The sequence below is a fragment of the Streptomyces abikoensis genome, assembly GCF_014648775.1.
GTDB classification, from domain to species: domain Bacteria; phylum Actinomycetota; class Actinomycetes; order Streptomycetales; family Streptomycetaceae; genus Streptomyces; species Streptomyces abikoensis.
On sequence record NZ_BMRT01000006.1, the window covers coordinates 1 to 113,770 of the forward strand.

At 72.2% G+C, this 113,770-nt stretch carries 101 protein-coding genes, 1 tRNA gene and 1 pseudogene (1 of these 103 cut by a window edge); 63 read left to right on the forward strand and 40 right to left on the reverse strand.

Annotation, left to right across the window (positions count from 1 at the left end; translation table 11 throughout):
• Positions 1–82: 82 nt before the first annotated feature.
• Entirely contained in the window at positions 83–256 is a 174-nt protein-coding gene (locus IE096_RS19835; protein WP_189453632.1) for a hypothetical protein, read from the reverse strand.
• A gap of 168 nt (positions 257–424) precedes the next feature.
• On the opposite strand from IE096_RS19835, the gene IE096_RS19840 reads away from it, so the two are divergent.
• The 6 genes from IE096_RS19840 to IE096_RS19865 all read left to right on the forward strand — a co-directional run bounded on the left by IE096_RS19840 (position 425) and on the right by IE096_RS19865 (position 6,561).
• Positions 425–1,366 carry a DUF4232 domain-containing protein gene (locus IE096_RS19840; RefSeq protein ID WP_189453633.1) on the forward strand — a complete coding sequence of 314 codons (942 nt, stop codon included), beginning with the start codon at positions 425–427 and terminating at the stop codon, positions 1,364–1,366.
• A gap of 170 nt (positions 1,367–1,536) precedes the next feature.
• Entirely contained in the window at positions 1,537–2,025 is a 489-nt protein-coding gene (locus IE096_RS19845) for a ribonuclease FAU-1 family protein (protein WP_189453635.1), read from the forward strand.
• 4 nt (positions 2,026–2,029) lie between these two features.
• Positions 2,030–3,559, forward strand: a complete 1,530-nt coding sequence (locus IE096_RS19850) for a carboxyl transferase domain-containing protein (protein ID WP_189453637.1) — start codon at positions 2,030–2,032, stop codon at positions 3,557–3,559.
• Positions 3,560–3,651: 92 nt separating this feature from the next.
• On the forward strand, positions 3,652–5,529 hold the full coding sequence (gene asnB, locus IE096_RS19855) for an asparagine synthase (glutamine-hydrolyzing) (RefSeq protein ID WP_189453639.1): 1,878 nt from the start codon (positions 3,652–3,654) through the stop codon (positions 5,527–5,529).
• A gap of 71 nt (positions 5,530–5,600) precedes the next feature.
• Complete coding sequence (locus IE096_RS19860; protein WP_189453641.1) at positions 5,601–5,975, forward strand: GntR family transcriptional regulator; 375 nt, start codon at positions 5,601–5,603, stop codon at positions 5,973–5,975.
• 169 nt (positions 5,976–6,144) lie between these two features.
• Positions 6,145–6,561, forward strand: a complete 417-nt coding sequence (locus IE096_RS19865; RefSeq protein WP_229820406.1) for a hypothetical protein — start codon at positions 6,145–6,147, stop codon at positions 6,559–6,561.
• Positions 6,562–6,571: 10 nt separating this feature from the next.
• On the opposite strand, the gene IE096_RS19870 is transcribed toward IE096_RS19865, so the two are convergent.
• From IE096_RS19870 to IE096_RS19885, 4 genes are all read right to left on the reverse strand, one after another.
• On the reverse strand, positions 6,572–6,916 hold the full coding sequence (locus IE096_RS19870) for a hypothetical protein (RefSeq protein ID WP_229820408.1): 345 nt from the start codon (positions 6,914–6,916) through the stop codon (positions 6,572–6,574).
• Between the two features lie 127 nt (positions 6,917–7,043).
• Positions 7,044–7,439, reverse strand: a complete 396-nt coding sequence (locus tag IE096_RS19875; protein WP_189453645.1) for a hypothetical protein — start codon at positions 7,437–7,439, stop codon at positions 7,044–7,046.
• A gap of 90 nt (positions 7,440–7,529) precedes the next feature.
• Positions 7,530–10,859, reverse strand: a complete 3,330-nt coding sequence (locus IE096_RS19880; RefSeq protein WP_189453647.1) for an ALF repeat-containing protein — start codon at positions 10,857–10,859, stop codon at positions 7,530–7,532.
• A gap of 302 nt (positions 10,860–11,161) precedes the next feature.
• Positions 11,162–12,283 (reverse strand): DUF5925 domain-containing protein, encoded by a 1,122-nt coding sequence (locus tag IE096_RS19885; RefSeq protein WP_189453649.1) that lies wholly within the window; start codon positions 12,281–12,283, stop codon positions 11,162–11,164.
• A gap of 113 nt (positions 12,284–12,396) precedes the next feature.
• On the opposite strand from IE096_RS19885, the gene IE096_RS19890 reads away from it, so the two are divergent.
• From IE096_RS19890 to IE096_RS19905, 4 genes are all read left to right on the forward strand, one after another.
• Positions 12,397–13,791, forward strand: a complete 1,395-nt coding sequence (locus tag IE096_RS19890) for a GH39 family glycosyl hydrolase (protein WP_189453651.1) — start codon at positions 12,397–12,399, stop codon at positions 13,789–13,791.
• Positions 13,792–13,858: 67 nt separating this feature from the next.
• The gene (locus IE096_RS19895; protein ID WP_189453652.1) at positions 13,859–14,116 is read left to right on the forward strand and encodes a hypothetical protein; all 258 of its coding nucleotides are present in this window, start codon (positions 13,859–13,861) and stop codon (positions 14,114–14,116) included.
• Positions 14,116–14,742: a hypothetical protein gene (locus IE096_RS19900; RefSeq protein ID WP_189453654.1), complete on the forward strand. Its 627-nt coding sequence runs from the start codon at positions 14,116–14,118 to the stop codon at positions 14,740–14,742. The genes IE096_RS19895 and IE096_RS19900 overlap by 1 nt, the downstream gene beginning before the upstream one ends.
• Before the next feature lie 40 nt (positions 14,743–14,782).
• A complete protein-coding gene (locus IE096_RS19905; RefSeq protein ID WP_189453656.1) occupies positions 14,783–15,421 on the forward strand; it encodes a hypothetical protein in 639 nt (212 codons plus the stop codon).
• Between the two features lie 28 nt (positions 15,422–15,449).
• Here the strand turns inward: IE096_RS19905 and IE096_RS19910 are convergent, their stop codons facing one another.
• The 6 genes from IE096_RS19910 to IE096_RS19935 all read right to left on the reverse strand — a co-directional run bounded on the left by IE096_RS19910 (position 15,450) and on the right by IE096_RS19935 (position 23,881).
• Positions 15,450–19,106, reverse strand: a complete 3,657-nt coding sequence (locus IE096_RS19910; protein WP_189453658.1) for a lipopolysaccharide biosynthesis protein — start codon at positions 19,104–19,106, stop codon at positions 15,450–15,452.
• Positions 19,099–19,956: a polysaccharide deacetylase family protein gene (locus tag IE096_RS19915; RefSeq protein ID WP_189453660.1), complete on the reverse strand. Its 858-nt coding sequence runs from the start codon at positions 19,954–19,956 to the stop codon at positions 19,099–19,101. Before IE096_RS19915 ends, IE096_RS19910 begins: the two co-directional genes overlap by 8 nt.
• On the reverse strand, positions 19,953–21,086 hold the full coding sequence (locus tag IE096_RS19920) for a glycosyltransferase family 2 protein (RefSeq protein ID WP_189453662.1): 1,134 nt from the start codon (positions 21,084–21,086) through the stop codon (positions 19,953–19,955). Before IE096_RS19920 ends, IE096_RS19915 begins: the two co-directional genes overlap by 4 nt.
• Positions 21,083–21,904 carry a glycosyltransferase family 2 protein gene (locus IE096_RS19925; protein WP_189453664.1) on the reverse strand — a complete coding sequence of 274 codons (822 nt, stop codon included), beginning with the start codon at positions 21,902–21,904 and terminating at the stop codon, positions 21,083–21,085. Before IE096_RS19925 ends, IE096_RS19920 begins: the two co-directional genes overlap by 4 nt.
• A gap of 371 nt (positions 21,905–22,275) precedes the next feature.
• A complete protein-coding gene (locus tag IE096_RS19930; RefSeq protein ID WP_189453666.1) occupies positions 22,276–23,406 on the reverse strand; it encodes a GNAT family N-acetyltransferase in 1,131 nt (376 codons plus the stop codon).
• A gap of 1 nt (position 23,407) precedes the next feature.
• Complete coding sequence (locus IE096_RS19935; protein WP_189453667.1) at positions 23,408–23,881, reverse strand: hypothetical protein; 474 nt, start codon at positions 23,879–23,881, stop codon at positions 23,408–23,410.
• Positions 23,882–24,182: 301 nt separating this feature from the next.
• On the opposite strand from IE096_RS19935, the gene IE096_RS19940 reads away from it, so the two are divergent.
• A complete protein-coding gene (locus IE096_RS19940) occupies positions 24,183–24,986 on the forward strand; it encodes an SGNH/GDSL hydrolase family protein (protein ID WP_189453669.1) in 804 nt (267 codons plus the stop codon).
• A 40-nt stretch (positions 24,987–25,026) separates the two neighbouring features.
• On the opposite strand, the gene IE096_RS19945 is transcribed toward IE096_RS19940, so the two are convergent.
• Positions 25,027–26,688, reverse strand: a complete 1,662-nt coding sequence (locus tag IE096_RS19945) for a serine/threonine-protein kinase (RefSeq protein ID WP_189453671.1) — start codon at positions 26,686–26,688, stop codon at positions 25,027–25,029.
• A 239-nt stretch (positions 26,689–26,927) separates the two neighbouring features.
• On the opposite strand from IE096_RS19945, the gene IE096_RS19950 reads away from it, so the two are divergent.
• Positions 26,928–27,218: a hypothetical protein gene (locus IE096_RS19950; protein WP_189453674.1), complete on the forward strand. Its 291-nt coding sequence runs from the start codon at positions 26,928–26,930 to the stop codon at positions 27,216–27,218.
• A gap of 143 nt (positions 27,219–27,361) precedes the next feature.
• Here IE096_RS19950 and IE096_RS19955 read toward each other — a convergent pair whose 3' ends face one another.
• The 3 genes from IE096_RS19955 to IE096_RS19965 form a co-directional block, all read right to left on the reverse strand.
• A complete protein-coding gene (locus IE096_RS19955; protein WP_189453676.1) occupies positions 27,362–28,108 on the reverse strand; it encodes a GntR family transcriptional regulator in 747 nt (248 codons plus the stop codon).
• Positions 28,109–28,136: 28 nt separating this feature from the next.
• Positions 28,137–29,471, reverse strand: coding sequence for a homogentisate 1,2-dioxygenase (gene hmgA / locus IE096_RS19960; protein WP_189453677.1), 1,335 nt, complete (start codon positions 29,469–29,471; stop codon positions 28,137–28,139).
• Positions 29,472–29,696: 225 nt separating this feature from the next.
• Positions 29,697–30,227, reverse strand: a complete 531-nt coding sequence (locus tag IE096_RS19965; RefSeq protein ID WP_229820411.1) for a DUF2165 domain-containing protein — start codon at positions 30,225–30,227, stop codon at positions 29,697–29,699.
• Between the two features lie 188 nt (positions 30,228–30,415).
• Between IE096_RS19965 and IE096_RS19970 the strand changes: the two genes are divergently transcribed.
• Positions 30,416–31,048 carry a TetR/AcrR family transcriptional regulator gene (locus IE096_RS19970; RefSeq protein ID WP_189453681.1) on the forward strand — a complete coding sequence of 211 codons (633 nt, stop codon included), beginning with the start codon at positions 30,416–30,418 and terminating at the stop codon, positions 31,046–31,048.
• Positions 31,049–31,074: 26 nt separating this feature from the next.
• Positions 31,075–31,539, forward strand: coding sequence for a redox-sensitive transcriptional activator SoxR (gene soxR, locus IE096_RS19975; RefSeq protein ID WP_126913473.1), 465 nt, complete (start codon positions 31,075–31,077; stop codon positions 31,537–31,539).
• A gap of 76 nt (positions 31,540–31,615) precedes the next feature.
• Here the strand turns inward: soxR and IE096_RS19980 are convergent, their stop codons facing one another.
• Positions 31,616–32,227, reverse strand: coding sequence for a hypothetical protein (locus tag IE096_RS19980; protein ID WP_189453683.1), 612 nt, complete (start codon positions 32,225–32,227; stop codon positions 31,616–31,618).
• Between the two features lie 179 nt (positions 32,228–32,406).
• Complete coding sequence (locus tag IE096_RS19985; protein ID WP_189454214.1) at positions 32,407–33,729, reverse strand: serine-threonine protein kinase; 1,323 nt, start codon at positions 33,727–33,729, stop codon at positions 32,407–32,409.
• Positions 33,730–34,001: 272 nt separating this feature from the next.
• On the opposite strand from IE096_RS19985, the gene IE096_RS19990 reads away from it, so the two are divergent.
• Entirely contained in the window at positions 34,002–34,613 is a 612-nt protein-coding gene (locus tag IE096_RS19990; RefSeq protein WP_189453685.1) for a TetR/AcrR family transcriptional regulator, read from the forward strand.
• 66 nt (positions 34,614–34,679) lie between these two features.
• On the opposite strand, the gene IE096_RS19995 is transcribed toward IE096_RS19990, so the two are convergent.
• The 4 genes from IE096_RS19995 to IE096_RS20010 all read right to left on the reverse strand — a co-directional run bounded on the left by IE096_RS19995 (position 34,680) and on the right by IE096_RS20010 (position 38,534).
• Positions 34,680–35,894, reverse strand: a complete 1,215-nt coding sequence (locus tag IE096_RS19995) for an acyl-CoA dehydrogenase family protein (RefSeq protein ID WP_189453687.1) — start codon at positions 35,892–35,894, stop codon at positions 34,680–34,682.
• A gap of 5 nt (positions 35,895–35,899) precedes the next feature.
• A complete protein-coding gene (locus IE096_RS20000) occupies positions 35,900–36,928 on the reverse strand; it encodes a phosphotransferase family protein (RefSeq protein ID WP_189453688.1) in 1,029 nt (342 codons plus the stop codon).
• A gap of 121 nt (positions 36,929–37,049) precedes the next feature.
• Positions 37,050–37,997, reverse strand: a complete 948-nt coding sequence (locus IE096_RS20005) for an MBL fold metallo-hydrolase (RefSeq protein ID WP_189453690.1) — start codon at positions 37,995–37,997, stop codon at positions 37,050–37,052.
• Between the two features lie 96 nt (positions 37,998–38,093).
• Positions 38,094–38,534: a MarR family winged helix-turn-helix transcriptional regulator gene (locus IE096_RS20010; protein WP_189453692.1), complete on the reverse strand. Its 441-nt coding sequence runs from the start codon at positions 38,532–38,534 to the stop codon at positions 38,094–38,096.
• Between the two features lie 150 nt (positions 38,535–38,684).
• On the opposite strand from IE096_RS20010, the gene IE096_RS20015 reads away from it, so the two are divergent.
• Together IE096_RS20015 and IE096_RS20020 are read left to right on the forward strand one after the other, a co-directional pair.
• Positions 38,685–40,184: an MFS transporter gene (locus IE096_RS20015; RefSeq protein ID WP_189453694.1), complete on the forward strand. Its 1,500-nt coding sequence runs from the start codon at positions 38,685–38,687 to the stop codon at positions 40,182–40,184.
• 32 nt (positions 40,185–40,216) lie between these two features.
• On the forward strand, positions 40,217–41,140 hold the full coding sequence (locus IE096_RS20020) for an NADP-dependent oxidoreductase (RefSeq protein WP_189453695.1): 924 nt from the start codon (positions 40,217–40,219) through the stop codon (positions 41,138–41,140).
• A 7-nt stretch (positions 41,141–41,147) separates the two neighbouring features.
• Here IE096_RS20020 and IE096_RS20025 read toward each other — a convergent pair whose 3' ends face one another.
• On the reverse strand, positions 41,148–41,723 hold the full coding sequence (locus tag IE096_RS20025; RefSeq protein WP_189453698.1) for an NUDIX hydrolase: 576 nt from the start codon (positions 41,721–41,723) through the stop codon (positions 41,148–41,150).
• A gap of 53 nt (positions 41,724–41,776) precedes the next feature.
• Complete coding sequence (locus IE096_RS20030; RefSeq protein ID WP_189454215.1) at positions 41,777–42,661, reverse strand: DMT family transporter; 885 nt, start codon at positions 42,659–42,661, stop codon at positions 41,777–41,779.
• Between the two features lie 324 nt (positions 42,662–42,985).
• Here IE096_RS20030 and IE096_RS20035 point away from each other — a divergent pair, with 324 nt between their 5' ends.
• Positions 42,986–43,975, forward strand: coding sequence for a hypothetical protein (locus IE096_RS20035; RefSeq protein ID WP_189453699.1), 990 nt, complete (start codon positions 42,986–42,988; stop codon positions 43,973–43,975).
• A gap of 92 nt (positions 43,976–44,067) precedes the next feature.
• On the forward strand, positions 44,068–45,597 hold the full coding sequence (locus IE096_RS20040; protein WP_189453701.1) for an APC family permease: 1,530 nt from the start codon (positions 44,068–44,070) through the stop codon (positions 45,595–45,597).
• A gap of 15 nt (positions 45,598–45,612) precedes the next feature.
• On the opposite strand, the gene IE096_RS20045 is transcribed toward IE096_RS20040, so the two are convergent.
• Positions 45,613–46,014, reverse strand: a complete 402-nt coding sequence (locus IE096_RS20045) for a (2Fe-2S) ferredoxin domain-containing protein (protein WP_189453703.1) — start codon at positions 46,012–46,014, stop codon at positions 45,613–45,615.
• A gap of 84 nt (positions 46,015–46,098) precedes the next feature.
• Positions 46,099–46,186: transfer RNA gene (locus tag IE096_RS20050), tRNA-Leu, on the reverse strand.
• A gap of 194 nt (positions 46,187–46,380) precedes the next feature.
• Here IE096_RS20050 and IE096_RS20055 point away from each other — a divergent pair.
• The 3 genes from IE096_RS20055 to IE096_RS32005 all read left to right on the forward strand — a co-directional run bounded on the left by IE096_RS20055 (position 46,381) and on the right by IE096_RS32005 (position 49,148).
• Positions 46,381–47,715 (forward strand): M20/M25/M40 family metallo-hydrolase, encoded by a 1,335-nt coding sequence (locus IE096_RS20055; protein WP_189453704.1) that lies wholly within the window; start codon positions 46,381–46,383, stop codon positions 47,713–47,715.
• A gap of 157 nt (positions 47,716–47,872) precedes the next feature.
• Complete coding sequence (chpH, locus tag IE096_RS20060; RefSeq protein ID WP_189453707.1) at positions 47,873–48,106, forward strand: chaplin ChpH; 234 nt, start codon at positions 47,873–47,875, stop codon at positions 48,104–48,106.
• A gap of 157 nt (positions 48,107–48,263) precedes the next feature.
• A complete protein-coding gene (locus tag IE096_RS32005) occupies positions 48,264–49,148 on the forward strand; it encodes a chaplin family protein (RefSeq protein ID WP_189453709.1) in 885 nt (294 codons plus the stop codon).
• Between the two features lie 79 nt (positions 49,149–49,227).
• On the opposite strand, the gene IE096_RS20070 is transcribed toward IE096_RS32005, so the two are convergent.
• The gene (locus IE096_RS20070) at positions 49,228–49,416 is read right to left on the reverse strand and encodes a DUF5703 family protein (protein WP_126913460.1); all 189 of its coding nucleotides are present in this window, start codon (positions 49,414–49,416) and stop codon (positions 49,228–49,230) included.
• A gap of 47 nt (positions 49,417–49,463) precedes the next feature.
• Here IE096_RS20070 and IE096_RS20075 point away from each other — a divergent pair, with 47 nt between their 5' ends.
• Positions 49,464–50,258 (forward strand): hypothetical protein, encoded by a 795-nt coding sequence (locus IE096_RS20075; RefSeq protein ID WP_189453711.1) that lies wholly within the window; start codon positions 49,464–49,466, stop codon positions 50,256–50,258.
• A gap of 89 nt (positions 50,259–50,347) precedes the next feature.
• On the opposite strand, the gene IE096_RS20080 is transcribed toward IE096_RS20075, so the two are convergent.
• Positions 50,348–52,651, reverse strand: a complete 2,304-nt coding sequence (locus IE096_RS20080) for a helix-hairpin-helix domain-containing protein (RefSeq protein WP_229820413.1) — start codon at positions 52,649–52,651, stop codon at positions 50,348–50,350.
• Entirely contained in the window at positions 52,648–53,631 is a 984-nt protein-coding gene (locus IE096_RS20085; protein ID WP_189453713.1) for an aldo/keto reductase, read from the reverse strand. The genes IE096_RS20080 and IE096_RS20085 overlap by 4 nt, the downstream gene beginning before the upstream one ends.
• Positions 53,632–53,779: 148 nt before the next feature.
• Between IE096_RS20085 and IE096_RS20090 the strand changes: the two genes are divergently transcribed.
• Positions 53,780–54,829 carry an LLM class F420-dependent oxidoreductase gene (locus IE096_RS20090; RefSeq protein ID WP_189454219.1) on the forward strand — a complete coding sequence of 350 codons (1,050 nt, stop codon included), beginning with the start codon at positions 53,780–53,782 and terminating at the stop codon, positions 54,827–54,829.
• 217 nt (positions 54,830–55,046) lie between these two features.
• Complete coding sequence (locus tag IE096_RS20095) at positions 55,047–55,835, forward strand: ferritin-like domain-containing protein (RefSeq protein WP_189453715.1); 789 nt, start codon at positions 55,047–55,049, stop codon at positions 55,833–55,835.
• Positions 55,836–55,931: 96 nt separating this feature from the next.
• Here the strand turns inward: IE096_RS20095 and corA are convergent, their stop codons facing one another.
• The gene (gene corA / locus IE096_RS20100; protein WP_189453717.1) at positions 55,932–56,924 is read right to left on the reverse strand and encodes a magnesium/cobalt transporter CorA; all 993 of its coding nucleotides are present in this window, start codon (positions 56,922–56,924) and stop codon (positions 55,932–55,934) included.
• Between the two features lie 64 nt (positions 56,925–56,988).
• Between corA and IE096_RS20105 the strand changes: the two genes are divergently transcribed.
• The 8 genes from IE096_RS20105 (at position 56,989) to IE096_RS20140 (ending at position 65,899) form a co-directional block, all read left to right on the forward strand.
• Positions 56,989–57,684, forward strand: a complete 696-nt coding sequence (locus IE096_RS20105; protein ID WP_189453719.1) for a histidine phosphatase family protein — start codon at positions 56,989–56,991, stop codon at positions 57,682–57,684.
• A gap of 108 nt (positions 57,685–57,792) precedes the next feature.
• The gene (locus IE096_RS20110; protein ID WP_189453721.1) at positions 57,793–58,383 is read left to right on the forward strand and encodes a DUF3090 domain-containing protein; all 591 of its coding nucleotides are present in this window, start codon (positions 57,793–57,795) and stop codon (positions 58,381–58,383) included.
• Positions 58,347–59,168, forward strand: coding sequence for an SCO1664 family protein (locus IE096_RS20115; protein ID WP_189453723.1), 822 nt, complete (start codon positions 58,347–58,349; stop codon positions 59,166–59,168). The genes IE096_RS20110 and IE096_RS20115 overlap by 37 nt, the downstream gene beginning before the upstream one ends.
• A gap of 130 nt (positions 59,169–59,298) precedes the next feature.
• Positions 59,299–60,528, forward strand: a complete 1,230-nt coding sequence (mshC, locus tag IE096_RS20120; protein WP_189453725.1) for a cysteine--1-D-myo-inosityl 2-amino-2-deoxy-alpha-D-glucopyranoside ligase — start codon at positions 59,299–59,301, stop codon at positions 60,526–60,528.
• A 139-nt stretch (positions 60,529–60,667) separates the two neighbouring features.
• A complete protein-coding gene (locus IE096_RS20125) occupies positions 60,668–62,950 on the forward strand; it encodes a glycoside hydrolase family 31 protein (RefSeq protein ID WP_189453727.1) in 2,283 nt (760 codons plus the stop codon).
• Between the two features lie 159 nt (positions 62,951–63,109).
• Complete coding sequence (locus IE096_RS20130; protein ID WP_189453729.1) at positions 63,110–63,766, forward strand: TetR/AcrR family transcriptional regulator; 657 nt, start codon at positions 63,110–63,112, stop codon at positions 63,764–63,766.
• 15 nt (positions 63,767–63,781) lie between these two features.
• Complete coding sequence (locus IE096_RS20135; protein ID WP_229820415.1) at positions 63,782–64,468, forward strand: VC0807 family protein; 687 nt, start codon at positions 63,782–63,784, stop codon at positions 64,466–64,468.
• A gap of 9 nt (positions 64,469–64,477) precedes the next feature.
• Positions 64,478–65,899: an FAD-dependent monooxygenase gene (locus IE096_RS20140; RefSeq protein WP_189453731.1), complete on the forward strand. Its 1,422-nt coding sequence runs from the start codon at positions 64,478–64,480 to the stop codon at positions 65,897–65,899.
• Between the two features lie 116 nt (positions 65,900–66,015).
• On the opposite strand, the pseudogene tnpA reads toward IE096_RS20140, so the two are convergent.
• Positions 66,016–66,439 (reverse strand): annotated as a pseudogene (gene tnpA / locus IE096_RS20145) (IS200/IS605 family transposase); the annotation flags it as partial.
• Between the two features lie 19 nt (positions 66,440–66,458).
• On the opposite strand from tnpA, the gene IE096_RS20150 reads away from it, so the two are divergent.
• Positions 66,459–67,619 carry an RNA-guided endonuclease InsQ/TnpB family protein gene (locus IE096_RS20150; RefSeq protein ID WP_189453733.1) on the forward strand — a complete coding sequence of 387 codons (1,161 nt, stop codon included), beginning with the start codon at positions 66,459–66,461 and terminating at the stop codon, positions 67,617–67,619.
• A 63-nt stretch (positions 67,620–67,682) separates the two neighbouring features.
• On the opposite strand, the gene IE096_RS20155 is transcribed toward IE096_RS20150, so the two are convergent.
• Positions 67,683–68,819, reverse strand: coding sequence for an alpha/beta hydrolase family protein (locus tag IE096_RS20155; RefSeq protein ID WP_189453735.1), 1,137 nt, complete (start codon positions 68,817–68,819; stop codon positions 67,683–67,685).
• A 79-nt stretch (positions 68,820–68,898) separates the two neighbouring features.
• Positions 68,899–72,405, reverse strand: coding sequence for a methionine synthase (gene metH, locus IE096_RS20160; RefSeq protein ID WP_189453737.1), 3,507 nt, complete (start codon positions 72,403–72,405; stop codon positions 68,899–68,901).
• Between the two features lie 302 nt (positions 72,406–72,707).
• On the opposite strand from metH, the gene IE096_RS20165 reads away from it, so the two are divergent.
• The 9 genes from IE096_RS20165 (at position 72,708) to IE096_RS20205 (ending at position 84,793) form a co-directional block, all read left to right on the forward strand.
• The gene (locus tag IE096_RS20165; RefSeq protein WP_189453739.1) at positions 72,708–73,472 is read left to right on the forward strand and encodes an IclR family transcriptional regulator; all 765 of its coding nucleotides are present in this window, start codon (positions 72,708–72,710) and stop codon (positions 73,470–73,472) included.
• A 359-nt stretch (positions 73,473–73,831) separates the two neighbouring features.
• The gene (locus tag IE096_RS20170; RefSeq protein WP_189453741.1) at positions 73,832–74,614 is read left to right on the forward strand and encodes an MIP/aquaporin family protein; all 783 of its coding nucleotides are present in this window, start codon (positions 73,832–73,834) and stop codon (positions 74,612–74,614) included.
• Between the two features lie 44 nt (positions 74,615–74,658).
• Positions 74,659–76,194, forward strand: coding sequence for a glycerol kinase GlpK (gene glpK, locus IE096_RS20175; RefSeq protein WP_189453743.1), 1,536 nt, complete (start codon positions 74,659–74,661; stop codon positions 76,192–76,194).
• Positions 76,195–76,196: 2 nt separating this feature from the next.
• Positions 76,197–77,804 carry a glycerol-3-phosphate dehydrogenase/oxidase gene (locus tag IE096_RS20180; protein ID WP_126913445.1) on the forward strand — a complete coding sequence of 536 codons (1,608 nt, stop codon included), beginning with the start codon at positions 76,197–76,199 and terminating at the stop codon, positions 77,802–77,804.
• A 133-nt stretch (positions 77,805–77,937) separates the two neighbouring features.
• The gene (locus IE096_RS20185) at positions 77,938–79,014 is read left to right on the forward strand and encodes a glycosyl hydrolase family 18 protein (protein WP_189453745.1); all 1,077 of its coding nucleotides are present in this window, start codon (positions 77,938–77,940) and stop codon (positions 79,012–79,014) included.
• Positions 79,015–79,158: 144 nt separating this feature from the next.
• Positions 79,159–80,190 carry a PAC2 family protein gene (locus tag IE096_RS20190; protein ID WP_126913443.1) on the forward strand — a complete coding sequence of 344 codons (1,032 nt, stop codon included), beginning with the start codon at positions 79,159–79,161 and terminating at the stop codon, positions 80,188–80,190.
• A 190-nt stretch (positions 80,191–80,380) separates the two neighbouring features.
• A complete protein-coding gene (locus IE096_RS20195; RefSeq protein WP_189453746.1) occupies positions 80,381–81,070 on the forward strand; it encodes an HAD family hydrolase in 690 nt (229 codons plus the stop codon).
• 388 nt (positions 81,071–81,458) lie between these two features.
• The gene (locus tag IE096_RS20200) at positions 81,459–83,054 is read left to right on the forward strand and encodes an ABC transporter substrate-binding protein (protein ID WP_189453748.1); all 1,596 of its coding nucleotides are present in this window, start codon (positions 81,459–81,461) and stop codon (positions 83,052–83,054) included.
• A gap of 269 nt (positions 83,055–83,323) precedes the next feature.
• Complete coding sequence (locus IE096_RS20205; RefSeq protein WP_229820416.1) at positions 83,324–84,793, forward strand: ABC transporter substrate-binding protein; 1,470 nt, start codon at positions 83,324–83,326, stop codon at positions 84,791–84,793.
• A gap of 88 nt (positions 84,794–84,881) precedes the next feature.
• Here the strand turns inward: IE096_RS20205 and IE096_RS20210 are convergent, their stop codons facing one another.
• Positions 84,882–85,553 carry a response regulator gene (locus IE096_RS20210; protein ID WP_126913439.1) on the reverse strand — a complete coding sequence of 224 codons (672 nt, stop codon included), beginning with the start codon at positions 85,551–85,553 and terminating at the stop codon, positions 84,882–84,884.
• A gap of 15 nt (positions 85,554–85,568) precedes the next feature.
• Positions 85,569–86,507 carry a RecB family exonuclease gene (locus IE096_RS20215; RefSeq protein ID WP_229820418.1) on the reverse strand — a complete coding sequence of 313 codons (939 nt, stop codon included), beginning with the start codon at positions 86,505–86,507 and terminating at the stop codon, positions 85,569–85,571.
• 125 nt (positions 86,508–86,632) lie between these two features.
• Between IE096_RS20215 and IE096_RS20220 the strand changes: the two genes are divergently transcribed.
• The 3 genes from IE096_RS20220 to IE096_RS20230 all read left to right on the forward strand — a co-directional run bounded on the left by IE096_RS20220 (position 86,633) and on the right by IE096_RS20230 (position 89,589).
• The gene (locus IE096_RS20220) at positions 86,633–87,862 is read left to right on the forward strand and encodes a site-2 protease family protein (RefSeq protein ID WP_189453753.1); all 1,230 of its coding nucleotides are present in this window, start codon (positions 86,633–86,635) and stop codon (positions 87,860–87,862) included.
• Positions 87,863–87,926: 64 nt separating this feature from the next.
• Positions 87,927–88,814: a tRNA (adenine-N1)-methyltransferase gene (locus IE096_RS20225; protein WP_189453755.1), complete on the forward strand. Its 888-nt coding sequence runs from the start codon at positions 87,927–87,929 to the stop codon at positions 88,812–88,814.
• 175 nt (positions 88,815–88,989) lie between these two features.
• Positions 88,990–89,589 (forward strand): hypothetical protein, encoded by a 600-nt coding sequence (locus IE096_RS20230; RefSeq protein ID WP_189453757.1) that lies wholly within the window; start codon positions 88,990–88,992, stop codon positions 89,587–89,589.
• 24 nt (positions 89,590–89,613) lie between these two features.
• On the opposite strand, the gene IE096_RS20235 is transcribed toward IE096_RS20230, so the two are convergent.
• Entirely contained in the window at positions 89,614–89,901 is a 288-nt protein-coding gene (locus IE096_RS20235; RefSeq protein ID WP_189453759.1) for a ferredoxin, read from the reverse strand.
• Between the two features lie 242 nt (positions 89,902–90,143).
• On the opposite strand from IE096_RS20235, the gene arc reads away from it, so the two are divergent.
• The 5 genes from arc (at position 90,144) to prcA (ending at position 95,884) form a co-directional block, all read left to right on the forward strand.
• Positions 90,144–91,910 carry a proteasome ATPase gene (gene arc / locus IE096_RS20240; protein ID WP_189453761.1) on the forward strand — a complete coding sequence of 589 codons (1,767 nt, stop codon included), beginning with the start codon at positions 90,144–90,146 and terminating at the stop codon, positions 91,908–91,910.
• Positions 91,911–92,235: 325 nt separating this feature from the next.
• Positions 92,236–93,747, forward strand: coding sequence for a depupylase/deamidase Dop (gene dop / locus IE096_RS20245; protein ID WP_373298169.1), 1,512 nt, complete (start codon positions 92,236–92,238; stop codon positions 93,745–93,747).
• A gap of 161 nt (positions 93,748–93,908) precedes the next feature.
• Positions 93,909–94,127 (forward strand): ubiquitin-like protein Pup, encoded by a 219-nt coding sequence (locus tag IE096_RS20250; protein ID WP_126913432.1) that lies wholly within the window; start codon positions 93,909–93,911, stop codon positions 94,125–94,127.
• A gap of 102 nt (positions 94,128–94,229) precedes the next feature.
• Positions 94,230–95,072: a proteasome subunit beta gene (gene prcB, locus IE096_RS20255; protein WP_189453763.1), complete on the forward strand. Its 843-nt coding sequence runs from the start codon at positions 94,230–94,232 to the stop codon at positions 95,070–95,072.
• Between the two features lie 62 nt (positions 95,073–95,134).
• On the forward strand, positions 95,135–95,884 hold the full coding sequence (gene prcA / locus IE096_RS20260; RefSeq protein WP_189453765.1) for a proteasome subunit alpha: 750 nt from the start codon (positions 95,135–95,137) through the stop codon (positions 95,882–95,884).
• A 101-nt stretch (positions 95,885–95,985) separates the two neighbouring features.
• Here the strand turns inward: prcA and IE096_RS20265 are convergent, their stop codons facing one another.
• On the reverse strand, positions 95,986–96,969 hold the full coding sequence (locus IE096_RS20265; protein WP_189454227.1) for a LacI family DNA-binding transcriptional regulator: 984 nt from the start codon (positions 96,967–96,969) through the stop codon (positions 95,986–95,988).
• 255 nt (positions 96,970–97,224) lie between these two features.
• On the opposite strand from IE096_RS20265, the gene IE096_RS20270 reads away from it, so the two are divergent.
• The 11 genes from IE096_RS20270 to IE096_RS20320 all read left to right on the forward strand — a co-directional run bounded on the left by IE096_RS20270 (position 97,225) and on the right by IE096_RS20320 (position 108,538).
• Positions 97,225–98,493 (forward strand): MFS transporter, encoded by a 1,269-nt coding sequence (locus tag IE096_RS20270; RefSeq protein WP_189453768.1) that lies wholly within the window; start codon positions 97,225–97,227, stop codon positions 98,491–98,493.
• A 9-nt stretch (positions 98,494–98,502) separates the two neighbouring features.
• Positions 98,503–99,864, forward strand: a complete 1,362-nt coding sequence (pafA, locus tag IE096_RS20275) for a Pup--protein ligase (RefSeq protein WP_126913428.1) — start codon at positions 98,503–98,505, stop codon at positions 99,862–99,864.
• Positions 99,865–100,011: 147 nt separating this feature from the next.
• Positions 100,012–100,992 carry an FKBP-type peptidyl-prolyl cis-trans isomerase gene (locus IE096_RS20280; RefSeq protein WP_189453770.1) on the forward strand — a complete coding sequence of 327 codons (981 nt, stop codon included), beginning with the start codon at positions 100,012–100,014 and terminating at the stop codon, positions 100,990–100,992.
• A gap of 63 nt (positions 100,993–101,055) precedes the next feature.
• Entirely contained in the window at positions 101,056–101,430 is a 375-nt protein-coding gene (locus tag IE096_RS20285) for an FKBP-type peptidyl-prolyl cis-trans isomerase (protein ID WP_126913426.1), read from the forward strand.
• A gap of 116 nt (positions 101,431–101,546) precedes the next feature.
• On the forward strand, positions 101,547–102,536 hold the full coding sequence (locus IE096_RS20290; RefSeq protein ID WP_189453772.1) for a helix-turn-helix transcriptional regulator: 990 nt from the start codon (positions 101,547–101,549) through the stop codon (positions 102,534–102,536).
• Positions 102,537–102,557: 21 nt separating this feature from the next.
• The gene (locus tag IE096_RS20295) at positions 102,558–103,520 is read left to right on the forward strand and encodes a helix-turn-helix transcriptional regulator (protein ID WP_189453774.1); all 963 of its coding nucleotides are present in this window, start codon (positions 102,558–102,560) and stop codon (positions 103,518–103,520) included.
• Positions 103,521–103,558: 38 nt separating this feature from the next.
• A complete protein-coding gene (locus IE096_RS20300; RefSeq protein ID WP_229820460.1) occupies positions 103,559–103,813 on the forward strand; it encodes a hypothetical protein in 255 nt (84 codons plus the stop codon).
• An 80-nt stretch (positions 103,814–103,893) separates the two neighbouring features.
• Positions 103,894–104,100, forward strand: coding sequence for a hypothetical protein (locus tag IE096_RS20305; protein WP_189453777.1), 207 nt, complete (start codon positions 103,894–103,896; stop codon positions 104,098–104,100).
• 215 nt (positions 104,101–104,315) lie between these two features.
• On the forward strand, positions 104,316–104,600 hold the full coding sequence (gene tatA, locus IE096_RS20310; protein ID WP_189453779.1) for a Sec-independent protein translocase subunit TatA: 285 nt from the start codon (positions 104,316–104,318) through the stop codon (positions 104,598–104,600).
• Between the two features lie 107 nt (positions 104,601–104,707).
• Positions 104,708–105,580 (forward strand): twin-arginine translocase subunit TatC, encoded by an 873-nt coding sequence (tatC, locus tag IE096_RS20315; protein ID WP_189454231.1) that lies wholly within the window; start codon positions 104,708–104,710, stop codon positions 105,578–105,580.
• A gap of 132 nt (positions 105,581–105,712) precedes the next feature.
• A complete protein-coding gene (locus IE096_RS20320) occupies positions 105,713–108,538 on the forward strand; it encodes a DEAD/DEAH box helicase (protein WP_189453781.1) in 2,826 nt (941 codons plus the stop codon).
• Between the two features lie 61 nt (positions 108,539–108,599).
• Here IE096_RS20320 and IE096_RS20325 read toward each other — a convergent pair whose 3' ends face one another.
• From IE096_RS20325 to IE096_RS20340, 4 genes are all read right to left on the reverse strand, one after another.
• On the reverse strand, positions 108,600–109,766 hold the full coding sequence (locus IE096_RS20325; RefSeq protein WP_308430364.1) for a serine hydrolase domain-containing protein: 1,167 nt from the start codon (positions 109,764–109,766) through the stop codon (positions 108,600–108,602).
• A 134-nt stretch (positions 109,767–109,900) separates the two neighbouring features.
• Complete coding sequence (locus tag IE096_RS20330; protein WP_189453783.1) at positions 109,901–110,590, reverse strand: hypothetical protein; 690 nt, start codon at positions 110,588–110,590, stop codon at positions 109,901–109,903.
• 38 nt (positions 110,591–110,628) lie between these two features.
• Positions 110,629–111,489 carry a siderophore-interacting protein gene (locus IE096_RS20335; RefSeq protein ID WP_189453785.1) on the reverse strand — a complete coding sequence of 287 codons (861 nt, stop codon included), beginning with the start codon at positions 111,487–111,489 and terminating at the stop codon, positions 110,629–110,631.
• A 93-nt stretch (positions 111,490–111,582) separates the two neighbouring features.
• On the reverse strand, positions 111,583–112,488 hold the full coding sequence (locus IE096_RS20340; RefSeq protein ID WP_189454235.1) for a 5'-3' exonuclease: 906 nt from the start codon (positions 112,486–112,488) through the stop codon (positions 111,583–111,585).
• Between the two features lie 184 nt (positions 112,489–112,672).
• On the opposite strand from IE096_RS20340, the gene IE096_RS20345 reads away from it, so the two are divergent.
• Positions 112,673–113,770, forward strand: the 5' portion of a protein-coding gene (locus IE096_RS20345; RefSeq protein ID WP_229820420.1) for a quaternary amine ABC transporter ATP-binding protein. The gene runs 18 nt beyond the window's last position; only the first 1,098 of its 1,116 coding nucleotides appear in the window; the start codon lies at positions 112,673–112,675; its stop codon lies beyond the right edge, outside the window.

Sequence of the window (113,770 nt, forward strand, 5' to 3'; positions counted from 1 at the left end):
AGTTCCAGTACACGGATCCGGACCGGATGCCCGAGCATCCGGAAGAACTCGGCCTTCGCCTGGTACAGCGGAACCGGCGCCCTCATGACCGCTCGTCCTCCGTGTCCACGCTGTGCGCCTCGGCGATACGCAGCGCGTCCTCCAGCTCCTCCTCCGCCACGGCCGCCGCGTACACGTCCCCGGCCTCCCTCGCGGCATCGAGAGCCGACCGCGCCTCGCGCACCCGAATCCGCGCCGCCTCGACGAACCCGCCCACTCAGACCTCCACGCCCGACACGTCTTGACCTTTACGGCAACTGGTGAATTGAAGAACTCTTCAAGTCTACCCCGCAGGGGCTCCGGGCCGTCCGTGCTCGGCGCAGGCCGTGGCTACACGTCCTCGGGCCGCTTGCCCACATGGTCCGGTGCTTGATGGGGTGGCCGGATGCGTATACGTATCACCACGCCTTGCGTCGTATCCGCCGTTTTCGCGAGCGCCGTGCTCATGACGGCGTGCGGATCGGAGAGCGCCCGTCCGGAAGGCGCCCGTCCGGACGGCGGCGGCGAGGGACGGACCGCCACGCCCAGCGGCACCGAGAAGGACGGCGTCAGGATCACCGGCAGCATCGGCAGTAGTGGACAGTCGGCCTCGGCCGACTTCGAGGTCACCAACCGCGACACCGAACCGTTCACGTACACCATCACCTTCGAGGTCCTCTCCGACTCCGGCGGGGTGATGGCGAACGAGCGACAGACGGTGTTCTCGGTCGGCCCCGGCCGGACCGTGAAGGACACCGTCCGCACGAACACCCCGGGGCGGGTACGGGTCGGCAAGGTCCGGCGCGTCCCCTCGGCCGAAGCGCCGGACGGGACCGGCGCGTGCCCTCCTGCCGGGGTCCGCGTCACGGCCGACGAGGGCGACGCCGCCATGGGCCTCCGCGTCGTGGGACTTCACCTGGAGAACTGCGGGACCCGCCCTTACACCGTCGAGGGTTACCCGCTCCTCGGGCTGCTGGACGAGGACAGGAAACCGGTCTCCGGCATCGGGATCCTGCACGGCAGCGGTGATATCGCCACCATGAAGGCTTTCGACGAGCCGCCTCGGCCGGTGGTCCTGAAGCCGGGCGAGACCGCGTCCGCCGGCCTGATGTGGCGCAACACCACCGGCGCCGGCGACGCTGTGAACGTCCCTTACGTGAGGGTCGAGGCCAAGCCCGGGGCTCAGCCGATGACGGTGGTGCCGGAACTCGACCTCGGCACCACGGGAAAGCTCGGCGTCGGCCCGTGGAAGAAGGACACACCCCAGCGGGAGGGCGCCAGGCCCCTCGCCCTGGTCGTGGACGCGGCCAACGGAGGCGGTGCCTCGTCCCAGAGCAGGGCCGCGTAGTCGCTGAAGCGGCGCACCCCGCAGTTGCCGCACGTCGTGACGCCGCGCGTCTCGCTCCGGCTCTCCGCCGGGTGGCGCGCAGAAGCGCAGGCTCACGCCTGGGCGGCGTTCACCAGGGCCCTCCGGTAATTCACTGGCGCCCAGCCGGCGGCCCGGGAGACGCTGCGATCATGAACACAACCGTTTCCCTCCTCAAGACAGGCCGCATCAAGGTGCGTTATCCGGCGGAGGTCGTGGCCGACGACGGCACGCACGTCGTCGTAAAGGCGGCCTGGGCCGGAACGTCCGCCCGGGACTTCGGGTTCGTCCGCTTCGAAGAGGGTGACGTCTTCACCGAGCACTACTGGCGCGACCGCTGGTACGCCGTCAAGGAGGTGCGGGACGGCGGCGGGACGCTCAAGGGGTGGTACTGCGACGTCACCCGCCCGGCCGTCGTCGGGCCGGACGGGATCGTCGTCGAGGACCTGGACCTCGACCTGTGGGTCTCGGCCGACGAGGCCACCGTCCTCCGCCTCGACGAGGACGAGTTCGCCGCCAGTGGGCTGGCGGAGCGGGATCCCGGTGCGGCCGAAGCCGCCCTCCGGGCGCTGGACGAGCTGGAGGGCCTGGCCAAGGCGGGTTTGCTCACAGACCTGCCCGGGGGCGCCGTGGCAGGGTGAGGCCATGACCGAGCACAGCAGACCCGCCCCCGTCCCCGCCCTCGACCTCATCCTGGCCGTCGTCGACCCCGGCAGCTGGCGCAGTTGGGACCGGCCCGTCCCGCTGGCCACGCGGGACGCCGACTACCGCGCCGATCTGCTCGCCGCGCGGGAGCGGACCGGGCTCGACGAGTCCGTCGTCACCGGCGAGGGGACGATAAAGGGTCGCCGGGTGGCGCTGGTGGCCTGTGAGTTCCGCTTCCTGGGCGGGTCGATCGGGGTGGACGCGGGGGAGCGGCTGGTCCGGGCCGTGGAGCGGGCGACGGAGGAGGGGCTGCCGCTGCTGGCGGCGCCGGCCTCGGGCGGCACCCGGATGCAGGAGGGCACGATCGCCTTCCTCCAGATGGTGAAGGTCGCCGCCGCGATCACCGACCACAAGGCCGCCGGGCTGCCCTACCTCGTCCATCTGCGGCACCCCACGACCGGCGGCGTGCTGGCCTCCTGGGGCTCGCTCGGCCATCTCACCGCCGCCGAACCGGGCGCCCTCATCGGCTTCCTGGGCCCGCGCGTCCACGAGGCGCTGTACGGCGAGGAGTTCCCGCCGGGCGTCCAGGTCGCCGAGAACCTGCTGGCGAACGGGCTGGTGGACGCGGTGCTCCCGGCCGGGAGCCTGGCGGAGGTCGCCGCGCGGGCGCTGTCCGTGCTGTGCGCGGACGGGACCGCGGACGCCACGACGGAAGCCGATGTCCCGGAGGCGCCCGCCCCGGCCGTCGCGCCCTCCGCCGAGGAGTCCATCCGCGCCTCACGCCGCCCCGGGCGGCCCGGCGTACGGGAGTTCCTGAAGGCGGCCGCCACCGACGTCACCCTGCTCAGCGGCACGGGCGCGGGGGAGCGCGACCCGGGGCTGCTGCTGGCGCTGGCCCGCGTCGGCGGCACCCCGTGCGTCGTGCTCGGGCACGACCGGGGCAGCCGCCCCGACCACCACGCCGGCCAGGCGCTCGGGCCCGCCGGGCTGCGGGCCGCCCGGCGCGGGATGCGGATCGCGGCGGAACTGGACCTTCCGTTGCTCACGGTGGTGGACACCGCCGGGGCCGCGCTCTCCCGCGAGGCGGAGGAGGGCGGGCTCGCCGGGGAGATCGCCCGCTGTCTCGCCGACCTGGTGAACCTGCCCGCGCCGACGCTGTGCCTGCTGCTGGGCCAGGGGGCCGGCGGCGCGGCCCTCGCCCTGCTGCCGGCGGACCGGGTGGTGGCGGCCCGGCACGCCTGGCTCTCCCCGCTGCCGCCCGAGGGCGCCTCGGCGATCCTCTACCGCACCACGGACCGGGCGTACGAGATCGCCGGACGGCAGGGCGTGCGCTCCGCCGACCTCCTCGCGAACGAAATCGTGGACCGTATCGTCGAAGAGGCCGCCGAGGACGGGGACTTCCTGGTGACTCTCGGCCGGGTGATCGGAGGGGAGCTGGCCGCTCTCGCGGCGCGTGGCCAGGAGGAGCGGCGCGCCGCGCGACGTGCGCGCTACCGGCGCCTCGGCGCGCCGGGCGGCGCCGCCTCGTAAGGGCGCCCTGCCGCGCCGCGCGTGTACGGGGTTTGACCGTCATAGTTGCCGGATACAACTACCCTCGCATCCAGCGAAAGGGGTACCCGTACATGTGCGGCATCACCGGATGGATCTCCTACGACCAGGACCTCACCACTCCCCGAGCCTCCGCCACCCTCGACGCCATGACCCGGACGATGGCCTGCCGAGGTCCGGACGCCGGCGGCGTCTGGCTGGACACCCACGCCGCCCTGGGCCACCGCCGCCTCGCGGTCATCGACATCGAGGGCGGCAAACAGCCCATGCTCGTCCGGGAAGGCGGCCGGGAGGGTGGTGGTCGCACCCTGCTCGCCCTCACCTACAGCGGCGAGGTCTACAACTACCGCGAATTACGCGCACAGTTGGAGAGCCACGGCCACACATTCCGCACCAGCAGCGACACCGAGGTCGTGCTCCACGCCTACCTCGAATGGGGCGAGGCCTTCACCGAACGCCTCAACGGCATGTACGCCTTCGCCCTGTGGGACCCGCGCGTCGAGGAACTCCTCCTGGTCCGCGACCGCATGGGCATCAAGCCGCTCTACTACCACCCCACCCCCGACGGGGTGCTCTTCGGCTCCGAGCCCAAGGCCATCCTCGCCCACCCCGCCGTCCGGCCCGTCGTCGACGCCGACGGCCTCGCCGAGATGCTGGCCTTCACCAAGACCCCCGGTCACGCCGGTTACCACGGCATGTACGAACTGCGCCCCGGCCACACCGCGCGCGTCCGCCGCCAGGGCCTGACCGTCCGTCCCTACTGGCAGCTGGAGGCCAGGGAGCACACCGACGACACGGACACCACCGTCCGCCACGTCCGCGAGCTGCTCGACGACATCGTCACCCGCCAGCTCATCGCCGACGTGCCGCTGTGCACCCTGCTCTCCGGCGGACTCGACTCCTCCGCCATCACCGCCCTCGCCGCCAAGGGCCTCGCGGAGGGCGGCCACGGACCGGTGCGCTCCTTCTCCGTGGACTTCACCGGCCACACCGAGAACTTCAAGGCCGACCTGCTGCGCCCCACCCCCGACGGCCCCTACGCCCACGCCCTCGCCGAGCACGTCCGCTCCCACCACAGCGACATCGTCCTCGACACGGCCGCCCTGATGGACCGCGCCAACCGCGACGCCATCGTGCGGGCCCGCGACCTGCCCACGGCCGGCTTCGGCGACGGGGACGTCTCGCTCTACCTCCTCTTCAAGGCCATCCGCGAACAGTCCACGGTCGCGCTGTCGGGCGAGTCGGCGGACGAGGTCTTCGGCGGCTACCGCTGGTTCCACGACCCCGAGTGCGTCCAGGCCGACACCTTCCCCTGGCTCACCGCGGGCGTCGCCGACACCTTCTCCGGACCGGCCAGCGGCGGCCGGACCGCGCTCCTCGACAAGAGCCTCCTCGCCAAGCTCGACCTGCCCGGCCACGAGCGGCAGCGCTACCAGGAGGCCCTCGCCGAGGTGCCCCGGCTGCCCGGCGAGAGCGGCCTCCAGCGCCGGATGCGCGAGATCAGCTACCTCCACCTCACGCGCTTCGTCCAGCTCCTGCTCGACCGCAAGGACCGCGCCAGCATGGCCGTCGGCCTCGAAGTACGCGTCCCCTTCTGCGACCACCGGCTCGTCGAGTACGTCTTCAACACCCCCTGGGCCATGAAGACCTTCGACGGCCGCGAGAAGTCCCTGCTGCGCGCCGCCACCCGCGACCTCCTCCCGGACGTCGTCGCCGACCGCGTCAAGAGCCCCTACCCCAGCACCCAGGACCCCCGCTACGCCGATGCCCTGCGCACCGCGCTCGGCGGCCTCCTGGCCGACGAGGACGCGCCCGTACGCCCGTTGCTCGACACCCCGGCCGTCGCCGAGGCGCTGGACGAGCGTGCGGGTGAATCGTTCCGGACGGCCACCGAAGTGGTCCTCAACCTCAACACGTGGCTGACCGAGTACGGCACGGAACTGCGCCTCTGACGGGCCTGCGGCCACGGCGGGCCCGCCTGGCGCACAATGGACCCACCGTAGTTCTCACCAGGAGACCCACCGTGGCCTTGCAGATGACCGTCGACCAGGACGCCGCCGAGCCCCCGTACGAGCAGATCCGGGCCGGCATCGCCGAGCGCGCCCGCGCGGGGGAGCTTCCGGTCGGCTACAAGCTGCCGACCGTCCGCGGCTTCGCCGAGGAGCTGGGCCTGGCGGCGAACACGGTCGCCAAGGCGTACCGGGCGCTGGAGGCGGACGGGGTCATCGAGACCCGGGGGCGGAACGGCACGTTCATCGCCGCCCCCGGTGACACGGCCGCCCGCGAGGCCGCCGCGGCGGCGGTCGCCTTCGCCCAGCGCGCCCACCGGCTGGGGCTGGACCACGACGCGGCACTGGCGGCGGCGGGCGACGCGCTCCGCGCGGTGTACGGGGACTGAGCGGGGGCGGCCGGGCCCGCCCCGGCGGGCCGTGGGCCGTGGGCGGCTGTGGGCCATCCGGCTGAATATGGCCCGTCAGCCCCCGGCATTCTGTGGTTCGCCGGGACGCCGGAGGCCAACCGCAGCACGATACGTCCGGGACCAACGGGCGGACCGGGCAAGGAGCGTCGTGAGAGGAATCGTGCGGGCGGCTACCGTCGCCGGAGCGTGCGGGCTGGTGCTGTCCGGCACCGGGGCCGGCAGTGCGGAGGCGCAGACACAGACCAATCCGGGCTCGCTGCTGTCCGCCGTGGCGGGCGCCGACCTCGGCACCGTCGCCGAGACGGTCTCCGGCGTGGTCTGCAACAACCGGCTGGCCGACTTCCACTACCAGTCGCCGGTGTCCCGGTCGCCGCACCCTTGCATCAACGGTCCCGTCCAGAGCGGGAACAGCGAGAACAGCAACAACTTCATCAATCACGGCAACCCCGTGGACAGCGGGAACATCGAGACCGCCGCCGGCTCCACCAACAGCCTCAACGAGGTCAAGGGTGCGCAGAGCAACAGCGGCAACGACATCTCGCGGGCCCAGCAGGTATTCCCCTAGGGACAGGCCCTCAGTGGGGGTGGCGGCGGCTGCCCCCGACGAGTTGCTGCTGGTGGTTGGAGCTGCCCGCCGCCGCGCCCGTGCCGGAGGAGCCGGAGGTCACGGAGCCGCTGTTGCTCGAGGGGCTGCCGCTGTCGCTGGGATTCCCGTTGATCCGGACGTTCTGCGAGTTGCTGCTGTTGCCGCTGTTGACGGGCCCATTGACACAGGCCCGGGCGCGGCCCTCGCAGGTGAATCCGGCGTGGAAGCGGACGATCGTGTCGCCGTCGGCGCTGAACGGCCCGTCGCCCCAGGCCATGGCGGGCGAGGCCGCGCCCCCGGCCAGGAACAGGCCGGTCAGACCGGCGGTCGCCATTCTCAGAGGACTGATGCTCTTCATTCCGCCTTGCTACCGGCGGCGCCGGTGCGGACCAAGCCCGCACAGCGGGCGGTCACCCTCTCCGACCACCGTATTCACCATGACTGCCTAGTCCGCCGTCGAACTAGTCCACCATCGAGAGCCAGGAGCCGATCAGGGCCACCACGATGATCACGGTGACCGCCTGGAGCTGGGCGCCCTTGGACAGGGCGTTGTCCGGGTCGCTGCCGTGCTCCGCCGCGTACCGGGCCTTCTCCCGGAGCTCCCCGCGGCGCCCGAGGAAACCGAGCGGGAAGCCGACGACGGCCGCCGTGTACAGCGGCAGGGAGACCTCCGCGCTGTGGTGCTTCACCAGCGCGCTCACCGCCACGAGCAGCACCGCGGCGAACGGGGCGACGGCGATCCGGATCCGGTAGCGCCGGTTCGGCATGAGCGGGACGAAGAAGGCCAGGAACGCGAACGTCGCCGCGACGGCGATGGCCCACCAGGCGGTCAGGGGTATGACGGGAGGCTGGGGCATGACTCTTCCTTGACTCTGTGGGGCCCGGCTCGCGCCGGGCCCCACAGTGGTTCTCTTCGGACGGATCGTTCCGCCGGGAGGCCGGTCAGGCTACCAAGTGAACCAGCCGACGACCGGGGAGATCGCCTGCTGTACGGCGTTCACCGCGCGCTCCACCTTGGTGAACTGGGTGATGCCCTTGATGACCGGGACGCCCAGCTTGAGACCGGCGCTGGCGAGGTTGCCCACCCCGCCCAGCGCCATACCGGTCACCGCGCTGATCATGTTCGAGTTGCCGAAGCCGTCCGCGTACCAGGACAGCCCGGCGCTGATGCCACCGGCGATCATCGACGCCGCCCCGAGCACGGGCGTGACGACGACGTCGGCACCCGGGATGAAGGCCGAGATCGCGGCCGCCGTCCCCAGGACCGTGCTCGCGCGGTTCAGCCACTTCGCCCCGCTGCGCGCCCAGCCCTTGCCGTCGTCGCCCTTGTCGCCGGCGTTCTTGCCGTCGCTGGTCGGCGCGGGGGAGGAGCCGTGCTGGTCGTACTTGGGGTCGTTGGAGGGGTCGGTGCCCTTCTTGGCGTTCTCCCGGGCCTGCTCCGCCGCACGGGCGGCCTCGGCGGCCTGCTCCTGACGGCGCTTCTCGATGGCGATGCTGTTCGCCTCGGTCGCGGCCTTGGAGGCGGCGGCGGCGTCCTGGCCGGCCTGGGTGGCCGACTGGCCGGCGCTCGCGGCCGAGGCCTTGGCGCTGGCCGCGGAGTCGACCGCGGCGGCGGCCGAGTTCTCCGCCTGGGTGGCCGAGTAGTTGGCCTGGCGGCTGGCCTGGCGGGCCGTCGCGGCGGCGTTCTTGGCCTTCTCGGCGGACGCGGCAGCGGCGGCTGCCGAGTTGTCGGCCTCCTTGGCCTTGTCACGCGCCTGCTGGGCGTAGTCGTTGGCCTCGGCGGCCGACTTCTTCGCCTTGTCGGCCCACTCGGCGGCCTCCGTGGCCTTGTTCCGGGCGTTGGCGGCCACCTTGGACGCCGTGTAGGCGTTGTCGTTGGCGTCCGCCGCCGCGCTCGCGGCCTTGGCTATCAGCGCCTGGACGGACGCGACGTGGGTGGCCGTGTCCTGGTCCTTCTGCGCGGCCCGGTACTGGACGCGGGCCACGAAGTCGTGCTGCATCCAGGCGGGACCGGCCATCGCGACCTGCGCGGCCGACTGCACGTTGGCGCCGCCGCCACCCATGACGCGGAGCGTCTCGACCCGGTCGTCCTCCATCTGCGCCTGGCGGTAGCCGGTGCTCAGGAAGGTGTACAGGGCCTTGACGCCGCCGTCGCTCAGCGCGGCGCTGCCGGCGTCCTTGACGGCCTTGCCGGCGCCGTTCATCAGCTTGAGGGTCTGGACCCGGTAGTCCTCGATCTGGACGTCGTACGCGCCCTTGGCGAGGAAGTTCTCCGCCGCGTCCGGGTCGGTGCTCTGCAGCGACTTGGCGGCCGCGTCGGCGAGGGCCGGGCCGCCGACCTCGGCGAGGGCGAGCACCTTCTCCCGGTCGTCCTGCCGCTGCGCCTGCTTGAAGTCCGTCCTCGCCCAGGCGACGACGGCCTCGTCGGGGCCGGACAGCGCCGTCTCGGCGGCCGCGCGGGTCCACGACCCGGTGTTGTCCAGCAGGTTGACGGCGGCCTTGCGGCCGAGCTCGGCGGCCGACTTGGTGTCGATGCCGGAGGCGGCGGCCTTCGTCACGAGCTGCTTGGTGTCGTCGTCCATCTGGGCCGACTGGGTCTGCAGCTTCGTGATGAAGTCACGGCCGTCCTGGTCGGCCTTCGCGGCCGCCTTGGCCTCTTCGATGCCGGTCTGGGTGGCCGAGTCGAGCTCCGCCTTCTCGCTCTCGCGGGCGAGCTTCTCGGTCTTCTGCGCCTGCGCGACCGCGTCGGACGCGTCCTTGGCGGCGTCGATGGCGTTGTTGGCGTGCTCGGTCGCCTTGTTGGCCCAGTCCTGGGCCTTGCCCGCCTCGTCCGCCGCCTTGTCGGCAGCGGCGGCGGCCTTCTCCGCGTGGTCGGCGGCACGGTTGGCCGCGTCGTGCGCGTCGTGGGCGGCGGAAGCGGCCTGGGAGGCGAGCGACTGGGCGCGGCCGGCGGCGGCGGTCGCGGTGTTGGCCGCGCTACGGGCCACGTTGGCGGCCTCACGGGCCCGGGCGGCCTGCGCCTGGGCCACACCGGCGGAGGCGCTGGCGTCGGCGGACGCGGCGGCCGCGTCGGCGGCGTTCTGCGCGGCACGGGCGGCGGCGGCGCCGGAGGCCCCGGCCTGGGCGCTGGCGTTGGCCGCGTACTCGGCGGCCGACGCGGCGGTACGGGCGCCCTTGGCCGCGTCGCGGGCGGCCTCGGCGGCCCGGCGCGCGTTACCGGCCTCGGCGGCGTTGCCGGCGGCAGCGGCGGCGGCGTTGTAGGCGCGCGAGGCGGCCTGGCCGGCGGCGGCCGCGGCGGAGGCGGCGGCCTGGGCGGCGCTGGCCGCCGTGCGGGCGGCGGAAACGGCGGTGTTGGACGCCTGGATGGCGGTCCGTGCCGCGGCGGCGGCGCCCTCGGCGGCCTGGGCGGCGCGGTTGGCGGCGTTCCCGGCGTCCTCGAGGCTGTCCTTGGCGGCGGCGGCCTCCTTGGCGGCCTTGAGTGCGGCCTCCTTGGCCTTCGCCGCGGCCTCCTCGGCGCGGGCACCGGCCTCCTTGGCCGCGTCCGTCTCGGCCTTGGCCCGCTTGCCGGCCTGCTCGGCGACCTGCGCCAGCGCGCCGACCGTCGCGCTCTCCTGGTCCCGGCTGCGGGCCAGGTACTGCCCGCGCTCCAGGAACTCCCGGCGGTCGTCGGCCGTGCCCTGCATGGCCCGGTCGCCGAGCTTCTTCACCTCGGGCCCGCCGGCCTGCATGATCTTCAGGACCTGGACCCGGTCGTCCTCCTCCTGGGCCGTGAAACGGCCCTTGGTGAGGAACGCGTCCAGCGCGTCGGAGGAACCGTTGTCGAGGGCCTTCTGGCCCGCGTCGCGGACGGCCTTCTCGCCGTTGTTCATCGCCGTCAGCACGGCGACGCGGCGGTCGTCGTCCAGCGGGTTCTTGTAACCGTTCTTGACGAACGCGTGGATGTCCGCGTCGCTTCCGCTCAGCGCCTTGGACGCGGCATCGCGCACGCCCTTGCCGGACGCGCTGAGCATCTTCAGGACGGCGAACCGCTCGTCCTCGGCCGTCGCCCGGTCCAGCCCCTTCTGGAGGAAGGAGCGAAGGTCCGTCTCCGTGCCGAGCAGCGCCTTGGCCGCCGCGTCCTTGGTGGCCAGTCCGCCCAGCCGATAGGCGTCGACCGCCTGCGCCCGCGCGTCGGCCGGCAGCGGGGGGCCGTCCGGCTCCGCCGGGACGGCCTGGGCCACGGTGGTGCCGAACACCGTCGCGGCCAGCGTCAGGGAGGTGAGGGCGAGAAGTCTCATCGGTCTCTTGCTGGTCATATCCCCTCAAATTCCGCCGGGTTTGGATGACAACCCGTCATGAAGCGACAGATGCCGCCACATCGGCGAGATCGTAGGGGCGGAATGCAGATTCCGGATCTTGTGGGGAAGGGGGTCTCCGGGGTGCCCCAGGGGGCGTCTGGCCAGTCGTGCGCAGGGCGCGCGGCCCTGTTTTTCCGGGCCGCGCGCCCTGCGCACGTGTGCGATCTTTTATGGTTTGTTTACGGGAGTTCGGGGATTTCGATAGACGGTTCCGGAAGAGGAATATCCGGTTCTTGTCCGCCCTACAGATACAGCCCCGCGTCCGCGTCCTGTTGTTGTCCCGGGACCGACGCCGGAACCGTCCCGCGCCGCAGGGCGAAGAGTTCCGCGAGCGTGGCGCCGTTCCGGCCCACGCCCTCCTCGCGGCCCAGCCAGCGGACGGACTCCGTCCGGGTCAGTGGGCCCACCTCGATCCGGGCCAGGCAGCGGCCCGGTCGTACCACCGCCGGGTGGAGCCGCTCCAGGTCCTCGTTGGTGGTGACGCCCACGAGGACGTTGCGGCCCTGGCCCAGCAGACCGTCCGTCAGGTTCAGCAGCCGTGACAGCGCCTGGCCCGCCGCGTGGCGGGCCTCGCCGCGGATCAGCTCGTCGCAGTCCTCCAGGAGCAGCAGCCGCCAGCGGCCGCCGCCCTCCGTGCCGTCGTCCTCGCCGATGGCGATGTCCATCAGGTAGCCCACGTCGTTGAGGAGGCGCTCGGGGTCCAGGACGCAGTCCACCTGGCACCAGTCCCGCCAGGAACGGGCCAGTGTGCGCAGCGCGGACGTCTTGCCCGTGCCGGGCGGGCCGTGGAGCAGGAGGAGGCGGCCCGCGATGTCGTCCGGGGTCACCTTCATGAGGCGGTCCATCGCATCGGCCACCGGGGCGGTGTAGTTGGCGCGGACCTCCTCCCACGTGCCGGCCGAGATGGCGCGGGTCGTGCGGTGCGGGCCACGGCGGGGGGAGAGGTACCAGAAGCCCATGGAGACGTGGTCGGGCGTGGGCTCGGGCTCGTCCTCGGCGTCCGCGACCGCCTGCTTCAGCACCTCCTGGGCCAGCTCGTCGCTGACGGCCGTGACCGTCACGTCGGCGCTGCGCTGCCAGCGCGAGGCCAGCAGCGACCAGCCGTCGCCCTCGGCGAGGACCGCGCCGCGGTCGGCGTCCCGCGCGGAGCGCACCACCCGGGCCCCGGGCGGCAGCAGCGTCGCCCCGGACCGGACCCGCTCCACCGAGTGGCCCCGCGCGTAAGGCTGTTCACCCCGGCCGAACGGGCCGAGGAAGAGGGCGTCCATGACGTCGGCCGGGGAGTCGCTGTCCACCTGGATACCGATGGGCGGTGAATCGGCGGCCGGGGAAAGGGGGCGCTCGGCACTGCGGTCGGCACACATGCGCCCCATGATCCGGCACGGATCACCCCGGCGCACCCGGGTTTTCGCCGGTTCCGCCCCCGCCTGCGCCGAACGCGCCGCAGACCGATTCCGCCCCCGTTACCCTTTCCGTGATGGGACGTCATGGTGGAGGTCGGGCGTTGCAGCGGGCGAGGGGGTGGCGGCCCGGCGGGCCGTCGCGGCGGCGGCGGATCGCCGCGCTGCTCGCGGGCGCGCTCCTCGCCCTGGCCGCCCTGGTCACCGCGAGCGTGGAGGCCTGGCGGTCCGGGGACGGGCCACCGGCCGCGCCCGCCGGCTCGGCGGCCTGGCTGGGCTGGGGCTTCACCCACACCCAGTACAGCGCCGACCTCGGGCAGGACGACGCGAAGGCGACGGCCGAGAAGACCATCGCCCGCGTCCCCCTGCCGCAGAACCAGCACATCATGGGCTGGGGCGTCGACAACCCCGAACCCAGACCCGGCACATACAACTTCGGCGACCTCGACCGGCGCGTGGCGCTGATGCGGAAGACGGGCACCGCGCCCGTGCTCACCCTGTGCTGCGCCCCCGACTGGATGAAGGGCGGCGGGAACCGCACCGACTGGTCGCAGAAGTCCCTGGAGAAGGCCCCCGACCGCGCCCACTACAAGGACTTCGCCGCGCTCGCCGGGAAGATCGCCAAACGGTACCCGGACGTACGGCACTTCATCGTCTGGAACGAGTTCAAGGGCTTCTACGACGATTCCAGGAACCGCTGGGACTACGAGGGGTACACCGAGCTCTACAACCTCGTCTACAAGGCGGTGAAGAAACAGAACAGCAAGGCCCTCGTGGGCGGTCCGTACGTGGTGATGGACAGTGAGGCCCCCGGCACCGGTTCCTACGACTCGAGAGTGAGCGGCGAGTGGGGGTCGGTGGACCAGCGGGCCGTCGACGCCCTGGAGTACTGGACCGAGCACAAGGAGGGGGCGGACTTCGTCGTCGTCGACGGCGCCAGCTACACCCGCACGGGCAGCAGGCCGGTACCCGACGAGTTCCGGGCCACGCGGAAGTTCACCGACGTCACGGAGTGGGTGCGGAAGATCACCGGGCTGCCGGTGTGGTGGGCCGAGTGGTACGTCGAACCCGCCGACGAGAGCGACGCCCGCAAGACCTGGACCGAGCCCCGCCGCGTCGCCGTCCAGGCCACCGCGATGATGCGGATCGCCGAGGCGAACGCCGCCGCGGCGTTCTACTGGAACCCCGAGGAGGAGGGCGCCGACTGCCCCGGCTGCCTCTGGCGCGGCACCCAACTCGCCGACGGCGGCGGGCCGATGCCCATGCTGGACCTGCTGACCCGCTTCGCCGAGGAGTTCCCGCCCGGCACGGGACTGCGCCGCATAGACGTCGGCGGGGCGGACGCGGCCGCGGTGCAGGTGATCGGCGCGGGCAGGACCGTACTCGCCGTCAATAGCCTCGACCGGAAGATCACGGCCCGGGTCGACGGCCAGAACGTCGACTTCGGCCCCTACGAAGTCCGCTGGCTCTGACCCGTTGCCCGGCACCACCCCCAACGGCAACACTGAAGCGGCGTCAACCGAACGAAAGGGAGACCTCATGCCTGAAAACCCGGCTCAGGCGCTGGTCATCGTCGACGCGGAGAACAACTACTACGTCCTGCCCCGGGAGGTCGTCGAGACCGCCAGGGCCGCCCCCGAGGCCACGGAGACCATCCGCGAGCACCTGCGCGACACCGCTCACGTCCCCCTCGCCGACGGGTACTCCTTCGCCGGGGTGCTTCGCCTGCCCCCCGAGCACGAGATGGCCCACTACACCCCCGAGGCCTCCTGGCCGGTGGCCACCACCACCTCGTGATGGCCACCGCCCCCCGGAGCGACGACATCTGTGTCGCCGCCCGATTACCGGGCCCCGCCGACCGGCGGGCCTTCACCACGCGCGGCTGCCTGGCCGTCGAAGGACTCTGGGACGACCGGTGCGCCGCCGCGCTGGCACACGAGGCAGGGCGGCTGCTGCCCCGCGGCCGCCGTGCGGGCCCCGACGGGCCGGAGCGGCCCAGCCGGCAGGCGGTCGCCGCCGACGCCCCCCTGCTGGCCCGGCTCCACCGCGCCCTCGCCCCCCTGGCGCGGGCCCTCGCCGGGCGCCTCCTCGTGCCCACGTGCGCCTGGTACAACTACTACGAACAGCACGACGGCATCTGGCTCCACATCGACATCGACGCCTCCGAACTCGCCCTGCTCACCACGGTGCTGGGCGAAGTCGGCCCGCTGCACCTCCACCCCGCGCTGCGCGGACGCACCCAGGACCAGCTCGACGCCCTCCAACGCGACCCGGACTGGGACCGCCACAGCGGTACCGCCGTCCGCTACCCCCGCCGAGGGGTACTGGCCCAGCTGGGCCGGGCCGTGCCGCACCACCGGCCCGGGCGGCCCCTGGCCCGGCCGGGAGCGGTCGCCGCCCTCCACTACCGCTCACCGTTCTAGCCCCGACCGGTTCTGGTTTTTCCGCACGGAAGAGGCACACGTGACGCACGCCCCGGCCCCCGTCCTCCCGCACCCCGCCCCCGTCACCCCCGCCGCGCGACGGTCCTACGCCGACCACGGCTTCGTCCGCCTCCCCGGACTGTGGGACCGCGCGCTGGCCGACGGGATCGCCCGGGAGGGCCGGGAGCGGTGGCCGCACGCCGAGATCCCCCGGCACGGCCCCCGCACCCCCGTCACCGCGCGCCGGATCACCCGCCGGGGCACCCCCGCCGCGAGCGGCCCGCTGCTGGCCCGGACGCACCTCGCGCTGACGGGCACGGCCCGGGCGCTCACCGGCCGGCTCCTCGTCCCGACCTTCGCCGCCTACGGCTACTACGAGGACGACGACGAGGTGTTCCTCCACATCGACACGGAACAGTGCGACCTGACCCTGCTGACCACGGCCTTCGGGGACGTCGGCCCCCTCCACGTCCACCCCGGCCTGATCGGCAGCACCATGGAGCGGCTCGGCGAGCTGGAGAGCGACCCCGCCTGGGACCGCGCCGGCGGCATCCGCGTCGGCTACCCCGACACGGGCGTGACCGCGCTGAACGGCCACGTCCTGCCCCACCACCGCCCGGGCCGCCCCCGCCCGGGCCTCCACGCGGTGGCAGCCCTGTGCTACCGGTCCCTGTTCTGATCCCGGTTCGATTCCGACGGGGAGGCCGTTACGACAACGTCGCCATCCGCCACACCAGAGACCCCAGTACCACCAGCAGCAGGGGCAGCGCGAACCAGAAGGAGCCCTGAAGCCACCGCAGCTGCCGCACCCCAGGCCCCGCCGCCACCCGCACCAGCTCGCGGACCGTCAGCAACACCAGCAGCCCCGCCGCCGCGAGCGCCCCGGCCACGGTGACGGGCGTCCACGTCACCCGGGGCCCCACCGGGCCGGGCGCCGGCTCGGGGACCTCGCCCGCCGGGCGGTCCTTGAGCTCGTAGAGCACCGCGTCGTCGTTGCCGAACACCCGGCGCAGCTCCGGCCGCCCGTCCAGGGCCCGGCGCAGCCGGGGGTCCCAGTCGGAGGCGTAGCCCGCGCTGAGCTCGAGGTAGTCGGACTGGCCCTTGTTCACCACGAGCAGGGAGCCCGGCCCGGCCTTGCGCAGCGCCTCCACCAGGCCGGAGACGCGGCCGGGGTCGCGCGGGGCGAGCGTGGGCTCGTACCGGACGCGCTCCATGTCGCGCGTCCCCCACGGCAGGGCGGGGGTGACGTTGTCGACCGGGTCGCTGCTGGTCCACAGCAGCCGTACGGTCGGCCGGTCGTGGGCGTGGACGTAGTCCATGGCGGCGACCTCGCCGGGCCGCACCCGCTCGAAGGACTCGTTGCCCCAGCGGGCCACCAGGAACCCCAGGACGAGCACCAGCCCCGCGAGCAGCGCGGCCAGCGCTCCCCGGTGCGCCCGGCGGGGTCCGGCGGCCGGGCGCGGGAAGAGCGCGAGCGCGGCCAGGGCGCAGGCGCCGGGCAGCGCGAACAGGAAGACGCGCAGGGCGACTTCGCCGCCATAGGACTGCATGCCGAAGGCGAGGAACGGCACGCAGGTCAGGAGGAGCAGCGACAGATCGCCGATGCCCGCCCGGCGCCGCCGCCACCAGCCGAGCGCGGCGAGCCCCAGCACCGCGGCCGCCAGCGCGACCCGTACGTAGAGCACCATCTTGTGGGTGGCGCTGCCGCCCTCGATCCGGCCGGAGACGGACGAGGAGAGGTTGCCGCCCAGGGAGCCGAGCCCGCCGAAGAGCTCGTCGAAGTGGCCGGACCAGTACGGCTCCGCCAGGAACCCCACCCACACCGCCAGCATCACCCCGCACAGCAGGGGCAGCCCGGTGGTGGTGAGCCGGCGGGCCAGTACGAGCGCGGTGAGGACGCCGAGCATCACGAACGGCGTGAGCTGGTGGCTGGCGACCGACGCGGCGAACAGGGCGACGACCAGGCCCAGCAGCACCGCGGCCGGGCCCCGGTCGAGGGGCAGGACCTCGCGCTCGCCGGGCAGCAGGCGGCCCCGTAGCTGGCCGGGCCAGCGGAACCACAGCAGCAGCACGGCCACGAACAGCAGATAGAAGAGGTAGTTGAGGGACTGGGGGGAGAAGTAGTCCTGCCCCACCCAGCCGCTCAGGGCGAACAGCCACAGCGCCGCCCACTTCGCCCGCCAGCCCGCCCGTACCACCCGCATCAGCAGCAGCATCGGCGCCAGGCTCACCAGTTGCACCGCCAGGGGCCACCAGCGCAGCACCTCGGTCAGATCGCCCACCCCGCACGCGCGGGCGGCGAACGCGGCCAGGGCGAAGAAGCCCGGCCAGCTCCAGCGGGCGTCCAGGTCGGGCGCGGCCGTGCCGGTGCGGTCGATGTAGTCGAGGAAGCCCAGGTGCTGCCAGGCCGTGGCGAAGCGCGGAGGGCCCTCCAGCAGGGCGGGCACCGCGTGGAGGGACACCACCGTCGCCAGCAGCACCGCCAGCAGCAGCCACCGGCGGCGCTCCGGCAGCCACAGCGCGGCCGCGAAGGCCACCACCAGCAGCCCGGCCCCCAGCAGCGTGGCCACCGGCAGCACGGACACCAGCCCGAAGCCGCCCATGTCGTCGAGGTCGACCCGGCCCACGGCCGTCAGCGGCACCCAGTACAGCGCCAGCGCACAGGCGAGCAGCAGCCCGATCCCGGCCTCCGGCGTACGCAGGCGGGCGCTCAGCCACTCGGCGCCGAAGCCCAGGGGCGGCAGCGGGGCGCTCCCGGGCCTCTCCATGACCGGGAGGCCCTCCGCCGGGCGGACGTCGGGCCGGCGCTCCAGATGGTCTATGTCGAGCCGGACGCCCAGCGGCAGCGTGTCGGGGTCGAGCGCGGACCGCAGCGCCCAGCCGGTGCCGAACCGCCCCTTGACCGGCGCGGCCTCCTCGCCGTGCCGGTCGCCGGGCCCGTCGCCCTGCCGGTCGTCGCGCCGCTCGCCGCGCGGTGCCAGGTCGGCCAGGTCCCCGTCGGGCGCCGGGGGCTCGGCCGCCGTCCGCTCCGCCGCCGGCGCGGCCTTGAGAACGGCGCGCAGCTTCACCGCCGCGATGGAGACGATCACCGTGAGGCTGCAGATCTCCGCCACACCCGCACCCGTCAGCCCCATCCGGGGAAGCAGCAGCAACGTCAGCCCCAGGACCAGCACGCACAACAGGCCCTGGAGATAGGCGAGCCCGGCCGTCCGGCTCTGGGCCCGCAGCACCGCGAAGTACACCTCCATCACCACGCGCAGCGCGGCCCCCACCGCGAACCAGCGCAACAGCGGAGTGGCCGCGTCCGCGTACCCCCGGCCGAAGACGTGGAGGATGTACGGCGCCAGGAGGAACAGCAGCACGCACACCGGCACCATGATCTTGGTCATCCGGCGCAGCGCCGCCCGGCAGTTCTCCGCCAGCCGGGCCGGGTCGTGCGAGCCCTCCACGGTCAGCGAGGCGCCCATGTTGATGGCCAGGAGATTGACCGTGCCGCCGATGGTGGAGGTGACGTAGAAGTACGCGTTGTCGGCGGAGTCGATCTGCGCGGCGACGATCACCGGCACCAGGTAGACCACGGCCAGCGAGAACAGCGAGCCCGTGTAGTCCCCGGCGAGGAAACGGCCGATCTCCCGGGCGGAGACCGGCCGGGCGCTCTCCGCGGTCGCCCTGATGTGGGCGGGCACCAGCCGCCGGAACACCAGCCAGCCCAGCGGCACCACCGACACCGCGATGGAGACCACCCAGGAGACGAACACCCCGGCGACCGGCAGCGCCACCGCCAGCGCCACCAGCAGCGCCAGCTTCACCGCCGAGAAGACCGTGTTGCCCACCGGCACCCAGAACGCGCTGCGCAGCCCGGTCAGCACCCCGTCCTGGAGGGTGAGGAGCGACCACGCCACCACCGCGGCGACGAACCCCAGGCCGGGCAGCCAGCCGTGGAGGAACCGGTAGGACGGCCCCCACAGACCGAGCGAGAGCAGGAAGACGCCCGCCGCCACCGCGACGAACACGGAACTGCCGGCGTAGGTGGCGAGGACGAGCCGTCCCGTGCGCCGCCCGGCGACGGGGATGAACCGGGCCAGGGCCCCGGTCAGGGTGACGGCCGTCAGACCGGCGATGAGCTTCATCGCGGCGATGGCCGCCGAGCCCTGGCCGACCGACTCCTCGGTGTAGTAGTGGGCGGCGACCAGCCAGAAGCCCACGCCGAGGACGGCGCTGATGCCCGTGTTGAGCATCAGCGCGAAGGCGTTGCGGAACAGCGGACTGCTGACGCCCCGCCCGGGCAGCCGCAGTCGCCGGGCTGTCGGCTCCACGGCTCTTTCCTCGGTTCGATCCTCGATCCGGGCGGACGTGTCAGACACGGGCTTCGGTCGCTTTCCTGTTCCTGACGGTGTTCCTGATGGCGCGTTCCGCGGTGAGGTGGTGGCGGCCGGCCCCGACGAGGCCGCGGCCCCTGCGGAGCACGGCGTAGCCCTTGGTCAGTGCCCGGTCCCGGGCGAACAGCCGGCCGATCCCCCGGCCCTCGACGAGCCGTTCGAACTCCTCGATGCCGGTGGAGCGGCGCACGGTCACCCGCTCCAGGGCGTACGGGCCCTGGGCGCGCCGGGCCAGGGCGTTCCCCACGGCGAGCGAGATCCCGAACCCGGCCGCGCGCACGGTATCGCGCACCCGTCGGCTGGAGTAGCCGTAGGGATAGGCGAACGACTCGGGTGGGTGACCCAGTTCGGCCGTGAGTACGTCCCGGCAGTGCCGGATCTCGTACCACAGGGGCTCGTCGCGCAGCTGGTCGAGCTGGGGGTGGGTGTGGCTGTGCCCGCCGATCTCCATGCCCGCCGCGGCCAGTTCGCGGACCTGGTCCCAGCTCAGCATCAGGTCCAGGGCGCCCCCGGTCTCGTGGGCGCCCCGCAGCCAGCCCGTCGAGGCGAACAGGGTGGCGGGGAAGCCGTGTTCGGACAGGACGGGGAGGGCGTAGCGGTGGACGCCCTCGTAGCCGTCGTCGAAGGTGATCAGCAGGGGTCTGGGGGGCAGCGGGCCGCCGCCGCGCCAGGCGGCGGCCAGCCGTGCGGTGGTCACGGGGGTGAAGCCGTGGTCGGCCAGCACCCGCATCTGCTCGGCGAACGCCTCGGGCGACACGGAGAGCCCGTACGCGGCCCGGGCCGGCGCGTGGGCCACCGCGTGATACATCAGAATCGGCACCGGCCCACCACTCATCCGCCGGCCCCCTCGCCCGCGGATCCGCCGTCCGGCGCGGATCCGCCCACCTTCGCCGCCCGGCCGTCCGGTGCTCTGCCGTCCGGCGCCCACCTTCCGCCCGGCGGTGCCTCCAGCTTCGCCACGGCGAAGCTCCCGCCGCCCCCGCGCGCCCTCAGCGTGCCCAGGGCGTAGCCGCCGGCCGCCGCGGCGACGCCGGCGACGATGGCGCCGGCCCGGCCGGCGCCGCCCGGGCGGCCCAGCAGCGCGTCGCGCAGCCCGCGCGCGACGCCGGCCGGCAGGACGCGCGTGGTGTAGCGGCGCTCGCTGGCGAGGCCCTCGCGGGTGCCCACGCTGCGGGCCACCAGGGCCTTGGAGAGGCCCTCGGCGTACGCCCGGGTGCGGAAGTAGCGGAAGCGCTCGCGGGCCGGCGGCACCCGGTGGTGGATCACCGAGCGGTCGTCGATGAGCAGCACCGCGTCCGGCAGCGCCCGGGTGAGCCGGATGCACAGCTCCGTCTCCTCCCCGCCCAGCGGCAGCCGCTGCCCGTCCCGCCCGATACCGCTGGCGAAGCCGCCGACGGCCTCCAGACCGGACCTCCGGAACGAGGCGTTCCCGCCGAGGACGTTGCGGACGGCCACCCGGCCCGGCGGCAGCCCCCGGTAGCTGCAGCCGACCACCCAGTCGAACTCCTCCGGAAACCAGGCGGGGCGGCGGCGGGAGGCCCAGACGGGCTGGGTCCGGCCGCCCACCGCCATCACCCGGGGATCGGCGTAGCCCTCGGCGAAGTGCAGCAGCCAGTCCCGCTCGGCCACCGCGTCGTCGTCGAGGAAGGCGATCACCTCGCCGGCGGCGGCCGCGACCCCGGTGTTGCGGCCCGCCGACAGCCCGCGCGGCCCGGCGTTGGCGAGCACGCGCACCCGCTGGGCGCCCTGCTCCGCCCCCGCGCCGTCGTCGCCGTAGGTCTTGGCCAGCCGGCGCAGCAGCGTGGGGTTGTGGTCGACCACGAGCAGGGTCTCCAGCGCGGGATAGGACTGGTCGCGCACCGAGGCCACCGCGGCGAGGATGTCGCCCCAGCGGTCCTCGGTGTAGACACAGATGACCACCGACACCTCGGGCGCGCCGGTCCGTCCGTCGGGACTTACGCTCAAGACACTTCCCCGCGGTTGGCCGCGGGCGCCAGCGCCAGCGGGCGGCGCCGCCGGGACCGCCGGCCGGTGCCGCGCTCATGGAGGATGACCTTCAGCACGCGGATGCCGTCGCGCACGGCGCGCAGATTGCTCGTGCCGTGTATACGGACGAACTCATGGCTGGGAATCTCCTGGACCCGCAGGCCGGCCTTGACCACTCTGATGTTCATCAGGGTCTCCACCTCGAACCCGGCGCAGTCCAGGGCGATCTCGTCCAGGCAGCGCTTCCAGAACGCGTTGTACCCGTAGCACAGGTCGGTGTACCGGGCACCGAACTTGTAGTTGACCATGGACGTCAGCACCCGGTTGCCCAGCTTGCGGATCAGCGTCATGTCGTCGGTGCCCCCGCCGTTGGCGAAACGGGAGCCCTTGGCGAAATCGGCCCCGCCCACCAGCGCGGAGACATAGCTGACGATCTCCCCGCCGTCGGCCGAGCCGTCGGCGTCGACCATGACGATGATCTCGCCCGTGCAGGCGGCGAAGCCGGTGATCAAGGCGTCGCCCTTGCCCTTGCCCAGCTGCTCGACGACCTTGACGCCCGGATGGAGATCGCGGGCGACGCGGACGGTGTCATCGGTGGAATTGCCGTCGACCAGGACCACTTCGTGAATCCAGTCGGGAAGCGTCTTGAAGACGTAAGGAAGGTTCTCCGCCTCGTTCATGGCGGGAATGACGACGCTCACCGGTGGCGCTATCGCGAAGTGCGAGGTCACCGGCCGGTAGCGGCCGGATGTCTCCGGATCCTCTTCACTGGCCGCCGGCCGAAGGAACGCACTCATGTGTCTTCTTTCCCTCTCGTCCGGTGGACCGCCTGCCCCAGCGGTCCGATCGTGTGTCCGGTTCGAAAAGGGGGTACTCGACCTGGCCCCGAACGGCAGGAAACACCGAACGGAGAGGGCGAGTTGGCAAATACGCCGTGCCGCGCGGCACGCGACTCGGCACAGCGGAACGGCCGAGCGCGGCACCCCCTGCCGCGCCCCGCGCCGGTCACCATCGCGACGCTGTGAAGCCCTCCCCGGAGCCGCTTAGAGAAGATGGGCCGATGCGGGTAGATGTACGACGGTATTGAAGCTTGAGTCCGTATGGCAAGAGGTGGGGCGGAGGCTCCTCCTTTGGTGTTATTTGCGCCTATGCAACCATTCGCAGGGACTTAACTATTGACGCCGTGTCCATGGCGGGCGGTTCCCTGTCCGCCCGCCCGGATCCGTCCCATGCGCCGCAGCAGCCGGTCGGCCTGCTCGAAGAGCTCCGGCCGCGCCAGCACCGAGTTGCGCAGCGCCCGCAGCGGCGCCCGCCGGGCCCGGTAACCCAGCGCCACCGGGTGCCGTCGGGTCACCCAGCCCTCGGAGACGCTGAGCTCGCGGGTCTTGAGCGAGTCCTTGTAGGCCTTGCCGCCCCGCCCCAGGTCCAGATAGGCCAGCCCCTGCGCCGCGGCCCCCTCGGCCATCCGCATGTGGAGTATCAGGCCGGGGGAGTAGCGGGAGAACTCCGGGTCGTAGGCCGGGAACCAGCACGCCAGCACCGTGGACGAGCGCAGCCCGAAGTGGGCCGCGACCGGCCGTCCGGCCGCGTAGAGCACCGACAGCAGCCCGGCGAAGGACTCCGTGCGAGTGTGGAACAGCTGCTCGACGAGATGGGCTATCCACGGGCGCGCGAACCGGTCCGCACGCCCTGTTCTTCGGTACTGCGCCGACTTCCAGCCGGTCAGCACGCGCAGCATCGCCGGGTCGCGCTCGTCGTGGACGTAGCGCACCTCGCCCATGTCCCGGCCGAGCCGGCGTTCCTTGGCGAGCGTGGTGCGCGTGAACTTGGGCGACTGCTTGCGCAGCGCCGCCAGATACCGCTCGTACCCCTGGTCGACGTCGATGACCGGTGAGGCGAAGGAGCCGGACGCCGCCACCTCGAAGGGCTTCTGGCCCTCGATCAGGTGGTCGAACTCCCACAGGGAGAGGCCGCAGGCGAGCAGCAGCTCCCGGGTGTCCCACTGGAAGCCGGGGCGGTGCACCAGCCCCTGGGCGTCCGAGACCCCCAGCCCGATGGCCCGTCCCACCCCCATCGAGGTGCGCTGGAAGGGGAAGAACGCCACCGGTTCGCCCTCCTCCCGTACCACCGCGATCCGGATGCCCCGCCGGCAGCGCCCCACCGCGAGGGCGAACTCCGGAGCGAGGAAAGGATTCGCGAGCTGGGGTGAGCCGTCCTCGACGGCCCGCGCCTGCATCGCCGACCACGCCGCCCGGTCGGCCGCCGTGAGCTCGCCGGGCCGGTACACGCTGATGTCCACGTCACGAAGCCCGACTTCTCGTGGCGCGGCCCCGATGGCGCCGCGCGTGTGCCAGCAGGAACGCGAGGAGCAGGAGGACCCCGCTGACGGCCGCCACCGCGACCACGCCGCCCCGGACCGTCCAGGCGTGCAGCGCGAGCATGGTCTGGGCCACCAGCAGATCGACCGCGACCGCCCCGCCGATGGCCACCACGGCCCGGCTGAGGGGGTCGAGCCCCCGCAGCGGGGCGGCCACGGCGCAGGCGGGCGCCACGATGAGGAAGAACAGGGCGAACGGGGCGCGCAGCGGGGAGGTGACGTCGGCGAGCGCCAGCGCGCCGCCCACCCCCGCGATGGCCGCCGCCACACCCGCCGTTACCGGCAGCCAGTCCCTGGCGGCCGGACCCCCGTCGCGGCCGCTTCCCCCGTCCGTGCCCCCCTTGCCGTCACGTTCCGCCGGGTCGTCCAGTCCGGTGAGATCAGTGAAGCTCTGCATTGGCGACTTTGCCCCCCGAAGCGCCGGATGCCGGGCTTCAATGTCGCGCAATCGGCAAAGGCCCGTCAAGATGTGAAGGCCATGCGAAACAGCCCCCGACGGTCCTGACCGCCACAACCGGAGGCTGTCCGTCAGATGAACAGTGGGCGACGTGGCCCGCCCGCTGGACCGGGCGTCAACTGACCGCCGTCAAGCATGGGTTGACAGTTTCACCGCGATTCCACTTTTGGCATGGACACTTCCAGCGACATGGGGTCGCTGCTACCACGGAGGTGGCAGAAACCCCTGCTAGGGAGGTTCCATGAAACTGTCCCGGTTCGCGGGTGTCCTATCCGCGCTGGCCCTCACCGCCGCCCTCGCCCTCAGCGGGGCCGGCGCCGCGCATTCTGCCGAACGCGCGTCAACCCCCGCCTACACAGCCCTCGGTGACTCGTACTCGTCCGGTCTCGGCGCCGGCGGCTACGACTCCGCCAGCGGTGACTGCAAGCGCAGCACCAGGTCCTACCCGGCCCTCTGGGCCGCCGCCCACAAGCCCTCCAGATTCGACTTCAAGGCCTGTTCCGGCGCCCGTACGGGTGATGTTCTCAGCGGTCAGCTCGGCTCGCTGAGCGGCTCCACCGGGCTCGTCAGCATCACCGTCGGCGGCAACGACGCGGGCTTCTCGGACACCATGAGCACCTGCGTCCTGGGCTCCGACTCCTCCTGTCTGAGCCGCATCGACCAGGCCCGCGCCTACATCCGCGACGAGCTGCCCGACAAGCTCGACGACGTCTACTCCGCCATCAGCGACCGCGCGCCCCACGCCCAGGTCGTCGTCCTCGGCTACCCGCGCTTCTACCACCTCGGCGGCACGTGCCTCGGCCTCAGCGACACCAAGCGCAAGGCCATCAACGGGGCGGCGGACCTCATCAACTCCGTCACCGCCAAACGCGCGGCCGACCACGGCTTCGCCTTCGGCGACGTCACGACCACGTTCACCGGGCACGAGCTGTGCTCGGGCAGCGCGTGGCTGAACAGCGTGACGTTCCCCGTGAACGAGTCGTACCACCCGACGGCGTCGGGCCAGTCACGCGGTTACCTGCCGGTGTTCACGGCGGGGGCGTAAGGGTTTGCCGGAGGGGCTGCCATGCAGCCCCTCCGGGGCCTCAACCGCTCGTACCGCCGTACCCACCGCCCGGATAGCCGGACGGGCTCGCTGACGCCGACCCCGACGGGGACGAGCTCCCTGACGACGACGCCTTCTGACACGTCACCGTGAACGGAACGTGCCGGGACACCCCCACCCCCTTCACCTCCAGCGCGATCCAGTCCTTCTCCGCATCCCCCGCCCGGTGCGCGGTGTCCGTGTGCGACAGGACCTTGCTCCGCTCCCCGGCGCCGATGCGCGCCGTCCGCCAGCCGCCGTCCGTGACGTTCCCGCTGCCCGTCACCCAGCGGTAGGTGACGTCGGTGGGGGAGCGGTCCACCGCGATGGCGGCCTGGAAAGCGGGGGCGGCGTCGCCCGGCGGCGGGCAGGGCCCGGAATAGCGGTCCCGCAGGGCGACGAGGGTGACGGTGATGGTCACGGCGGACGAGCCGCCGGACGAGCCCGAGGACCCGGACGCGGCAGGCGGCGACGCGGCGGCCGACGACGCCGTACGCCCGCTGTCCCGCGGCGAGGGCGCCGCCCCCGCGTTCTTGTCGCTCCCCGAGGACGTGCTCCCGCCCCCGCCGTCCGACCCGCCGCCGCTGCCGCTGTTCGAGGTGAGGGCCCACACCAGCCCGCCCACGGCGAGCAGCGCGACCAGCGCGCCCCCGGCGAGCGCCACCCGCTTCCCCGTCCGCCGCTCGGGCGCACCGGACGCACCGGACGGCGGCACCGGCACCGGCTGGGTCGGCGCCCCGGACGAACCGGCCGCCCCCGCCGCCACGGTAGGCGCGTACGCCGCACCCGCACCCATACCCGCGCCCGGCTCGACGCGCTGCTCCACACGCGGCACGTTCCCCGCCGCCACCGTCCGCAGCAGCCCCTCCGCCTCCGCCGCGCCGAGCCGCAGCGCCGGGTCCTTGCGCAGCAGCCCGTCCAGGACGGGCGCGAGCGGCCCGGCCCGGCGCGGCGGCGGGAGCTCGGCGTCGACGACGGCGCGCAGCGTGCTGAGCGGGGTGTCCTGGCGGAAGGGCGAGTAGCCCTCCACGGCCGCGTAGAGCATCACCCCGAGCGACCAGAGGTCGGACTCGGGCCCGGGCGGGTGCCCCAGGGCGCGTTCCGGGGCGAGGTACTCGGGGGAGCCGACCAGCTGGCCCGTCGCCGTCAGCGCCGAGCTCCCCTCGATCATCGCGATGCCGAAGTCGGAGAGGACGACACGCCCGTCGTTGGCGATGAGTACGTTTCCCGGTTTCACGTCGCGGTGGAGTACGCCCACGGCGTGCGCCCCCCGGAGCGCGGCGAGCACCTGCACTCCGATCTGCGCCGCCCGTACCGGGGCGATGGGCCCCTCGGCCACGAGGACCTCCGCGAAGGAGAGGCCGCGCACCAGCTCCATGACGATCCAGGGCCGGCCTTCCTCGGTGACCACGTCGTGGACGGTGACGACGTTGCGGTGGGAGATCCGGGCCGCCGCGCGGCCCTCGCGTTCCAGCCGGGCGTAGAGCTGCCGTACGTCGGGAGCGGGCAGTCCGGCGGGCGCCCGGACCTCCTTGACCGCCACTTCCCGGCCCAGTACCTCGTCCCGGGCGCGCCATACCACGCCCATGCCACCCTGCCCGAGCTCGTCCAGCAGCCGGTAACGGCCCGCCAGCACCCGTCCGGCGCCGGAACCCGTGTCCATGCGTCCGTCCCTCCCCCGAGAGCAATTCGGGGTGAATGTACCGCAACGGAGCGTGATTGCCCCCTGTTCGGTACCGTATTGTCCTGTTCAACTCGCTGTCGGTAACGGCAGGTTCACGTCAGGTCTGTCAACGCCCTTGACGGGGTGGTGAATCGGCCCCGCCGATGCGCGGGTGACGCGATGGGGCGATAGGGTTACCCTGCCTGGGCCGGGTGCCTCGTACGGGTGGGGAGTGTCGAATGGATCAGATAGCGATGCGGAGCAGGCCGCGTGTGCCTGCCATCAGCTACGGAAGCGGTGCGTCGAGCGCGCGCCTGGATCGTCACCTCGCGGTGCTCGGCGGGCCCGCCCTGCCGCAGCGCGAGGTCGAGGGCGCGACGGTGCTGATGCGCGAGATCACCTCGCGTGACCACGTCCGCGCCGGTCGCAGCAAGAGCCAGAGCCGTACCGCCCGGGTCTCCCTGTTCGCCCCGCTGCGGCGGCTGCGCCGTTCGCTCTTCGGCAGCCGTGGCACCACCTCTCACGCCTGACCCCCGGCCCCGGCCCGTCCCCGCAAGGCCCGCCCTGTAAGGCCTGCCCTTTCCCCGGGGCCGGCCGGTCGGAAAGCAGCACCCCTCGGCATCCCCCGACGCCTTTCGGCCCGCCGCCCTCCCCGGACGTTCGCACAATCTCCTCAGTGCGCGTCGAGGGTGACGGTGAAGGAGAAACGGTCCCCCCGGTAGTGGATGCGGGCGACGTCGACGGCCCGCCCGTCCTCGTCGTAGGTGATCCCCGTGTAGTGGAGGATCGGGCTGAGCAGCGGCACCTGGAGCAGCCGGGCCGTCTCCGGGTCGGCCAGCCGTGCCTCGACGGTGTCCGTGATCCGGCTGATGCGCACCCCCACCATGTCGCGCAGCACCTTGGTCATGGGCCAGCGGGCGAGGTCCGCGACGTCGATGCGCTCGGCCACCTCCGGGCGGACCAGGTTCTCCGCCCAGTTCGTCGGCTCGCCCGACGTCTCGTCATGGCGCAGCCGCCGGTAGACGACCGCCTCGTCCAGGCCGGGGAAGTGCTCGGCCAGCTCGGCCGGGACCGGCGCCGGGCCGTGGCCGAGAACGGCCGTGTGCTCTCCGGACTGCTGGGCGACGATCGTGTCCACCGAGCCCAGCAGCCGTACGGGCGAGGCGCGCCGGGCACTCGGCTCGATGAACGTGCCCCGCCGGCGGTGCCGGGTGATGAGACCCTCCGCCTCCAGCTCCTTGAGCGCCTGCCGCATGGTCAGCACGCTGACGCCGTAGTGGGCCGCGAGGGCGTCCTCGGTGGGCAGGCGCAGCGGGTCGTCCGGGCGCCGGCCCAGTATCGAGGCGCGCAACGACTGCGACACCTGGTACCAGAGCGGCAGCTTGCGGTTGAGCGCGAGGGAGTCGGGGGCGAAGGTCACGGGGGCTCCGGGTCTGACAACGGGGGTGTCACTGACGGAAGTGGCGTTCCAGACCCTGCCACACCCGGTCGTATCCCGTCTGCAGGTGGTCGGCCCCGGCGGCCTGCGCCGAGAGCGTGATCGGCCAGCGGGTCTCGAACATGAAGGCCAGACCGTCGTCGATCTTCTGGGGGGCCAGCTCGGCCGCGCTGGCCCGCTCGAAGGTCTCCCGGTCCGGTCCGTGCGCGGACATCATGTTGTGCAGCGAGCCGCCGCCGGGGACGAAACCCCCTTCACCGGCCGTCTTGGCGTCGTAGGCACCCTCGATGAGGCCCATGTACTCGCTCATCACGTTCCGGTGGAAGTAGGGCGGCCGGAAGGTGTCCTCGCCCACGAGCCAGCGCGGCGCGAAGACGACGAAGTCCACGCCGGCCAGCCCCGGGGTGTCGGAGGGCGAGGTGAGCACGGTGAAGATGGACGGGTCCGGGTGGTCGTAGCTTATGGAGCCCAGCACATTGAACCGGCGCAGGTCGTAGACGTACGGCACGTGGTTGCCGTGCCAGGCGACGACGTCCAGCGGGGAGTGGCCGTACGTCGCCGACCAGAGGTTGCCGCAGAACTTGTTGATCACCTCCACGGGGCCCTCGACGTCCTCGTAGGCGGCGACCGGGGCCAGGAAGTCACGGGCGTTCGCCAGCCCGTTGGCGCCGATCGGGCCGAGGTCGGGGAGGACGAAGGGCTGCCCGTAGTTCTCGCAGACGTAGCCGCGTGCGTCGGCGTCCAGGAGCTCCACCCGGAAGCGGACGCCGCGCGGGATCAGCGCCATGTGGCCGGGCTCGGCGCGCAGCAGCCCGAGCTCGGTGCGCAGCAGCAGGCCGCCCCGCTCGGGCACGATCAGCAGCTCCCCGTCGGAGTCGCTGAAGACGCGGTCCGTCATGGAGGCGTTCGCCGCGTACAGGTGGACGGCCATGCCGGCGCGCTGGGTGACGTCCCCGTTGCCGCCCAGCGTCCACAGGCCGGCGAGGAAGTCCGTGCCCTCCGGCGGCTCGGGCAGCGGGTTCCAGCGCAGCCGGTTGGGGTCGGGGACCGTCTCGGTGAAGGGGGCCGTGCGCAGGGCGCCGTTGTCGACGCGGGTGAAGCGCGGGTGCGCGGCGGAGGGCCGGATCCGGTACAGCCAGGACCGGCGGTTGTGGGCGCGGGGCTCGGTGAAGGCGCTGCCGCTGAGCTGCTCCGCGTAGAGGCCGAGGGGGGCCCGCTGCGGTGCGTTGCGGCCCAGGGGCAGGGCGCCGGGGAGGGCCTCGCTGCTGTGCTCGTTGCCGAAGCCGGGGGAGTAGACCAGCGCCTCCGCGGTCTTCCGCGCCCGCTCATTGCCCGTACCGCTCATCGCGTGCTCCCACTGCCGATGGATTCCTATGGGAGACCGTAGGATTCCCGGGCCGGGCGCGTCAATGGACCGGTCGCGGGCATGCGGAAGAACCGGCCGCCGGACGGGCCGAGACGGGCCCCAAAGGGACGGGCCGGTGCCCGGGCCCCGCCGGAGCCCGGGACGATCACGCGGCGCGGGAACGATCGGGCGGTGCTGGGAACGATCAAGCGGTGCGGGCCGTGATCAGCCGGCCCGCTCGGCCCGCCACTGCGGCGACGGCAGGTGGATCAGCAGCAGGACGATCCCGGCCAGCGAGAAGATCCGCGTCGCGGCCTGCAGCCCGTTCCACTTCGTGGACTGCCACATCGCGAACCACTCCCCGCCGATGGCGATGAAACCCAGCCCGAAGAGCAGCATGAGCATCAGGAGCCCCAGCGTGGTGGCCCGCCGGGCGGGCGCGAAGCCCTGGGCGGCCACCCCGCCGCGCCGCAGCCCCCGCACCCACAGGCCCGTGGCCCCGAGCAGCACGAGCGCCGCCAGCGTCTCCCAGACGATGATGGCCACATAGGCGATGTTCTGGAGCGTGGCGTCGGTGACGGCCCGCCACATCAGATCCCGGTCCTGGAACGTCGTGTCCATGGCCAGGACGTGGCGGACGAATTCCTGGTTGGTACCGAAGTCGGTGACATTGCCGAAGGCGACGAGCGTGATGTAGACCGCGATCGTGGCGGTCAGCGCCGTGGCCGCCACCGGCAGGGTGCGCTCGGCGGTCATGGGGTCATGCATGCCCGTCCGGCCGGGCCGCTACGCGCCGACGGCCCGGGCCGTCCGCCCTAAGCGCTCGCTCAGGCCCGGGGTATGGTGTTCGTCCTTCCGGCACGGTACGACACGGCATGGCAGGGCACGGCACAGCCAGTCGAGGCGAGGGGCCCCCGCGTGGGCCCGGAGAGCGGGGCAGCGAGATGGGCGCGCAGACGTCACGGACCGACGAGTGGGCCGACGTCACGCCCGACGCGGCGCGCCGGCTGCTGGCCGCAGGCGTGGCGGCCTTCGCCGAACGCGGCTACCACGCCACCACCACCCGCGACATCGCGGGCCGCGCGGGGATGAGCCCCGCCGCGCTCTACATCCACTACCGGACCAAGGAAGAGCTCCTCTACCGCATCAGCGGGGTCGGGCACCGGCTCGCCCTCGACATCCTGTGCCGGGCCCGCGACGGCGCCGGCACCCCGGCCGAGCGCCTCGCCGAGGCCGTCCGCCGCTTCGTCCGCTGGCACGCCGAGCACCACACCACCGCGCGCGTCGTCCAGTACGAGCTCGGCGCGCTCGGCGAGGAGCACCGCGCCGAGATCGTCGCGCTGCGCCGGGAGACCGACGCCGCCGTCCGCTCGATCATCGAGGACGGCGTCGCCTCGGGCGACTTCGACGTCCCCGACGTCCGCGGCACCGCCCTCGCCGTGCTCTCCCTGTGCGTCGACGTCGCCCGCTGGTTCAACGCGGCGGGCGAGCGCACGCCCGCCGAGGTCGGCGACCTCTACGCGGACCTGGTGCTGCGCATGGCCGGCCACCCCGGGCCTTCGCCACGACCGGCCTGACAGTGCCGTCACGTACAGTCTGAGCCGTGCCGCAGATTACGAAGAAGATTTGCGAGCTGACTGTCGGTCAGCTCTCGGCGCGCAGTGGCGCCGCCGTCTCCGCGCTCCACTTCTACGAGACCAAGGGCCTGATCAGCAGCAGGCGCACCTCGGGCAACCAGCGCCGCTACGACCGGGACGCGCTGCGCCGCGTCGCCTTCATCCGCGCGGCCCAGCGCGTCGGCATCCCGCTCGCCACGATCCGCGAGGCGCTGGCCGGGCTGCCCGACGGGCGCACGCCCAACCGGGCCGACTGGGCCCGGCTGTCCGAGGCGTGGCGGGTCGAACTGGACGCGCGGATAGCGCAGCTGGGCAAGTTGCGCGACAGCCTGGAGGACTGCATCGGCTGCGGCTGTCTCTCCCTCGACCGGTGCGCGCTGTCCAACCCCGACGACCGTTTCGGCAGCGTGGGCACCGGATCGATGCTCTACGGCCAGCGCGACGCGGGCTGACGGTGACGCGGGCTGACGGTGCCGAGCGCGCGCCCGAGGGCGGTCCACGCTCCCCGGAGCGGTCCGGGGAGCGCGCTCACACCCCCGCGTACCGCCCGGCGAAGGTCCTCCGGCGCGCGGCGGCCAGCGCCGCCGGCGTGAGCACCGAGACGGGCACCACGATGCCGCAGTCGGTGCAGACGGGGCCCTCCAGCGGGTAGCGCTCCAGGTCCGTCCGCCATTCGACGCGCTCCTGCGCGCACACCGGGCAGGCGTCGCCGGGCGCGGACTCCATCGCCGCGATCACGCGGCGCAGCACGTCCGCGAGCCGGGCGTCGGGGGTGAGGTCGGGGGACGCGCAGGGCACGATGTCACAGCCGCCCCAGGTGTTGCGGTACCAGTCGTCGATGGCGCTGGGCTGGCGGATGCCGTGGTGCTTCTCCCGGCGGCGCCGGCCCGCGAAGCGGGCCTCGTACGCCAGCCAGACCTCGCGGGCCTCCTCCAGTTCGACGAGCGCGGCGATCAGCAGTGCGGGGTCGGGTGCCCGGTCGTCGGGGGCGAGGCCGGCGCGGGCGCACAGATGGCGCCAGGTCGCCCGGTGCCCGTAGGGGGCGAAGCGTTCGAGGCATTTGCGCAGGGATGTCCTGCGCAGCGCGATGGTGTTCCGTGGATTGCGCACTTCTCGGGCTAGTGCTCTGAAACCTGCCACTGCATCCCACCTCCGGCGGCGCGGACTCGGATCGACATGGAAGGGACGTAACGCACGGCCGATCGGATCCATCGGATTTTCGGATCCCGGCCCGCGTCACGGCGCCGACTCCGCTCTGCTACCCCCATCGGGCGGACAGATGTGGGCCATCACGAAGGTGGCGGATCCCGGTGCCGTGCTCAGCGCACCAGGCGCCCGGCCAGCAGGACGAGCCGGGCCAGCTCCCGGTGGCAGATGTCGCTGTGGGCGCCGGACGGCGGGCCGCCGCGCCGCACGACCGCCGAGGCGTCGACGTTCACACAGCCGTCGGCCGGCAACGGGCCGGTCAGGGCCTGGTCGAGGACGAGGGCCGCGGTGCCGGGCACGGCCTGGACGCCGTCGTGGCCCATGGCGCCCCAGCGGGGGTCGTTGAGGCCCAGCGGGTCCAGGCCGAGGAGGGAGTCCATGTCCCCGGAGACCCGGGAGGCCAGCGGGTAGAGCAGGCCCAGCGCCTGGTCGTGGCGCGAATGGCAGCAGACCACCGGGCCGTCGACCCGGCGCTGGAGCTCCTTGAGCGCCCCGGCGTGAGCGGGCGCGAAGGGCAGCCCGGGCGCGAAGGCGTAGTGCGAGAAGGCGCCTTGGAGCAGGGTGACGGAGCACACGCACCGCGCGCGCTCCGGCAGGCCGCGCAGCGCGAACGCGACGAGCCGTCCCCCGAAGCTGTGCCCCACCAGATGTATGCGCAGGCCGGCGCAGGTGCCGGCGACCTCCCCGAGGAGCCGTCCGAGCCCCGCCTCTCCCACCGTTCCCGCGCGTCGTTTTATCTCCCAGTAGGCCGCCTGGCGCAGCAGCTCCAGCGCGCCGCCCCACAGCCGCTCCAGCGCGCCCGACAGTTCGGAGCGCGCGAGCCCGGCGAGGGCCAGGACGTCGGCGAAGCGCGCGCACACCCGCTCGGGGCTGCCGGTGAACATCGCGGGCTCGTCCGGCTCGCCCGCGCCCGGGTCCAGGTCGTGGACGTACGGATCGGCGGCGGGGCCCGTCCCCCGGTCGCCCCGGCCCCGGGCGACCAGGCCGCGCGTGAGCGTCGCGAACTCCGCGAGCCGCGCCGGGTCCGCCGGCCGTCGCTCCAGCAGTTCGGCCAGCCGGTCCAGCACGGCCTCGCTGCCGGGGAAGACGACGGCCAGCCCGGCCAGCGTGCCGGGGTCCAGCAGGGGGCCGGCCGCCGCTGCCGGGGGCCGGTCGGAGGGGAAGTCGGGTATGGGCTCGTCCGTGAAGCGCATGGAAGGCCAGATCACGCCCCCGTAGCCGAGGCGCACGGGGCCACCGGTGGCGGAGGGGGCGGGGGAGTCGGCGAGCACGGCGGGGAACGGGGCGAAGAAGCGCTCGTAGAGGGCGGTGGCCGTGGAGCGGGTGTTGTTCCAGCCGTGGGCGAAGACCACCAGATCCGTGATCCCCTGCTCCGCCACCCCCCTCACCAGGGCCTCCCGTTCGCCGGGGGCCATGTCCCCCTCGGCGTCGAACATCAACTCCCAGTACGGCTGCACACTTATGACGGCCACGGCGTGTCCCCCTGCCAGGTCAGTTCGCGCGCATCGTCCTGCCGTCAAGGGGGTGTGTCCAGCCTTCCTTTGGCCTCTTCACCCGTTCGTGAGCAGCGCTTCGAGCCCTTGTCCCGCGTGCAGGTGAACGAACCCGGGCAACTCCCCCCGCACCCCCGCTCCCGGGTGGCAAGATCCTCGACAGGGGGCCGCGCACGCGGCGCGGCACCGCACGCGGCGGAAGGCGGTGGTGGCCGATGCACAGCAGGACGGCGACGGCGGGAGCGACGGAGAGCGGCATCAGACCCGTGCCGCAGCGCCTGCTGGCCGCCGCCACCCGGCTCTTCGCCGAGCGGGGCTACGACCGCACGTCCGTCCAGGAGATCGTCGTGGCCGCGGGTGTCACCAAGGGCGCCCTGTACCACTACTTCGGCTCGAAGGACGACCTGCTGCACGAGGTGTACGGACGGGTCCTGCGGCTCCAGCAGGAGCGGCTGGACGCCCTCGCCGACGCCGACGCGCCCGTCGAGCGCCGGCTGCGGAACGCGGCGGCCGACGTGGTGGTGACGACCCTGGAGAACCTCGACGACACCACGATCTTCTTCCGCTCGATGCACCACCTCTCGCCCGACAAGCTCAAGCAGGTGCGCGCCGAACGGCGCCGCTACCACGAGCGGTTCCGGGCCCTGGTGGAGGAGGGACAGCGCACGGGCGTCTTCAGCCGGGCCACACCCGCCGACCTCGTGGTGGACTACCACTTCGGCTCCGTCCACCACCTGGGCAGCTGGTACCGGCCGGACGGCGCGCTCAGCGCGCGGGCGGTCGCCGACCACCTCGCCGACCTGCTGCTGAGGGCCCTGCGCCCGTAGCCGCCCGGCGTCGCGCACCGGCTCGTTCCGCTCGCAGGGCATCCGGGCGGAACGAGCCGGCGAGGCTTACGCGTAGCGCTTGAGCTCGCGCCGGGCCAGCGACCGCCGGTGCACCTCGTCCGGCCCGTCGGCCAGCCGCAGCGTCCGCGCCGCGGCCCACAGCTCCGCCAGCGGGAAGTCCTGGCTCACCCCGCCCGCGCCGTGGAGCTGGACCGCCTTGTCGATGATCTCCGTCACCGTCCGCGGCGTCGCGATCTTGATGGCCTGGATCTCGGTGTGGGCACCCCGGTTGCCCACCGTGTCCATCAGCCAGGCCGTCTTGAGCACCAGCAGCCGCAACTGCTCCACCGCCACCCGCGAGTCCGCGATCCACTCCTGGACCACGCCCTGCGCCGCGAGCGGCTTGCCGAAGGCCGTACGGGACACCGCCCGCCGGCACATCAGCTCGATCGCCCGCTCCGCCATGCCGATCAGCCGCATGCAGTGGTGGATGCGCCCCGGGCCCAGCCGGGCCTGGGCGATGGCGAAACCGCCGCCCTCCTCGCCGACCAGATGGTCCGCCGGGACCCGCACCCCGTCGAGGACGACCTCCGCGTGGCCGCCGTGGTAGTGGTCCTCGTAGCCGTAGACCCGCATGGCACGCCGGACCTCGACGCCCGGGGTGTCACGGGGGACCAGGACCATCGACTGCTGCCGGCGGATGTCGGCGCCCTCGGGGTCGGTCTTGCCCATGACGATGAACACCCGGCAATCGGGGTGCAGCGCCCCGGAGATGTACCACTTGCGGCCGGTGATGACGTACGCGTCGCCGTCCCGCTCGATGCGCGTCTCGATGTTGGTGGCGTCGGACGAGGCCACGTCCGGCTCGGTCATCGCGAACGCCGAGCGGATCTCCCCGGCGAGCAGTGGCTCCAGCCAGCGCTTCTTCTGCTCCTCGGTGCCGAACTGCGCCAGCACCTCCATGTTCCCGGTGTCGGGGGCCGCGCAGTTCAGGGCGGTGGGGGCCAACTGCGGGCTGCGGCCGGTGATCTCGGCGAGCGGCGCGTACTGGAGATTCGTCAGCCCGGCGCCGTACCGCTCATCCGGCAAGAACAGGTTCCACAGCCCCCGCCGCTTGGCCTCCGCCTTCAGCTCCTCGACGACCGGCGGCACCTCCCACGGCGAGGCGAGCCCGGCCCGCTGCTCCTCCGCGACGGCCTCGGCCGGGTACACGTGCTCGTCCATGAAGGCGAGCAGCCGGGCCCGCAGTTCCTCGGTGCGGGCGTCGAATGCGAAGTCCATGCCGCTCAGCCCTTCCGGAGGGTGGTGAGGCCGTTGTCGATGAACAGCGGGACGAGCTCGCCGATGCGGTCGAAGCCCGTGCCGACCGTCCGCCCGAGGGTGTGACGGTAGTGGATGCCCTCCAGGATCACGGCGAGCTTGAAGTACGCGAAGGCCGTGTACCAGGGCAGGGCGGAGACGTCGCGGCCGGAGCGGGCGGCGTAGCGCTCCACGAGCTCGGCCGGGTCCGGGTGCCCGGGGGCGCTGCCCGTGGCGGCGACGGGCGAACCGGGCACGGGCCGCTGCTCGCCGTACATCACCAGCAGCCCGAGGTCGGTGAGGGGATCGCCGAGCGTGGACATCTCCCAGTCCAGGACGGCCCGTACGGTGTCGTCGGCGCCGACCAGGACGTTGTCGAGCCGGTAGTCCCCGTGCGTCACGGTGGGCGCGGGGGAGTCCGGCAGGGCCTTCGTCAGCGTGGCGCGCAGCTCGTCGATGCCCGGCAGCTCTCGGCTGCGGGACGCCTCCAGCTGGGTGCCCCACCGGCGCAACTGCCGCTCCAGGAAGCCCTCCGGGCGCCCGAAGTCCCCCAGCCCCACCGCCGCCGGGTCCACGGCGTGGAGTTCCACGAGCGTGTCGACGAGCGCCAGCGCCACCTGCCGCGTCCGGGCCGGGCCGATCGCGGCGAGCTGCTCCACGGTGCGGTAGGGCGTGCCGGGGACGAGCTCCATCACGTAGAACGGCGCCCCGAGCACCTCCTCGTCCTCGCACAGCAGCAGCGCCTCCGGCACCGGCACGGGCGTGTCGCGCAGCGCGCTGATCACCCGGTGCTCGCGGGCCATGTCGTGGGCGGTGGCGAGGACATGGCCGAGCGGCGGCCTGCGCACCACCCAGGCGCCGCCGGAGCCGTCCCGCACCGCGTACGTGAGGTTGGACCGCCCCCCTTCGATCAGCTCGGCCTCCAGCGGCCCGGCCGTCAGCCCCGGCCGTTCCCGCTCCAGATACCCGCGCAACCGCTGTGGATCGAGCCCCGGCGGGGGACTGGCCTTGCTCATCGCGTGCTCCTTCGGGGAGTTCCCTGCTGACGCCGATCATGATGCCGACCGGTCGGTATGCCGTCCAGGGTGCGCCCAGCCACGACGCACCCGCAGACGACTCGGAATCCCAGCGAAGCGCCTACGCGTGGCAAGCGATGGGCCGCCCGCCGTTCATCGTCGCCATGTCGCCCAGCACCGTCAGAAGGTCCAGCGGCGTCCCCAGCGGCAGCCCCTCCAGCTCGGCGTAGGCGCGATGGAGGTTGGCGACGAGGCGCTCGCTCTCGCGCAGGGTCGCGAACTCGCCGAGGTCGGCCTCGCGGGCGGCCTCCAGAGGGGTGCGGCCGGCGGCGTGGGAGGTGCGGGCGAGGTCCTCGACGTAGCGGAGGTAGCGCTCGACGGTGTCGTAGACGCCGACGTCGGTGACCCGGCCGTGGCCCGGCACGACGACGCTCGCGTCCAGCCCGCGCAGGATCTCCAGTGCGCGCAGGGAGCCGCTGAGCGAGCCCATCATGATGAAGGGCGTCCCGCCGTTGAAGACCAGGTCGCCGGTGAACACGATCCCCTGGCCGGGGAGGTGGACGATGGTGTCGCCGACGGTGTGGGCCGGGCCCGGGTGGAGGAGGCGCACCTCGGTGTCGCCGACGTGGACGGTCAGCTCGTCGGTGTAGGTGAGCGTGGGCGGGGTGACCTCGACGTGCCCGTAGTCGACCTCGGGCCAGGCGAGGTGGAGCTGGAGGCCCGCCGCGAGGGTCTCGCGGCGGCATTCGGCGTGGCCGACGACCGTCGCCTGCGGGGTGAAGACGCAGTTGCCGTAGGTGTGGTCGCCGTGGTGGTGGGTGTTCACGACGGTGGCCGGCAGCGGCGCGCCGCTCGCGACGACGGCCTCGCGCAGCAGCTTCGCCCGCCGCTCGGTGGCGGCCGTGTCGATGAGCAGGGTCCGCTCGCCGTCGGTCACGAACCCGGCGTTGTTCAGGCACCAGCCGCCGTCGGGCTGGACGTAGGCGGTCACGCCCGGGGCGAGCGGGACGGTGTACGGCTCGGTGCCTTCCGCCTCGGTGGTGGTCGGTGTCGTGTTCACGCTGGTCATGCGCTGGCCTCCCTCGCCGTCCGCCGCGGGGGTGGGCGGATCGGACCGCCCGTCAGAATACGGGCGGGCGGAGGCCGGCGGTCCGGTGAACGCCGGTCAGACGCGGTGCTCGAGCCCGGGCCGCAGCCGGTCCAGGAGCCCGTAGAGCGTGGTGCGCTCCGCCTCGTCCAGCGCGTCGAGCGCGCTGTGGGTGGCCTGCATCTCGGCCCGTACCCGGCGGATGGTCTCGTGGCCCTCGTCGGTGGCCACCACGTTCTTCACCCGGCGGTCGGACGGGTCGGGCTCGCGGCGGACGAGGCCGCGTGCCTCCAGCCGGTCGACGATGCCGGTGACGTTGGAGGCGTCGCAGACCAGCAGGGTGGCCAGCCCGCGCATCGGGACCGGGCCCTTGAGCTGGGCGAGCAGCTTGGCCTGGACGGAGGTGAGGCCGTGGCGGGCGGCGGCCGCCGCGAAGTCCTGCCACTGCGCGGTGCCGAGCGCCGCCACCAGCTCCAGGAGCTGGGCCTTGGACGGGGGCTGGGGGGTCGTGCCGGTCATGGCTCAAGTGTACTCAAAGAGCTTGAAGGCTTAAATCATTAACTTGACTACCTGAAGTATCGGGTCTAGCGTGCTCTGGTTGCTTGACGATCTCAAGCATCAACATCGTGAAGTAACAGGCAGCACGTCCGTAAGGAACCCCTCCCGCCCATGACCTCCCCAGCGTCCACCGCCCCCGCCCCGCAGCGGAACGAGACGGTGATCGTCTTCGCCCTGAGCCTGGCCGCCATGGTCGTCTCGATGATGCAGACCCTGGTGGTGCCGATCCTCGGCCTCATCCAGAAGGACCTCCACACCTCGTCCGCGAACGTCAGCTGGGTCACCACCGCGACCCTGCTCTCCGCCGCCGTCTTCACCCCGCTGCTCGGCCGCTTCGGCGACCAGCACGGCAAGAAGAAGACCCTGGTGGCCGTCCTGGTCGTCATGGTCGCGGGCTCCGTCCTCGCGGCCGTCACCCACTCCCTGCTCTGGCTCATCGTCGGCCGCGTCCTCCAGGGCGCCGCCACCGCGATCTTCCCGCTGGCGCTCTCCGTGCTCCGCGAGGAGGTCCGCCCGGCCCGGCTGCCCGGCGCGATGGCCATGGTCAGCGGCACCCTCGCCTTCGGCAGCGGCCTGGCGCTCGTCGCCACCGGCCTGCTGACCTCCGGCGACGACCCCGACTACCGCAGCGCCTTCTGGCTGGCCACCGGCCTCGCCGCGCTCGCGCTCATCGCCGTCGCCACCCTCGTCCCCGCCACCCGGCAGACCACCGGCGGCCGCACCGACGTCCTCGGCGCGCTGACCCTGGCCGCCACCCTCGTCCTGCTCCTGCTGCCCATCACCCAGGGCCACGAGTGGGGCTGGGCCTCCGCCCGGACGATCGGCTGCTTCGTCGGCGCCGCGGCGATGGCCGCGATATGGACGCTCGTCGAGCGCAAGGTGCGCGAGCCGCTCGTCGACATGCGGATGTTCGCCCACCCGCCGGTGCTCTTCGCCAACATCGCCGGCCTGCTCGTCGGCTTCGGCTCCTTCGCCCTCTTCATCGGCGTCTCCTACCTGGTGCAGATGCCCTCGAAGATCGCCGGATACGGCTTCGACGCGACCGTCCTGCGCGCCTCCGTCGAGTTCCTGCTGCCCAGCACCGTTGTCTCGCTGCTCGCCGCGCCCGTCGGCGGCCAGCTCGTCCGCCACAAGGGCCCCCGTCTGGTCCTGCTGCTGGCCTCGGTCATCGGCACCGCCGGATTCGTATGGATCGCGCTCGACCACGAGCACGCCTACGCCGTGATCGCCGCCGGCATGTGCGTCGGCGCGGCCATCAGCTTCGGCTATGCGGCCATGCCCGCCGTGATCGTCGCCAGCGTCCCCCACCACCAGACCGGCATCGCCAACGGCATCAACTCCATCTCCCGCTCCACCGGCAGCGCCATCGGCAGCGCGATGATCACCACGGTCCTCGCCTCCAAGAGCGTCGAGCACCTGCCGCCGGGCGCCCCCAAGCTGCCCGCCGAGAGCCAGTTCACCCTCACCTTCGTGATCGCGGGCACCGCGTTCCTCCTGGTCGCGGCCGTGGCCGCGCTGGGCCTGCGGAGGATCCGCGCCCTGGGCGAGGCCGCGGTGGCGGACCCCGCCCCGGCGGCCGAGGCTGGGACCACCGCACCCGTCACCCGCTGACCCCTACGACACCCCGAGAAGGAGCGAGCGCCATGAAGGCTGTCAGCTACCGGGCCTACGGCGGACCCGAGGTCCTCGAGTACGGCGACGACCTGCCCCGCCCGAAGGTCGGCCCGGACTCCGTCCTGGTCCAGGTCAAGGCGGCGGCCGTCAACCCCGTCGACTGGAAGGCCCGCGAGGGCTACCTCGACGGCATGATCCAGCCCGTCTTCCCGGTCGTGCCCGGCTGGGACGTCTCGGGCGTCGTCGTCGGCCTCGGCGCCGACACCCCGGAGTTCCAGGAGGGCGACGAGGTCATCGGCTACGTCCGCGAGGACTTCCTCTCCCGGGGTACCTTCGCCGAGTACGTCGCCGCCCCCGTGCGCACCCTGGCCCCCAAGCCCGCCGGCCTCACCTTCGAGGAGGCCGCCGCCCTGCCCCTGGCGGGGCTGACCGCCCTCCAGTCGCTGCGCGCCGTCCGGGCCGGCGAGGGCGACACCGTACTGATCCACGGCGCCTCCGGGGGCGTGGGCTCCATGGCCGTCCAGCTCGCCCGCCGGCTCGGCGCGCGCGTCATCGGCACGGCGAGCGAGCGCAACCACGACTACCTGCGCGGCCTGGGCGCCGAGCCCGTCACCTACGGCGACGGCCTCGCCGAGCGCGTCCGGGCCCTGGCGCCCGGGGGCGTGGACGCCGTGCTCGACCTCGTCGGCGGCGGTGCCGTCGCGACCTCGCCCGCCGTCACCGCCCCCGGCGCCCGCCTGGTCTCCATCGCGGACCCGGCCGTCACCGAGTTCGGCGGCCGGGTGCTGTGGGTCCGCCCCGACCCGGCCGACCTGACGGAACTGAGCCGGCTGGCGGAGGAGGGCGCCCTCAAGGTCGAGGTGGCCGAGGTCTTCCCGTTGGAGCGGACGGCGGACGCGCACCGGCGCAGCGCCGAGGGACACACGAGGGGAAAGATCGTGGTGACGGTCTAGCGGCGGGTCAATCCAGCCCGTCCGGCGTTCGAGGACCGGGGTCCGGGGCGGAGCCCCGGTCCGCACGCCGCTCCCGCAGGCGCACATACGCCTCCAGCCCGTCCGGCACCCACTCCCACTCGTCCAGCCGAGCCGCCACCTCCTCCTCGGAGAGGAAGTCCCACCAGGCGACCTCCTCCTCCTGCGGCGAGACCGGAAGGTCGCAGCGGACCTCGTACACCGCCGACCACCACCCGCCCCCCGGCCCCCGGTAGAGGAAGCGGAACAGCGGGGTGGGCGCCGGGAGGCCGCTGACGCCCAGCTCCTCCTCCGCCTCCCGCAGCGCGGCCTCGTCGTACGACTCGCCCGCCCCGACCACCCCGCCGACGAACATGTCGTACCGCGAGGGGAAGACCAGCTTCCGGTCGGTCCGGCGGTGGACGAACAGCCGCCCCCGCGCGTCGCGCGCCTGGACGAACACGCACCGGTGGAGCAGCCCCTCGGCGTACACCGCGCCGCGCGGCGCCTGCCCCACGACCCGGTCGTGTTCGTCGACGATGTCCAGCACCTCATCCGCCCCGAGCGGCGGTCGCTGATCGGTCATGGCCCCATCCAACCAGCAGCGGCCGCCGCCCCCGGGCGGGGCGTCGGGGGCCGTCAGTGCGGCTGCAGGTCCCGTACCCGGCCCGCCTCCGCCATACCGGACGGCATCGCCGGATGCCGGCCGATCAGCACGATGCCGCACACGATCGCCACCAGCCCCGCCGCCTGCACGGCCAGCGCCGCCGGCGTCGTCCGCAACTGGTCGCCCATGAAGCCCACCCCGCACGCGATCCCCGCCAGCGGCTGCGCCGCCGTCAGCGCGGGCAGCGACATCCGCAGCGGGGCCGTCTCGAAGGCGCTCTGCACCAGCACCAGCGCCGTCACCCCGAGCGCCAGCACCGCGTAGGGCTGCCAGCCGGTGACGAGCTCCCGCCAGCCCCCGTGGGTGAACCGGGTGCCGCTCACCCGCGTCAGCGCGTCCTGCACGCCGTACAGCAGCCCGGCCGCGACCGCCAGCAGGGCCGCCTCCGTGCTCATCCGCACCCGTTTGGAGACCGCCGCCAGCAGCAGCGCGGTGCCCACCATGATCCCGACGATCAGCCAGTGCCGCAGGGGGTCGGTGACCGTCCGCCCGCCGTGCGGGCGTCCGGCGATCACGAAGGCCGCCACGCCGCCCGCCAGCAGCCACAGCCCGCCCCAGCCGCTGCGGCCGAGCGGCTGCTTGGTCTGCCAGCGGGAGAGGGCCATGGCGAACAGCAGGTTCGTCGCCATCAGCGGGTCGACCAGCGACACCTCGCCCCGGCTCAGCGCGATGGCGCCCAGGGCCATCCCGCACACCATCAGCGCGATGCCCGCCAGCCAGCGCGGCATCCGGGCGAGGTCCAGCAGCAGCCGGAGGGAGAGGAAGTCGCTCATGGGCGCCCGCTGCGCGGCGTTCTGCTGGAGGACGAACCCCACGCCCAGACAGCACGCCGCACTCAGGGCGACTGCGAAGACCATCACGTCGCGCACCTCAAGACCTCGCGGTCGTAGGAGACTTGACAGCAGAACGATAGCCGCCCTACGGGCGGTCCGACGGTCGAGTACCCCCCTTTCGGCCGTTCATCCGGGCCGGTGACCGAGGGCATTGAACTACCGTTCCTCGCACTGGTGTGCGACAAGAGGGCGGCGGGAGAGGGCTGCGGGCAACTGGAGGCGGCAGCACATTATTTGACGTGATGTCAGCATCGGTGACCGCCCTTGACGCGGAGCAGTGACTACCGGTTTGCTGTGCGTGATCGGAACGAAGGAAGAGGGGACGTACGCCGTGGAGGAAGCCCGCTGATGACGCCCCCACCCCCCTTGGGCCGCCACCGGAACAAGGACGGGCTGACCTTCGACCCCGCCCTCGACGACACCGAGCTCGCCACCGTCCGCGACGCCCTGGCCCGCGGCCGCTGGGCCGACGCCCGGCAGCTCCTCGCCCGCACCGGCGACGACTGGGACCGCCGGGGCCACCGCCTCGTCGTCCTCGCCGAGGCCCCCACCAGCGCCACCTGGGCCCGCGACTGGCTGCTCGCCGAGCCCGACAGCCCCGACGCCACCACCCTCCTCGCCTGCGCCGGCGTCCTGCGCTGCCTCGCCGGCAAGGAGAACCCGGAGACCGCCCACGCGCTGTGCCTGGCCGCCGCCCGGCTGGCCCCCCGCGACCCCACCCCCTGGCTGGCCGTCCTCATCCTCGCCCGCCGCACCGGCACCGCCGACGAACGCGTCCGCGCCTTCGACCAGGTCCGCGCCCGCCACCGCGACCACCACCACGCCCACCACCTCATGGCCGCCTGCCTGGCCGAGCACCAGGAGGGCGACCGCGACGACCCCCTCCACGAGGTCTACGACTTCGCCGCCTGGGCCGCCGAACAAGCACCCGCCGACTCGCCCCTGGCGGTCCTGCCCGTCGTCGCCCACGCCGAGCGCTACCGTGCCCTCGCCCGCGCCGGGCTGGAGCCCGGCGACCCCGCCCGGTCCGCGCACTGGACCACGCGCCGGGCCCGCCAGGTGATGAAGGCCGCCTTCGACTGGTGGCTGGAATGGGACATCGACGAGGACAGCGCGGACGGCACGGCCACCACGACCGCCGCCACCGCCCACCCCCGGCGCAAGGTCGACCTGAACTACCTCGCCCACGCCAAGCTCCACGAGGGCCGCCTCGCCGAGGCCGCCGCCCTCCTCACCCGCATCGGCCCGCACGCCACCCGGGTCCCCTGGACCTACCCGGACCGGGACCCCGGCGCGGCCTTCCGGGCCGCCCGCCGCACCGCGCTCGGCGCGACATGAGCCCCGGTGCCGCACCCCCGGCACCCCCGCATCCCCCGTACTCCTCGCCCCCGCCCCCCCCCCCGCGCCCCCCACCGGAAGGACCCTCCCGCATGTCGACCGGCACCACGCGCGAGATCAGCACCTTCAAGGGCCCGGAGAGACGCCTGCGCGCCGGCCGCATCGGAGTCGCGGGCCTGCTGCTGTCGGTCGTCGCCGCCAGCGCCCCCCTGGTGGTCACCGCGGGCGTCATGCCCACCACCTACGGCACGATGGGCATCGTCGGACAACCCCTGCTCTTCGTCCTCGTCGGCGTCGTCCTGGCCCTCTTCAGCGTCGGCTACGCCGAGCTGAGCCGCCACGTCCACAACGCCGGCGCCTTCTACGCCTACATCGCCCGGGGCCTCGGCGGCACGGTCGGCGCCGCCGCCTCCGTCGTCGCCCTCGTCGCCTACAGCGCCATGCAGTTCGCCATCTACGGCATCTTCGGCCACGAGTTCTCCGGCCTCCTCCGCCGGCACCTCGGCCTCGACCTCGACTGGTGGGTCCCCGCCCTCGCCGCCGTGGCCGTCGTCGGCGTCCTCGGCTGGCTCAAGCTGGACCTCAACGTCAAGGTCCTCGGCACCCTGCTGCTCGTCGAGTGCGCCATGGTCGTCGTCTTCGACGTCACCTGCCTCGGCCGCCCGGGCCCCGAAGGCGTCTCCTTCCGCGCCTTCGACCCCGCCACCCTCGACGGCGCCGGGCTCGGCACCGCGCTCTGCTTCACCATCGCCGCCTTCGTCGGCTTCGAACAGGCCGCCGTCTACGCCGAGGAGGCCAACCGCCCCCAGATCGTCGTCGCCCGCGTGACCTTCCTCGCCGCCGCCTTCGTCGCCCTCTTCTACGCCCTCGGCTCCTGGGCCCTGACCGTCGCCACCGGCCCCTCGCACATCGTCGCCGCCTCCCGCGAGAAGGGGACCGGCCTCCTCTTCGCCCTCACCGAGGACCGCCTCGGCACCGCCTTCACCGACCTGACGCACCTCTTCTACGTCACCGGCATGTTCGCCGCGATGCTGAGCTTCCACAACGTCGTCGCCCGCTACGCCTTCGCCATGGGCCGCGACGGGCTCCTCCCCGCCGCCCTCGGCCGCACCTCGGGCGGCAGCGGCGCGCCCGCCTACGGATCGCTGCTCCAGAGCGTCGTCTCGCTGCTGGCCGTGGCCGTCTTCGCCGTCACCGACGACCGCCCGCAGGGCGACCCCACCGCGCCCGTCATCCGGCTCTTCACCTGGATGGGCAACGTCGGGGCGCTCGGCGTCATGCTCCTCATGGCCACCGCCAGCGCCGCCGTCATCGTCTTCTTCGTCCGGCGCGGCGCCGGCCGGGCCCAGGCCCCCCGGCTGGCCGCCTCCGCCGCCGCCTGCGCGGCCCTGCTCGGCATCGTCGGCTACGCGGTCAAGGACTTCCACGTCCTCGTCGGCGCCGGCGCGGGCTCGGCCCTCGGCTGGATCCTGCCGGGCATCATCGGCGCGGCCGTCGTCCTCGGCGTGATCCACGGACTGGTGCTCCGGGCGGTACGGCCCGACGTCCACGCCCGGATAGGGCTCGGCAACGAGGCGTTCCAGCTGGAGAAGGCGGCAGCGTCGGCCAGGAGTTCCTCATGACCGGGAGCCCGCCCGTCAGCCCTCGAGTGCCTTGCCCACCCGCCGGGAGACCGTGAACTCGTACAGGTCGAGCACCCCCGGCGGCTCCGCCAGCCCCGGCCCGCCGGCGCGCACCCATGCGGCGATGTCCGCCAGCGCCTCGTCGTCGTTGACCAGCCCCAGCCACACGGGCCGTCCCCCGGCCGCCCGGCCCGCCGCCGACGGCTGCACCACGACCACGTTCGCCTGATCGCACACGTCCAGACATTCCGACGCCCGCACCTGCGCCGCCCCGTCCAGGGCGTCCCGCAGCCGGCGTATCTGCCCGGCGTGATCGACTCCCGGGACCTTCGCCGGATCGCCGCAGCAGCAGCCACGACAGACCGTGATCCGGCAGGGGGCGGCGGAGGCGGGCCGAGCGGCCTTCTTGTTGATCATCGGGCGATGATACGCACGCGCTTACCCACATGCCCGGACAGCGAAAAACCCCGGCCATCCGGCCGGGGTCTCCCGTGTTCCTGCTGGTGTCCGAGGGGGGACTTGAACCCCCACGCCCGATAAAGGGCACTAGCACCTCAAGCTAGCGCGTCTGCCATTCCGCCACCCGGACCGGGTGTTTGTCCCTGCGGGGTGTTCCCCGCGGCGACATGGAAAACAATACCAAACATTCGAGGTGCTCGATCACCGCCTCCTGTGCCCCTCGCGCGGTGATCGTTGCGGCCGTATGTCGGCGGTATTGCGGCCTTGGGCTGGGGGAACGGGAGGAGGAGGATGGCCGTCGACCCAGAACCACGAGGAGGCAGCGTGAGCGAGTCGAAGCCGGCCGGGGCCGGCAACGCCAGGAGCGGCGAGGAGGAGGTCGTCGACCTCTGCCGCGATCTGATCCGGATCGACACCAGCAACTACGGCGACCACTCCGGGCCCGGTGAGCGGCTCGCCGCCGAGTACGTGGCCGAGAAGCTGGCCGAGGTGGGGCTGGAGCCGCGGATCATCGAGTCGCACAAGGGCCGGGCCTCGACGGTGGCGCGGATCGAGGGCGAGGACCCGTCCCGGCCGGCGCTCCTCATCCACGGTCACACCGACGTCGTGCCCGCCAACGCGGCGGACTGGACCTACGACCCCTTCGCGGGCGAGATCGCGGACGGCTGCCTGTGGGGGCGCGGCGCGGTCGACATGAAGGACATGGACGCGATGACGCTGGCGGTCGTCCGCGACCGGCTGCGGTCGGGCCGCAAGCCGCCCCGCGACGTCGTGCTGGCCTTCCTCTCCGACGAGGAGGCGGGCGGCACCTACGGCGCCCGGTACCTCGTCGACAAGCACCCCGAGCTCTTCGAGGGCGTGACCGAGGCGATCGGCGAGGTCGGCGGCTTCTCCTTCACGGTCAACGAGAACCTGCGGCTCTATCTGGTCGAGACCGCCCAGAAGGGCATGCACTGGATGCGGCTCACCGTGGACGGCACGGCGGGCCACGGCTCCATGACCAACAAGGACAACGCGATCACCGAGCTCTGCGAGGCGGTCGCCCGGCTGGGGCGGCACGAGTTCCCGGTGCGGGTCACCAAGACCGTCCGGTCCTTCCTCGACGAGCTGTCGGACGCCCTGGGCACCCCGCTGGACCCGGAGGACATGGAGGCGACGCTCACCAAGCTCGGCGGCATCGCCAAGATGATCGGCACCACCCTGCGCAACACCGCCGCCCCGACGATGCTCGGCGCCGGCTACAAGGTCAACGTCATCCCCGGTCAGGCCGTCGCGCACGTGGACGGAAGGTTCCTGCCGGGCCACGAGCAGGAGTTCCTCGCGGACCTCGACCGGATCCTCGGGCCGCGGGTGAAGCGGGAGGACGTCCACGCGGACAAGGCGCTGGAGACCAGCTTCGACGGCCGGCTCGTCGACGCGATGCAGTCGGCGCTGAAGGCCGAGGACCCCATCGCGCGCGCCGTGCCCTACATGCTCTCCGGCGGCACCGACGCCAAGTCCTTCGACGACCTCGGCATCCGCTGCTTCGGCTTCGCGCCGCTCAAGCTGCCGCCGGAGCTGGACTTCGCCGGGATGTTCCACGGCGTGGACGAGCGGGTGCCCGTCGACGGCCTGAAATTCGGGGTGCGCGTGCTCGACCGCTTCCTGGACCAGTGCTGAGCCGGTCGGTTGCCGAATCCACGTCAAACCGCGCGTATTCGGCGCACCCGTCGCCGAAAAGAGTGAACGCAGGGACGGTTACGTAGCCCCATTCCCTCCTCGTCGTTACAGGTGTGCGGTCCGCGGCTGGGACCGCATTGCCAACTAGGAGGAATCAATGCTCAAGAAGGTCGTCGCCGCCGCGGCTGCCACTGGTGGTCTCGTCCTCGCGGGTGCCGGTATGGCCGCCGCCAGCGGCGGAGCTCAGGGTGCGGCTGTGAACAGCCCCGGCGTCGTCTCGGGCAACGTCGTCCAGGTGCCCGTCGAGGTGCCGGTCAACGTGTGCGGTAACACGATCAACGTCGTCGGGCTGCTCAACTCTGCCACGGGCAACGTCTGCGTCAACAAGTGACGTTCTGTCCGGTCCCGTAAGGGATTGAACCAGGGTGGCTCCGGGGTACGTGGCACGTACTCCGGAGCCGTTGGGCTTTCGACTGGGTCATTCCGGGCGCGGGAAGACGAACGTTCCGCGCATTCGGCATGGCAAAAGCAGAGGGGCAAGACGAAAAATGCGACAGGTCACCAAGAAGGGCCTGCTCTCCGTAGCGGCGGCGAGCGGAGTGCTCGCCGTGACCGGCGGCTACGCGATGGCGGACTCGGGTGCCAACGGCGCTTCGGCGCACTCCCCGGGCGTCGCGTCCGGGAACACCGTCCAGGTTCCGGTCCATGTGCCGGTGAACGCCTGCGGTAACACCGTGAACGTGATCGGGCTGCTCAACCCGGCCACGGGCAACCGGTGTTTCAACGGCGGCGGCGGGCACGCCCACAAGGGCAACGGGCACGGCGGCAGCGGTCACGGCAGTGGTCACGGCGGCAGCGGTCACGGCGGCGCGCTCGCGCAGGGCGTGAGCGAGGACTCGCCCGGCGTGGCGTCCGGCAACACCGTGCAGGCACCGGTCAGCATCCCGGTCAACGCCTGCGGCAACAGCGTCGACGTCGTGGGCATCGGCAACCCGGCCACGGGCAACACCTGCGTCAACGACGGCCACGGCGCCTCCGGCCACGACTGGACGCCGCCGCGCGGCGACCACCCGGGCCACCCCGGGCACCCCGGCAAGCCGGGCCACCCCGGTGAGCACAACCCCGGTGGGCACCACAACCCGCCCACCGAGCACAAGCCGGGCCACCAGCCGCCGGCCGGTGAGCACCACAACGGCCCGGGCACCCACGCCCAGCCCCCGGCCGGGCACCACACCCAGCCGGCCATGGAGGTGAAGGACGCGCACCGCGCTCCCGCCGTCCTCGCCGAGCACCGTCCGGCCACGGTCGCCCAGAAGGCCGCCGAGCTCGCGCACACCGGCGCGGGCCAGCTCGGCGCGGCCGGCGCGGCCAGCGCCGGCCTGCTGGTCGGCGGCGCGATGCTCTACCGCCGCTCGCGCGGCGCCCAGGGCTGACCCCGTCCCACCGACGGAAACGCAAGGGAGCGGGTCCCGCGATCGCGGGACCCGCTCCCTTCGCCTTCCCTCCCCGCCGTCACCACGTGGCGCGGAGCTGACGGATGATCCTGCGCCGCAACCGCACCTTGCGGCTGCCGTCCGGATAGAGACGTAGTCGGTCCAACTCCCAGTGTCCGTACTCGGCATGGTCGGTCAGCAAGCGTGTGGCCGCCTTCCGGGAGACCCCCCGGGGCACATACACATCGCAGAATTCGTATTCCGGCATCGCATCTATTGTGCGGGAACGGGCCCGGTGCGGATAGCGTCTGCACTATGTCTGATGCTGCGCAGCCAACCGCTGCCGAGGTACGGGCCGCCGCCGAGGCGGTCAAAGCCGCTCTGGACCGCCACCTCGAGGCCGTCGAACGCCGATCGGGGGAGGACGACCCGGCCGTCTACGCCGCGTTCAACGAGCTGGCCGCGACAGCCGAGGCCTATGACGAGCTCCTCTACGACGCCTACGACGAGGTCACTCCCTTCGAGATCCCCGGCGACGACGCGCTGCCCGCCTACGCCGGGCCGGAGGAGCCCAGCGCGCTGAGCGTGCTGATCCGCAGGGACTACGCGGTGGTCGAGCCCCAGCGGCTGCTCGCCCAGGCACAGCGCGTCGCCGACCTCGACCCGGACGTGGACGCGGACCTGCGCGCGGGAACGTCCGGCGGAGGCAAGGGATCCGCCGGAAGCAGCGTGCACACGGCGCTCGGGGTGATCTTCGAGGAGTACGAGGCCGATGAGATCGCCTCCCGGCACAAGGAGTTCGGTCTGGTCGAGGGCGACTCCACGCTGTGGGTGGCCGCGGCGGAGGAGCTCCCCGACCCGGGGGAGTGGCTGTCGGCCCCCTTCGACCAGCCGGACCCGCAGACGGTCGTCTGCCGCTTCGACGTGAGTGCCGTCTTCGACGAGGACGGCGACGACGACGGTGACGGCGATGACGACGGCGATGACGGTGACGAGGACGGGGGCCTCGACGAGGACGACATCGACGACGACCTGGAGGTGGAGGGCGCGGACGCCGGGACGCCGGAGGAGGGCGAGGGCGCGGGCGCCGGGCGGGCGCCGGGACGCTGACGCGCCGCGGGCCCCGGGAGAACCGGGGCCCGCGGTCATCCATTCGTCCGTCCGTCCGGTCAGCCGTCGGACGGACGGGCAGTCGTCGGTCAGCCGTCGGCCGGCCGGGTCTGCGCCTCCAGCAGCGGCCTGAGCCGGGTGGTCCGCTCCTTCGCCGGTACCTCGGCGACCGCGCGGGGCAGGGCCTGCTCCACGCCCTGCACGACCGAGAGATGCCGCTCGCCGCGGCTGAACGCCGTGTAGACCCAGGACCGGGTGAGCGCCGGCGCGGCGTCGCCGGGCAGGACGACGACGGCCGCCGGCCAGCGCGTACCGGCCGCCTGATGGGCGGTCACGGCCCAGCCGTGGCGCACCTCGTCGCCGACGCGCTCGCGCGGTACGACGACGGGTGCGCCCCCGCAGTCCAGCCGCAGGCCCTCGGCGTCCGCCGACACCACCGTGCCGGGGACCATCCGGCCGGGGGCGGGCACGTAGGCGACGCGGTCGCCCGGGTCGAAGCCGCCGAAGCGGCCGGGGCCCGGGTTGAGCCGCTCCTTGAGGGCCGCGTTGAGCGCGCGGGTCCCGGCGGGGCCGCCGTGGCCCGGGGTGATCACCTGGGCGGCGCCCGGCTCGATGCCGAACGCGCGGGGCACGGAGTCGGCGACGAGCTGCACCGTGCGGTGCACGGCCTCGGCCGGCTCCCGCACCGGGACGATCACGACCTCCTTGCCGGGGGCGGCCACCTGGTTGAGCTCGCCGACGCCGATGCCGGAGACGAGCTCGCCGATCGGGCCCGGGTCCGGGGTGCGCGAGACGACCGCCGGGCAGGCGCGGGCGGCCAGCACGTCCGCGAAGACGCGGCCCGGCCCGGCCGACCACAGCACGCCCGGATCGCCGCTGAGCACCAGCCGGGTGCCGTCCGCGAGCGACTCGACCAGCAGCGCGGCGGTCTCCACGTCCAGTTGGGGGGCGTCCAGGACGGCCAGCACGTCGAGCGCCAGGGCGCCGTCCGCGTCCCGCCCCGGGCCCTCCTGGCCCGACAACAGGCCGGCCACGGTGACGGCGTCGGCCACGCCGAGCTCCGTCAGCCGGCGTCTGCCGTCCTCGGTGTGGGCGGCGGCCCACGCCCGCAGGCCCATTCCGGCGGCGGCCGTGACCAGGGCGGCGGGCTCGGCGCGGGCGGCCTCGCCGCCGCTGTGCGTCACGAGGCCGGCGGCCGCGACCGCACGGATCAGCTCGGCGGCCGAGGGGGAGGGGGCGGCCTCCGCCGCGGCGGCCCAGTCGGGGCCGGGCTCGGGGGCGGCGTTGACCAGCCGTGCGAGGCCGTCGGCGAGGCTCTCCTCGGCCATGGCGTACCGGTCGAGCCCGAGCAGCAGCCGCACCGGCTCCCCGGCGTCCTCCTCGTCCTCCCGCTCGTCCTCCGGACCTTCCCGGAACACCAGCACCGTGCCCTCGGCGAGGACGTCGCGCAGCGCGGCCTCCGGGTCGGGGACGGAGCGCCGGGAGAGTTCGGCGAGCACGGCCGGGGACTCGAGCACGGTGTGCCCGGCGAGGGCGGCGCGCTCCAGGAACCGGGCCACCAGGGCCCGTGCCCGGCGCTCGTCGCCCGGCCCGCACGCGTCGCCCAGCAGGGCCCGGGCGAACCCGTCGGCCTGCTCCGGTTGAACGGCCGGTACGGCCAGCAGCCGCCACGGGTCCTCGCGGAGCTCCTCGGCGGCGTGCTCGCCGAGTGCCTCGGCGACCTGGCCGGCGAGCGCCTCGGGCGCCCCTCCGGCGGCGAGCACCTCGGTGAGCCCGGCGCTGGGCGCCACGGGCGCCGCCGCCCGCACGGGCCGCGCCACGGCGGCGGGCCCGGCCACGGCCGGCCCGGCGGCGGCCGGAGCCGGCGCGGGGCGCCGGGCGGCGGGCTTCGCCTTCGGCTCGTTGAAGAACGACGCCGCGTCCCGCTCCCCGCTCTCCACGGCCCGCACCGCCGCGGCCAACGCCTCGGCGACAGCGGACCGCGCCTTCCCGGCGGGAGCGCCATCCCCACGCGGGGCGTCGGCCGACCCGTCGCCCCCGGAATCCCGCGCGGTCCGCTCCCCACCGGGGTGCTCGGCAGGACCGCGCGAGGGGGTACTCGGCTCCCCGCCCGCCGCGTCGTCGGCCGTGCCCGCAGCCGAGCCCTGCGGCTCGCTGCCGGCGCCCGCGACGGCCGTCGGGCCCCCGTCCGGGCCCGCCTCGGCGGAGCCGGGCGTACCCGTCGGCTCCCCGCCGGGGGACTCCGCGTCGTCGCCCGAGACGCCCGCCGGTGCGGGCTCCGCGCCCGCCGGTGCGGTGGCCGAAGCGGCGCCCGGCACGGTGCCCTCCCCGTTCGAGCGCTCCCCCCGAAGGGGCTCCGGCTCGGCCTCGCCGGTGGGGCGATCGGTACTCACAGCGTGCTCCAGTCCTGGTCCGGGTAGCGGTGCACGGGCGCCGACACGTCGTCGAGCGCACGGCAGATCTCGTCCGGAAGCGTAAGGGTCTCCACTGACAACGCCGCTCCGAGCTGCTGCGCCGTGCGCGCGCCGAGGAGCGGGGCGACGACGCCGGGGCGGTCGCGGACCCACGCCAGGGCCACGTGGAGGGGTGTCGTGGCGAGCCCGTCCGCCGCCGTGCGCACCGCGTCGACGATCCGCCGCGCCGCGTCGTCCAGGTACGGGGCGACGAAGGCGGCGAGGTACTCGGAGGCGCCGCGCGAGTCGGCGGGGGTGGCGTGGCGGTACTTGCCCGTCAGCACGCCCCGGCCGAGCGGGGAGGACGGCAGGATGCCGACGCCCAGGTCGAGCGCGGCGGGCAGCACCTCCCGTTCGATGCCGCGCTGCAGGAGCGAGTACTCCATCTGCGCGCACGCCAGCCGCGTCCGCGCCCCCGGCGCGGCGAGCTGCCAGGTCGCGGCCCGCGCGAGCTGCCAGCCGCTGAAGCCGACGACCCCCGCGTAGCGGGCCCGTCCGCTGCTGACCGCGAGGTCGACGGCCTGGAGCGTCTCCTCGATCGGGGTCGTCGTGTCGAAGGCGTGGATCTGCCAGATGTCGACGTAGTCCGTGCCGAGCCGGTCCAGCGAGGCGTCGAGCGCCGCGAGGAGGTGGCCGCGCGAGCAGTCGACGCGCCGCGCCGGGTCCAGGACGCTGCCCGCCTTGGTCGCGATGACCAGGTCGCGGCGCGGCACGAGGTCGTCCATGAGCCGCCCGAGCAGATACTCCGCGCCCCCGTCCGCGTAGACGTCGGCGGTGTCGACGAGCGTGCCGCCCGCGCCCCAGAAGGTCTTGAGCTGCTCGGCCGCGTCGCGCTCCCCCGTGTCCCGGCCCCAGGTGAGGGTGCCCAGCCCGAGGCGGGACACCCGTAGGCCCGTACGGCCGAGATGCCTTTGTTCCATGGTCGCTGAGAGTACTGGCCGGGCACCGGGCCGACGTCATCCCGCCACGGCCTCCGCCCGGGCGACCGGTGACGCGGCCCGGTTCCGCGCGCTAGAGTCCCGGCAACGACGACGTTACTGATGAGTAAGGGGCGTGGACATGGGCCGGATGAAGCTCGGGATCAACCTCGGCTACTGGGGGGCCGGGATGGACACCGACAACCTCGCGGTCGCCCGCGAGGCCGACCGGCTCGGCTACGCGGTCTGCTGGGCCGCTGAGGCCTACGGCTCGGACGCTCCCACCGTGCTGTCCTGGGTCGCGGCGCAGACCGAGCGCATCGACGTCGGCTCGGCGATCTTCCAGATCCCGGCCCGTACGCCCACCATGACGGCGATGACCGCCGCCACCCTCGACTCCCTCTCCGGCGGCCGCTTCCGCCTCGGCCTCGGCGTCTCCGGCCCGCAGGTCTCCGAGGGCTGGTACGGCGTGAAGTTCGACAAGCCGCTGGCCCGCACCCGCGAGTACGTCGAGATCATCCGCAAGGCCATGGCCCGCGAGCGCGTCTCCCACGAGGGCGAGCACTGGACGCTGCCGCTGCCCGGCGGCCCGGGCAAGCCCATCAAGCTCACCGTCCACCCCGTGCGCGAGCACATCCCGCTGTACATCGCCGCGATCGGCCCGAAGAACCTGGAGCAGACCGGCGAGATCGCCGACGGCGCCCTGGTGATCTTCTTCGCCCCCGAGCACGCCGAGGAGACCACCCTCGGCGCCCTGCGCGCGGGCCGCGAGAAGGCGGGCAAGACCCTCGAAGGCTTCGACCTCGTCCCGACCGTGCCCATGGCCGTCGGCGAGGACGTCGACGCCCTCGCCGACGTCTTCCGCCCCTACACCGCCCTCTACGTGGGCGGCATGGGCAGCGCCAAGCAGAACTTCTACAACAAGCTGGCGCGCCGCATGGGCTACGAGAAGGAGGCCGCCGAGATCCAGGAGAAGTACCTCTCCGGCGACAAGGCGGGCGCCGCCGCGGCCGTCCCCCGGCAGCTGATCGACTCCACCACCCTGCTGGGCCCCGTGGAGCGCATCGCCGACCGGATGCAGGCCTACGCGGACGCCGGCGTCACCACCCTGTCGCTCGCCCCGGCCGGCTTCACCCTCGACGAGCGGATCACCGCCCTGCGCACCGGCGTCGAGGCCCTGGAGCGGGCCGGGCTCGCCTGACGGCCGGAAGGAAGTCCGCGGCCGTGGTGGGGGCTCGGGGGTCGTCTTCCCCGCCACGGCCGACACCGAACACAACGCCCGGGCGCCCGCAGGGTTACGCGCCGGGGCGATCCGGAATCTTTAACCGCCGTCCTTCGTTCGGCCGAGCCGTCGGGGTCCCCTGATTGCCGCCCCCCGGGCACCGCACTTGACTGGGGTGCCTACGGAGGTGAAGCCGATGCTCACGGCCCGGAGTCTGTTCCAGGAGATCCTCGACAACGACGACGCGTACCGGCTCTTCTGCTCGATCGCCGCCGGCGGCGAGGCACAGGGCGGCTGGGAGAACGGCCGCATCGCCGCCCTGGTGCCCGAGAGCCTGCGCCACCTCGCACCGAAGATCGCCCGGCACGGCGCGGACGAGGACAAGCACGGCCGGATCTTCAACGGCCTGCTGCGCCGCCGCGGCCTGGAACCCTGCACCGTGCCCGCCGAGACCGACTACACGATGCTCCTCGAACGCCGTGGCATCGGCCTCCCGCACACCAAGCTCCGCGCCGACGAGCCGCTGAGCGAGCGGGACGTCATCGTCTACCTCGCCCACAGCCGGGTCACCGAGCAGCGCGCGGCCGACCAGATGGACATGCTCGCCCGCCACTTCGCCGGCCACCCCGAGATCGGCGCCGCCGTCCGCGTCATCCGCGCCGACGAGACCAACCACCTCGCCTACTGCCACGAGGAACTGCTGCGCCTGGCCGCCGACGGCCACGGCCGCCTCATCCAGGACCTCCTCCGGCGCAGCGCCCTCGCCGAGATCGCCGTCCACCGCGACGTGAGCCTCGCCGTCATGACGCGCATGGGCCGCATCCTGCGCTGGCCGGCGGCCAAGGCGACGGCGCTCGCGGCGGGCATCCACGCCCTGTACGCGTACGAGCGCCTGGGCGGCCTGCGCCGGATGGTCACCCTGCGGATGCCGGAGCGCCGCGACGCCCTGGGCGGCCCGGCCACGACGGCCCCGGAGTTGGTCTGAGCCACCCGCGCACGGCCGGGGCGAGCCCGTCCGGGCTTCCCGCACCGCTCGGGGCCCTCCGTGCCGACCAGGGCCGCTCGTGCCGACGGCAGCGGGTCACAGCCACCCGCGCCGTTTGAACAGCCGGTACAGCCAGGTGACCAGCCCCGCCATCACGGCCACCACCACCGGATAACCCCACGGCTGCCGCAGCTCCGGCATATGGGTGAAGTTCATCCCGTAGACCCCGGCGATCATCGTCGGTACGGCCGCCATCGCCGCCCACGCCGAGATCTTGCGCATGTCGTCGTTCTGCTGGACGCCCATCTGCGCGAGATGCGCGGAAAGAATGTCCGAAAGCAGCCGGTCCAGGCCCTCCACCGACTCGTTCGCCCGCGCCAGATGGTCGCTCACGTCACGGAAGAACGGCCAGGACTTCTCGTCCACGAACGGCAGTTCCGTCGCCGACAGCCGCGCCATCGGCTCGACGAGCGGCAGCATCGCCCGGCGGAACTCCACGACCTGGCGCTTGAAGGAGTAGATCCGCGACGCCGTGTGCCGCACGTCCTCGCCCAGCGGCGCGAACACCTCGGCCTCCAGCTCGTCCAGATCCGCGTGGAGGAGGATCGCCACGTCCGTGTAGTGGTCCACGACCGCGTCGCACACCGCGTACAGCACCGCCGTCGGCCCGTGGCGCAGCATCCCCGGATCCCGCTCCAGCCGTCTGCGCACGTCCCCCAGCGGGCTGCCCTCGCCGTGCCGGACGGTCACCACGAAGCAGTTCCCGATGAAGACCATCACCTCGTCCGTGGTCACCGTGTCCCGCACGTCGTCGTAGACCACGGGCTTGAGGACCAGGAACAGCGAGTCGTCGTAGACCTCCAGCTTCGGCCGCTGGTGGGCGTTGAGCGCGTCCTCCACGGCCAGCGGATGCAGCCCGAACTCGCTCGTGACCAGGCCGAACTCCTTCTCGGTGGGCTCGTACAGCCCGATCCAGACGAACGACTCGCCCTCCGCCCGGGCCGCCGCCAGGGCGTCCGCCAGCTCGGCCGGGCGCTCGGCGCGCTCCCCGTGCCGGTAGATGGCGCAATCCACGATCACGCAAGCCATTCTGCCGCTCATCCGTCCGCCGTACACCCGTCGCGGCCCGGACGGTGGTCGTAGGCTGACGGTCATGCCCACGCTGATCCTCGTCCGGCACGGCCGGTCGACCGCCAACACCGGGGGAGTGCTCGCCGGGCGGACCCCCGGAGTGGCCCTGGACGAACGCGGCACGGTCCAGGCCGCCGCCCTCCCGGCCCGGCTCGCGGACGTCCCGCTCGCCGCCGCCGTCACCAGCCCGCTGCTGCGCTGCCGCGAGACGCTCGCGCCCCTGCTCGCCAGCCGCCCCGGGCTGCCGCTCCACACCGACGAGCGGATCACCGAGTGCCACTACGGCGACTGGTCCGGCCGCAAACTCACCGAGCTGACCGGCGAACCGCTGTGGGAGGTCGTCCAGCGCCACCCCTCCGCCGCCGCCTTCCCCGGCGGCGAGTCCCTGCGCGCCGTGCAGACCCGCGCGGTGGACGCCGTCCAGGGGTGGAACGAGCGCGTCGAGCGCGAGCACGGCGACGACGCCGCCTATCTGATGTGCACCCACGGCGATGTGATCAAGGCCATCGTCGCCGACGCCCTGGGCCTCCACCTCGACCAGTTCCAGCGGATCACCGCCGACCCCTGCTCCGTCACCGCCATCCGCTACACCCGGCTGCGCCCCTATCTGCTGCGCCTGGGCGACACCGGAGACCTCGCGGCCCTCGCCCCACGGCCGGCCGCCCCGGGCGGCGAGGGCGCGGACGCGGCGGTCGGGGGTGGTGCGGGAGCACCGTGATCGTCGCGAGCAGTAGGGTGGTGACGCGGGAACCCCGGGGCCGCCGCCCCGCGCCCGCGACCGGAACGCAAACCCTCAAGTGACCTCCGAACCCCATGGAGCAGGACGTTGTCCCGTCAGGTGTTCCTCTATGACCCACCGGACCGCTTCGTCGCCGGTACGGTCGGGCTGCCGGGCCGCCGCACCTTCTTCCTCCAGGCCAGCGCGGCCGGCCGCGTCACCAGCGTGGCGCTGGAGAAGGCCCAGGTGGAAGCCCTCGCCGAGCGCATCGACGAGCTGCTGGACGAGGTCGTCCGGCGCACCGGAGGCAACGCCCCGGTGCCCGCGGTGGCCCCCGTCGAGCTCGCCGACACCGCCCCGCTGGACACCCCCGTCGAGGAGGAGTTCCGCGTCGGCACCATGGCCCTGGCCTGGGACGGCGACGGCGAGCGCATGGTGGTGGAGGCCCAGGCCCTCGTCGAGCTGGAGGCCGGTACCGACGAGGACCTCGCCGAGGCCGAGGAGCGGCTGCTGCAGGACGAGCTGAACGGCCCGCCCATGCTCCGCGTCCGGCTGACCGGCACCATGGCCCGCGCCTTCGCCAAGCGCGCGCTCGAAGTCGTCAACGCGGGCCGGCCGCCCTGCCCGCTGTGCAGCCTGCCGCTCGACCCGGAGGGACACGTATGCCCGCGCCAGAACGGATACCGCCGGGGAGCGTGACCCCGCACGAGCTCCTGGCCAAGGGCGAGCTGACGGTCCGGGGCCGGGTCCGCGAGGCGTCCAACGCGGTCCTGTACTGCACGGTCGAGTACGAGGGCGTCAGCGCCGCCTGCGTCTACAAGCCCGTCGCGGGGGAGCGGCCCCTGTGGGACTTCCCCGACGGCACCCTCGCCCAGCGCGAGGTCGCCGCGTACGAGCTCTCCGAGGCCATGGGCTGGGGCCTGGTCCCGCCCACCGTGCTGCGCGACGGCCCCTACGGCGAGGGCATGTGCCAGCTGTGGATAGAGGCGTCGGCCGACGAGGAGGCCCTCCTCGCCCTCGTGGAGGGCGAGGAACCCGGCCCCGGCTGGAAGGCCGTGGGCTTCGCGGAGGTGGGCGAGGACCGCACCGCGCTGCTCGTCCACGCCGACGACGAACGGCTGCGGCGGCTGGCCGTCCTCGACGCGGTGATCAACAACGGTGACCGCAAGGGCGGCCACCTGCTGCCCGCCCCCGACGGCCGGCTCTACGCCATCGACCACGGTGTGACGTTCAACGCGGACGACAAACTCCGCACCCTGCTGTGGGGATGGGCGGGAGAACCGCTGCCGGAGGAGGCGCTGGAGGCGCTGCGCCGGCTGTCGGCCGACCTGGAGGAGGGCCGGCCGCTGGCCGGGCGGCTGGCGGAACTGATCACTCCGGCGGAGATCGAGGCGCTGCGGGGCCGGGTGGCGGACCTGCTGCGGACGAAGCGCCACCGCGAGCCGAGCGGGCAGTGGCCGGCGATTCCCTGGCCGCCGGTGTGATCTCCGGTGTGATCTTTACGGGCCGGAGCACGGGAATACACATGTGGGAAGCGGCGCGCAAGAACGGGACTTCGGCCAACTGCGGGATCCGGGTTCGTATCCGGAACCGTCGTCCGGTTACGCTCAGGACATGTATGCCTGGCCCGCTTCTGAGGTTCCCGCCCTGCCTGGCAGTGGCCGCGACCTCCGGATCCACGACACCGCGACCGGTGAGCGGCTGACTCTCGCCCCCGGTCCCGTCGCCCGTATCTACGTGTGCGGCATCACGCCGTACGACGCCACCCACATGGGGCACGCGGCGACCTACAACGCGTTCGACCTCGTGCAGCGCGTGTGGCTCGACACCAAGCGGCAGGTGCACTACGTCCAGAACGTCACCGACGTGGACGACCCGCTGCTGGAGCGGGCCGTGCGCGACGGCGAGGACTGGACCGCGCTCGCCGAGCGCGAGACCGCCCTCTTCCGCGAGGACATGACCGCCCTGCGGATGCTCCCGCCGCGCCATTACGTGGGCGCCGTCGAGTCGATACCCAAGATCGTCCCGCTGGTGGAGCGGCTGCGCGACGCCGGTGCCGCCTACGAGCTCGAGGGCGACATCTACTTCTCCGTCGCCTCCGACCCCGCCTTCGGCGGCGTCTCCCACCTCGACGCCGAGGCGATGCGCCTGCTGTCCGCCGAGCGCGGCGGCGACCCGGACCGCCCGGGCAAGAAGAACCCGCTCGACCCGATGCTGTGGATGGCCGCCCGCCCGGGCGAGCCCAGCTGGGACGGCGCCTCGCTCGGCCCCGGACGGCCCGGCTGGCACATCGAGTGCGTCGCCATCGCCCTGGAGCACCTGGGCATGGGCTTCGACGTCCAGGGCGGCGGCTCCGACCTGATCTTCCCGCACCACGAGATGGGCGCCTCGCACGCCCAGGCCCTCACCGGCGAGCACCCCTTCGCCAAGGCGTACGTCCACGCCGGCATGGTGGCCCTCGACGGCGAGAAGATGTCGAAGTCCAAGGGCAACCTGGTCTTCGTCTCCGCGCTCCGCCGCGAGGGCGTCGACCCGGCCGCCATCCGCCTCACGCTGCTCGCCCACCACTACCGCGCCGACTGGGAGTGGACGGACGACGTCCTGACCGAGGCCCTGGAGCGCCTGGACCGCTGGCGCGCCGCCGTCTCGCGCCCGGACGGCCCGTCCGCCGACGCGCTGCTGGCCGAGATCCGCGAGGCCCTCGCGGACGACCTCGACTCCCCGGCCGCCCTGGCCGCCGTCGACCGCTGGGCCGCCGCCCAGGCCGCCGACGGCGGTACGGACGAGGGGGCGCCGGGCCTGGTGTCCCGCGCGGTCGACGCGCTGCTGGGCGTGGCGCTCTGACCGGCTGAGTCCGACCGTCCTTGAGGGGCGCTCCGCGGTGACGCGGGGCGCCCCTTCGTCGTCTCGTCGTCCATAAGTCCATGTGCGCGATGCGCGAGTCCATGGTGACGCCCGTGACGGGTGCGTTAAGCACGCGGGCATGAGGCATCGATTACGTCTGAATCGAACACGTCTGAGAACGGCGGTGGCGGGCGCGCTCCTGGGCCTGGCGGCGGCGATGGCAGGCCCGGTGGAGTCCGTACACGCCGCGTCCTCCGCCGCGGCCGAACGGACCGTCGGCGACATCACGGGCTTCTCCACCGCCGGCCCGATCTTCCACTTCCGCGCGGGCGAGGCGGCGGCACGGGTGAGCTTCGTGGCGGCCGACACCTTCCGCATCGAGCTGGCGCCCGACGGCGCCTTCACCGACCCGGCGGGCAAGGACATCGTCCAGCGGCAGGGGCCGCCCCCGGCGACCCACTGGCGGGACCGGGGCGACCGCTACGAGCTGAGCACGTCGGCGGTCACCCTGCGCGCGTACAAGAAGCCCCTGCGCTTCGCCCTCCACCGCGCCGACGGCAGCCGCCTGTGGTCCGAGACCAAGGGCATCTCCTGGACGGACGACACCACCACCCAGAGCCTCGCGCGCGGCGCCGACGAGCAGTTCTACGGCGCCGGAATGCAGAACGGGCGCGGCAGCACCTCGCACCGGGGAAAGACCGTCGAGGTGGGTGTCGACTACAACTGGAACGACGGGGGACACCCGAACTCCGTCCCGTTCTACCTCTCCTCGGCGGGCTACGGCGTCTACCGCAACACCTACGCCCCCGGGACGTACTCCTTCACCGACCCGGTGACCACGAGCGAGAAGGAACGCCGCTTCGACGCGTACTACTTCGCGGGGAATTCACCGAAGGCCGTCATCGGCGGATACACCAGGCTCACCGGCCGCCCCTTCCTGCCGCCGCTGTACGGGCTGGAGATCGGCGACTCGGACTGCTACCTGCACAACAAGAACCGGGGCGAGCGGCGCACGCTGGACGCCCTGAAAGTCGCCGACGGATACGTCGACCACGACATGCCGCTCGGCTGGATGCTCGTCAACGACGGCTACGGCTGCGGCTACGAGAAGCTGCCCGAGGTCGACAAGGGGCTCGGCGACCGCCGGATGAAAATGGGCCTGTGGACCGAGGACGGCCTCGGAAAACTCGCCGACCAGGTGAAGGCCGGCCAGCGCGTCGCCAAACTCGACGTCGCCTGGGTCGGCGACGGCTACAAATTCGCCCTCGACGGCTGCAAGGACGCCTACAAGGGCATCGAGGACAACAGCGACGCCCGCGGCTTCACCTGGGCCCCCGAGAGCTGGTCCGGCGCCCAGCGCTGCGGAGTGCAGTGGTCCGGCGACCAGAAGGGCTCCTGGGACTACATTCGCTGGCAGATCCCGACCTACGCGGGCGCCACGATGTCGGGACTCGCCTATACGACGGGCGACGTGGACGGCATCTTCGGCGGCAGCCCCAAGACGTACGTCCGCGACCTCCAGTGGAAGGCGTTCCTGCCCGCCGTGATGACGATGGACGGCTGGGCGCCGAGCGACAAACAGCCCTGGCGGTACGGCGATCCGTACACCACCATCAACCGCAAATACCTGAAACTGAAGGAATCCCTGCTTCCGTACATGTACTCCTACGCGGCGGAGGCGACCCGCACGGGCGTCGGCCCGGTGCGCCCGCTGGCGCTGGAATACCCGGACGACCCGAAGGCGGCGTCCGACGCGGCGAAATACGAATTCCTGACGGGGGAGTACTTCCTGGTGGCTCCCGTCCATGAGGACGCGGACGTCCGGAACGGCATCTACCTCCCCAAGGGAAAGTGGACCGACTACTGGACGGGCCGCGTCTACGAGGGCCCGACGACCATCGACGGCTACCGCGCCCCACTGGACACCCTCCCCCTTTTCGTGAAGGCGGGCGCGAACATCCCGATGTGGCCCGGCATTCGTTCGCACGAGGACCGGGCAGCGGATTCCCCCGTGGCCTGGGACGTCTACCCGCAGGGCACGTCCTCCTTCACGCTCTACGAGGACGACGGCGTGACCCGGGCCCACCGCGAGGGCGCGTACGCGGAACAGAAACTGACGGTCCGGGAGGAGGGTGACATCACCCTGTCCCTGGACGCGTCGCGGGGGGATTTCCGCGGCAAACAGACGTCCCGCCCGTACGACTTCACGATCCACACGGGCACGGCGCCGCGTGCCGCTTCGCTGGACGGCCGCGAGCTGCCGCGCCTGGAGTCGCAGGCGGCCTTCGAGGCGGCGGAGACGGGCTGGTGGTACGACGCCGGCGACCGGGGCGGCGTGGCACGGGTGAAGACGGGGACACGACCGACGGATCGTTCCTTGACGGTGACGCTTCAGACGGAGTCGCCCGGCGCCAGGCGATAGCGCCGCCGCGCGATGGCGCGAGTCCTCCTGGTCTTCCGCCATCGATTCCCGCCCTGCCGCGCGGCGGTCGATCGAGATTCCGCGTGGCTCGGCGGGCCGACTGAAGAATGTGCGAGCCAACTCTTGCTCGGCTGAGCAAGCGCGCGCTACGTTTTGCTCATGCGAGCAAGAAGTGGTGCGGGCAAGCAGGACGGTGAGGGCTCGGCCCGGACGTTCACCGAGGCGGCCCGGCGGGCCCAGATCGTGGGGGCCGCCATCGAGGTCATCGCCGAAGTGGGGTACGCCAAGACGACGTTCACCCGGATCGCCAAGCAGGCGGGGCTGAGCAGCACGGGGATGATCTCGTACCACTTCGCCGGCAAGGACGACCTCATGCGGGAGGTCGTGGCCGAGGTGTTCCGGGTGGCGGACGGGTACATGGTCCCGAGGATCGAGGCGCAGACGACGGCCTCCGGGCGGCTCCGCGCCTTCATCGAGTCGAACATCGAGCTCCTCGGCGAGTTCCCGAGGCATCTGCCCGCCGTGGTCGAGGTGCTGGGGAACATCCGCAGCGACGACTCCTCGATGCGGGAGTTCTGCGCCGCGATGGACTCGCTCGTGGACACGCACACGCACTTGATCCGCGAGGCCCAGGAGGCCGGCGAATTCGGGGAGTTCGACCCGCGCGTGATGGCCCTCGCGATTCGCGGGGCCATCGACGGTGTGGTGACGCGCGCCGCCAAGGTCCCGGACTTCGACCCCGTCGCCTGCGGACGGGAGCTCGCCGATCTGTTCGATCGCGCCACCAGGAAAGACGCCGGGAAAGACAACAGGTAAGGAAAAACGGGGGGAATGATGGGAACAGAAGCAGCAGCACAGACAGACCAGGAGACGGCCCCGGCGCGGACACAGGCGCAGAAGACCGCCGCCCTCCGCAAACTCCTCGTCCTCCAAATCGTCTTCGAGCTCGCCCTGCCGCTCGGCGGCTACTACGGGCTGCGCGCCGCCGGCGTGAGCCAGTGGGCGGCGCTGACGATCGGCAGCCTCCTGGCCCTGCCGTGGCTCGTCCACGGGATGGTCAAGCGCCGCCGGGTCGAGGTCATGGCCGTCTTCACGCTGACGCTGATGGTCGTCGGGGCGCTGATGTCCATGGTGACCGGCGATCCGCGCACGCTCCTCGTCCGGGACAGCTGGCTCGCCGCCCTCGCCGGGTTCTGGGTGCTCGGAACGCTCCTGACCCGGCGCCCGTTCATGATGACGATGGCCCAGGCGATCGTCGTGGCGAAGATCGGCGAGACCGGCTGGCGCGAGTGGGAGGCACGCTGGGAGACGGAGGCCCCGTTCCGCCGGGCCATCCGGGTGATCACCGCCGTGTGGGGCACCGTGCTCACCCTGGACGCGGGCGTCCGCGTCGTCCTCGCCTGCACCGCGCCCGTCGATCTGGTGCCGACCCTGAGCACCGTCCAGTGGCTGGTGGTCCTCGCCGGGCTGCTCGTCTTCCACAACCGGTACATCACCCGCCACGGGCTGAAGGTCTAGGGGGAACACATGGATACGGACGTCATCGTCGTCGGGGCCGGGCCCACCGGTCTTACCGTCGCCAACGAACTGGGCCTCGCCGGCGTCCGCGCCGTCGTCCTGGAACGGCTGCCCGAGCGCACCGGCCAGTCCAAGGCACTCAACCTCCAGCCCCGCACCGCCGAGATGCTGGACATGCGCGGCTGGCTCGACCCCGTCCTCGACCGGGCCGTCACCACCCTCCCCGGCGGCCACTTCGCCGGCATGCCGCTGGACTACACGGCGCTCGACACCGCCTACCCGTACCAGGTCGGCATTCCGCAGGCCCGGGTCGAGGAGTTCCTGGAGGCGCACCTCGCCACGTACGGCATCCCCGTGCTGCGCGGCCACGAGCTCACCGGGCTCGTCCAGGACGCCGACGGCGTCACCGCGACCGTCACCGGGCCGGACGGGACCCGGCGGCGGCTGCGCGCCGCCTACCTCGTCGGCGCGGACGGCGGCCGCAGCCGGGTCCGCAAGGAGCTCGGCGTGGGCTTCCCCGGCCGGGACGGCCGCTACTCCCTCGTCGTCGCCGACATCGTGCTCGCCGACGACAGCGCCCTGCCCACCGACTGGCGGCTGCCGAACCCCGACGAGGACGACGGCGACGTGTTCCTGATCCCGCTCGGCGACGGCGTCCACCGCTTCCTCTTCGCGGGCCCCGAGCAGCAGAAGCACGACAAGGACGACCCCGTCACCGACGACGAGGTCCGGGCGGCGCTGGCGACCGCCAAGCGCTTCCGGCCGCGACTCCTGGAGGTCCGCTGGGCGTCACGGTTCACCGACGCGGCCCGGCAGGCCGAGCACTACGTCACCGGCCGGGTCGCGCTCGCCGGCGACGCCGCGCACGTCCACCTCCCGGCGGGCGGCCAGGGCATGAACCTGGGTGTGCAGGACGCCTTCAACCTCGGCTGGAAGCTCGCCGCCGCCGTCCGGGGGCGGGGCCGGACGCCCGAAGGGCTCCTGGACACCTACCACTCCGAACGGCACCCCGTCGGCGCGGACGTCCTGGCCAACACCCGCGCCCAGGGCGTCATGATGTGGCCGGACGACGACGTGCGCGCCCTGCGCGGCATCCTCGGCGGCGTCCTGGCGATGCCCGAGGCGAACCGGCGGATCGCCGGCATGATCTCCGGCATCGACATCCGCTACGACATGCCGGGCGCCCCCGGCCACCCGCTGCTGGGCGCACGGCTGCCCGTCCGCCTCACAGCGGGACGAGGCGCCCTGCTCGGTCCCGGCGGCGGGGCGGCGCGGGAGTGGGCCGGGCGCGTCGAGGTGGGGCCCGCGCCCGAGGGCGTCGCCGGGACGGTGCTGGTCCGGCCCGACGGGTACGTGTGCTGGGCCGGGCCGGCGGGCGACGACGCGTCGCTCCGCGCGGCGCTGGAGCGGTGGTTCGGGCCGGGGGACTGAGCCCCTACTTCAGCCGGATCTAGCGAGGAAGCCCGGGCGTTTACGCCCGGGAGGAATCGTTTCTCTGGATTGCTCTGACCTGCACGGTTGCATGGATCTGCACTGTTGACCTCAGTCGGTTGTTTCTGGTTCTCGATGTACTCCTTCACAGCGGCGGGCGGTGCGCCGTCGCCGGACGCGGCGAAGTAGGAGGGGGACCAGAAGTGTTCGCCCCACACGTACTTACGTCGGGGAACTCCTGGCGGAGGCGGCGGGCTGAGACGTCTTCGAGTGAGCCGACCAGCCGGGACAGGGCGACCTTCGGCGGGTAGTGCACCAGCAGGTGCACGTGATCGCGTTATCGCGTTCGCCGTTGAACTCGACCAGCTCAGCCTCGAAGTCGGCACAGACGGCGCGCATGACCTCTTCGCAGCGCCGCAGGATCTCATCCGTGAACGGGCCGCGCCGGTACTTCGGCGTGAAGACCAAGTGCGCGTGCAGGGTGCGGACGACCGTCCTTCCCCTGCGGATATCGGGGTTTGGCTCCCATCGTGGTGACATAGATCCTACGATCGTGGGTGTGAAGGTCGTGACGCAGGTGAAGCTGCTGCCGGAGGCCGACCAGGCCGCCGCGCTGCGCTCCACTCTGCGCACGGTCAACGAGGCCGCGTGCTGGGTGTCCGGTGTGGCGTTCGAGCGCGGTGTCCCGCGAGAGTACGAGCTGCGCAAGCACACCTACGACGAGCTGAAAGCCCGTGGTCTGGGGGCGCAGGCCGCCCAGCATGTCATCAAGAAGACGCGTGACGCCTACACCACGTTGAAGGCGAACATCCGTGCCGGGAACCTCGGTAAACCCGGTTCCAGGCGGCGTGTCAAGGCGGAGTCCAAGCCGCTCGCGTTCCGGTCCGAGGCGGCGCAGCCGTATGACGACCGGTGCCTGTCGTGGCAGATGGATCAACAGACCGTTTCGATCTGGACCGTGGCCGGACGGATCAAGGGCGTGCGGTTCGCGTGCTCGCCAGACGCGCTGAAGATGCTCCGCGAGCACCGCAAGGGCGAGTCCGACCTGATCGAGCGGGACGGCGCGTTCTACCTGATCGCCACCTGCGACGTGCCGGAGAAGCCTCTCAACGACGACCCGGTCGGGTTCGTCGGAGTGGACCTCGGCATCGTCAACATCGCCACCACCTCGACCGGCTACCGGGCCGCCGGACGTGGCCTGAACCGGCACCGCAAGCGTCAGATCAACCTGCGGCGCAAGTTGCAGGCCAAGGGCACCAAGGCAGCCAAGCGCCTCCTCAAGAAGCGCTCCCGTAAGGAAGCGCGGCACGTCAAGAACGTCAACCACATCGTCGCCAAGACCATCGTCACCACCGCTGAACGCACCGACGCGGGCATAGCCCTGGAAGACCTCACGGGCATCCGCCACCGGGTACGGCTCCGTAAGGACCAGCGGACCTCTCTGCACTCGTGGAGCTTCCACCAGCTCGCCGCCTTCGTGGAATACAAGGCGAAGCGGGCCGGGGTGCCGCTGGTATACGTCGATCCGGCGTACACCAGCCGGCAATGCTCCCAGTGCGGTCACATCGACCGGAAAAATCGAGTCGATCAAGCAACGTTCGCCTGCCGGTCCTGCGGGACCCTCATGCACGCGGACGACAACGCGTCCCACAACCTCGCCCGCAAGGGCGAGACTGTGTGGACTGCGGGGCGTGAGTCACGCGTCCCTGCCACCCCATAAGGGGTGTCTGGACGGAGGAGGCCACGCGGCAGCCAGCTGCGCCCTACCTCCAAGCCCGGTCCTTTAGGGCCGGGTCAAGTTGACGAACGCCACCTCCGGGTACGCCGCCGACGGCCGGTCCAGCAGGCGGCTCGGCACGCCGCGCAGGTGCCGGTCGAAGAACGCGCTCACGTACGCCCGCGTGAGCGCCGTCGCCCGGTCGGCCTTCAGCGTGCCGAAGGCCCCGGGCACGTTCTTCGGATCGACGGTCGACGGCAGGCCGAAGCGCTCCACCAGCCACGGGCCGTCGGTGAAGGTGAGGTGGCCGCCCTCGGCGACGTCGAGCCAGCGCTTCCAGCCGGTCAGGTGCCGCCAGGTCTTCTCCCAGTCGGGCCGGTTCACCTTGTCGCCGACCCGTTGGGCGCCCAGGAGCAGGACCGGGCGGTTCAGGTCCGTGGACGGCTCGGTGAAGAAGTTGCCGTCCATGTTCACCGCGGCCTTCACCCGCCGGTCGGTGCGTGCGGCCTCCACGGCGCTCGCCCCGCCGATCGAGTGCCCGGCCACGCCGATGCGGTCGCGGTCGACGCGCAGACCGCTGCCGGGGGCCGTCAGCCGGTCGAGGACGAAGGAGATGTCCTTGGCGCGGTTGGGGATGATGGAGCCCGCGTCGGGCTTCGCGCACAGCAGGCAGTCCTCCATGCGGCCGCCGGGGAACTCCACCGGGGCCTCATAGGTGTGGTCGACCGCGGCCACGGCGTACCCGCGCGAGGCCAGGTCCTCGCCCAGTGCGGTGAGCGTGAGGCGGCTCATCCCGAAGCCGGGGGAGAGGACGACGAGCGGTCGCGCCTTCGGGGCGACCGGCGCGTTGAGGGTCGCGTGGGTCCGCACGCCGGCGGCGTCCTCGCTCCCGAGGAACTTCTTCGCCAACTCCTTCGACGCATAGGGAGCCTTGGGCCCGGCGGAGGGGAGCGCCGGGTACCACAGCGTCACCATGAGCTCGCGGTGGCCCGCGCTCGGCTTCCACGGGTCGGGGCGCGAGGTGTCGACCAGGTGCAGCGACTTCGTGCCGATCGGCGCCCGCGTCGCCGGCGCGGGCACCTCAGCGGGGGAGGCGGTGGCGGGGCGGGGCGCCGCGACGGCGGCGGACGGTATCTGAGGGGCGGCGAAGGCGGTCAGCAGCGCGGCCGCCAGGAGCGACCTGCGTGTAGTGATCATCGACATGATCGTCACGCTAGGCCGCGCGGTCGCTCCCGGCGTCCTCCTCAGGGGCGAGAGGCTCCCCTGTAAGGGGGGTAACGCGCTACCGCGCGTTGAAGTACTTCGCCTCCGGGTGGTGGATCACGATCGCGTCCGTCGACTGCTCCGGGTGCAGCTGGAACTCCTCCGACAGGTGCACCCCGATCCGCTCCGGCTCCAGCAGGGCCGCGATCTTCGCGCGGTCCTCCAGGTCGGGGCAGGCGCCGTAGCCCAGGGAGAAGCGGGCACCCCGGTACTTGAGGGCGAACATGTCCTCCACGTCGTCCGGGTCCTCGCCCCCGAAGCCCAGCTCAGCGCGCACGCGCGCGTGCCAGTACTCGGCCAGGGCCTCCGCCAGCTGCACCGACAGGCCGTGGAGCTCCAGGTAGTCGCGGTAGGAGTCCGAGGCGAAGAGCTTCGCCGTCGCCTCGCCGATCCGCGAGCCGACCGTGACGACCTGGAGGCCGACCACGTCCCGCTCGCCGCTCTCCTCCGGGCGGAAGAAGTCCGCCAGGCACAGCCGCCGGCCGCGGCGCTGGCGCGGGAAGGTGAAGCGGGTGCGCTCGGTGCCGTCCTCGTGGAGGAGGATGAGGTCGTCGCCCTTGCTCACGCACGGGAAGTAGCCGTGGACGACGGCCGCCTCCAGCAGGTTCTCCGTGTGGAGCTTGTCCAGCCAGCCGCGCAGCCGGGGGCGGCCCTCCGTCTCGACGAGCTCCTCGTACGTCGGGCCGCCCGTGCGGGCCTGCTTCAGGCCCCACTGGCCCTTGAAGAGCGCGCCCTCGTCCAGCCAGGACGCGTAGTCCTTCAGCGGGATGCCCTTGACGACGCGCGTGCCCCAGAACGGCGGCTCGGGGACGCGGTTGTCCACGGCCACGTCCGAGCGGACGGCGCCCTGGGGCTCGTCGACCTCCAGCACGGCCACGTCCCGCCTGGCCACGCGCCGCTGCTTGAGCTCCGGCAGCGTCGCGCCCGGCACTCCGCGCTTGACGGCGATGAGCGCGTCCATCAGCCGCAGGCCCTCGAAGGCGTCCCGGGCGTAGCGGACCTCGCCCTCGTAGATCTCGTGGAGGTCCTGTTCGACGTAGGCACGCGTCAGGGCCGCGCCGCCGAGGATCACCGGGTAGGTGGCCGCCAGCTTGCGCTGGTTCAGCTCCTCCAGGTTCTCCTTCATGATCACGGTGGACTTCACCAGCAGGCCGGACATGCCGATGACGTCGGCGCGGTGCTCCTCGGCGGCCTCGACTATGGCCGAGACCGGCTGCTTGATGCCGAGGTTGACGACGTTGTAGCCGTTGTTGGACAGGATGATGTCGACGAGGTTCTTGCCGATGTCGTGGACGTCGCCGCGGACCGTGGCCAGGACGATCGTGCCCTTGCCTTCGGCGTCGGACTTCTCCATGTGGGGTTCGAGGTAGGCGACGGCGTTCTTCATCACCTCGGCCGACTGGAGCACGAACGGCAGCTGCATCTGGCCGGAGCCGAAGAGCTCGCCGACGACCTTCATGCCGGCCAGCAGCGTCTCGTTGACGATGTCGAGGGCGGGGCGGGTCTCCAGGGCCTCGTCGAGGTCGGCCTCCAGGCCGTTCTTCTCGCCGTCGATGATGCGGCGCTGGAGCCGCTCCTCCAGCGGGAGGGCCGCCAGCTCCTCGGCCTTGCCGGCCTTGAGGGACTTGGCGGTGGCGCCCTCGAACAGCGCCATCAGCTTCTGCAGCGGGTCGTAGCCCTCGGCGCGGCGGTCGTAGATCAGGTCGAGGGCGGTGGTGACCTGCTCCTCGTCGAAGCGGGCGATCGGCAGGATCTTGCTCGCGTGGACGATCGCCGAGTCCAGGCCCGCCTTCACGCACTCGTCCAGGAAGACGGAGTTGAGCAGGATGCGGGCGGCCGGGTTGAGGCCGAAGGAGATGTTCGACAGGCCCAGGGTGGTCTGGACGGCCGGGTGGCGGCGCTTGAGCTCGCGGATCGCCTCGATGGTGGCGATGCCGTCCTTGCGGGACTCCTCCTGGCCGGTGCAGATGGTGAAGGTCAGGCAGTCGATGAGGATGTCGTCCTCGAGGATGCCCCAGGTGCCGGTCAGGTCGGCGATGAGCCGCTCGGCGATCTCCACCTTCTTCTCCGGGGTACGGGCCTGGCCCTCCTCGTCGATGGTGAGCGCGATGAGGGCTGCTCCGTGTTCCCGGGCGAGCCGCGTGACCTGGGCGAAGCGGGACTCGGGGCCGTCGCCGTCCTCGTAGTTGACGGAGTTGATCACCGCACGGCCGCCGAGCTTCTCCAGGCCCGCCCGGATGACGGCGACCTCGGTGGAGTCCAGCACGACCGGCAGGGTGGAGGCGGTGGCGAAGCGGCCGGCCAGCTCCTCCATGTCGGCGACGCCGTCGCGGCCGACGTAGTCCACGCACAGGTCGAGCATGTGGGCGCCCTCGCGGATCTGCTCGCGGGCCATCTCCACGCAGTCGTCCCAGCGGCCGTCCAGCATGGCCTCGCGGAACTTCTTCGAGCCGTTGGCGTTGGTGCGCTCGCCGATGGCCAGGTACGAGGTGTCCTGGCGGAACGGGACCGTCTGGTAGAGGGACGCGGCGCCGGGCTCGGGGCGCGGGGCCCGCTCGGGCGGGGTGAGGCCGCGGACCCGGTCGACGACCTGGCGCAGGTGCTCGGGGGTCGTCCCGCAGCAGCCGCCGACCAGGGACAGGCCGTAGTCGCGGACGAAGTTCTCCTGGGCGTCGGCCAGGCCCTCGGGGCCGAGCGGGAAGTGGGCGCCGTCCTTGGTGAGGACCGGCAGGCCCGCGTTCGGCATGCACAGCAGGGGAATGCGGGAGTGGCGGGTGAGGTAGCGGAGGTGCTCGCTCATCTCGGCGGGGCCGGTCGAGCAGTTCAGGCCGATCATGTCGATGCCGAGCGGCTCCAGGGCGGTCAGCGCGGCGCCGATCTCGGAGCCGAGCAGCATGGTGCCGGTCGTCTCGAAGGCCATCGAGCACAGCAGCGGCACCTCGACGCCGGTGGCCTCCATGGCGCGCCGGGCACCCAGGATGGACGACTTGGTCTGCAGGAGGTCCTGGGTGGTCTCGACGATCAGCGCGTCGGCGCCCCCGGCGAGCAGGCCCTCCGCGTTGGCCTGGAAGCCGTCGCGGAGCGTGGTGTAGCCGATGTGGCCGAGGGTGGGCAGCTTGGTGCCGGGGCCGATGGAGCCGAGGACCCAGCGCTGCCGGCCGTCCTCGGCCGTGAACCCGTCCGCCACCTCGCGGGCGATGCGGGCGCCCGCCTCGGACAGCTCGTACACGCGGTCCGCGACGTCGTACTCGGCCATGGCCGTGTGGTTGGCGCCGAACGTGTTCGTCTCGACGCAGTCGACGCCCACGGAGAAATACGCCTCGTGGACGGAGCGGACGATGTCCGGACGGGTGATGTTCAGGATCTCGTTGCAGCCTTCGAGCTGCTGGAAGTCCTCGAGGGTGGGGTCCTGCGCCTGGAGCATCGTGCCCATCGCCCCGTCGGCCACCACCACTCGGGTGGCGAGGGCCTCGCGCAGTTGCGCGATTCGGGCGGAACGGACGGTCGATGGCGTAAGCGAGGCCATGGATGTGCTCCCGGGTGTGCGACGGCTGTCGGCTTTGCGCCCCCGCTGAAGGGGGCGCACGCCGCAAGCGTAGCTGTCAGGAGGCCCGTAGGCCGAGGGGCGTCCACGGTCTGGACCATTCCCCGGATGGCCCGCCCGATCCGGGCCCGCGGCCGGATTCGGTCGTACGTACGCTCTCGGCGATCATGGTCTGGCCTGCTGTCGGGTATCCCCTGGTCGGCATCGGCCGATAGTGTTCAGCATTGCCGAACGGATACAAACGGATACAGCCGGGCGGCGCGGGTGTGTGAGGAGGGTGCTCGATGGCACGGACCATCCAGTCACTGGAACGGGCGGCGGCGATGCTGCGGCTGCTCGCGGGTGGTGAGCGGCGGCTCGGCCTGTCCGACGTCGCTTCCGCGCTGGGTCTGGCGAAGGGCACCGCCCACGGCATCCTGCGCACCCTCCAGCAGGAGGGGTTCGTCGAGCAGGACCCCGCCTCGGGGCGCTACCAGCTCGGCGCCGAGCTGCTGCGGCTGGGCAACAGCTACCTGGACGTCCACGAACTGCGGGCGCGCGCCCTGGTCTGGGGGGACGACCTGGCCCGCTCCAGCGGCGAGAGCGTCTACCTCGGCGTCCTCCACCAGCAGGGCGTCCTGATCATCCACCACGTCTTCCGGCCCGACGACAGCCGCCAGGTGCTGGAGGTCGGCGCGATGCAGCCGCTGCACAGCACGGCGCTGGGCAAGGTGCTGTGCGCCTACGACCCGGTGGCGCACGCCGAGGTCGCCGACGCCGAGCGCGAGGCGTTCACGCCGCGGACGGTGACGGCCATGCCCGACCTGGAGGGCGTGCTGGACCTGACCCGGGCCCGCGGCTGGGCGTCGGACGTCGAGGAGACCTGGGCGGGCGTGGCCTCGCTCGCGGCCCCCATCCACGACCGGCGCCGGATGCCGGTCGGCGCGGTGGGCATCACGGGCGCCGTCGAGCGCGTCTGCGAGGGGGGCGAGCTCCAGGCCCGGCTGGTCGCGGCGGTGCGCGACTGCGCCCGCGCCGTCTCGCGCGACCTGGGCGCCGGCCGCTTCTGAAGATCGCTTTCCCGGCAGGGGTCGCACCCGTGTTCGCGGCCCTCGGGAAAACGGTCCGTCCGGTTCGCGAAAACGCTTCGGAAGGGCTTCTTCGGGGCCACCGAGACCGGGTCGTTACCGGTCGGTATCCGAACGTAAATTTACGGCCAGTTGGCCGAGAGTTTCCGGTCACAGAGGCCTTGACGTGCCCTTAACCGTGCAGAAAACTGCCGTGCATCGGTCGGCATTGTCGAACACCTACCGACAATATTCGCTATGGTGTGCAGTGCCACGGGACCGATCGCCGCCCTCACGGAGGGCTCGGACCGCCGGAAACCCGCGGTTCGTCTTCCCCTGGACGAAGGACAAAGGAGTCGCGGGTGTCCAGCTCCGACATCTTCACCGGTGAGTTCATCGGTACCGCAGTTCTGATTCTGCTCGGCGGCGGCGTGTGCGCCGCCGTCACCCTGAAGCGTTCCAAGGCCCGGAACGCCGGCTGGCTGGCCATCACGTTCGGCTGGGGCTTCGCCGTCCTGGCCGGCGCGTACATCGGCTCGAAGTCCGGCGCGCACCTCAACCCGGCCGTCACCCTCGGCCTCGCCTTCGACGGCGCGGTCTCGTGGAGCGACGTGCCGCTCTACATCGGCTCCCAGCTGCTGGGCGCGATGACCGGCGCGACGCTGGTGTGGCTGGCCTACTACGGTCAGTTCCAGGCCCACCTCACCGACCCGGAGATCGTCGCCTCCCTCAACCCCCGTGAGGGCATGGTCGACCAGACCGCCGAGCCGGAGGCCGGCCCGGTCCTGGGCATCTTCTCCACCGGCCCCGAGGTCCGCAACGCGGTGCAGAACCTGGTCACCGAGATCATCGCCACGACGGTGCTGGTGCTCTTCATCCTCACCATGGGCCTGACCAAGGGCCTGGCCGTCAGCGGCACGGGCACCCTGATGGTGGCCCTGCTCGTCGTCGGCATCGGTCTCTCGCTCGGCGGCCCGACCGGCTACGCCATCAACCCCGCCCGCGACCTCGGCCCGCGCATCGTGCACGCGCTGCTCCCGCTGCCCAACAAGGGCGGTTCAGACTGGGGCTACGCGTGGGTCCCGGTGGTCGGCCCGATCATCGGCGCCGCCCTCGCCGCAGGCATCCACAAGATCGCGTTCTGAGCAGCACCCGCCGAGACCCTTCCGACTTCAGGAGCACACCCCCAATGACCGAGACCACCGGCACCCACGCCCAGGGCCCGTTCATCGCCGCGATCGACCAGGGCACCACCTCGTCCCGCTGCATCGTCTTCGACCGCGACGGACGCATCGTCTCCGTCGACCAGAAGGAGCACGAGCAGATCTTCCCCAAGCCGGGCTGGGTCGAGCACGACGCCAAGGAGATCTGGACCAACGTCCAGGAAGTCGTCGCCGGCGCCGTCGAGAAGGCGGGCATCACCGCCGCCGACGTCAAGGCCATCGGCATCACCAACCAGCGTGAGACCACGCTGCTGTGGGACAAGAACACCGGCGAGCCGGTCTACAACGCCATCGTCTGGCAGGACACCCGCACCGACGCCCTCTGCAAGGAGCTCGGCCGCAACGTCGGCCAGGACCGCTTCCGCCGCGAGACGGGCCTCCCGCTGGCCTCCTACTTCTCCGGCCCCAAGGTCCGCTGGCTGCTGGACAACGTCGAGGGCCTGCGCGAGCGCGCGGAGCGCGGCGACATCCTCTTCGGCACCATGGACTCCTGGGTCATCTGGAACCTCACCGGTGGTGTCGAGGGCGGTGTCCACGTCACGGACGTCACCAACGCCTCCCGCACCATGCTGATGAACCTCCGCTCCCTGGAGTGGGACGAGCGCATCCTCTCCTCCATGGAGATCCCGGCCGCCGTGCTGCCGGAGATCCGCTCCTCCGCCGAGGTCTACGGCATCGCCAAGGGCGGCGCCCTCGCCGGCGTCCCCGTCGCCTCCGCGCTCGGCGACCAGCAGGCGGCCCTCTTCGGCCAGACCTGCTTCGACCAGGGCGAGGCCAAGTCCACCTACGGCACCGGCACCTTCATGCTGATGAACACCGGTGACGAGCCCGTCCAGTCCTACAACGGCCTGCTGACCACCGTCGGCTACCGCATCGGCGACCAGAAGCCCGTCTACGCCCTCGAGGGCTCCATCGCCGTCACCGGCTCCCTCGTGCAGTGGATGCGCGACCAGATGGGCCTCATCAAGAGCGCCGCCGAGATCGAGACGCTCGCCAGCTCCGTCGAGGACAACGGCGGCGCCTACTTCGTGCCGGCCTTCTCCGGCCTGTTCGCCCCCTACTGGCGCTCCGACGCGCGCGGTGTCATCGCGGGCCTGACCCGCTACGTCACCAAGGCGCACATCGCCCGCGCCGTACTCGAGGCCACCGCCTGGCAGACCCGCGAGATCACCGACGCCATGACCAAGGACTCCGGCGTCGAGCTCACCGCGCTCAAGGTCGACGGCGGCATGACCTCCAACAACTTGCTGATGCAGACCCTCTCGGACTTCCTGGACGCCCCCGTGGTGCGCCCGATGGTCGCCGAGACCACCTGCCTCGGCGCGGCCTACGCCGCCGGCCTCGCCGTCGGCTTCTGGCCGGACACCGACGCACTGCGCGCCAACTGGCGCCGGGCCGCCGAGTGGACCCCCCGCATGGACGCGGACACGCGTGACCGCGAGTACAAGAGCTGGCTCAAGGCCGTCGAGCGGACCATGGGCTGGATCGAGGACGAGGAGTAATCATGACAACCCCGCAGAGCGTTCCGACCCTGGGAACGCACCCGGCTGCCGGTGCCAACCCGGGCCGCGCCGAGACCCGGGAGAGACTGTCCAAGGCGACGTACGACCTCCTGGTGATCGGTGGCGGCATCCTGGGCACCTCGGTGGCCTGGCACGCCGCGCAGTCGGGACTGCGGGTCGCGATGGTGGACGCCGGCGACTTCGCCGGCGCCACCTCCTCCGCGTCCTCCAAGCTCGTCCACGGCGGCCTGCGCTACCTGCAGACCGGCGCGGTCAAGCTGGTCGCGGAGAACCACCACGAGCGCCGGGTGCTGGCCAAGGACGTGGCCCCGCACCTGGTCAACCCGCTCACCTTCTACCTGCCCGTCTACAAGGGCGGCCCGGTGGGCGCGGCCAAGCTCGGCGCCGGTGTGTTCGCCTACTCGGCGCTGTCCGCCTTCGGCGACGGCGTCGGCAAGGTCATCACCCCGGCCAAGGCCAAGGCCGACAACCCCGGTCTGCGCACGGACAACCTCAAGGCCGTGGCGGTCTACTACGACCACCAGATGAACGACTCCCGCGTCGCCGTGATGACGGTCCGCGCGGCCGTCGAGTCCGGCGCGGTCGTCCTCAACCACGCCGAGGTCACCGGCCTGCGCTTCACCCACGGCAAGGTGACCGGCGCGGAGCTCAAGGACCGTGTCGACGGCACGGAGTTCGGCATCGACGCGCGCGTCGTCCTCAACGCCACCGGCCCGTGGGTGGACCACCTGCGGAAGCTGGAAGACAAGGGCGCCGCGCCGTCGATCCGCCTCTCCAAGGGCGCGCACATCGTGATGAAGCGCAAGTCGCCGTGGAAGGCCGCCATGGCCACCCCGATCGACAAGTACCGCATCACCTTCGCCCTGCCGTGGGAGGACCAGCTGCTGCTGGGCACCACCGACACCCAGTACGAGGGCGACCCGGCGGACGTGCGCGCCACCGAGGAGGACATCCAGCAGATCCTCGACGAGGCCGCGTTCTCCATCCAGGACGCCGACCTCGACCGCGACCTGATGACGTACGCCTTCGCCGGCCTGCGCGTGCTGCCCGGCGGCCCGGGCGACGTCGCCCAGGCCAAGCGCGAGACGGTCGTCTCCGAGGGCAAGGGCGGCATGCTCTCCGTCGCCGGCGGCAAGTGGACGACCTACCGCCACATCGGCCGTACGGTCATGAAGAAGCTCGCCCAGGTGCCCGGCAGCCCGCTGACCGAGGACATGGAGCCCATCTCCAGCCTGGTCCGCCGCACCCCGCTGCCCGGTGTCGCCAACCCCAACGCGGTCGCCCACCGCCTGCTCGTGGACCGCGAGCCCGGCAGCCGCATGGACCCGCTGACCGCCCGTCACCTCGCCACCCACTACGGCTCGCTGTCCTTCGACATCGCCCGCCTGGTCAACGAGAACCCCGAGCTCGGCGAGCGGATCCACGAGGACGGCCCGGAGATCTGGGCCCAGGTCGTCTACGCCCGCGACCACGAGTGGGCCGAGACGGTCGACGACGTGCTGCGCCGCCGCACCACCCTGACCATCCGCGGCCTCGACAACGAGGACGTCCGCGCCAAGGTCAAGGACATACTGGGCGACAAGCGCTGACGCGAACGCCGGAGGAACGGGGAGCGGTGCCCGGCACCGCTCCCCGTTCCCGTGCGTCCGCACATATGCGCGGAAACGGGCAACCACGGCCCGCCCGGGTACGTCCCCTGAAGGGAAGAGGGGGACGAACACCATGAACGCGACAGCACCGGAACGGGCCGCGCCGGCCGCCGAGAAGACCACCGCGCGCCGCGGCCCACGCTGGCGCCGCGTCATCCTGCGGGTGGCGCTGGGGCTGGTCCTGCTCGTCCTCGTACCGGTCGTCACGGCCGGCAGCGCGCTGCGCGCCTCCTACGCCGGGGCGCCCGCCGACGACGCCGTCACCCGGGGCAAGGACGCCCTCTGGCTCGGCCACGCCTGGCTCGACGGCCGCAAGAACGACGCCGACCTCGCCCGGCTGCGCCGCAAGGTCGCCGGAACCGGCATCCACGACCTCTACGTCCACGCCGGACCGCTGGAGCACGACGGCACCCTGCCCGCCTCGGCGTACCGCAACGCCGGCTGGCTGCTCGCCGCCGTCCACCGGGAACTGCCCGGCGTCCGGGTCCAGGCGTGGCTGGGGGACAAGCTGGTCCGTCAGGGCGAGGGCGGCGGCCTGTGGCTGGGCTCGCCGGCCGCCCGCGACGCCGTCGTCGCCAGCGCCCGGCAGGTGATGAAGGCCGGATTCCAGGGCGTCCACCTGGACGTCGAACCCGTGCGCACCGGCGACCGCGACTTTCTCACCCTGCTGGACTCCCTGCGCCCGGCGGTGCGTTCGGAAGGCGGACCGCTGTCCGTCGCCGCCCAGCAGATCGACCCGCTGCCCTCCCTGCACTCCGCGTCGGGCGCGCTGGGCAGCCCCAAGTGGTGGACCCAGAGCTACTTCGGCGACGTCGCCCGCCGCGTCGACCAGATAGCCGTCATGTCCTACGACACCGCGCTGCCCTGGGAGAACCTCTACGGCGGCTACGTCGCCCAGCAGACCAGGCTCGCCCTCCAGGCCACCCCGGCCGGCACGGACCTGCTGATGGGCGTGCCCTTCTACCACACGGACAACCTGGGCCATCAGAGCCGGGCCGAGACCGCCGCGGCCGCCGTGCGCGGCACCCGGCTGGGGCTCGGCCGCGAGGACCGCCACCGGCGGAACTTCGGGCTGGCCCTGTACGTGGACTTCGCGGCCACCGACGCCGACTGGCACGCCTACCGGGCCGGATGGGGAGCACGTGGCTGAAAGTCCCTCCCCCTCGGGGGCTGCGAAGGGGGGCCGCCGAAGTCGTAGGCTTGGGGCACACGCAAGACGAACGCAACTGCACGGAACGGCAACCGGCGGTGGCACGGGCGGTGCCCGTGGACCCCGGTCGGAAGGAGGCGCTGGGTGATCGAGCTTGAGGGGGTTCCCGAGCTGATCGACCCGGTCATGATCTGTGCCTTCGAGGGCTGGAACGACGCCGGGGACGCCGCCTCCAGTGCCGTGGCGCACCTCGACCGGGAGTGGAAGGGCGAGGTCTTCGCCGCCCTCGACGCCGAGGACTACTACGACTTCCAGGTCAACCGGCCCACGATCTGGCTGGACGGGGGCATCCGTAAGATCACCTGGCCGACCACCCGGCTGTCCGTGGTGCGCGCCTCCGGTGGCGCCCCGCGCGACCTCGTGCTGGTGCGCGGCATCGAACCCAGCATGCGCTGGCGGTCCTTCTGCAACGAGATCCTGGGCTTCGCCCACGAGCTGGGCGTGGAGATGGTGGTGATCCTGGGCTCGCTGCTCGGCGACACCCCCCACACCCGGCCGGTGCCGGTCAGCGGCGTCACCTCCGACCCGGACCTGGCCCGCACCCTCGATCTGGAGGAGTCCCGCTACGAGGGCCCGACGGGGATCGTCGGCGTCCTCCAGGAGGCGTGCACCCACGCGGGCGTCCCGGCGGTCAGCCTCTGGGCGGCCGTGCCGCACTACGTCTCCCAGCCGCCCAACCCCAAGGCCACCCTGGCGCTCCTCAACCGCCTGGAGGACCTGATCGACCTGCGCGTCCCGCAGGGCGAGCTGCCGGAGGACGCCCGCGCCTGGCAGCTGGGCGTCGACCAGCTGGCGGCCGAGGACAGCGAGGTCGCCGAGTACGTCCAGTCCCTGGAGGAGGCGCGGGACACCGCCGATCTGCCGGAGGCCTCCGGAGAGGCCATCGCCCGGGAGTTCGAGCGCTATCTGCGCCGCCGCGACGGCCAGCCGGGGCCCGGCCAGCCGGGCGGGGTCGCGGCCGAGCCGGGCCTCACCGAGGGCGGCCGGGACGCCTCCTACCTCCGGGACACGGCCAGCGGCCGGACCCGGCCGCCGCGCCCGCCCGCCAAGGACGAGGAGGGCGATACCGCCGGGGCCCCCGAGGAGGGCGCCGACGGTACGGAGGGCGACGGCTGAGACGCCCGTCCCCGGCGGGGCGCGCCACCGGCTCCCGGGCCCGTGGGGCGCGGCCGACGGAGGAATTCGCGGGTTATCGACGCGACGCGCCGCAATGATCCGCCGTACACTTGTCTGCCCGGTGAAGGCCGGTTCGCCACCCGAGGAAGGGTGGGGGGCCGGCCTTCTCGTCCCCCCAGGAGGTGTGCGGATGACCAGCAGTCTTCCCGCGGTCGACACGCGCTCGGCATCGGCCCTGCAGGCGGTCCTGCTCGACATGGACGGCACGCTGGTCGACACCGAGGGCTTCTGGTGGGAGGTGGAGACGGCGGTCTTCGCCGAGCTCGGCCACCAGCTGCTCGAGGAGTGGCGCGAGGTGGTCGTCGGCGGCCCGATGGCGCGCAGCGCCGCCTTCCTGATCAAGGCGACGGGCGCGCGGATCGCCCTCGCCGAGCTCAGCGCGCTGCTGAACACGCGCTTCGCCCAGATGATCGGCCAGGGCGTGCCGCTGATGCCGGGCGCCCGGCGGCTGCTCGCCGAGCTGGCCGCCCACGGGGTGCCGACGGCCCTGGTCTCGGCCTCCCACCGGGAGATCATCGACCGGGTGCTCCACAGTCTGGGCCCGCAGCACTTCACCCTGACCGTCGCCGGCGACGAGCTGGCGCGCACCAAGCCCCACCCGGACCCGTATCTGCTGGCCGCCACGCGGCTGGGCGCGGACCCGGCGCGCTGCGCGGTCGTGGAGGACACCATGACGGGCGTGACCGCCGCCGAGGCGGCGGGCTGCCGGGTGGTGGCGGTGCCCTCGGTGGCGCCGATCCCGGCCGCCGCGGGCCGTACGGTCGTGGGCTCCCTGGAAGAAGTCGATCTCTCTTTTCTGCGCGGATTGATCAAGCTCTGAAACTCTGGGCGCTTGAACGATTGTTTTCCGTGACGAATGCGCTGGCTGAATTCCCCCGGCCGTCGAAGTCATCGCGGAAGTGACGTTGGTCACCGGATCGGGAGCCTCCGGGGGCTTCCCCGCGCCCCCGGAAGCGCTTTCGGACGGGCTGAAGCGCACCCTTGTGTCCGGATAGATCATCCCGTGCCGGAATCGTTCCGGCGTCCGGATATCGGACATCCGTCTTTCGTTATCGCGGTGTGATATCGCCTCGAGTTCACCCTGTTCCGGCGGCACCGGCCATGCGCACTAATCTCTTCGCGAGAACTTCACGGCTGCCCGTATGACCGCCCTTCCGGTATCGGTAGGGTCCGGGCAACCGAACGCACCACAGGGAGAACCCCAGACAATGAACCGCAAGACGTTGGTCCTGCCGACCGTGGCAGGCCTGCTGGCGCCCGTGCTCGTCGCCTGTGGCGGAAGCGCGGGATCCGGCGGCGGCAAGGCCATCGTCATCGGCACCACCGACCGGTTCGAGCAGACCACCGACGCGCCCGCGCCCTTCGACCCGGCCGCCGCGTACGACGTCGGGGTGTGGAACGTCCTCCACAGCGGTTTCCAGACGCTGCTGCGCCTGCCGCGCTCGGGCACCGGGCCGGTCGCCGACGCGGCCGAGCGGTGCTCCTTCGGCGACCGCAACAGCGAGCAGTTCCGCTGCACGCTGCGCAAGGGCCTGAAGTTCACCAACGGGCACGCGCTCACCGCCGAGGACGTCAAGTTCTCCATCGACCGCGCCCGGCGGATCAACTTCGAGAACGGCCCGGTCTCCCTGCTGAGCAACATCGACAAGGTCGAGACCCCCAGCGAGCTCGAGGTGGTCTTCCACCTCAAGACGCCGGACGCCACCTTCCCGCAGAAGATCGCCACCCCGGCCGCCGCCATCGTCGACAGCGAGTCCTACGCCAAGGACAAGCTGGACGACGGCTTCAAGGTGGTCGGCTCCGGCCCGTACGCCATCGACACCGAGGTCAAGGACGACCGCGTCATCAAGGTCACCTTCACCCGGAACAACGACTACCAGGGCCCGCTGAAGCTGCAGAACGACAAGGTCGAGATGCGCTTCTTCGACGACTCCGCGTCGATGGAGAAGGCCCTGAAGGCCGGCGACATCGACGTGATCAACCGCGCCCTGCTGCCCGAGCAGATCGACCGCCTGCGCACCGCCGCCGGCCAGGGCGTCCAGCTGCACGAGTCGCCCGGTGCCGAGACCAGCTTCCTCGCCTTCAACACCGAGGACTCCACGGTCAAGAACAAGGCCGTCCGCCAGGCCGTGGCCCAGCTCGTCGACCGTCAGGCGCTGACCCGCGACGACTACCACCGGACGAACGAGCCGCTGTACTCGATCGTGCCCACCGGCGTCGCCGGCCACCAGAACTCCTTCTCCAACAAGTACGGCGAGCCCAGCGTGGAGAAGGCCAAGGCCATCCTGCGCGGCGCCAACGTCACCTCGTCGGTGCCGCTCGTCCTCACCTACGCCACGGACCACTACGGCGAGGCCACCGAGAAGTCCTTCAAGTCGCTCCAGAAGCAGCTCAACGACAGCGGTCTGTTCGACGTCAAGCTCCAGGGCGTGAAGTGGGCGGACTTCCGCCCCGAGGCCGCCAAGGGCAAGTACGCCGTCTACGGCATCGGCTGGTTCCCCGACTTCCCGGACCCGGACAACTTCGTCGACCCGTTCGTCGGCAAGGACAACTTCCTCGGGTCGCCCTACAAGAACTCGAAGATCATCAACGAGCTGATCCCGCAGTCCCGGCTGTCCTCGCAGCGCGACGCGGCGGCCCGGTTCTTCCAGCAGGCCCAGGACATCGTCGCCGACGACGTCCCGGTGCTCCCGCTGTGGCAGGGCAAGCAGTACGTCGCGGCCCGGGACAAGATCACCGGCGCGGAGTGGGCCCTCAACGCGGCGGCCGAACTCCAGCCGTGGGAGCTCGGGCGCGGCGTGTAACGCCCCGCACCGGCCGGCCACCCCGGATCACCGACAGCTCCATCGCACCACCTGTTTCACCAGCTCCACCTGCTTCATCTGCTCCACAGAACGCGTTACAGCTCAAGACATCCCGTCAGCGAACCAAGAACTGTGAGGAATGTGCACGTGAGAAACGTGACCAGTGGCTCGCCGCCCCGCTTGGCGCGGGGCTTGCCGCCGCCCTGCTGAGCGGGTGCGGTTCGGACGACGGCAAGGCGGCCGGCACCGGTGAGTCGGTGGTCATGGGGATGTCGGACGAGGTGCAAGCCACCGACCCGGCCTCCGGTTACGACCCCGGTTCCTGGCTGCTCTTCAACAACGTCTTCCAGTCGCTGATGAGCTTCCCCAAGGGCGGCACCACGCCCGTGCCGGACGCCGCCAAGAGCTGCAAGTTCAAGGACGAGAACAGCACCGTCTACCAGTGCGAGCTCCAGGACGGCCTGAAGTTCAGCAACGGTGACGACCTCACCTCCGAGGACGTCGCCTTCTCCTTCCGCCGCACCCTGAAGATCAACGACAAGGACGGTCCGGCGTCCACGATGCTCTCCACCATCGGGAGCATCAAGACGCCGGACAAGTCCACCGTCGTCTTCCAGCTCAAGCGCCCGGACGCCACCTTCCCGCTGAAGATAGCCTCCGGCGCCGGGTCGATCGTCGACCACAAGGAGTACCCGGCGGACAAGCTCCGCACCGACGGCAAGGCCATGGGCTCCGGCGTCTACAAGCTGGACTCCTACGACAAGTCCAAGGCCGTCTTCAAGGTCAACAGCTCCTACAAGGGCCCCGCCGTCGTCCAGAACAGCGGCATGACCCTCAAGCTCTTCCACGGCGACCAGGAAGCCCTGAAGTCCGCCGTCCAGAAGGGCGACGTCGACCTCGCCTACCGAGGCCTCGCCATCAAGGACATCGCCGACCTTGAGGCCACGTCCAACGAGAAGGGCGCGGTCAAGGTCGTCGAGGGCAACAGCGCCGAGGTCCAGCACCTGGTCTTCAACACCAAGGACCCGGTGGTCGGCAAGGTCGGCGTGCGCAAGGCCATCGCCTACCTCATCGACCGCAGCACCCTCGTCCGCGACGTCTACAAGCGCACCGCCGAGCCGCTGTACTCGGTCGTGCCCAGCGGCATCACCGCCCACAAGACGCCGTTCTTCGACGTCTACGGCGACCGCCCGCAGCCCGACAAGGCCAAGGCCGCCCTCGCCTCCGCGAACGTCAGCGGCAAGGTGAAGCTCACCCTGTGGGCCACCCCCGTCCGTTACGGCCCGGGCACCGTGGCCGAGTTCAAGGCGATCGCCGACCAGCTGAACGCCAGCGGCCTGTTCGAGGCCGACGTCCAGAGCGTGCCGATCGAGCAGTACGAGAAGGACATCGCGGCCGGCAAGTACGCCGTCTACGTCAAGGGCTGGGTCCCCGACTACCCGGACCCCGACAACTTCACCGCGCCGTTCTTCGGCGAGCAGAACGTCCTCGCCAACAACTACCAGTCGAAGGACATCGCGGGCATCCTGCCCGCCACCGCCGCCCAGGGCAGCCGCGCGGCGACCGTCAGCGACTTCGTCAAGCTCCAGAACGCCGTGGCCCAGGACGTGCCCGTCCTCCCGCTGTGGCAGGGCAAGCAGTACGCCGTCGCCAACGAGCGGATCTCGGGCCTCCAGTGGACCCTCGACGCCTCGACCGTCTTCCGTTTCTGGGAGATCAGCAAGGGCGGCAAGGGCTGACCCGTCCTCACGTCAAAGGGAAGCGCCCCGGCGCACGATCCGATCGTGCGCCGGGGCGCTCCCGTTGTACCGGCCGTACCGGACGGCGCTACTGGGCGCCGGGACGCACCAGACCGCTCTCGTACGCGTAGACCGCGGCCTGCACCCGGTCACGCAGGCCCAGCTTCGTCAGCACATGACCCACGTGCGTCTTGACCGTCGTCTCGCTGACGAACAGGTCCGCGGCGATCTCCGCGTTGGACAGCCCCCGGGCCACCAGCTTCAGCACCTCGACCTCACGGTCCGTCAGCGTGTGGAGGGTGTCCGGCAGCGGCTCCTCGCCCGACGGCAGGTGCCCCGCGTACTTGTCCAGCAGCCGGCGCGTGATGCTCGGGGCCAGCATGGCCTCGCCCCCCGCCACCACCCGGATCGCCTGGACCAGCTCATGGGCCGGCGCGTCCTTCAGCAGGAAGCCGCTCGCCCCCGCGCGCAGCGCCTCCACCACGTACTCGTCCAGATCGAACGTGGTCAGCACCAGCACCTTCGCCGGGCCGTTCCGCTCAGGGCCGGTGATCTGCCGGGTGGCCTCCACCCCGTCCATGCGGGGCATCCGGATGTCCATCAGCACCACATCGGGCTGCAGCGCCCGCACCTGCTCGAGCGCCTGCAGACCGTCCCCGGCCTCCCCGACGACCGCCAGGTCCTGCTCGGCCTCCAGGATCATGCGGAAGCCGGTGCGCAGCAGCGGCTGGTCGTCGACCAATAGGACGCGGATCGCCACAGGAACTCTCCTTCGTTAGACCTCGTCCATTCTGCCCTGCGAGCCCTCCCCGGAGGCAGCCGGACCGTCGCCCGCCGCGCGCGGGGCCGGGACGACCGGCAGCGGGTACGGCGGGGGAGTGCCGCCGAACTCCGGGCACACCGCCTGGTGGTCGCACCAGCCGCACAGCTTGGTGGGCCGCGGCCGCCAGTCGCCCGTCTCCGTGGCCAGCGAGATCGCCTCCCACAGGGCGCGCAGCTTCCGCTCCACCGCCAGCAGCTCCGCCTCGACCGGGTCGTACGTCAGCACGTCCCCGCTGCCCAGGTAGACCAGCTGGAGCCGGCGCGGGATCCGCCCGCGCAACCGCCAGATCACCAGCGCGTAGAACATCATCTGGAACAGCGGCGTCTCCCGGAACCGCGGCGCCGGGGCCTTGCCCGTCTTGTAGTCCACGATCCGCACGTCACCGGCCGGCGTCACGTCCACCCGGTCCACGATGCCGCGCAGCGTCAGGCCCGACGGGCCCGCGTCCGCCAGCACCGTCTCCACGAACAGCTCGCGCTCGGCCGGCTCCAGCCGCGTCGGGTCCTCCAGCGTGAACCAGCGCTCGACCAGCCGCTCCGCGTCCGCCAGCCACGTGCCCAGCCGTTCCTCGTCGTGCGAGCCGTCCTCCCGGACGAACAGCTCCGCCAGCTCCGGCTTCGCCGCCAGCAGCCGCTCCCACTCGCCCGGCACCAGCCCCCGGGCCCGGGGAACCGTGCGCTCGGCCGCCGGGGCGTCGAAGAGCCGCTCCAGCACCGCGTGCACCACCGTGCCCCGCGTGGCCGCGGCGCTGGGCTTCTCCGGCAGCCGGTCGATCACCCGGAAGCGGTAGAGCAGCGGGCACTGCATGAAATCGGCCGCACGGGACGGCGACAGCGAGGCCGGCCGGGCGGCGCCGGCCCGCCCGGCGGAGTTCTCGGAGGCGGTATCCATGACACAGACCCTACGGCCCGTAACCGACAGTCGGCCGCATACCATCGACGGTAGGGCCCGTCACCCTGCATGATCGGGAGAACACACCGGCCCCGGACCAGGGCCGGACAGGACGAGGGGACACCGTGGACGACAGCGGGCAGGGCCGATCCGGCGCGGGGGGCGCCGGCCACCAGGCCGGGCCCGAGGACGGCGGGCCGCGCCGACCGCCGGAGACGGGCGGCGGGATCCTCATGGGCCGGCCCTTCGGCGTGCCCGTCTACGTCGCCCCCAGCTGGTTCCTCGTCGCCGGCCTGATCACCTGGGTCTTCGGCGGCCAGCTCGACCGGGTCCTCCCCGAGCTCGGCGGCGTCCGCTACCTCGTCGCCCTCTTCTTCGCCGTCGCCTTCTACGCCTCCGTGCTCGTCCACGAGCTGGCCCACACGGTCGCCGCCCTGCGCTTCAAGCTCCCCGTGCGCCGCATCCAGCTCCAGTTCTTCGGCGGCGTCTCCGAGATCGAGAAGGAGAGCGAGACCCCCGGCCGGGAATTCGTCCTCGCCTTCGTCGGCCCCCTGCTCTCCCTGATCCTCGCCGGCGTCTTCTACCTCGCCATGCTCGCCGTCGAACCCGGCACCGTCCCCGGCGTCCTGCTCGCCGGACTGATGATCTCCAACCTCCTGGTCGCGGCCTTCAACCTCCTCCCCGGCCTGCCCCTCGACGGCGGCCGGATGCTCCGCGCCGTCGTCTGGAAGATCAGCGGCAAACCCATGACCGGCACCGTCGCCGCCGCCTGGGTCGGCCGTGCCCTCGCCGTCGCCGTCCTCGTCGGCCTGCCCCTGCTCACCCACGGCGGCGACACCGAGGACCTCGGCGGCGTCGACACCCTCACCGACGCCCTGCTCGCCGCCATCCTCGCCGCGATCATCTGGACCGGCGCCGGCAACAGCCTGCGCATGGCCCGCCTGCGCGAGCACCTCCCCGAGCTGCGCGCCCGCGCCCTCACCCGGCGCGCCGTGCCCGTCGAGGCCGCCACCCCGCTCTCCGAGGCCCTGCGCCGCGCCAACGAGGCGGGAGCCCGCGCCCTCGTCGTCGTCGACGGGCAGGGCACTCCCAGGGCGCTCGTCCGCGAGGCCGCCATCGGCGGCGTCCCCGAACACCGCCGCCCCTGGGTCGCCACCGGCTCGCTCGCCCAGGACCTCACCGATGGCATGCGGGTCTCCGCCGAGCTCTCCGGCGAGGAGCTGCTGGAAGTGCTGCGTGCCACACCGGCGTCCGAGTACCTGGTGACCGAGGAGACCGGCGAGGTCTACGGTGTGCTCTCGGCCGCCGACGTCGAGCGCGCCTTCGTCGCGGCCATGGCCCGCCCGTCGAACTGACCGCCGCCGGGGCGGAGCCCGGACCGTGGTGCCGGGCCCCTTCCGGGCCCGGTACGCTGGTCACATGTCCGAACCGACCGGTGCCGCCCGCCGTCGCGGGCCCTTCCAGGTCGGGGACCAGGTCCAGCTCACCGACCCCAAGGGTCGCCACTACACGTTCACGCTCGAAGCCGGGAAGAATTTCCACACCCACAAGGGTTCCTTCCCGCACGACGAGCTGATCGGCGCTCCCGAGGGCAGTGTTGTCCGCACCACGGGGAACGTCGCGTACCTCGCGCTGCGTCCCCTGCTCCCCGACTACGTCCTGTCCATGCCCCGCGGCGCCGCCGTGGTCTACCCCAAGGACGCGGGGCAGATCCTGGCCTTCGCCGACATCTTCGCCGGCGCGCGCGTCGTCGAGGCGGGAGTGGGCTCCGGCTCGCTCAGCGCCTTCCTGCTGCGCGCCATCGGCGACCAGGGCATGCTGCACTCCTACGAGCGCCGTGAGGACTTCGCGGAGATCGCGAAGGCGAACGTCGAGCGCTACTTCGGCGGCCCGCACCCCGCCTGGCAGCTGACCGTCGGCGACCTCCAGGACAACCTGTCCGACACGGACGTCGACCGCGTGATCCTCGACATGCTCGCCCCCTGGGAGTGCCTGGAGGCCGTCTCCAAGGCGCTCGTCCCCGGCGGCATCCTCTGCTGCTACGTGGCGACCACCACCCAGCTGGCGCGGACCGTGGAGTCCATCCGCGAGATCGGCTGCTTCGCCGAGCCCCAGCCCTGGGAGTCGATGATCCGCAACTGGCACGTGGAGGGCCTCGCGGTCCGCCCCGACCACCGGATGATCGGCCACACCGGCTTCCTCGTCACCGCCCGCCGCCTCGCCGACGGCGTGGAGCCCCCGATGCGCCGCCGCCGCCCCGCCAAGGGCGCCTACGGCGAGGACTACGAGGGCCCCAACAAGGGCTGACCCGCCCGAACGAACCACCAGTGCGCCGCCGCCGTGCTCCGCTTCCCCGCGGAACTCGGCGGTGGCGCACGTGCGTTGGGTGACGCTCAGGGCCCCGCCCGCCGTTCACCGGCCCATGGCCGTGTGGCACGATGCGGACGATCCCGGTCCCCGCAGCCCTCGCAGGAGTCAGCGCGTGCAGCCCCCGGCAGGTCCCGACCGTCCCGACGCCTCCGCTCCCCTTCCGCACACCCGGTCCCGCCCGGCGCACTGGCTGGCCACCGCCGCCGCCCTGGCCGCGGTGATCCTGGGCGCCGCCCTGACCGGCCCGGGCGACGCCACGGCCGGCGCCACCGCGCCCGCGAAGGCCCCGGCGGGCCCGCCGGCCGCCGCCCCGGACCCGGGCGCCGCGCGCTATCCCGTCGACTGCGGCCCCACCCGCCCCGAGGTGGTCCGGCGCGCCACCGCCGACCTGGACGGGGACGGGCGGCCCGAGACGGCCGTCGAGGTGCGCTGCGGTTCCGGCGGGGGCACCCGGCCCAGCGGCGTGTACGTCCTCGCGGCCCCGGCCGCCCCGGGCGCGGCGCCCCGGGTCGTGGCGACCCTGGTGGACCCCAAGGAGGGCATGAGCATCACCGGCCTGGACGCGACCGGCCGGACGGTTTCGGCCACTCTCCTCGGCTATTCAGGCAGCGGTGTGCCCCGCTGCTGCCCGGACCTGCGCAGGGCGGTCAAGTGGCACTGGAGGGACGGCCAGTTCGTCCTGACGGCACAGCCCATTGCGGAGAGTGCCTGAACCGTCACATGAGGTGACGATGCGTTATTCGGCGTCCGGGCCGTAGACCTCGACCTTGTCGGAGACGCGGCGCACGTGGATGCAGTCGCCGGGGCACTCGTTCGCCGAGTCCCGGACGTCGTTCAGCAGCGTCAGCGGCACGGGGGTGGTGGCACCCTTGTCCTGGAGAAGCTCGTCGTCGGCGCTCTTCACATAGGCGAGACCGTCGATGTCGAGCTCGAAGACCTCGGGGGCGTACTGGGCGCAGATGCCGTCGCCGGTGCAGAGGTCCTGGTCGATCCAGACTTCGAGCTCTTCTTCCTGCGCGGTCATCTCGCCTGCCGTTTCCTGCGTTCGTGAATCAATTGGAGCCAGCCCTGACGGGTGTTGACCGAGTCGACGATACAACCGCCCGCTTTCCGATGTTGATGGGTGGGTATCCCCCTCACGTGAGGACGTGCGCAAGGGTGAAGATCGGACACACTCCGACCGGGTTTGTGATCTAGGGGTTTCAACCTGCACCGGCCCAGGTAGGGTCAGGAAGCGTCCAGCTCCCCTTGGAGGAGGTGAGGACCGTGGCAGCCCACGACGACGACATGAACCGCGGCATCCGGCCGGGACGAGGGTCTGACGACCCCGCGGGCCAGGTTGCCTATCTCGAGCAGGAGATCGCCGTCCTGCGACGCAAGCTCGCCGACTCTCCGCGTCACACGAGGATTCTCGAGGAGCGGATCGTCGAGCTCCAGACGAACCTGGCCGGCGTCTCCGCGCAGAACGAACGGCTCGCGAACACCCTCCGTGAGGCCCGCGACCAGATCGTGGCCCTCAAGGAGGAGGTCGACCGCCTGGCACAGCCCCCCGCCGGCTTCGGCGTCTTCCTCGCGGCCAACGAGGACGGCACGGCCGACATCTTCACCGGAGGCCGCAAACTCCGGGTGAACGCGTCCCCGAGCGTCGACGTCGAGGACCTCCGGCCCGGCCAGGAGGTCATGCTCAACGAGGCGCTCAACATCGTCGAAGCCATGGCCTTCGAGCGCCACGGCGACATCGTCACCCTCAAGGAGATCCTCGAGGACGGCGAACGCGCCCTGGTCATCGGGCACACCGACGAGGAGCGGGTGGTGCGGCTCGCCGAGCCCCTGCTGGACACCACCATCCGCCCCGGCGACGCCCTCCTGCTGGAGACCCGCTCCGGCTACGTCTACGAGGTCATCCCCAAGAGCGAGGTCGAGGAACTCGTCCTCGAAGAGGTCCCGGACATCGACTACACGAAGATCGGCGGCCTGGGCAACCAGATCGAGCTGATCCGCGACGCCGTCGAGCTCCCCTACCTCTACCCCGACCTCTTCAAGGAGCACGAACTGCGCCCGCCCAAGGGCGTCCTGCTCTACGGCCCCCCCGGCTGCGGCAAGACCCTCATCGCCAAGGCCGTCGCCAACTCCCTTGCCAAGAAGGTCGCCGAGGTCACCGGAAAGCCCGCCGGGAAGAGCTTCTTCCTCAACATCAAGGGCCCCGAGCTGCTCAACAAGTACGTCGGCGAGACCGAGCGGCACATCCGGCTGATCTTCCAGCGCGCCCGGGAGAAGGCCGGCGAGGGCACCCCCGTGATCGTCTTCTTCGACGAGATGGACTCCCTCTTCCGCACCCGCGGCTCCGGCGTCAGCTCGGACGTGGAGAACACCATCGTCCCCCAGCTGCTCTCCGAGATCGACGGCGTGGAGGGCCTGGAGAACGTCATCGTCATCGGCGCCTCCAACCGCGAGGACATGATCGACCCCGCGATCCTGCGCCCCGGCCGCCTCGATGTGAAGATCAAGATCGAGCGCCCGGACGCGGAGGCCGCCAAGGACATCTTCTCGAAGTACCTGACCGAGACCCTCCCGCTGCACGCCGACGACCTCGCCGAGCACGGCGGGGACGCCAGGGTCACCGTCGAGGGCATGATCCAGTCGGTCGTCGAGCAGATGTACGCCGAATCCGAGGAGAACCGCTTCCTGGAGGTCACCTACGCCAACGGTGACAAGGAAGTCCTCTACTTCAAGGACTTCAATTCCGGAGCGATGATCCAGAACATCGTGGACCGGGCCAAGAAGATGGCCATCAAGGCCTTCCTGGACCACAACCAGAAGGGCCTGCGCGTCTCCCACCTGCTCGCCGCCTGCGTCGACGAGTTCAAGGAGAACGAGGACCTGCCCAACACCACCAACCCGGACGACTGGGCCCGGATCTCCGGAAAGAAGGGCGAGCGGATCGTCTTCATCCGCACCCTCGTCACCGGAAAGCAGGGCGCGGACACCGGCCGCTCCATCGACACCGTGGCCAATACCGGCCAGTATCTGTAACACCGCCGTCCGGCTGCGGATGTCCCTGTTGCTGTGCCTTCCCCGCCCCCTCGAGGGCGGGGAAGGAGCAGGGCGTCCGCAGCCGGACGCGTTTTGCACCATGCGTTGCACCACTCGTGGGACGCGGACCATGCCGCCGTCCGCGCGGGGCACCAACCCCAGCAATGACTGTAATGATCTCCCCAGCGCCGCAAAGCCGTTCTAGGCTCTTCGGTGGTACCACCGCGAAGCGCAGTGGGGGATCGGGGACCGTGCACGGATCGGAAGCGCAGCGGTACTTGAGCGCCGACCCCACCCGGGGGCGCCGCCGGGCAAGGAGGGCCGCATGACCGTACGGCGAGTAATGGGCATCGAGACGGAGTACGGGATCTCCGTCCCCGGTCACCCGAACGCCAATGCCATGCTCACCTCGTCCCAGATCGTCAACGCCTACGCGGCCGCGATGCACCGGGCACGCCGTGCCCGCTGGGACTTCGAGGAGGAGAACCCGCTGAGGGACGCCCGTGGCTTCGACCTCGCCCGCGAGGCCGCGGACGCCAGCCAGCTCACGGACGAGGACATCGGCCTGGCCAATGTCATCCTCACCAATGGCGCTCGGCTCTACGTCGACCACGCCCACCCGGAATACAGCTCACCGGAGATCACCAATCCCCGGGACGCCGTCCTGTGGGACAAGGCGGGCGAGCGGATCATGGCGGAGGCGGCCGAACGCGCCGCCCAGCTGCCCGGCGCCCAGCCCATCCACCTCTACAAGAACAACACCGACAACAAGGGCGCCTCCTACGGCACCCATGAGAACTACCTGATGAAGCGGGAGACCCCCTTCTCGGACATCGTCCGCCACCTGACGCCGTTCTTCGTCTCCCGCCAGGTCGTCACCGGCGCAGGCCGCGTCGGCATCGGCCAGGACGGCCACGAGCACGGCTTCCAGATCAGCCAGCGCGCGGACTATTTCGAGGTCGAGGTCGGCCTGGAGACCACCCTCAAACGGCCCATCATCAACACCCGCGACGAGCCCCACGCCGACGCCGAGAAGTACCGCCGGCTCCATGTGATCATCGGCGACGCCAATCTCTCCGAGATCTCCACCTACCTCAAGCTCGGCACCACCGCCCTGGTGCTCTCGATGATCGAGGACGGCTTCATCGCCGCCGACCTCGCCGTCGACCAGCCCGTCCGCACCCTCCACCAGATCAGCCACGACCCCTCGCTGCGCCGGCTCGTCACGCTCCGCAGCGGTCGCACACTCACGGCCGTCCAGCTCCAGATGGAGTACTTCGAGCTGGCCCGCAAATACGTCGAGGACCGCTTCGGCGTGGACGCCGACGAGCAGACCAAGGACGTCCTCTCCCGCTGGGAGGACGTCCTGGGCCGGCTGGAGCGGGATCCGATGAGCCTGGCCGGGGAGCTGGACTGGGTGGCCAAGCTGGAGCTGCTGGAGGGCTACCGCCGCCGCGACGGCCTCGACTGGTCCGCGGCCCGGCTGCAGCTCGTGGACCTGCAGTACGCGGACGTCCGCGCCGACAAGGGCCTCTACAACCGCCTCGTGGCCCGCGGCAAGGTGCGCAGGCTCCTGGACGAGACCGACGTCGCCCGCGCCCGCACCGCCCCGCCCGAGGACACCCGGGCCTACTTCCGGGGCCGCTGCCTGGAGCAGTACGCCGACGACGTCGCCGCCGCCTCCTGGGACTCCGTGATCTTCGACCTGCCGGGCCGCGACTCCCTCCAGCGCGTCCCCACCCTGGAGCCGCTGCGGGGCACCCGCAACCACGTCAAGGAGCTCCTGGACCGCTGTCGCACGGCCGAGGACCTGGTCCGGGTGCTGTCGGGCGGCTGAGCGGGGCTCCTGCGGGGTCTTAAGGGCCGGGTGAAACGGGAATCATCCCGGTGGCTCCGGGACGTTGTAGCAAGTGCAGGGCCGATTCCCGACCCTGCTTGTAGGGTCGGATCTTGAACGTCTCGTGTACGTGTACGTCGAAACCGAGCGGGGTGAGGGGTATGGCGACCAAGGACACCGGCGGCGGACAGCAGAAGGCCACGCGTGCGACGGAGGAGGTCGAGGAGCAGGCGCAGGACGCGCAGGTCTCCGAGGACCTCAAGGAGCGCCAGGAGAAGCTGTCGGACGACGTGGACTCCGTGCTGGACGAAATCGATGATGTGCTCGAAGAGAACGCCGAAGATTTCGTACGTTCGTTCGTGCAAAAGGGCGGGCAGTAGGGCCGGTGATCCGTCCCGTGCCCGCCGGGGCACGGGACGGAGGGCTGAGAGGCCCGGGGGTATGGTCCGTGCAGTATTTCAAGATCTCTTCGAAGGATTCGTGTGGAAGCCAACTTTTCTGGCACAGGGCGTCTGCCGGCTCCCTTCCTGACGCCGGGCTCGTCGTCCTTCATGGACTTCCTGGCGCAGCACCAGCCCGAGATGCTGCCGCGCAACCGGCAGCTGCCGACGCAGGGCGTCATCGAGGCGCCGCACGGCACGACGATCGTCGCCGCGTCGTTCCCCGGGGGAGTGGTGCTGGCCGGTGACCGGCGGGCCACGATGGGCAATGTCATCGCGCAGCGGGACATCGAGAAGGTCTTCCCGGCCGACGAGTACTCGGCCGTGGGCATCGCCGGCACGGCCGGGCTGGCGGTGGAGATGGTCAAGCTGTTCCAGCTGGAGCTGGAGCACTTCGAGAAGGTCGAAGGCGTCTCGCTCTCCCTGGAGGGCAAGGCGAACCGCCTGTCGACGATGATCCGCAGCAACCTCGGCATGGCCATGCAGGGCCTGGCCGTGGTGCCGCTCTTCGCCGGCTGGGACGTGGACCGGCAGAAGGGCCGCATCTTCTCCTACGACGTCACCGGCGGGCGCTCCGAGGAGCACGGCTACGCGGCCACGGGTTCCGGTTCGCTGTTCGCGCGTGGTGCGCTGAAGAAGCTGTTCCGTGACGACCTCACGGAGGGGCAGGCCACCACGCTCGTCGTCCAGGCGCTCTACGACGCCGCCGACGACGACTCGGCGACCGGCGGTCCCGACCTCGCGCGCCGTATCTACCCGATCGTCATCGTCATCACCGACGAGGGCTTCCGCAGGCTCACCGAGGCGGAGAGCTCGGAGATCGTCCGCGCCGTCCACGAGCGCCGGCTCGAGGAGCCGGACGGCCCGCGCGCCGCGCTGCTGTGACGCTCCGAGCGATCCTCTGAGCTCCTGATGTCCTCGTCACCCACAGAAAGGGACGGATAGCGGTGTCGACGCCGTTCTATGTCTCACCCCAGCAGGCCATGGCCGACCGCGCCGAGTACGCCCGCAAGGGCATCGCGCGCGGCCGCAGCGTCGTGGTCCTCCAGTACAACGATGGCGTTGTCTTCGTCGCCGAGAACCCGTCCCGCGCGCTGCACAAGGTCAGCGAGATCTACGACCGGATCGCGTTCGCGGCGGTCGGCAAGTACAACGAGTTCGAGAACCTGCGCATCGGCGGTGTCCGCTACGCCGACCTGCGTGGTTACACATACGACCGTGACGACGTCACCGCTCGCGGCCTGGCGAACGTCTACGCGCAGACGCTGGGCACGATCTTCTCGAGCGCGGGCGAGAAGCCCTACGAGGTGGAGCTGATCGTCGCCGAGGTGGGGGCCGCCCCCGAGGACGACCAGATCTACCGGCTGCCGCACGACGGCTCGATCGTCGACGAGCACGGCTCGGTGGCGGTCGGCGGCAACGCGGACCAGATCAGCAGCTATCTCGACCAGCGGCACCGGGACGGGATGACGCTGTCCGAGGCGCTCAAGCTCGCCGTCGAGTCGCTCGCGCGCGACACGAACGGGAGCGAGCGGACGCTGACGGCCGAGCAGCTGGAGGTCGCGGTGCTGGACCGGAAGCGGCCGCAGCAGCGGAAGTTCAAGCGGTTGCTGGGGCGGCAGCTCCAGCGGCTGCTGGACGAGGGGTCGGGCTCGGCCGAGCCCTCCGAGGGCTCGGAGGGCTCGGAGGAGGAGTAGACCCCGGTTGTCCTCGAACGCCGGACGGGCTGCATCGCAGCCCGTCCGGCGTTTTGAGGACCGGGGCCCGGGGCGGAGCCCCGGTTACGGGAAGGGGCGGGTCAGGGGGCCACGCCGGACGACGCGCGCGGCACCAGCTCCACCGGCAGCGCCGCCGACGCCGGTGCCCCGCCGTCCAGGACGGCCACGAGCGCCCGCATGCCCGCTTCCCCCACCGCCTCCGCCGGCAGCCGCACCGTCGTGAGCTCCGGCTCCAGGGCGCTCGCGAGCGGCAGGTCGTCGAAGCCGGTCACCGAGACGTCGTCCGGCACCCGGAGCCCCAGCCGTCGCGCCGCCTTGCAGGCGCCCGCCGCGAGGACGTCCCCGTCGCAGATCAGGGCGGTCGGCCGGGCGTCCGGCCCGCCCGGTGCGGTCAGGGCGCGTGCGGCGGCCAGGCGGCCGGAGGCCACGTCGAGGGCGGCGGGCTCGGTCCGCAGCACCGTCCCGGCCGTGCCCCGGAGGGCCTCGGCGAGGGCCCGGGCCCGGACGCGGAAGGTCCAGGAGTCGATGTCGGCCGCGATGTGCGCGAAGCGCCGGTGGCCGAGGGCCAGCAGATGCTCCGTCACCTGCCGCATGCCGTCGGCGATGTCGAGGTTGACGGTGGCCGGGGCGTCGGTCCGGCCGGGTTCGCTGTCGAGCATCACCAGCGGCAGGCCGCCCTCGCGGAGGTCGGTCAGGGCCTCGGCCGCGATCGAGGAGGCGATCACGCCGTCCAGCGTCGCGCGCGCGGAGGCGAAGGGGTCGCGGGCGGGCCCGGTGCCCTCCGGGGAGGGGTAGAGGACCACGCCCATGTCGTACTCGGCGGCGGCGCGGGCCGCGCCGGTGTAGACGCGGGCGAAGAATTCGTTGGTGAGGGCCGGGACGACCAGCAGCGCCGTCCGCGCGCGGCCGAGCCGCAGGCTGCGCGCGGTGAGGTTGGGCCGGTAGCCCAGCTCGCGGGCGGCGGTGCGCACCGCCCCGGCGGTCCGCTCGGAGACCCTCCCGCGCCATTTCTCGCCCATGACCAGCGAGACCGTCGCCTGCGAGACCCCCGCCGCCCGGGCCACGTCCCGGCTGGTGGCCCGGGCGGCCGCCGCGTGCCGTCCCCGGACGGTCGGCCACCGTTCGCCCCCGCCGCCCCCGCGCTCCTCGCGCTCCCCGCTCTGGACCTCCGTCACCGCTGCCGCGCCCCTCTCCGCTGCCGCTGTCACCACACGGGTTGGACCCGCGAGCTCCGATCATGGTACGTATGACTCTTCTAGTTATACGTAAAACCGGGATCGCTCGGTCAAAAACGATCGGTCAAGGACGAGAGGCGGACAATGGCGGCGGCGGGCGGCGGTTACGTCGACATGCTCAAGACACGGCACGCGGCGCGACTGCTGACCGGCACCCTGGTGGGCCGGCTGCCCAACGCCACGGCCGCGCTGGCGATCGTCCTCTTCGTCCGCGCCGAGGGCGGCAGCTACACCCTCGCCGGCGCGCTCTCCGCCGTCTACGGCGTGGCCAACGCCGTCGGCCAGCCGCTGCTCGGCCGGGCCGTCGACCTCTACGGCCAGCCCCGTGTCATCCTGCCCGCGGCCCTGATGACCGCGCTGGGCATGGCGGCCTTCACCGTCGTCGGCCTGGACCCGGTGCCCCTGTCCTACGCGGCCATGATCGTGGCTGGCTTCTTCGCGCCGCCGCTCGAGGGCGGGCTGCGGGCCCTGTGGCCGTCGGTCCTGAAGAACGAGGACGACCTCCACGCCGCGTACTCCCTGGACGCGATAGCGCAGGAGCTGATCTACGTGGTCGGCCCGCTGATCGTCACCCGGATCGTCGCGATCTGGTCCGAGGCCGCCGCGCTGAACGCCCTCCACCTGATGGGCGTCATCGGCGCCCTCGCGGTCGTGACCTCGCCGCCCTCCCGCACGTGGCGCAGCGAGCCCCGTGAGGCGCACTGGCTGGGGGCGCTCCGCTCCCGGGGGCTGCTGGTGCTGCTGGGCACCTTCTTCTGCATAGGTTCCGCGCTCGGCTCCATAGCCGTCGCCGCGGTCTCCTACGGCGACGCGCACGGTGGCGGCAACGTGGCCGGCTGGCTGCTGTCGGCCCTGGGCGTCGGCGCCCTGATCGGTGGTTCCATCCACGGCGCCCGGCAGTGGCCCGGCACTCCGGAGCAGCGCCTGCGGGTGCTCGTCGGCGGCCTGGCGCTGTTCTACGTGCCGCTGCTGCTGGTGCCGGGTGCGGTGGCGATGACGGTTCTCGCCGGGGTGGCGGGCCTGTTCCTCGCGCCCTGTCTGGCCACCGCCTTCGTGGTCGTGGACCGGCACGCGCCGCGGGGCACGGTGACCGAGGCGTTCTCCTGGCTGGTGACGTCCTTCGGCGTCGGCGCGGCGATCGGTACGGCCTTCGTGGGGCCGGCGGTCCAGTCCGGTGGCGCCCGTGCGGGTTTCCTCGTCGCGGTGGGCAGCGGTGTCGCGGCCCTGCTGGTGATCGTCGCCTTCCGGGCGTCCCTGCGGGCGCCCGAGAAGGCGTCCACCGTCGTGGCCCGGTCGGAAAATGATCGGAACGGTGCGGTCGAACCCGGTTTCAGCGCAGGGCATCAGGCGTAATGTTCAGGCATGGACCGCCGCATTTTCGGGCTGGAGAACGAGTACGGCGTCACGTGCACCTTCAGAGGACAGCGCCGGCTGTCCCCTGACGAAGTGGCGCGGTACCTCTTCCGCCGTGTCGTTTCCTGGGGCCGCAGCAGCAACGTCTTCCTGCGCAATGGCGCCCGTCTCTACCTGGATGTGGGATCGCACCCGGAGTACGCCACTCCGGAGTGCGACAGCGTGACCGAGCTGGTCACCCACGACAAGGCGGGCGAGCGCATCCTCGAGGGTCTGCTGGTCGACGCCGAGCGCCGCCTGCACGAGGAGGGGATCGCGGGCGACGTCTATCTCTTCAAGAACAACACCGACTCCGCCGGGAACTCCTACGGCTGCCACGAGAACTATCTCGTCGCGCGGCACGGGGAGTTCTCGCGTCTCGCGGACATCCTCATTCCCTTCCTCGTGACGCGGCAGCTGATCTGCGGCGCGGGAAAGGTGCTCCAGACCCCGCGTGGCGCGGTGTACTGCGTCAGCCAGCGGGCCGAGCACATCTGGGAGGGCGTCAGCTCCGCCACCACGCGCTCGCGCCCGATCATCAACACGCGCGACGAGCCGCACGCCGACGCCGAGCGCTACCGCAGGCTCCACGTCATCGTCGGCGACTCCAACATGTCCGAGACGACCATGCTGCTGAAGGTCGGTGCCACCGACCTCGTCCTGCGCATGATCGAGGCCGGTACGGTCATGCGCGACCTCACCCTGGAGAATCCCATCCGGGCCATCCGCGAGGTCAGCCACGACATCACCGGCAGACGCAAGGTGCGCCTGGCCAGCGGCCGGGAGGCCTCCGCCCTGGAGGTCCAGCAGGAGTACTACGAGAAGGCCGTGGACTTCTGCGAGCGCCGCGGCATCCGGACGGGCACGGTCGAGCGGGTCCTGGAGCTGTGGGGCCGTTCGCTGGAAGCCATCCGGGACGAGAATCTGGACCTGATCTCCACGGAGATCGACTGGGTGATGAAGTACCAGCTCATCGAGCGGTACCGGGCCAAGAACAACATCACCATGTCCCACCCGAGGATCGCGCAGATAGATCTGGCCTATCACGACATCCACCGCCGCCGGGGGCTGTACTACCTGTTGGAGAAGCGCGGTCAGGCGGCCCGGGTGTGCAATGACATCAAGATTTTCGAGGGGAAGTCGGTGCCCCCGCAGACGACCCGGGCCCGGCTGCGCGGTGATTTCATCCGCCGCGCCCAGGAACAGCGCCGGGATTTCACCGTCGACTGGGTCCACCTGAAGCTCAACGACCAGGCGCAGCGGACGGTGTTGTGCAAGGACCCCTTCAGGTCGGTGGACGACCGGGTGGAGAAGCTGATCGCGGGAATGTGAGCGCGATTCCGGGGTGTGAGGGGCACGGATGTGCGCCGGGTCCGCCGGACCCGGCGCACATCCGTGTCGGACGGGGTTGATCGGCGGGAGACAGGCCGTAGAGTGGCGCACACTGCCCAGCGACCCCTACAGCCCGAGTTGGACTTCATGAACCACACGAAGAACGCGCGTCGCCTCGCCGCGGCGTTGGCCGTGCCCGTCCTGCTGCTGACCGCCGCGGCGTGCGGGTCCGAGGACGGCAAGTCTTCCGACGCCAAGGTGACGGTGAAGGGGAAGTTCGGGGAGAAGCCCGAGATCTCCGTGCCGAAGGACGCCAAGCCGGCGGACAAGCTGGTCGTCAAGACCCTGACCGAGGGCTCGGGTGACAAGGCGGAGAAGGGTTCGTTCGTCCGTCTGGACTTCGCCGGGCAGACGATGAAGGACAACAAGCCGCTCGGCGGCACCTGGACGCCGCAGGAGGGTGCCACGCCGGGTGCCCCGCGCCGGCAGCTGGTGCAGCAGCTGGGGCAGCCCAGCCAGGAGATGCCCGCGAAGGTCCTCGACGCGGTGATCGGTCAGAAGGCCGGTTCGCGGATCGAGGTCGAGGGCACCGCCAAGGCGCTCATCGGCGACCAGCTGAACCCGCAGGCGGGCGTCAAGCCGGAGGACGGCCTGGTGTGGGTGATCGACGTGGTCGGTGCCCAGAAGGTCGACGCCAAGAGCGAGGCCAAGGGCGAGCAGGCCAAGCCCGAGGAGGGCATGCCGGAGGTCAAGTACGTCTCCCAGAAGGCCGCCGAGATCACCATTCCCAAGGACACCAAGGCGCCCACCGATCTCAAGGAGCAGGTGCTGATCAAGGGCACCGGTCCGGAGATCAAGGCCGGGGACGGCCTGATCGCCCAGTACACGGGCGTGAAGTGGGAGGACGGCAAGAAGTTCGACTCCTCCTGGGACCACGCCGGTGCCACCGCCTTCCAGATCGGTACCGGGTCGGTCGTCCAGGGCTGGGACAAGGGCCTGGTCGGCAAGCACGTCGGGGACAGGGTCGAGCTGGTGATCCCGCCGAAGCTGGGCTACGAGGGCCAGGCGCAGAGCGGCCTGGACAAGAACACCCTGGTCTTCGTGGTCGACATCGTGGGCAAGGTCTGACCCCGGCGGGGGGTCTGCCAGAATTGCACGGTTGTCCACAGCATCTTTCGTAGGAGAACTTTCGTGAACATCGAGAAGCCCGAGATCGACTTCCCCGAGGGTCAGCCGCCGGCCGACCTGGAGATCGTCGACCTCTGGGAGGGCGACGGCGCCGTGGCCAAGGCCGGCGACTTCGTGAAGGTCCACTACGTGGGCGTGGCCTTCTCCACGGGCGAGGAGTTCGACGCCAGCTGGAACCGCGGCAGCGCCCTGGAGTTCAAGCTCGGTGCCGGCCAGGTCATCCAGGGCTGGGACAAGGGCATCCAGGGCATGAAGGTCGGCGGTCGTCGCCGGCTGACCATCCCGGCGCACCTCGCCTACGGCGAGCGCGGTGCCGGTGGCGGTGTGATCGCCCCGGGTGAGACGCTGATCTTCGTTTGCGACCTGATGGGCGTCTGAGACTCAAGCGAACGAAGGCCGAGGGCCCGTGCCGCCTGGCACGGGCCCTCGGCTTTTGTCGTTCGACCGCTGAGCGGTACGGTCAACGGTTGAGAGCACAAGTAGAGAGGGCGTCGATGGCGATTGCCAAGGCCGAGCGGCTGATGAGTCTGGCGCTGTGCCTGCTGGGCACACGCCGGCCGCTGACCAAGGGGGAGTTGCGGGGTTCGATCGAGGCGTACATCGAGGCTTCGGCTTCGAGCGGTGCCTCCGATGGCGGCGAATCCCCGAAGGACGACGCCTTCAACCGGATGTTCGAGCGGGACAAGGAAGACCTCCGCGAGCTCGGCCTGATCATCGAGACCGTCGAGGGCGTCGACGGCGAGACCGGCTATCTCGCCCGCCGCGACAGCAACCGCCTCCCTCCGATCACCCTCGACGTCGAGGAGGCCGCTGCCCTGGGTCTGGCGGCCAAGGTCTGGCAGCAGGCCCGGCTCGCCGGTGCCGCGAGCGGCGCCCTGCAGAAGCTGCGCGCCGCCGGGATGCCGCTGGCGGAGGACCCGTACGAGGGGCAGAGCGCCCTGGAGACGCGGATCCCCGTGCACGAGGCGGCCTTCGAGCCGCTGATGCTCGCCGCGCGCGACCGCCGCGTCGTCGTCTTCGACTACCGCAAGGCGAACGCCGCCCACCCCGAGCAGCGCAAGGTCGAGCCCTGGGCGCTGGAGTGCTGGCGCGGCCACTGGTACCTGGCGGGCTGGGACCGCGAGCGGGACGCCGAGCGGGTCTTCCGGCTTTCCCGGATCACCGGGAAGGTCCGCTCCCGGGCGCTGGCGTTCACCGCGCCCGTGCCCGACCACGTCACGGTGCGCACGACGGTGGAGAGCTGGGCGGGCGAGACGGCCACCGGTACGGCCCGGATCAAGGTGCGCGCCGGCCACGGCTATCCGCTGCGTTCCCGGGCGGTGGCCTCCCATGACCTGGGCGACGGCTGGGACGAGCTGGAGATCCCCTACGGTCATGGCCTGGACGCCTGGCTGGTGGAGTTCGGCGCCGACGTCCTGGTGCTGGAGCCCGCCGAGCTGCGGGCCGATGTGATCGAGCGGCTGCGTGCCGTGGCCAAGGGCTGAGAGGAACGGGACCGACTTCTGATGGCCGGAAACGCCATTGACCAGACCCGGCGGATGCTGTCGCTGGTCACCTATCTGCGGGAGCGCCCGGGCGCCCGGGTCGCCGATGTGGCCCGTGCCTTCGGCATCACCGAGGACGAGCTGATCGGCGACCTGGACGTGCTGCCCATGTGCGGCACCAGCTTCCGGGGCGGTGACCTGCTGGACATCGACACCGACGGCGACCGCATCTGGTGGCACAACCCCGACGCCTCGGGCACGTCCGCCGGCGAGCCGCTGCGGCTGGCCGCCGACGAGGCCACCGCCCTGCTGGTCGCCGCGCGCGCCGTGGCGACCCTGCCGGGGCTGCGCGAGAGCGACCGGCAGGCGCTGGTCCGCGCCACCGCGAAGATCGAGGGCGCGGCCGGCGAGGCGGCGGGCGCCAGCTCCCGGCTCTCGGTGACCTTCGAGTCCGAGGGCGGGGTCTTCGCCGAGATCGACCGGGCCATCTCCGAGCGCCGCCGGGTCTGGCTGCGCTACTACTCGCCCGCGCGCGACGAGCTGACCGAGCGCGAGGTCGACCCCATCCGGCTGTTCGCGGTGGGCCACACCTATATGGAGGCGTGGTGCCGGCTCTCCGAGGCCCGGCGCACCTTCCGGCTCGACCGGGTGGCCGAGATCCGGCTGCTGGACGAGGCCTCGGACCCGCCGCCGGTGGAGCTGCGGGACCTGTCCGAGGGGCTGGTCCAGCCCGCCGCCGAGGACCCCGAGGTCGTCGTCGAGGTGGGCCCGGGCGGCCGCTGGGTCGCCGAGTACTACCCCCACGACAGCGCCGAGGAGCTGCCCGAGGGCGGCCTGCGGATCACCCTGCGCACCCCCGACCCCGCCTCGCTGCGGAGGCTGGCCCTGCGGCTGGGCCGGGACGGGCGGATCGTCTCGCCCGAGGCGCTGGCCGACAGCGCCCGGGAGGCAGCCCGCGAGACGCTCGCGGCGTACGGAGAGTGAGGGAGGGGCCGACGGTGGCAGGAGAACCACGACCGGGAGTGGCCGGGGCGGTGACCGGGGCGGGGGTCGCGGTCGCCGCCGTCTTCAAGGCCGCGTGCCCCGACTGCCGGGCCAGCTTCGAGCTGGCCGCCGGGGCGCTGCGGCTGGCGATCGGTGCCAGTGACCGCACCACCTTCTACTCCTTCACCTGCCCCGACTGCGGCTCCGCGGTCCGCAAGCCGGCGGGGGAGCGGATCGTGGAGCTGCTCACCGGTGGCGGGGTCCGCACCCTGCGGCTGCACATCACGGCGTAGGGCGTCATCGCCCGGGGCGTCAAGCAGTCCTTTCCGGCCATTTCCCGTTCTTTCGCACTTCCCTCGTTAGGCTTCGCCCCATGTTCTGGCCCATGCTCGCCATCGCCCTCGGCTTCTGCGGTCTCGCCGTGCTCACGGTCCTCGCCGCGCGGGTGTTCGTGGAGACCAGGAGGCTGGCCCGGCAGGTGGCGGAGGCGTCGCGGCGCGTCACCCGGGCGGCCGAGGACCTGGAACAAGCCGCCGCGCCGCTCGCCGCGCAGAGCGCGCGGACGCTGCGGAAGGACTGAGACGCGGCCCTCCTCCCGGTTACGGGGCGGGCGGTAGTCTGGTCCGGGCGGCCCTGCGGACGAGGCGGAGGGCCGCGAGGGACCGGACGTATGCCCGGGGATTGCCGCGCGTTTACCCGTGCGCGTTACGATCGCTGCCGTACGGCTGATGGACATATGTCCGATCGGTCGGCCGGTCCCACCAATATCCCGCTTCGGTGAGAAGGTAAACGCATATGTTCGGTCGGCTCGGAGCGCCTGAGCTCATTCTTCTGCTTGTCGTCATCGTCCTGCTGTTCGGTGCGAAGAAGCTTCCGGACATGGCCCGTTCCCTCGGCAAGTCCGCCCGCATCCTCAAGAGCGAGGCCAAGGCGATGAAGGCGGAGAGCACCGACACCGCCGCCGCCCCCGCCGACCCGCCCGCCGCCGAGCAGGCGCCCCGCACCATCAAGGCCGCCCCCGGCGATGTGACCTCCCGCCCGGTCGCCGAGCCGACCGACCGCAGCACCCAGCAGCGCTGACCCAGGACAGACTGAGACGGCCGCCGTCGGCGACCGTCTGCCACACGAGATAGGGACGTGGGTTGCTCAAGTCTGCCCGCAAGAAGGAGAAGGACCCCGAGGGGCGGATGCCGCTCGCGGAGCACCTGCGCGAGCTGCGCAACCGGCTGGCGAAGGCCGTGCTGGCCATCGTCGTGGTAGCGATCATCGCCGCGTTCTACAACAAGCAGATCATGGAGTTCCTCTCCACTCCCGTCCCCAAGTGCGAGGGACGCGATCTGGCCCAGAGCCACGGCGGCAACTGCGCGGTCCTGACGTTCAACACCCTGTCCTCGCCGTTCACGACCGTCGTCAAGGTGTGCCTCCTCGCGGGCGTCACCGTCTCCTCGCCGGTCTGGCTCTACCAGCTGTGGGCGTTCCTCGCCCCCGGCCTCCACCGGCACGAGAAGAAGTACACGGTCGCCTTCGTCGCGACGGCCGCCCCGCTCTTCCTCGCGGGTGCCTACCTGGCCTACCTGATCATGCCCACCAGCATGCGGGTCCTGCTCAGCGTCACCCCGGAGACCGCGGCCAACACCCTCGGCCTCAACGACATCCTCGACTTCACCGTCCGGATGATCCTCGTCTTCGGCCTCGCCTTCGAGCTGCCGCTGATCCTGGTGATGGCGAACCTGGTCGGCCTCGTCTCCGGCCGGACCATGGCCGGCTGGTGGCGCGGCGTCGTCATGGGCACCTTCGTCTTCGGCGCGGTGGCCACCCCGAGCACCGACCCGTTCGGCATGTGCGTCCTCGCCGTGCCGATCAGCATCCTGTACTTCGCCGCCGTCGGCTTCGCGATCCTCAACGACAAGCGCCGCGACCGCCGCAACCCCGACCGGCAGCTCGACGACGACGAGGCGTCCCCGCTCGACCTCGAACCGCAGCCCATCGGCGACTCCAGGCCCATGTCGAGCCTGCCCGAGCAGGACCGGCACCAGCGCGGCTACGACGACGTGACGTGATCCCGCACGGATGACCCGGGACCGGGGCGGCCGCTCACCGAGCGGCCGCCCCGCCGCGTTCCCGCCCTCCGGCCCCCGGGCTCGATAAAGATCAGGTGACTGTCGTGGCTCCCCGGTAGGCTCGTAGACAAGATGACCGAGGACATGTCCCCTGCTGAGCGCTACGCCCTGGCACGGCAGCGCGCCGCCGAGCAGGCCACCGCGCTCGCCCCCTTCCGCGAGATGTACGAATTCGAGCTGGACCCCTTCCAGATAGCCGCCTGCAAGGCCCTGGAGGCCGGCAAGGGGGTGCTGGTCGCGGCGCCGACCGGCTCCGGCAAGACCATCGTGGGCGAATTCGCCGTCCACCTGGCCCTCACCCAGGGCCGCAAGTGCTTCTACACCACGCCCATCAAGGCGCTCTCCAACCAGAAGTACACCGACCTCGTCAGGCGCTACGGCGCCGACAAGGTGGGCCTGCTCACCGGCGACAACAGCGTCAACGCCGAGGCACCCGTGGTCGTGATGACCACCGAGGTCCTGCGCAACATGCTCTACGCCGGCTCGCAGGAACTGATCGGCCTCGGCTACGTGGTCATGGACGAGGTCCACTACCTCTCCGACCGCTTCCGCGGCGCCGTCTGGGAAGAGGTGATCATCCACCTCCCCGAATCGGTGACCCTGGTCTCCCTGTCGGCCACCGTCTCCAACGCCGAGGAGTTCGGCGACTGGCTCGACACCGTCCGCGGCGACACCCAGGTGATCGTCTCCGAGGAGCGCCCCGTCCCGCTCTGGCAGCACGTGCTCGCCGGCCGCCGGATGTACGACCTCTTCGAGGAGGAGACGGACCACGGCGGCCGCGGCGCCGCCCGCCGCGAGGTCAACCCCGACCTGCTGCGCATGGCCCGCATGGAGAACAGCCGCGTCTACAACCCGCGCGAGCGCCGCCGCGGCAAGATGATCCGCGAGGCCGACCGCGAGCGCGAGCGCCGCCAGCGCAGCCGCATCTGGACCCCCGGCCGCCCCGAGGTCATCGAGCGGCTCGACGCCGAGGGCCTGCTGCCCGCCATCACCTTCATCTTCAGCCGCGCCGGCTGCGAGGCCGCCGTCCAGCAGTGCCTCTACGCCGGCCTGCGGCTCAACGACGACGAGGCACGCGCCCGGGTCCGCGCCATCGTCGAGGAGCGCACCGCCGCCATCCCCGACGAGGACCTCCACGTCCTCGGCTACTTCGACTGGCTCGAGGGCCTCGAACGCGGCATCGCCGCCCACCACGCGGGCATGCTGCCGACCTTCAAGGAGGTCGTCGAGGAGCTCTTCGTCAAGGGCCTCGTCAAGGCCGTCTTCGCCACCGAGACCCTGGCCCTCGGCATCAACATGCCCGCTCGCTCGGTCGTGCTCGAGAAGCTCGTCAAGTGGAACGGTGAGCAGCACGCCGACATCACCCCCGGCGAGTACACCCAGCTCACCGGCCGCGCCGGCCGCCGCGGCATCGACGTCGAGGGCCACGCCGTCGTCCTGTGGCAGCGCGGCATGGACCCCGCCGCCCTCGCCGGCCTGGCCGGCACCCGCACCTACCCGCTGCGCTCCAGCTTCAAGCCGTCGTACAACATGGCGGTCAACCTGGTCTCGCAGTTCGGCCGGCACCGCTCCCGCGAGCTGCTGGAGACCTCCTTCGCCCAGTTCCAGGCGGACAAGTCCGTCGTCGGCATCTCCCGCCAGGTCCAGAAGAACGAGGAGGGCCTCGCCGGCTACCGCGAGGCCATCGACTGCCACCTCGGCGACTTCGAGGAGTACGCGCGGCTGCGCCGCGAGCTGAAGGACCGCGAGACCGAGCTGGCCAAGCAGGGCGCGAACCAGCGCCGGGCCGCCGCCGCGGCCGCCCTGGAGCGGCTCAAGCCCGGCGACGTCATCCACGTCCCCACCGGCAAGTTCGCCGGCCTGGCCCTGGTCCTCGACCCGGGCCTGCCGCCCGGCCGCTCCGACCGCCACCGCGGCTTCGACCACCAGGACGGCCCGCGCCCGCTCGTCCTCACCGCCGAGCGGCAGGTCAAGCGGCTCGCCCCGATCGACTTCCCCGTGCCGGTCGAGCCCATGGAGCGGATGCGCATCCCCCGCTCCTTCAACCCGCGCAGCCCCCAGTCCCGCCGCGACCTCGCCTCCGCGCTGCGCACCAAGGCCGGGCACATGGTCCCCGACCGCCACCGCAAGGACCGCGCCCCCGCCGCCGACGACCGCGAGATCGCCCGCCTGCGCGCCGCCATCCGCTCCCACCCCTGCCACGGCTGCTCCGACCGCGAGGACCACGCCCGCTGGGCCGAGCGCTACCACCGCCTGCTGCGCGACACCCGCCAGCTGGAACGGCGCATCGAGGGCCGGACGAACACCATCGCCCGCACCTTCGACCGCATCTGCGCCCTCCTGACCGACCTCGACTACCTCCACGGCGACGAGGTCACCGAGGACGGCCGCCGCCTCGCCCGCCTCTACGGCGAGCTCGACCTGCTCGCCTCCGAGTGCCTCCGCGAAGGCGTCTGGGACGGCCTCAAGCCCGCCGAGCTGGCCGCCTGCGCCTCCGCCCTGGTCTACGAGGCCCGTGTCGCGGACGACGCGGCCCCGCCGAAGCTGCCCGCCGGCCCCGCGAAGGACGCCCTCGGCGAGATGATCCGCATCTGGGGCCGCCTCGACGCCCTGGAGGAACAGCACAAGATCAATCAGGCGGAGGGCGTCGGCCAGCGCGAGCCCGACCTCGGCTTCGCCTGGCCCGCCTACCGCTGGGCCTCCGGCCACGGGCTGGACGAGGTGCTGCGCGAGATCGAGATGCCCGCGGGCGACTTCGTCCGCTGGACGAAGCAGCTCATCGACGTCCTCGGCCAGATCGCGGCAGCGGCCCCGGCCGGCAGCCCGGTCACCCGCAACGCCCGCAAGGCGGTCGAGGGGCTGCTGCGGGGAGTCGTGGCGTACTCGTCGGTGGGGTGAGACCACCCGCCGGGGTCAGCGAGGGCTGATCCCGGCGGTGAACGTCGTCACCGTGCGTGGCTCAGCGGCACAGGGCCGTGTCCACGAGACCCTCCAAGCGCTTCGTGACCGCCTCGTCGGTCGGGATGGCGGTCACCGCGATGTTGGCGGCGCGGCCGTCGTCGGTGACTCCGCCCCGGGTCTCGTAGCCGTTGATGTCACCGCCGTGGCCCCAGTAGACGCCGCCGCACGACAGCGGCCTGCTCATGAGGCCCAGTCCGTAGCCGGCGCCGGTGTTGCCGATGGGCACGGTGGTGCGCATCTCGGCGAGCTGGGCCGCCGGGAGGAGACGGCCGGCCAGGAGCGCGGTGAAGAAGCGGTTGATGTCGGAGTTGGTAGAGATCATGGCGCCCGCCGCCCAGGCCACGGAGGGGTCGATCTCCGTGGAGTCGCGCAGCGGCGCGTCCGCCGAAGCGCGGTGGTAGCCCTTGGGGTGGGGTTCCCGGATGGTCCTGTCGCCGGGGGCGGGGAAGTAGGTGTGGCGCAGTCCGAGGCGCTGGACGACGCGCTGGTCGATCTCCGCGGCGAGGGTGCGGCCGGTGACCTTCTGGACGATCAGGCCGGCCACCACATAGTTCGTGCTGCTGTAGTTCCAGCCCTCCCCGGGGGCGAAGTCGGCCTTGTGGCGGAAGGCGACGTCCAGCAGCTCGCGGGGCTCGAAGTACCGGTGCCGGATGGTGTCGTCGTCGATGTCCCCCTCGTATTCCGGGAGCCCGCTGGTGTGCTGGAGGAGCTGGCGGACGGTGATGCGGCGACCGTCGATGCCCTTTCCCCGGACGAGGCCCGGAAGGTAGGTGTCGACCTTGGCGTCGAGGCCGATCTTCCCCTCGGCGACCAGTTGCAGCACGACCACCGCCGTGAACGTCTTGGTGTTGCTGCCGATCCGCACCTGACCGTCGGCCGGCACCTTCGCGCCGGTGGCCAGATCGCCGACGCCTGCCGTATGGGTACGGGTGCGGCCGTCACGGCCCTTGACGCTCGCCAGGGCGGCGGGCGGGCCGTCGCCGCGCACCAGCGCGTTCAGGCCCTGCTGGACGGTGTCCGGCCGGGTGGTGGCGGATGCCGTGGGCGGTGCCACGACGATCGTCGTCATGACACCGGCCGCCACCGCGATCGCGGCCGCCACCACTCCGCGCCGGCCGCTCCGCCGCCCGGAAGAACGGAAACCTCGCCATGCCTGCTCGCGCACGGGTCAACTCCTGGGAATCGTTGGGAAACCAGCGGTACGTGCTGGGCTCGCCCAACCATTCCGGAACCGGCCGTCCCGGACGATCCCGCTACCCGCCCGGCTCCGGTGGGGCTAACCCCCGGTCCCCTGGCCCCTTAACGCGCAGCGTCCTCCGGCCCCGGCCCCGGTTCCTGCCCGCCCCCGTCGCGGCGGTCGTGCTTCCGCTTCCGGGTCAGGAGGTAGGTCGCGGTCGACGCCAGGACCGCGGCCAGGGTCGCCGTGCCGGCGATGACGGCGGCCAGTTCGCCGAGGGAGACGCCCTCGCTGCCCTCGTCGTCCTCGTCCGGTGCCGTCTCGCTCGTCCTGTCGACGATCTCGTCGTAGCCCCTCGGGCCGTCGCAGAACTCGCGGTTGCCCGGGGCCATTTCGGGGACGACGGTCAGTTCGACGGACTCCGCCGGTTCCTCCTCGCCGCCGTCCTTGAGGTCGACGGGGTAGGTGCCGGGGGCGATGTCACAAGGAACCATGCCCGCGACCCTGGTGTACAACTGACCGTCCTTGCCCTCCCGGAAGCGTTTCTCCTTGAGGGTCAGCTTCTTGAGGAACGCGGGCGACTCGACGGTGAGGTGGCCGTCGTGGGCGTCCAGCGTCGACCGGCCGGTGGTGACCGTGAAGACCACCTCGCGGCCGCGCTGGGTGGGCCCGGCGGTGGATATGGACGACTCGGAGTCCGAGGAATCCGAGGTGTCCAGGGGTTGCGCGGAACCCGGCGCGGCGGCCGTCAGGACGAGGGCCGCCGCGGCGAGGGGCGCCAGCGACGCCAGGGCTGTCCGGGCACGTTTCATGCGGGGAGGATATCCGTGATGTCCCGTCAGAGGAGGGCTCAGGCGGCGGCCCCGGTCGCCGGGCCGCCCTCCTGCTCGGCCTCGACCTGCTGGTTCCACTCGCGCTTCGAGGCCTGCCAGCCGTCCTCGTCGTGGCCCCGGCGCCAGTAGCCGGAGATCGACAGCCGCTCGCGCGGCACCTCGCGCTCGACGCGCAGATGGCGGCGCAGCTCCTTGACGAAGCCCGCCTCGCCGTGGACGAAGGCCTGGGCGTCCCCCGCCGGGAAGGCGAGCGAGCGCACGGCCTCGACCAGGGCCGCGCCGACCGGGGCGCCGTCGCGCGTCAGCCAGGTGACCTCGACGCCGTCCGGCAGCTCCAGCTTCTGCTTGTCGTCCTCGCCCGGGACCTCGACGAACGCGTGGACCACGGCGCCTTCCGGCATCCGCTCCAGCGAGGCGGCGATGGCGGGCAGCGCGCTCTCGTCGCCGACCAGCAGGTGCCAGTCGGCGGCCGGGTCCGGGGCGTAGGCGCCGCCGGGGCCGAGCATCCGGATCTCCGCGCCCGGCTGCGCCGTCGCGGCCCAGGGGCCGGCCAGGCCCTCGTCCCCGTGCACCACGAAGTCGATCGCCAGCTCCCGGGCGGCCCGGTCGAAGGAGCGCACGGTGTACGTACGGGTCCGGGGCCACGCCTCGCGCGGCAGGTCCCGGCGGATGACCTCCATGTCGAAGGGCTCGGGGTAGGTCACGCCCTCGACGGGGAAGAGCAGCTTCACATAGTGGTCCGTGCACTCTCCGGCGCCGAACTCCGCGAGGTCCTCGCCGCCCAGGACCACGCGCACCATGTGCGGCGTCAGCCGCTCCGTGCGCAGCACGTGCGCGCGGGTGAGCCGGGGCGCTTTGCGTACGGGACGGTCTGCCATGGCTGTCTCCCCTGATCACCGGATCCTGTCACCGGATCCTGAAACTGGATCCTGACACCGGATCGTAAAGTTAGGTCTGCCTAACCTAACAGCTCATCGGGCCAGAGCGCTCAGCAGCCGCTGCAGCGAGCCGCCCAGCCCCCAGCGCTCCGCCAGCGCCTCCAGCACCTCAGGGTCCCGGGGCTCGCTGGGCAGCGCTGTCTCGAAGGGGGCCAGCGGCACGTCCGTGGCCACCCGGACCACCTTCGGCGCCACCGCCAGATACGCCCCCGCCTCGGCCAGCCGCTTCCGCTGCGCCGGGCTGATCTTCGCCGCCGGATCCTCCACCGCCGCCAGGATCCCCGCCAGGTCGCCGAAGGAGGCCAGCAGCTTCGCCGCCGTCTTCTCACCGATGCCCGGCACGCCCGGCAGCCCGTCGCTGGGGTCGCCGCGCAGCAGCGCCAGATCCGCGTACCCCGGACCGTCCACCCCGTACTTCTCGCGCAGCACGGCCTCGTCCACGGCCTGGAGCGAGCCCATGCCCTTGACCGGGTACAGCACGCGCACGCCGCGCGCGTCGTCGACGAGCTGGAAGAGGTCGCGGTCGCCGGTGACGATGTCCACCGGGCCCGGCGCGCGGCCCGTCAGCGTGCCGATCACGTCGTCGGCCTCGTAGCCGACGGCGCCGACGCGGGCGATGCCGATCGCGTCCAGCACGCTCTCGATCACAGGGACCTGCGGGGAGAGGGTGTCGGGCGTCTCCTCCTCGTCGGGCCCGCCCTCGACCTCCTCCGCCACCCGGTGCGCCTTGTAGCTCGGGATGAGCTCGACGCGCCACTGCGGGCGCCAGTCGAAGTCCATGCAGGCGACCAGATCGTCGGGCTCGTGGTCCTGGACCAGGCGGGCGATGAAGTCCAGCAGGCCGCGCACCGCGTTCACGGGCGTGCCGTCCGGGGCCTTCACCGACTCCGGCACCCCGAAATAGGCGCGGAAGTAGAGGGAGGCGGTGTCGAGGAGCATCAGGCGTCGCGTCACGGCTCGATCATGCCGCACGTCACTGACAGCCACCCCCACCCACCCGGCTCGCGTGTGAACCGGATCACTGTTCCGTTTGCGCCGAATGACCCAGGGCAGGCGCGACGCCGGAGTGGCTCCGCCCGGAGTAGGGGGACGGGTGGGCCTGAGTACGACCCGAGAGGTTTATGTGTCCAGGCTGAAGGCCGAGCATCTGTACAAGGTGTTCGGCAGACGACCCGAAGCCGCCGTCCGACGACTCGAGGACGGCGCAGGCCGCGACGAGCTGCGCGCGGACGGCACCACCGCGGCGGTCATCGACGCGTCGTTCGAGGTCGAGGCCGGCCAGATCTTCGTGGTGATGGGCCTCTCGGGGTCCGGCAAGTCCACCTTGCTGCGCATGCTCAACGGGCTCCTGGAGCCGACGTCCGGGCGCGTCCTCTACGACGGACGGGATCTGACCGGGCTCTCCCCGGCCGAGCTGCGCGAGGTGCGCTCGCGGAACATCAGCATGGTCTTCCAGCACTTCGCGCTCTTCCCGCACCGCAGCGTGCTGGAGAACGCCGCCTACGGCCTGGAGGTGCGCGGCGTGCCGCGCGCCGAGCGGCTGGAGCACGCCGCCGAGGCGTTGGAGCTGGCCGGGCTCAAGGGCTGGGAGTCGTCCTGGCCCGACGAGCTGTCCGGCGGTATGCAGCAGCGCGTCGGCCTCGCCCGCGCGCTCGCCACCGACGCGGACCTGCTGCTGATGGACGAGTCCTTCAGCGCGCTGGACCCGCTGATCCGCCGCGACATGCAGGACCAGCTGCTGGACCTGCAGAAGCGGCTGAAGAAGACGATCGTCTTCATCACCCACGACCTCAACGAGGCCATGCGCCTGGGCGACCGCATCGCCGTCATGCGCGACGGCCGGATCGTGCAGAACGGCACCGCCGAGGACATCCTCGTCCGGCCCGCCAACGACTACGTGGCCTCCTTCATCCAGGACGTGGACCGCTCCCGGGTGCTCACCGCCGGCTCGATCATGGCCGCCCCGGCGGCGGACGCGGCGGCGGTGGCCGCCGTGCCGGACGGCGCCCCGACCGTGAGCGAGGAGACGCCCGTGGCCGAGCTGTTCTCGCCGTTCTCCCGCAGCGGTTCCCCCGTCGCCGTCACCGACGACAGCGGTGAGGTGACCGGTGTCGTCACCCGCGACAGCCTGCTGGCGGCCCTGGCCGACCAGCCGAACGAACGCCCCCGCGAGGAAGAGCCGGAAGCCCCGACCCCCCTTGCGCCGGCGTCCGAGCCGGAG

What these genes read in the sequence shown, in the direction of transcription:
- IE096_RS19840 (WP_189453633.1), top strand. Translation starts at nt 425, where the DNA reads ATGCGTATACGTATCACCACGCCTTGCGTCGTATCCGCCGTTTTCGCG.
- IE096_RS19845 (WP_189453635.1), top strand. Translation starts at nt 1,537, where the DNA reads ATGAACACAACCGTTTCCCTCCTCAAGACAGGCCGCATCAAGGTGCGT.
- IE096_RS19850 (WP_189453637.1), top strand. Translation starts at nt 2,030, where the DNA reads ATGACCGAGCACAGCAGACCCGCCCCCGTCCCCGCCCTCGACCTCATC.
- asnB (WP_189453639.1), top strand. Translation starts at nt 3,652, where the DNA reads ATGTGCGGCATCACCGGATGGATCTCCTACGACCAGGACCTCACCACT.
- IE096_RS19870 (WP_229820408.1), bottom strand. Translation starts at nt 6,916, where the DNA reads ATGGCGACCGCCGGTCTGACCGGCCTGTTCCTGGCCGGGGGCGCGGCC.
- IE096_RS19875 (WP_189453645.1), bottom strand. Translation starts at nt 7,439, where the DNA reads ATGCCCCAGCCTCCCGTCATACCCCTGACCGCCTGGTGGGCCATCGCC.
- IE096_RS19880 (WP_189453647.1), bottom strand. Translation starts at nt 10,859, where the DNA reads ATGAGACTTCTCGCCCTCACCTCCCTGACGCTGGCCGCGACGGTGTTC.
- IE096_RS19885 (WP_189453649.1), bottom strand. Translation starts at nt 12,283, where the DNA reads ATGTGTGCCGACCGCAGTGCCGAGCGCCCCCTTTCCCCGGCCGCCGAT.
- IE096_RS19890 (WP_189453651.1), top strand. Translation starts at nt 12,397, where the DNA reads ATGGGACGTCATGGTGGAGGTCGGGCGTTGCAGCGGGCGAGGGGGTGG.
- IE096_RS19895 (WP_189453652.1), top strand. Translation starts at nt 13,859, where the DNA reads ATGCCTGAAAACCCGGCTCAGGCGCTGGTCATCGTCGACGCGGAGAAC.
- IE096_RS19900 (WP_189453654.1), top strand. Translation starts at nt 14,116, where the DNA reads ATGGCCACCGCCCCCCGGAGCGACGACATCTGTGTCGCCGCCCGATTA.
- IE096_RS19915 (WP_189453660.1), bottom strand. Translation starts at nt 19,956, where the DNA reads ATGAGTGGTGGGCCGGTGCCGATTCTGATGTATCACGCGGTGGCCCAC.
- IE096_RS19925 (WP_189453664.1), bottom strand. Translation starts at nt 21,904, where the DNA reads ATGAGTGCGTTCCTTCGGCCGGCGGCCAGTGAAGAGGATCCGGAGACA.
- IE096_RS19935 (WP_189453667.1), bottom strand. Translation starts at nt 23,881, where the DNA reads ATGCAGAGCTTCACTGATCTCACCGGACTGGACGACCCGGCGGAACGT.
- IE096_RS19940 (WP_189453669.1), top strand. Translation starts at nt 24,183, where the DNA reads ATGAAACTGTCCCGGTTCGCGGGTGTCCTATCCGCGCTGGCCCTCACC.
- IE096_RS19945 (WP_189453671.1), bottom strand. Translation starts at nt 26,688, where the DNA reads ATGGACACGGGTTCCGGCGCCGGACGGGTGCTGGCGGGCCGTTACCGG.
- IE096_RS19950 (WP_189453674.1), top strand. Translation starts at nt 26,928, where the DNA reads ATGGATCAGATAGCGATGCGGAGCAGGCCGCGTGTGCCTGCCATCAGC.
- hmgA (WP_189453677.1), bottom strand. Translation starts at nt 29,471, where the DNA reads ATGAGCGGTACGGGCAATGAGCGGGCGCGGAAGACCGCGGAGGCGCTG.
- IE096_RS19965 (WP_229820411.1), bottom strand. Translation starts at nt 30,227, where the DNA reads ATGACCGCCGAGCGCACCCTGCCGGTGGCGGCCACGGCGCTGACCGCC.
- IE096_RS19970 (WP_189453681.1), top strand. Translation starts at nt 30,416, where the DNA reads ATGGGCGCGCAGACGTCACGGACCGACGAGTGGGCCGACGTCACGCCC.
- IE096_RS19985 (WP_189454214.1), bottom strand. Translation starts at nt 33,729, where the DNA reads ATGTTCGACGCCGAGGGGGACATGGCCCCCGGCGAACGGGAGGCCCTG.
- IE096_RS19990 (WP_189453685.1), top strand. Translation starts at nt 34,002, where the DNA reads ATGCACAGCAGGACGGCGACGGCGGGAGCGACGGAGAGCGGCATCAGA.
- IE096_RS19995 (WP_189453687.1), bottom strand. Translation starts at nt 35,894, where the DNA reads ATGGACTTCGCATTCGACGCCCGCACCGAGGAACTGCGGGCCCGGCTG.
- IE096_RS20000 (WP_189453688.1), bottom strand. Translation starts at nt 36,928, where the DNA reads ATGAGCAAGGCCAGTCCCCCGCCGGGGCTCGATCCACAGCGGTTGCGC.
- IE096_RS20005 (WP_189453690.1), bottom strand. Translation starts at nt 37,997, where the DNA reads ATGACCAGCGTGAACACGACACCGACCACCACCGAGGCGGAAGGCACC.
- IE096_RS20010 (WP_189453692.1), bottom strand. Translation starts at nt 38,534, where the DNA reads ATGACCGGCACGACCCCCCAGCCCCCGTCCAAGGCCCAGCTCCTGGAG.
- IE096_RS20015 (WP_189453694.1), top strand. Translation starts at nt 38,685, where the DNA reads ATGACCTCCCCAGCGTCCACCGCCCCCGCCCCGCAGCGGAACGAGACG.
- IE096_RS20020 (WP_189453695.1), top strand. Translation starts at nt 40,217, where the DNA reads ATGAAGGCTGTCAGCTACCGGGCCTACGGCGGACCCGAGGTCCTCGAG.
- IE096_RS20025 (WP_189453698.1), bottom strand. Translation starts at nt 41,723, where the DNA reads ATGACCGATCAGCGACCGCCGCTCGGGGCGGATGAGGTGCTGGACATC.
- IE096_RS20030 (WP_189454215.1), bottom strand. Translation starts at nt 42,661, where the DNA reads ATGGTCTTCGCAGTCGCCCTGAGTGCGGCGTGCTGTCTGGGCGTGGGG.
- IE096_RS20035 (WP_189453699.1), top strand. Translation starts at nt 42,986, where the DNA reads ATGACGCCCCCACCCCCCTTGGGCCGCCACCGGAACAAGGACGGGCTG.
- IE096_RS20040 (WP_189453701.1), top strand. Translation starts at nt 44,068, where the DNA reads ATGTCGACCGGCACCACGCGCGAGATCAGCACCTTCAAGGGCCCGGAG.
- IE096_RS20045 (WP_189453703.1), bottom strand. Translation starts at nt 46,014, where the DNA reads ATGATCAACAAGAAGGCCGCTCGGCCCGCCTCCGCCGCCCCCTGCCGG.
- chpH (WP_189453707.1), top strand. Translation starts at nt 47,873, where the DNA reads ATGCTCAAGAAGGTCGTCGCCGCCGCGGCTGCCACTGGTGGTCTCGTC.
- IE096_RS32005 (WP_189453709.1), top strand. Translation starts at nt 48,264, where the DNA reads ATGCGACAGGTCACCAAGAAGGGCCTGCTCTCCGTAGCGGCGGCGAGC.
- IE096_RS20070 (WP_126913460.1), bottom strand. Translation starts at nt 49,416, where the DNA reads ATGCCGGAATACGAATTCTGCGATGTGTATGTGCCCCGGGGGGTCTCC.
- IE096_RS20075 (WP_189453711.1), top strand. Translation starts at nt 49,464, where the DNA reads ATGTCTGATGCTGCGCAGCCAACCGCTGCCGAGGTACGGGCCGCCGCC.
- IE096_RS20085 (WP_189453713.1), bottom strand. Translation starts at nt 53,631, where the DNA reads ATGGAACAAAGGCATCTCGGCCGTACGGGCCTACGGGTGTCCCGCCTC.
- IE096_RS20090 (WP_189454219.1), top strand. Translation starts at nt 53,780, where the DNA reads ATGAAGCTCGGGATCAACCTCGGCTACTGGGGGGCCGGGATGGACACC.
- IE096_RS20095 (WP_189453715.1), top strand. Translation starts at nt 55,047, where the DNA reads ATGCTCACGGCCCGGAGTCTGTTCCAGGAGATCCTCGACAACGACGAC.
- corA (WP_189453717.1), bottom strand. Translation starts at nt 56,924, where the DNA reads ATGGCTTGCGTGATCGTGGATTGCGCCATCTACCGGCACGGGGAGCGC.
- IE096_RS20105 (WP_189453719.1), top strand. Translation starts at nt 56,989, where the DNA reads ATGCCCACGCTGATCCTCGTCCGGCACGGCCGGTCGACCGCCAACACC.
- IE096_RS20115 (WP_189453723.1), top strand. Translation starts at nt 58,347, where the DNA reads ATGCCCGCGCCAGAACGGATACCGCCGGGGAGCGTGACCCCGCACGAG.
- mshC (WP_189453725.1), top strand. Translation starts at nt 59,299, where the DNA reads ATGTATGCCTGGCCCGCTTCTGAGGTTCCCGCCCTGCCTGGCAGTGGC.
- IE096_RS20125 (WP_189453727.1), top strand. Translation starts at nt 60,668, where the DNA reads ATGAGGCATCGATTACGTCTGAATCGAACACGTCTGAGAACGGCGGTG.
- IE096_RS20130 (WP_189453729.1), top strand. Translation starts at nt 63,110, where the DNA reads ATGCGAGCAAGAAGTGGTGCGGGCAAGCAGGACGGTGAGGGCTCGGCC.
- IE096_RS20135 (WP_229820415.1), top strand. Translation starts at nt 63,782, where the DNA reads ATGATGGGAACAGAAGCAGCAGCACAGACAGACCAGGAGACGGCCCCG.
- IE096_RS20140 (WP_189453731.1), top strand. Translation starts at nt 64,478, where the DNA reads ATGGATACGGACGTCATCGTCGTCGGGGCCGGGCCCACCGGTCTTACC.
- IE096_RS20155 (WP_189453735.1), bottom strand. Translation starts at nt 68,819, where the DNA reads ATGTCGATGATCACTACACGCAGGTCGCTCCTGGCGGCCGCGCTGCTG.
- metH (WP_189453737.1), bottom strand. Translation starts at nt 72,405, where the DNA reads ATGGCCTCGCTTACGCCATCGACCGTCCGTTCCGCCCGAATCGCGCAA.
- IE096_RS20165 (WP_189453739.1), top strand. Translation starts at nt 72,708, where the DNA reads ATGGCACGGACCATCCAGTCACTGGAACGGGCGGCGGCGATGCTGCGG.
- glpK (WP_189453743.1), top strand. Translation starts at nt 74,659, where the DNA reads ATGACCGAGACCACCGGCACCCACGCCCAGGGCCCGTTCATCGCCGCG.
- IE096_RS20180 (WP_126913445.1), top strand. Translation starts at nt 76,197, where the DNA reads ATGACAACCCCGCAGAGCGTTCCGACCCTGGGAACGCACCCGGCTGCC.
- IE096_RS20185 (WP_189453745.1), top strand. Translation starts at nt 77,938, where the DNA reads ATGAACGCGACAGCACCGGAACGGGCCGCGCCGGCCGCCGAGAAGACC.
- IE096_RS20195 (WP_189453746.1), top strand. Translation starts at nt 80,381, where the DNA reads ATGACCAGCAGTCTTCCCGCGGTCGACACGCGCTCGGCATCGGCCCTG.
- IE096_RS20200 (WP_189453748.1), top strand. Translation starts at nt 81,459, where the DNA reads ATGAACCGCAAGACGTTGGTCCTGCCGACCGTGGCAGGCCTGCTGGCG.
- IE096_RS20205 (WP_229820416.1), top strand. Translation starts at nt 83,324, where the DNA reads ATGTCGGACGAGGTGCAAGCCACCGACCCGGCCTCCGGTTACGACCCC.
- IE096_RS20215 (WP_229820418.1), bottom strand. Translation starts at nt 86,507, where the DNA reads ATGGATACCGCCTCCGAGAACTCCGCCGGGCGGGCCGGCGCCGCCCGG.
- IE096_RS20225 (WP_189453755.1), top strand. Translation starts at nt 87,927, where the DNA reads ATGTCCGAACCGACCGGTGCCGCCCGCCGTCGCGGGCCCTTCCAGGTC.
- IE096_RS20235 (WP_189453759.1), bottom strand. Translation starts at nt 89,901, where the DNA reads ATGACCGCGCAGGAAGAAGAGCTCGAAGTCTGGATCGACCAGGACCTC.
- dop (WP_373298169.1), top strand. Translation starts at nt 92,236, where the DNA reads ATGACCGTACGGCGAGTAATGGGCATCGAGACGGAGTACGGGATCTCC.
- IE096_RS20250 (WP_126913432.1), top strand. Translation starts at nt 93,909, where the DNA reads ATGGCGACCAAGGACACCGGCGGCGGACAGCAGAAGGCCACGCGTGCG.
- IE096_RS20270 (WP_189453768.1), top strand. Translation starts at nt 97,225, where the DNA reads ATGGCGGCGGCGGGCGGCGGTTACGTCGACATGCTCAAGACACGGCAC.
- pafA (WP_126913428.1), top strand. Translation starts at nt 98,503, where the DNA reads ATGGACCGCCGCATTTTCGGGCTGGAGAACGAGTACGGCGTCACGTGC.
- IE096_RS20280 (WP_189453770.1), top strand. Translation starts at nt 100,012, where the DNA reads ATGAACCACACGAAGAACGCGCGTCGCCTCGCCGCGGCGTTGGCCGTG.
- IE096_RS20290 (WP_189453772.1), top strand. Translation starts at nt 101,547, where the DNA reads ATGGCGATTGCCAAGGCCGAGCGGCTGATGAGTCTGGCGCTGTGCCTG.
- IE096_RS20295 (WP_189453774.1), top strand. Translation starts at nt 102,558, where the DNA reads ATGGCCGGAAACGCCATTGACCAGACCCGGCGGATGCTGTCGCTGGTC.
- IE096_RS20305 (WP_189453777.1), top strand. Translation starts at nt 103,894, where the DNA reads ATGTTCTGGCCCATGCTCGCCATCGCCCTCGGCTTCTGCGGTCTCGCC.
- tatA (WP_189453779.1), top strand. Translation starts at nt 104,316, where the DNA reads ATGTTCGGTCGGCTCGGAGCGCCTGAGCTCATTCTTCTGCTTGTCGTC.
- tatC (WP_189454231.1), top strand. Translation starts at nt 104,708, where the DNA reads ATGCCGCTCGCGGAGCACCTGCGCGAGCTGCGCAACCGGCTGGCGAAG.
- IE096_RS20320 (WP_189453781.1), top strand. Translation starts at nt 105,713, where the DNA reads ATGACCGAGGACATGTCCCCTGCTGAGCGCTACGCCCTGGCACGGCAG.
- IE096_RS20330 (WP_189453783.1), bottom strand. Translation starts at nt 110,590, where the DNA reads ATGAAACGTGCCCGGACAGCCCTGGCGTCGCTGGCGCCCCTCGCCGCG.
- IE096_RS20335 (WP_189453785.1), bottom strand. Translation starts at nt 111,489, where the DNA reads ATGGCAGACCGTCCCGTACGCAAAGCGCCCCGGCTCACCCGCGCGCAC.
- IE096_RS20340 (WP_189454235.1), bottom strand. Translation starts at nt 112,488, where the DNA reads ATGCTCCTCGACACCGCCTCCCTCTACTTCCGCGCCTATTTCGGGGTG.